103 protein-coding genes, 1 tRNA gene and 4 pseudogenes (2 of these 108 running past the window's edge) are annotated in these 115,343 nt (G+C 37.5%); 68 read left to right on the plus strand and 40 right to left on the minus strand.

Annotated elements, in window-relative coordinates:
* The 10 genes from yajC to NITER_RS00710 all read left to right on the plus strand — a co-directional run.
* On the plus strand, positions 1 to 146 hold the 3' portion of the coding sequence (yajC, locus tag NITER_RS00665) for a preprotein translocase subunit YajC (RefSeq protein WP_084276534.1). 130 nt of this gene lie to the left of the window's left edge; only the last 146 of its 276 coding nucleotides appear in the window; its start codon lies off the left edge, out of view; its stop codon occupies positions 144 to 146.
* Positions 147 to 149: 3 nt separating this feature from the next.
* Positions 150 to 1,712, plus strand: coding sequence for a protein translocase subunit SecD (secD, locus tag NITER_RS00670; RefSeq protein WP_084274549.1), 1,563 nt, complete (start codon positions 150 to 152; stop codon positions 1,710 to 1,712).
* Position 1,713: 1 nt separating this feature from the next.
* Positions 1,714 to 2,688, plus strand: a complete 975-nt coding sequence (secF, locus tag NITER_RS00675; protein WP_084274547.1) for a protein translocase subunit SecF — start codon at positions 1,714 to 1,716, stop codon at positions 2,686 to 2,688.
* Positions 2,688 to 5,141, plus strand: coding sequence for a leucine--tRNA ligase (gene leuS, locus NITER_RS00680; RefSeq protein ID WP_084274545.1), 2,454 nt, complete (start codon positions 2,688 to 2,690; stop codon positions 5,139 to 5,141). The genes secF and leuS overlap by 1 nt, the downstream gene beginning before the upstream one ends.
* Before the next feature lies 1 nt (position 5,142).
* The gene (gene lptE / locus NITER_RS00685; RefSeq protein ID WP_084274544.1) at positions 5,143 to 5,637 is read left to right on the plus strand and encodes an LPS assembly lipoprotein LptE; all 495 of its coding nucleotides are present in this window, start codon (positions 5,143 to 5,145) and stop codon (positions 5,635 to 5,637) included.
* On the plus strand, positions 5,634 to 6,761 hold the full coding sequence (locus NITER_RS00690; RefSeq protein ID WP_231988916.1) for a bifunctional folylpolyglutamate synthase/dihydrofolate synthase: 1,128 nt from the start codon (positions 5,634 to 5,636) through the stop codon (positions 6,759 to 6,761). Before lptE ends, NITER_RS00690 begins: the two co-directional genes overlap by 4 nt.
* The gene (mfd, locus tag NITER_RS00695) at positions 6,734 to 9,583 is read left to right on the plus strand and encodes a transcription-repair coupling factor (RefSeq protein WP_084274542.1); all 2,850 of its coding nucleotides are present in this window, start codon (positions 6,734 to 6,736) and stop codon (positions 9,581 to 9,583) included. The genes NITER_RS00690 and mfd overlap by 28 nt, the downstream gene beginning before the upstream one ends.
* Before the next feature lie 11 nt (positions 9,584 to 9,594).
* Positions 9,595 to 10,398, plus strand: coding sequence for a TIGR00282 family metallophosphoesterase (locus NITER_RS00700; RefSeq protein WP_084274540.1), 804 nt, complete (start codon positions 9,595 to 9,597; stop codon positions 10,396 to 10,398).
* Positions 10,395 to 11,072, plus strand: a complete 678-nt coding sequence (locus NITER_RS00705) for a 3-methyladenine DNA glycosylase (protein ID WP_084274538.1) — start codon at positions 10,395 to 10,397, stop codon at positions 11,070 to 11,072. The genes NITER_RS00700 and NITER_RS00705 overlap by 4 nt, the downstream gene beginning before the upstream one ends.
* Positions 11,073 to 11,541: 469 nt before the next feature.
* The gene (locus NITER_RS00710) at positions 11,542 to 13,467 is read left to right on the plus strand and encodes a hypothetical protein (protein WP_084274536.1); all 1,926 of its coding nucleotides are present in this window, start codon (positions 11,542 to 11,544) and stop codon (positions 13,465 to 13,467) included.
* A 54-nt stretch (positions 13,468 to 13,521) separates the two neighbouring features.
* On the opposite strand, the pseudogene NITER_RS00715 reads toward NITER_RS00710, so the two are convergent.
* A pseudogene (locus NITER_RS00715) lies at positions 13,522 to 13,868 on the minus strand (transposase); the annotation flags it as partial.
* Positions 13,869 to 13,998: 130 nt separating this feature from the next.
* On the opposite strand from NITER_RS00715, the pseudogene NITER_RS10230 reads away from it, so the two are divergent.
* Positions 13,999 to 14,847, plus strand: a pseudogene (locus tag NITER_RS10230) (IS256 family transposase); the annotation flags it as partial.
* Here the strand turns inward: NITER_RS10230 and NITER_RS00730 are convergent.
* Positions 14,848 to 15,897, minus strand: a pseudogene (locus NITER_RS00730) (integrase core domain-containing protein); the annotation flags it as partial.
* 45 nt (positions 15,898 to 15,942) lie between these two features.
* Here NITER_RS00730 and NITER_RS00735 point away from each other — a divergent pair.
* Positions 15,943 to 16,134, plus strand: a pseudogene (locus NITER_RS00735) (transposase); the annotation flags it as partial.
* Positions 16,135 to 16,390: 256 nt separating this feature from the next.
* Positions 16,391 to 21,400 carry an RCC1 domain-containing protein gene (locus NITER_RS00740; protein ID WP_281847796.1) on the plus strand — a complete coding sequence of 1,670 codons (5,010 nt, stop codon included), beginning with the start codon at positions 16,391 to 16,393 and terminating at the stop codon, positions 21,398 to 21,400.
* Between the two features lie 266 nt (positions 21,401 to 21,666).
* Here NITER_RS00740 and NITER_RS00745 read toward each other — a convergent pair whose 3' ends face one another.
* A complete protein-coding gene (locus tag NITER_RS00745) occupies positions 21,667 to 23,217 on the minus strand; it encodes a DNA polymerase III subunit gamma/tau (protein WP_084274525.1) in 1,551 nt (516 codons plus the stop codon).
* Positions 23,218 to 23,273: 56 nt separating this feature from the next.
* On the opposite strand from NITER_RS00745, the gene NITER_RS00750 reads away from it, so the two are divergent.
* From NITER_RS00750 to NITER_RS00760, 3 genes are all read left to right on the plus strand, one after another.
* A complete protein-coding gene (locus tag NITER_RS00750; protein WP_084274526.1) occupies positions 23,274 to 23,819 on the plus strand; it encodes a hypothetical protein in 546 nt (181 codons plus the stop codon).
* A gap of 82 nt (positions 23,820 to 23,901) precedes the next feature.
* Complete coding sequence (locus NITER_RS00755; RefSeq protein ID WP_269457003.1) at positions 23,902 to 24,639, plus strand: CAP domain-containing protein; 738 nt, start codon at positions 23,902 to 23,904, stop codon at positions 24,637 to 24,639.
* A 22-nt stretch (positions 24,640 to 24,661) separates the two neighbouring features.
* Positions 24,662 to 25,018 carry a hypothetical protein gene (locus NITER_RS00760; protein WP_084274530.1) on the plus strand — a complete coding sequence of 119 codons (357 nt, stop codon included), beginning with the start codon at positions 24,662 to 24,664 and terminating at the stop codon, positions 25,016 to 25,018.
* Here NITER_RS00760 and murI read toward each other — a convergent pair.
* The 4 genes from murI to NITER_RS00780 all read right to left on the minus strand — a co-directional run bounded on the left by murI (position 24,991) and on the right by NITER_RS00780 (position 28,696).
* Positions 24,991 to 25,740, minus strand: coding sequence for a glutamate racemase (gene murI, locus NITER_RS00765; protein ID WP_084274532.1), 750 nt, complete (start codon positions 25,738 to 25,740; stop codon positions 24,991 to 24,993). The genes NITER_RS00760 and murI overlap by 28 nt on opposite strands.
* A 3-nt stretch (positions 25,741 to 25,743) precedes the next feature.
* Entirely contained in the window at positions 25,744 to 27,117 is a 1,374-nt protein-coding gene (rho, locus tag NITER_RS00770) for a transcription termination factor Rho (protein ID WP_231988915.1), read from the minus strand.
* A gap of 85 nt (positions 27,118 to 27,202) precedes the next feature.
* A complete protein-coding gene (locus NITER_RS00775) occupies positions 27,203 to 28,261 on the minus strand; it encodes an integrase core domain-containing protein (protein ID WP_281847799.1) in 1,059 nt (352 codons plus the stop codon).
* 39 nt (positions 28,262 to 28,300) lie between these two features.
* Positions 28,301 to 28,696, minus strand: coding sequence for a hypothetical protein (locus tag NITER_RS00780; protein WP_084276530.1), 396 nt, complete (start codon positions 28,694 to 28,696; stop codon positions 28,301 to 28,303).
* A 23-nt stretch (positions 28,697 to 28,719) separates the two neighbouring features.
* Between NITER_RS00780 and NITER_RS00785 the strand changes: the two genes are divergently transcribed.
* From NITER_RS00785 to ccoS, 3 genes are read left to right on the plus strand one after another with little or no spacing between them, the layout of a single operon-like run.
* Positions 28,720 to 29,202 carry an asparaginase domain-containing protein gene (locus tag NITER_RS00785; protein WP_084276529.1) on the plus strand — a complete coding sequence of 161 codons (483 nt, stop codon included), beginning with the start codon at positions 28,720 to 28,722 and terminating at the stop codon, positions 29,200 to 29,202.
* Positions 29,190 to 31,589, plus strand: coding sequence for a heavy metal translocating P-type ATPase (locus NITER_RS00790; protein WP_084276528.1), 2,400 nt, complete (start codon positions 29,190 to 29,192; stop codon positions 31,587 to 31,589). Before NITER_RS00785 ends, NITER_RS00790 begins: the two co-directional genes overlap by 13 nt.
* Entirely contained in the window at positions 31,574 to 31,807 is a 234-nt protein-coding gene (gene ccoS / locus NITER_RS00795; RefSeq protein ID WP_084276527.1) for a cbb3-type cytochrome oxidase assembly protein CcoS, read from the plus strand. Before NITER_RS00790 ends, ccoS begins: the two co-directional genes overlap by 16 nt.
* A 131-nt stretch (positions 31,808 to 31,938) precedes the next feature.
* Here the strand turns inward: ccoS and NITER_RS00800 are convergent, their stop codons facing one another.
* Positions 31,939 to 32,238: a c-type cytochrome gene (locus NITER_RS00800; RefSeq protein WP_084276620.1), complete on the minus strand. Its 300-nt coding sequence runs from the start codon at positions 32,236 to 32,238 to the stop codon at positions 31,939 to 31,941.
* A 72-nt stretch (positions 32,239 to 32,310) separates the two neighbouring features.
* Here NITER_RS00800 and gmhB point away from each other — a divergent pair, with 72 nt between their 5' ends.
* Genes gmhB through NITER_RS00860 form a run of 12 tightly spaced genes read left to right on the plus strand, consistent with a single transcriptional unit; the run spans position 32,311 to position 43,548 of the window.
* On the plus strand, positions 32,311 to 32,787 hold the full coding sequence (gene gmhB, locus NITER_RS00805; protein ID WP_084276526.1) for a D-glycero-beta-D-manno-heptose 1,7-bisphosphate 7-phosphatase: 477 nt from the start codon (positions 32,311 to 32,313) through the stop codon (positions 32,785 to 32,787).
* Complete coding sequence (gene rfaD, locus NITER_RS00810) at positions 32,784 to 33,776, plus strand: ADP-glyceromanno-heptose 6-epimerase (RefSeq protein WP_084276525.1); 993 nt, start codon at positions 32,784 to 32,786, stop codon at positions 33,774 to 33,776. Before gmhB ends, rfaD begins: the two co-directional genes overlap by 4 nt.
* A complete protein-coding gene (gene rfaE1 / locus NITER_RS00815; protein WP_143779679.1) occupies positions 33,776 to 35,182 on the plus strand; it encodes a D-glycero-beta-D-manno-heptose-7-phosphate kinase in 1,407 nt (468 codons plus the stop codon). The genes rfaD and rfaE1 overlap by 1 nt, the downstream gene beginning before the upstream one ends.
* Positions 35,175 to 35,738 carry a D-sedoheptulose 7-phosphate isomerase gene (gene gmhA, locus NITER_RS00820; protein ID WP_084276524.1) on the plus strand — a complete coding sequence of 188 codons (564 nt, stop codon included), beginning with the start codon at positions 35,175 to 35,177 and terminating at the stop codon, positions 35,736 to 35,738. The genes rfaE1 and gmhA overlap by 8 nt, the downstream gene beginning before the upstream one ends.
* Positions 35,738 to 36,655 carry a glycosyltransferase family 9 protein gene (locus NITER_RS00825; protein ID WP_084276523.1) on the plus strand — a complete coding sequence of 306 codons (918 nt, stop codon included), beginning with the start codon at positions 35,738 to 35,740 and terminating at the stop codon, positions 36,653 to 36,655. Before gmhA ends, NITER_RS00825 begins: the two co-directional genes overlap by 1 nt.
* Positions 36,648 to 37,457 (plus strand): lysophospholipid acyltransferase family protein, encoded by an 810-nt coding sequence (locus tag NITER_RS00830; protein ID WP_084276522.1) that lies wholly within the window; start codon positions 36,648 to 36,650, stop codon positions 37,455 to 37,457. The genes NITER_RS00825 and NITER_RS00830 overlap by 8 nt, the downstream gene beginning before the upstream one ends.
* The gene (locus NITER_RS00835) at positions 37,450 to 38,307 is read left to right on the plus strand and encodes an ELM1/GtrOC1 family putative glycosyltransferase (protein WP_159445341.1); all 858 of its coding nucleotides are present in this window, start codon (positions 37,450 to 37,452) and stop codon (positions 38,305 to 38,307) included. The genes NITER_RS00830 and NITER_RS00835 overlap by 8 nt, the downstream gene beginning before the upstream one ends.
* Complete coding sequence (locus tag NITER_RS00840) at positions 38,304 to 39,377, plus strand: glycosyltransferase family 4 protein (RefSeq protein ID WP_084276520.1); 1,074 nt, start codon at positions 38,304 to 38,306, stop codon at positions 39,375 to 39,377. The genes NITER_RS00835 and NITER_RS00840 overlap by 4 nt, the downstream gene beginning before the upstream one ends.
* A 5-nt stretch (positions 39,378 to 39,382) precedes the next feature.
* On the plus strand, positions 39,383 to 40,357 hold the full coding sequence (locus NITER_RS00845; RefSeq protein ID WP_231988972.1) for a glycosyltransferase: 975 nt from the start codon (positions 39,383 to 39,385) through the stop codon (positions 40,355 to 40,357).
* Positions 40,350 to 42,053: an asparagine synthase (glutamine-hydrolyzing) gene (gene asnB / locus NITER_RS00850; protein WP_159445340.1), complete on the plus strand. Its 1,704-nt coding sequence runs from the start codon at positions 40,350 to 40,352 to the stop codon at positions 42,051 to 42,053. Before NITER_RS00845 ends, asnB begins: the two co-directional genes overlap by 8 nt.
* The gene (locus NITER_RS00855) at positions 42,050 to 42,682 is read left to right on the plus strand and encodes an SGNH/GDSL hydrolase family protein (protein WP_084276517.1); all 633 of its coding nucleotides are present in this window, start codon (positions 42,050 to 42,052) and stop codon (positions 42,680 to 42,682) included. Before asnB ends, NITER_RS00855 begins: the two co-directional genes overlap by 4 nt.
* Positions 42,679 to 43,548, plus strand: a complete 870-nt coding sequence (locus NITER_RS00860; protein ID WP_084276516.1) for a glycosyltransferase family 9 protein — start codon at positions 42,679 to 42,681, stop codon at positions 43,546 to 43,548. Before NITER_RS00855 ends, NITER_RS00860 begins: the two co-directional genes overlap by 4 nt.
* Here NITER_RS00860 and NITER_RS00865 read toward each other — a convergent pair.
* From NITER_RS00865 to NITER_RS00895, 7 genes are read right to left on the minus strand one after another with little or no spacing between them, the layout of a single operon-like run.
* Positions 43,543 to 44,745 carry a hypothetical protein gene (locus NITER_RS00865; RefSeq protein WP_084276515.1) on the minus strand — a complete coding sequence of 401 codons (1,203 nt, stop codon included), beginning with the start codon at positions 44,743 to 44,745 and terminating at the stop codon, positions 43,543 to 43,545. The genes NITER_RS00860 and NITER_RS00865 overlap by 6 nt on opposite strands.
* The gene (locus NITER_RS00870; RefSeq protein WP_084276514.1) at positions 44,738 to 44,992 is read right to left on the minus strand and encodes a sulfurtransferase TusA family protein; all 255 of its coding nucleotides are present in this window, start codon (positions 44,990 to 44,992) and stop codon (positions 44,738 to 44,740) included. The genes NITER_RS00865 and NITER_RS00870 overlap by 8 nt, the downstream gene beginning before the upstream one ends.
* Positions 44,989 to 45,420: a hemerythrin domain-containing protein gene (locus NITER_RS00875; protein WP_084276513.1), complete on the minus strand. Its 432-nt coding sequence runs from the start codon at positions 45,418 to 45,420 to the stop codon at positions 44,989 to 44,991. Before NITER_RS00875 ends, NITER_RS00870 begins: the two co-directional genes overlap by 4 nt.
* Complete coding sequence (locus NITER_RS00880) at positions 45,417 to 46,928, minus strand: ArnT family glycosyltransferase (protein WP_084276512.1); 1,512 nt, start codon at positions 46,926 to 46,928, stop codon at positions 45,417 to 45,419. Before NITER_RS00880 ends, NITER_RS00875 begins: the two co-directional genes overlap by 4 nt.
* Positions 46,918 to 47,484 carry a phosphatase PAP2 family protein gene (locus NITER_RS00885; protein ID WP_084276511.1) on the minus strand — a complete coding sequence of 189 codons (567 nt, stop codon included), beginning with the start codon at positions 47,482 to 47,484 and terminating at the stop codon, positions 46,918 to 46,920. Before NITER_RS00885 ends, NITER_RS00880 begins: the two co-directional genes overlap by 11 nt.
* Positions 47,474 to 48,526, minus strand: coding sequence for an NAD-dependent epimerase (locus NITER_RS00890; RefSeq protein ID WP_084276510.1), 1,053 nt, complete (start codon positions 48,524 to 48,526; stop codon positions 47,474 to 47,476). Before NITER_RS00890 ends, NITER_RS00885 begins: the two co-directional genes overlap by 11 nt.
* Positions 48,523 to 50,061: a phosphoethanolamine transferase gene (locus NITER_RS00895; RefSeq protein ID WP_084276509.1), complete on the minus strand. Its 1,539-nt coding sequence runs from the start codon at positions 50,059 to 50,061 to the stop codon at positions 48,523 to 48,525. Before NITER_RS00895 ends, NITER_RS00890 begins: the two co-directional genes overlap by 4 nt.
* Before the next feature lie 40 nt (positions 50,062 to 50,101).
* Here NITER_RS00895 and NITER_RS00900 point away from each other — a divergent pair, with 40 nt between their 5' ends.
* The 8 genes from NITER_RS00900 (at position 50,102) to NITER_RS00935 (ending at position 58,393) form a co-directional block, all read left to right on the plus strand.
* The gene (locus tag NITER_RS00900) at positions 50,102 to 50,887 is read left to right on the plus strand and encodes a 3'-5' exonuclease (RefSeq protein ID WP_084276508.1); all 786 of its coding nucleotides are present in this window, start codon (positions 50,102 to 50,104) and stop codon (positions 50,885 to 50,887) included.
* Positions 50,874 to 51,782 carry a PDC sensor domain-containing protein gene (locus NITER_RS00905; protein WP_084276507.1) on the plus strand — a complete coding sequence of 303 codons (909 nt, stop codon included), beginning with the start codon at positions 50,874 to 50,876 and terminating at the stop codon, positions 51,780 to 51,782. The genes NITER_RS00900 and NITER_RS00905 overlap by 14 nt, the downstream gene beginning before the upstream one ends.
* A complete protein-coding gene (gene hisH, locus NITER_RS00910) occupies positions 51,779 to 52,393 on the plus strand; it encodes an imidazole glycerol phosphate synthase subunit HisH (RefSeq protein WP_084276506.1) in 615 nt (204 codons plus the stop codon). Before NITER_RS00905 ends, hisH begins: the two co-directional genes overlap by 4 nt.
* The gene (gene hisA / locus NITER_RS00915; protein ID WP_084276505.1) at positions 52,394 to 53,110 is read left to right on the plus strand and encodes a 1-(5-phosphoribosyl)-5-[(5-phosphoribosylamino)methylideneamino]imidazole-4-carboxamide isomerase; all 717 of its coding nucleotides are present in this window, start codon (positions 52,394 to 52,396) and stop codon (positions 53,108 to 53,110) included.
* 8 nt (positions 53,111 to 53,118) lie between these two features.
* Complete coding sequence (locus NITER_RS00920) at positions 53,119 to 53,955, plus strand: 50S ribosomal protein L11 methyltransferase (RefSeq protein WP_084276504.1); 837 nt, start codon at positions 53,119 to 53,121, stop codon at positions 53,953 to 53,955.
* The gene (gene ftsH, locus NITER_RS00925; protein WP_084276503.1) at positions 53,948 to 55,960 is read left to right on the plus strand and encodes an ATP-dependent zinc metalloprotease FtsH; all 2,013 of its coding nucleotides are present in this window, start codon (positions 53,948 to 53,950) and stop codon (positions 55,958 to 55,960) included. Before NITER_RS00920 ends, ftsH begins: the two co-directional genes overlap by 8 nt.
* Positions 55,960 to 56,712 (plus strand): CDP-diacylglycerol--serine O-phosphatidyltransferase, encoded by a 753-nt coding sequence (pssA, locus tag NITER_RS00930; protein ID WP_084276502.1) that lies wholly within the window; start codon positions 55,960 to 55,962, stop codon positions 56,710 to 56,712. Before ftsH ends, pssA begins: the two co-directional genes overlap by 1 nt.
* 130 nt (positions 56,713 to 56,842) lie before the next feature.
* Complete coding sequence (locus NITER_RS00935; RefSeq protein WP_084276501.1) at positions 56,843 to 58,393, plus strand: 2-isopropylmalate synthase; 1,551 nt, start codon at positions 56,843 to 56,845, stop codon at positions 58,391 to 58,393.
* Between the two features lie 13 nt (positions 58,394 to 58,406).
* Here NITER_RS00935 and NITER_RS00940 read toward each other — a convergent pair whose 3' ends face one another.
* From NITER_RS00940 to NITER_RS00985, 10 genes are read right to left on the minus strand one after another with little or no spacing between them, the layout of a single operon-like run.
* Entirely contained in the window at positions 58,407 to 59,420 is a 1,014-nt protein-coding gene (locus NITER_RS00940) for an EI24 domain-containing protein (protein ID WP_084276500.1), read from the minus strand.
* A gap of 8 nt (positions 59,421 to 59,428) precedes the next feature.
* Positions 59,429 to 60,673, minus strand: coding sequence for a serine--tRNA ligase (gene serS, locus NITER_RS00945; protein ID WP_084276618.1), 1,245 nt, complete (start codon positions 60,671 to 60,673; stop codon positions 59,429 to 59,431).
* 46 nt (positions 60,674 to 60,719) lie between these two features.
* Entirely contained in the window at positions 60,720 to 61,376 is a 657-nt protein-coding gene (locus NITER_RS00950) for a gamma-glutamyl-gamma-aminobutyrate hydrolase family protein (RefSeq protein WP_084276499.1), read from the minus strand.
* On the minus strand, positions 61,349 to 62,317 hold the full coding sequence (locus NITER_RS00955) for an amidoligase family protein (RefSeq protein ID WP_084276498.1): 969 nt from the start codon (positions 62,315 to 62,317) through the stop codon (positions 61,349 to 61,351). Before NITER_RS00955 ends, NITER_RS00950 begins: the two co-directional genes overlap by 28 nt.
* Positions 62,317 to 62,547 carry a hypothetical protein gene (locus NITER_RS00960; protein WP_084276497.1) on the minus strand — a complete coding sequence of 77 codons (231 nt, stop codon included), beginning with the start codon at positions 62,545 to 62,547 and terminating at the stop codon, positions 62,317 to 62,319. Before NITER_RS00960 ends, NITER_RS00955 begins: the two co-directional genes overlap by 1 nt.
* Positions 62,547 to 62,933 carry a fluoride efflux transporter CrcB gene (gene crcB, locus NITER_RS00965; protein ID WP_084276496.1) on the minus strand — a complete coding sequence of 129 codons (387 nt, stop codon included), beginning with the start codon at positions 62,931 to 62,933 and terminating at the stop codon, positions 62,547 to 62,549. Before crcB ends, NITER_RS00960 begins: the two co-directional genes overlap by 1 nt.
* Positions 62,930 to 63,277 (minus strand): DUF190 domain-containing protein, encoded by a 348-nt coding sequence (locus NITER_RS00970; protein WP_084276495.1) that lies wholly within the window; start codon positions 63,275 to 63,277, stop codon positions 62,930 to 62,932. Before NITER_RS00970 ends, crcB begins: the two co-directional genes overlap by 4 nt.
* A gap of 10 nt (positions 63,278 to 63,287) precedes the next feature.
* Positions 63,288 to 64,277: a tryptophan--tRNA ligase gene (gene trpS / locus NITER_RS00975; protein WP_084276494.1), complete on the minus strand. Its 990-nt coding sequence runs from the start codon at positions 64,275 to 64,277 to the stop codon at positions 63,288 to 63,290.
* Positions 64,278 to 64,288: 11 nt separating this feature from the next.
* A complete protein-coding gene (der, locus tag NITER_RS00980; RefSeq protein WP_084276493.1) occupies positions 64,289 to 65,677 on the minus strand; it encodes a ribosome biogenesis GTPase Der in 1,389 nt (462 codons plus the stop codon).
* Positions 65,674 to 67,632 carry a mechanosensitive ion channel family protein gene (locus NITER_RS00985; RefSeq protein WP_231988954.1) on the minus strand — a complete coding sequence of 653 codons (1,959 nt, stop codon included), beginning with the start codon at positions 67,630 to 67,632 and terminating at the stop codon, positions 65,674 to 65,676. The genes der and NITER_RS00985 overlap by 4 nt, the downstream gene beginning before the upstream one ends.
* 50 nt (positions 67,633 to 67,682) lie before the next feature.
* Between NITER_RS00985 and NITER_RS00990 the strand changes: the two genes are divergently transcribed.
* The 10 genes from NITER_RS00990 to recG are packed head-to-tail and all read left to right on the plus strand — an operon-like array spanning position 67,683 to position 76,151.
* Positions 67,683 to 68,420: a DUF3108 domain-containing protein gene (locus NITER_RS00990; protein ID WP_143779655.1), complete on the plus strand. Its 738-nt coding sequence runs from the start codon at positions 67,683 to 67,685 to the stop codon at positions 68,418 to 68,420.
* Complete coding sequence (locus NITER_RS00995) at positions 68,413 to 69,291, plus strand: DMT family transporter (protein ID WP_197685340.1); 879 nt, start codon at positions 68,413 to 68,415, stop codon at positions 69,289 to 69,291. The genes NITER_RS00990 and NITER_RS00995 overlap by 8 nt, the downstream gene beginning before the upstream one ends.
* A 1-nt stretch (position 69,292) precedes the next feature.
* The gene (locus NITER_RS01000; protein ID WP_084276491.1) at positions 69,293 to 69,829 is read left to right on the plus strand and encodes a Uma2 family endonuclease; all 537 of its coding nucleotides are present in this window, start codon (positions 69,293 to 69,295) and stop codon (positions 69,827 to 69,829) included.
* The gene (gene kdsA, locus NITER_RS01005; protein WP_084276490.1) at positions 69,826 to 70,632 is read left to right on the plus strand and encodes a 3-deoxy-8-phosphooctulonate synthase; all 807 of its coding nucleotides are present in this window, start codon (positions 69,826 to 69,828) and stop codon (positions 70,630 to 70,632) included. The genes NITER_RS01000 and kdsA overlap by 4 nt, the downstream gene beginning before the upstream one ends.
* Positions 70,629 to 71,093 carry a 6,7-dimethyl-8-ribityllumazine synthase gene (ribH, locus tag NITER_RS01010; protein WP_084276489.1) on the plus strand — a complete coding sequence of 155 codons (465 nt, stop codon included), beginning with the start codon at positions 70,629 to 70,631 and terminating at the stop codon, positions 71,091 to 71,093. The genes kdsA and ribH overlap by 4 nt, the downstream gene beginning before the upstream one ends.
* A complete protein-coding gene (gene nusB, locus NITER_RS01015) occupies positions 71,093 to 71,512 on the plus strand; it encodes a transcription antitermination factor NusB (protein ID WP_084276488.1) in 420 nt (139 codons plus the stop codon). The genes ribH and nusB overlap by 1 nt, the downstream gene beginning before the upstream one ends.
* Complete coding sequence (locus tag NITER_RS01020; RefSeq protein WP_159445339.1) at positions 71,493 to 72,035, plus strand: Uma2 family endonuclease; 543 nt, start codon at positions 71,493 to 71,495, stop codon at positions 72,033 to 72,035. Before nusB ends, NITER_RS01020 begins: the two co-directional genes overlap by 20 nt.
* Complete coding sequence (locus tag NITER_RS01025) at positions 72,032 to 73,078, plus strand: dehypoxanthine futalosine cyclase (protein ID WP_084276486.1); 1,047 nt, start codon at positions 72,032 to 72,034, stop codon at positions 73,076 to 73,078. The genes NITER_RS01020 and NITER_RS01025 overlap by 4 nt, the downstream gene beginning before the upstream one ends.
* Positions 73,079 to 73,119: 41 nt before the next feature.
* A complete protein-coding gene (locus NITER_RS01030) occupies positions 73,120 to 74,361 on the plus strand; it encodes a M16 family metallopeptidase (RefSeq protein ID WP_084276485.1) in 1,242 nt (413 codons plus the stop codon).
* The gene (gene recG / locus NITER_RS01035) at positions 74,358 to 76,151 is read left to right on the plus strand and encodes an ATP-dependent DNA helicase RecG (protein WP_084276484.1); all 1,794 of its coding nucleotides are present in this window, start codon (positions 74,358 to 74,360) and stop codon (positions 76,149 to 76,151) included. The genes NITER_RS01030 and recG overlap by 4 nt, the downstream gene beginning before the upstream one ends.
* On the opposite strand, the gene hpf is transcribed toward recG, so the two are convergent.
* From hpf to NITER_RS01065, 6 genes are read right to left on the minus strand one after another with little or no spacing between them, the layout of a single operon-like run.
* Positions 76,145 to 76,687, minus strand: a complete 543-nt coding sequence (gene hpf / locus NITER_RS01040; RefSeq protein WP_084276483.1) for a ribosome hibernation-promoting factor, HPF/YfiA family — start codon at positions 76,685 to 76,687, stop codon at positions 76,145 to 76,147. The genes recG and hpf overlap by 7 nt on opposite strands.
* Before the next feature lie 52 nt (positions 76,688 to 76,739).
* Positions 76,740 to 77,165, minus strand: coding sequence for a hypothetical protein (locus tag NITER_RS01045; protein WP_084276482.1), 426 nt, complete (start codon positions 77,163 to 77,165; stop codon positions 76,740 to 76,742).
* Entirely contained in the window at positions 77,165 to 78,046 is an 882-nt protein-coding gene (locus tag NITER_RS01050; RefSeq protein WP_084276481.1) for a prepilin-type N-terminal cleavage/methylation domain-containing protein, read from the minus strand. The genes NITER_RS01045 and NITER_RS01050 overlap by 1 nt, the downstream gene beginning before the upstream one ends.
* Positions 78,043 to 78,708, minus strand: a complete 666-nt coding sequence (locus tag NITER_RS01055) for a prepilin-type N-terminal cleavage/methylation domain-containing protein (protein ID WP_084276480.1) — start codon at positions 78,706 to 78,708, stop codon at positions 78,043 to 78,045. Before NITER_RS01055 ends, NITER_RS01050 begins: the two co-directional genes overlap by 4 nt.
* The gene (locus NITER_RS01060) at positions 78,705 to 83,720 is read right to left on the minus strand and encodes a Calx-beta domain-containing protein (RefSeq protein WP_084276479.1); all 5,016 of its coding nucleotides are present in this window, start codon (positions 83,718 to 83,720) and stop codon (positions 78,705 to 78,707) included. Before NITER_RS01060 ends, NITER_RS01055 begins: the two co-directional genes overlap by 4 nt.
* A gap of 11 nt (positions 83,721 to 83,731) precedes the next feature.
* Positions 83,732 to 84,472, minus strand: coding sequence for a pyrroline-5-carboxylate reductase (locus NITER_RS01065; RefSeq protein WP_084276478.1), 741 nt, complete (start codon positions 84,470 to 84,472; stop codon positions 83,732 to 83,734).
* A gap of 77 nt (positions 84,473 to 84,549) precedes the next feature.
* Here NITER_RS01065 and NITER_RS01070 point away from each other — a divergent pair, with 77 nt between their 5' ends.
* On the plus strand, positions 84,550 to 85,185 hold the full coding sequence (locus NITER_RS01070; RefSeq protein ID WP_084276477.1) for an outer membrane protein assembly factor BamD: 636 nt from the start codon (positions 84,550 to 84,552) through the stop codon (positions 85,183 to 85,185).
* Between the two features lie 9 nt (positions 85,186 to 85,194).
* Entirely contained in the window at positions 85,195 to 87,612 is a 2,418-nt protein-coding gene (gene lon, locus NITER_RS01075) for an endopeptidase La (RefSeq protein ID WP_084276476.1), read from the plus strand.
* On the opposite strand, the gene NITER_RS01080 is transcribed toward lon, so the two are convergent.
* The 5 genes from NITER_RS01080 to NITER_RS01100 all read right to left on the minus strand — a co-directional run bounded on the left by NITER_RS01080 (position 87,613) and on the right by NITER_RS01100 (position 94,833).
* The gene (locus NITER_RS01080; RefSeq protein ID WP_084276475.1) at positions 87,613 to 87,990 is read right to left on the minus strand and encodes a response regulator; all 378 of its coding nucleotides are present in this window, start codon (positions 87,988 to 87,990) and stop codon (positions 87,613 to 87,615) included.
* Positions 87,987 to 91,085, minus strand: coding sequence for an ATP-binding protein (locus NITER_RS01085; RefSeq protein ID WP_084276474.1), 3,099 nt, complete (start codon positions 91,083 to 91,085; stop codon positions 87,987 to 87,989). Before NITER_RS01085 ends, NITER_RS01080 begins: the two co-directional genes overlap by 4 nt.
* Positions 91,086 to 91,095: 10 nt before the next feature.
* Entirely contained in the window at positions 91,096 to 92,541 is a 1,446-nt protein-coding gene (locus NITER_RS01090) for an Hpt domain-containing protein (protein WP_084276473.1), read from the minus strand.
* A 62-nt stretch (positions 92,542 to 92,603) separates the two neighbouring features.
* The gene (gene uvrC, locus NITER_RS01095; protein ID WP_084276472.1) at positions 92,604 to 94,406 is read right to left on the minus strand and encodes an excinuclease ABC subunit UvrC; all 1,803 of its coding nucleotides are present in this window, start codon (positions 94,404 to 94,406) and stop codon (positions 92,604 to 92,606) included.
* Complete coding sequence (locus NITER_RS01100; RefSeq protein WP_143779654.1) at positions 94,381 to 94,833, minus strand: hypothetical protein; 453 nt, start codon at positions 94,831 to 94,833, stop codon at positions 94,381 to 94,383. The genes uvrC and NITER_RS01100 overlap by 26 nt, the downstream gene beginning before the upstream one ends.
* An 89-nt stretch (positions 94,834 to 94,922) precedes the next feature.
* On the opposite strand from NITER_RS01100, the gene nadB reads away from it, so the two are divergent.
* The 12 genes from nadB (at position 94,923) to NITER_RS01160 (ending at position 108,704) form a co-directional block, all read left to right on the plus strand.
* A complete protein-coding gene (gene nadB / locus NITER_RS01105; RefSeq protein ID WP_084276469.1) occupies positions 94,923 to 96,359 on the plus strand; it encodes an L-aspartate oxidase in 1,437 nt (478 codons plus the stop codon).
* A 10-nt stretch (positions 96,360 to 96,369) separates the two neighbouring features.
* Positions 96,370 to 97,671, plus strand: coding sequence for a sodium:proton antiporter NhaD (nhaD, locus tag NITER_RS01110; RefSeq protein WP_084276468.1), 1,302 nt, complete (start codon positions 96,370 to 96,372; stop codon positions 97,669 to 97,671).
* Between the two features lie 10 nt (positions 97,672 to 97,681).
* A complete protein-coding gene (gene guaA, locus NITER_RS01115; protein ID WP_084276467.1) occupies positions 97,682 to 99,232 on the plus strand; it encodes a glutamine-hydrolyzing GMP synthase in 1,551 nt (516 codons plus the stop codon).
* 1 nt (position 99,233) lies between these two features.
* Complete coding sequence (locus NITER_RS01120; RefSeq protein ID WP_084276466.1) at positions 99,234 to 99,866, plus strand: uroporphyrinogen-III synthase; 633 nt, start codon at positions 99,234 to 99,236, stop codon at positions 99,864 to 99,866.
* Between the two features lie 274 nt (positions 99,867 to 100,140).
* Positions 100,141 to 101,421: a phosphoribosylamine--glycine ligase gene (gene purD / locus NITER_RS01125; RefSeq protein WP_084276465.1), complete on the plus strand. Its 1,281-nt coding sequence runs from the start codon at positions 100,141 to 100,143 to the stop codon at positions 101,419 to 101,421.
* Positions 101,411 to 103,489: an LPS-assembly protein LptD gene (locus NITER_RS01130; RefSeq protein ID WP_143779653.1), complete on the plus strand. Its 2,079-nt coding sequence runs from the start codon at positions 101,411 to 101,413 to the stop codon at positions 103,487 to 103,489. The genes purD and NITER_RS01130 overlap by 11 nt, the downstream gene beginning before the upstream one ends.
* The gene (locus NITER_RS01135; RefSeq protein ID WP_084276463.1) at positions 103,490 to 104,956 is read left to right on the plus strand and encodes an MlaD family protein; all 1,467 of its coding nucleotides are present in this window, start codon (positions 103,490 to 103,492) and stop codon (positions 104,954 to 104,956) included. It begins immediately after the preceding gene.
* Positions 104,953 to 105,225 carry a J domain-containing protein gene (locus NITER_RS01140; protein ID WP_084276462.1) on the plus strand — a complete coding sequence of 91 codons (273 nt, stop codon included), beginning with the start codon at positions 104,953 to 104,955 and terminating at the stop codon, positions 105,223 to 105,225. The genes NITER_RS01135 and NITER_RS01140 overlap by 4 nt, the downstream gene beginning before the upstream one ends.
* Positions 105,226 to 105,235: 10 nt before the next feature.
* Positions 105,236 to 107,440 (plus strand): polyribonucleotide nucleotidyltransferase, encoded by a 2,205-nt coding sequence (locus tag NITER_RS01145; RefSeq protein ID WP_084276461.1) that lies wholly within the window; start codon positions 105,236 to 105,238, stop codon positions 107,438 to 107,440.
* The gene (locus tag NITER_RS01150) at positions 107,433 to 108,155 is read left to right on the plus strand and encodes a spherulation-specific family 4 protein (protein ID WP_084276460.1); all 723 of its coding nucleotides are present in this window, start codon (positions 107,433 to 107,435) and stop codon (positions 108,153 to 108,155) included. Before NITER_RS01145 ends, NITER_RS01150 begins: the two co-directional genes overlap by 8 nt.
* Positions 108,156 to 108,249: 94 nt before the next feature.
* The gene (locus tag NITER_RS01155; RefSeq protein ID WP_084276459.1) at positions 108,250 to 108,555 is read left to right on the plus strand and encodes a F0F1 ATP synthase subunit C; all 306 of its coding nucleotides are present in this window, start codon (positions 108,250 to 108,252) and stop codon (positions 108,553 to 108,555) included.
* A 61-nt stretch (positions 108,556 to 108,616) separates the two neighbouring features.
* Positions 108,617 to 108,704 (plus strand) — tRNA-Leu (locus NITER_RS01160).
* Positions 108,705 to 108,965: 261 nt separating this feature from the next.
* On the opposite strand, the gene NITER_RS01165 is transcribed toward NITER_RS01160, so the two are convergent.
* Genes NITER_RS01165 through NITER_RS01175 form a run of 3 tightly spaced genes read right to left on the minus strand, consistent with a single transcriptional unit; the run spans position 108,966 to position 111,079 of the window.
* Positions 108,966 to 109,397 (minus strand): hypothetical protein, encoded by a 432-nt coding sequence (locus tag NITER_RS01165; RefSeq protein ID WP_084276458.1) that lies wholly within the window; start codon positions 109,395 to 109,397, stop codon positions 108,966 to 108,968.
* 49 nt (positions 109,398 to 109,446) lie between these two features.
* On the minus strand, positions 109,447 to 110,685 hold the full coding sequence (locus tag NITER_RS01170; protein ID WP_159445338.1) for a terminase large subunit: 1,239 nt from the start codon (positions 110,683 to 110,685) through the stop codon (positions 109,447 to 109,449).
* Positions 110,675 to 111,079, minus strand: coding sequence for a terminase small subunit (locus NITER_RS01175; protein ID WP_159445337.1), 405 nt, complete (start codon positions 111,077 to 111,079; stop codon positions 110,675 to 110,677). Before NITER_RS01175 ends, NITER_RS01170 begins: the two co-directional genes overlap by 11 nt.
* A 459-nt stretch (positions 111,080 to 111,538) precedes the next feature.
* Between NITER_RS01175 and NITER_RS01180 the strand changes: the two genes are divergently transcribed.
* The 5 genes from NITER_RS01180 (at position 111,539) to NITER_RS01200 (ending at position 114,865) form a co-directional block, all read left to right on the plus strand.
* Positions 111,539 to 111,892, plus strand: a complete 354-nt coding sequence (locus NITER_RS01180; protein WP_197685339.1) for a hypothetical protein — start codon at positions 111,539 to 111,541, stop codon at positions 111,890 to 111,892.
* Positions 111,859 to 112,350, plus strand: a complete 492-nt coding sequence (locus NITER_RS01185; RefSeq protein WP_231988970.1) for a DUF932 domain-containing protein — start codon at positions 111,859 to 111,861, stop codon at positions 112,348 to 112,350. The genes NITER_RS01180 and NITER_RS01185 overlap by 34 nt, the downstream gene beginning before the upstream one ends.
* 29 nt (positions 112,351 to 112,379) lie before the next feature.
* Positions 112,380 to 112,955, plus strand: coding sequence for a siphovirus Gp157 family protein (locus NITER_RS01190; protein WP_084276455.1), 576 nt, complete (start codon positions 112,380 to 112,382; stop codon positions 112,953 to 112,955).
* 10 nt (positions 112,956 to 112,965) lie between these two features.
* Positions 112,966 to 113,631 carry a Rad52/Rad22 family DNA repair protein gene (locus tag NITER_RS01195; protein WP_084276454.1) on the plus strand — a complete coding sequence of 222 codons (666 nt, stop codon included), beginning with the start codon at positions 112,966 to 112,968 and terminating at the stop codon, positions 113,629 to 113,631.
* 658 nt (positions 113,632 to 114,289) lie between these two features.
* Positions 114,290 to 114,865: an FtsZ/tubulin family protein gene (locus tag NITER_RS01200; RefSeq protein ID WP_084276453.1), complete on the plus strand. Its 576-nt coding sequence runs from the start codon at positions 114,290 to 114,292 to the stop codon at positions 114,863 to 114,865.
* Here NITER_RS01200 and NITER_RS01205 read toward each other — a convergent pair.
* Positions 114,839 to 115,343, minus strand: the 3' portion of a protein-coding gene (locus tag NITER_RS01205; RefSeq protein WP_084276452.1) for an Nmad3 family putative nucleotide modification protein. The gene runs 329 nt beyond the window's last position; only the last 505 of its 834 coding nucleotides appear in the window; its start codon lies beyond the right edge, outside the window — the gene reads right to left on this strand; its stop codon occupies positions 114,839 to 114,841. The genes NITER_RS01200 and NITER_RS01205 overlap by 27 nt on opposite strands.

The raw sequence follows: 115,343 nt of genomic DNA on the forward strand, positions 1-115,343 counted from the left end.
TCAAAAAGGGCGATAAGATTGTGACTACAGGCGGTATTATAGCCGAAGTAGTTAAGAATGATGAAAATTTCATCAAAGCAAGAATCAGTGATAATACAGAAGTGAAACTGGATAAAAACTATATAGCCAAAAAACTTGAAAGCTAAGCAATGAAATGGATGAATTATAGGTTTGTACTCTTTCTTATAGCATTCATTGCTGGTGTAGCATTGAGTTTGCCTTCATTTTTACATCTCAAAGAGGGGCCCAAGATTACTTTAGGTCTTGATCTTCAGGGTGGTTTGCATATGCTTCTTGGTGTTGATACAAAAAAAGCAGTGGAATCAAAAATTAAATCTGTTGCCTCTGCGATTAAGTATTATGCAGAAGATAATGATATATTGATTGATGAGTTGCGTGTAACACCAGAAGGAGTTACATTTAAGCTCCTAGATAACGATGATGCTTCAAAAATAGAAAAGTTTTTGCAAGAGCAAAAGGGGCTTGAGGTAAAAAAAGAGGGATTGACATATACAGTTACTTTTACACCTCAAGAGATTGAGTCAATCAAAGAGTATGCGATTAAGCAAGCAGTAGATACGATCCGTAATCGTTTAGATCAGTTTGGTTTAGCAGAGCCAACTGTTGCAAAACAGGGTAAAGATAAGATCTTGGTAGAGTTGCCGGGTATAAAGACTGCAGAGCAAGAGCAGCGCGTTCGTAAACTCATAGCAAAAGCAGCCCATCTACAACTTATGGCTGTAGATGAGGAAAGACAAGCACGAGTCAATCAAATGACACCAGAAGAGGCTGCAGAGTATGGCGATGTGATACTCAAAGATAGACATGGACGCAAATATCTCATTAAAGAGATTCCTATACTTGATGGAAGCATGATCACAGATGCTCGCGTGGCGTTTGATCAAAATAATCAGCCAGTTATCAACTTTACACTCAACTCACAAGGTGCAAAGATTTTTGGTGATTTTACAGCAAAAAATGTGGGCAAGAGACTTGCTGTTGTGCTTGATAATGTGATCTACTCTGCCCCTGTTATTCGTGAGCGTATAGGTGGTGGTAATGGACAAATAAGCGGTGGATTTACTGTAGAAGAGGCTCACGATGTAGCAATTGCGCTAAGAAGTGGAGCGCTCTTAGCACCAGTCTATATGGAAGAGAAAAGAAGTGTGGGGCCTAGCCTTGGGGCTGATAGCATTAAAGCAAGCATGATAGCCCTTCTTAGTGGTTTTGTTTTAGTTGTGCTCTTTATGATTGTGTACTATGGAATAGCAGGAATTATTGCCGATATTGCTTTGATAGCTAACCTCTTTTTAATTATTGGGATCATGGCACTTTTTGGTGCAACACTTACCCTCCCAGGGATGGCAGGAATTGTTCTTACAGTTGGTATGGCGGTGGATGCTAACGTAATTATTAATGAGCGTATCCGTGAGCTCTTGCGCCAGGGAGTCTCGATTCGTAAAGCTATTGAGCAAGGATATAAAAACGCAATGAGTGCGATTTTGGATGCCAACATTACAACGCTTATCGCAGCGATAGTGCTTTATGCTTATGGTACAGGCCCAATTAAAGGTTTTGCAATTACTATGAGTATCGGTATTTTGGCTTCTATGCTCACAGCAATCGTTGGTACGCACGGTATCTATGAAGCGCTTATAGAAAAGATTGAGCGCAGTAAAAATCTCAATCTCTGGTTTGGTATAAAGGTCTAATATGGAGTTTTTTAAAACAGATAAAATTTACGATTTTATGGGCAAAGCCAAAATTTTTATGGTTATTTCTGCTGTTTTAGTGGTTGGTTCATGGGCACTTTTATTTATCAAGGGACTCAATTTTGGTATCGACTTTGCTGGTGGGACTATTGTGCAGGTGCGCTATGACAAACCAGTTGATATTGCTACAATTCGCCAAACTCTCAAAAAGAGCGATATTTTTAAAGATGCAGCAGTCACATATTTTGGCAGCGATAATGAAATTATTATTCGTATCAAATCTTCTACCAAAAATCTTAAAAAAGATATTGGTGATGAGGCAAGAAATGCCCTCAAAGGTACTGGAAACTTTGAGATACGCCGTGTGGATATGGTGGGGCCAAAAGTTGGTGGAGAGCTCAGAGAAAAAGGGCTCATGGCAACAGTGATTGCAATTTTGGCTATTTTAATCTATGTCTCTGTTCGCTTTGAGTGGCGTTTCGCACTAGCGAGTGTTTTAGCTCTCGTACATGATGTGAGTATTGCTATGGGAGCAATTAGCCTTTTTAATATTCCTGTTAATCTCGATATCCTCGCAGCAATCTTAACACTACTTGGATACTCCCTCAATGATACTATTATTGTATTTGATAGGATTCGTGAAGGAATTATTGAGAATACAAAACTCAATGAACTAAATCTAGTTATTAATGATGCTATTACAAAAACCCTTTCGCGTACAGTGCTCACTTCACTGACAACATTTTTTGTTGTACTTACACTCTATCTCTTTGGAGGAGAGATTATTCGTGGATTTAGTTTTACGCTCCTTGTAGGTATTATTGTGGGAACATACAGCTCAATTTTTATTGCTTCTCCACTTTTAAGTCTTTTAGGATTTGATCTTGCAGGATATCGCAAGAGATTAGCTGAGAAGAAAAAACGCCAGCAAGAAAAAGAGCGCATGCGCGCAATGTATGAGCAAGGAATGGTGTAATGCAAGGATACGATCCAAAGAAAATCGAGAAAAAATGGCAAATATTTTGGAAAGAGCATAATACGTATGAGCCGCAAGAGAGTTATACAAAGCCAAAAATGTATGTGCTCTCAATGTTTCCTTATCCTAGCGGAAGAATACATATGGGGCATGTGCGCAACTACACTATAGGTGATGCTCTTGCGCGCTACTATAGAAAAGTAGGACGCAATGTTTTGCATCCAATTGGGTGGGATGCTTTTGGAATGCCAGCAGAAAATGCAGCTATTAAGCATGGTGTACATCCTAAAAAGTGGACCTATGAAAATATCGATTATATGCGCAAAGAGCTCGATAACTTGGGGCTTAGTTTCTCACGAGATAGAGAATTTGCTACATGCGATCCGCTCTATACCAGGTGGGAGCAAGGCTTTATTATTGATATGTGGAATAAGGGGCTGCTCTATAGAAAAAAGGCAGCAGTAAACTGGTGTCCACACGATAAGACAGTTTTAGCTAATGAGCAGGTAATTGAAGGTAGATGCTGGCGGTGTGATACAGAAGTAGTACAAAAAGAGATTGAGCAGTACTTTTTAAAAATTACTGCCTATGCAGAGGAGTTGCTCCAAGATCTCGATAAACTTGAGGGTAATTGGCCTGCGCAAGTTATTGCGATGCAGCGCAACTGGATCGGAAAAAGCGAGGGGCTTAAATTTTTACTTCGTTTTGATGAATCAAGTGCCAAAAAGGCTGAGAGTGAAGGGTTTGAAGTCTTTACTACCCGTCCAGATACAATCTATGGTGTAACTTATGCTGCACTTGCTCCTGAACATCCTGTTGTAAAAAGACTTATCCAAAAAGGGTTATTAGATAGTAAGAGCGTAGCAAAAATCGAAGCGATGCAAAACCAGTCTGCAAGGATGCGCCAGCAAGCAGAAAAAGAGGGACTCTTTTTAGGGCTCTATGCTTTGCATCCATTAACAGGCCAAAAGATTCCTGTATGGGTTGCCAATTTTGTACTCACTGAATATGGAAGTGGTGCTGTGATGGCGGTACCTGCACATGATGAGAGAGATTTTGCATTTGCAAAAAAGTATAATCTTCCTATTAAATATGTTATCAAGCCAAAAGAGGGAGAGTTAGATACTTCCAAAGCGTATACTGAGCCAGGAATTCTCTTTGATAGTGGAGAGTTTAGTGGACTTCCGAGTGAAGAGGCAAAAGAGCGCATTATTGAGTATTTTGAGCAAAAGGGTCTTGGAGAAAAAACTATTAACTATCGTCTCAAAGATTGGCTTGTTTCACGTCAGCGCTACTGGGGAACGCCAATTCCTCTCATAAAATGTCCAAAGTGTGGGATTGTCCCTGAAAAGAAAGAGAATCTTCCAGTAACCTTGCCAGAGGATGTGGAAATTACTGGAGAGGGAAATCCGCTCGAGCTTCATCCTACATGGAAGAAAACAACTTGTCCACAGTGCGGCAGTGAAGCCGAGAGAGAGACCGATACGCTTGATACTTTTGTAGAGTCAAGCTGGTACTTTTTGCGCTATACCACACCGCGTAAATTTTGGGAAGAGGTTCCATTTCGCAAAGAAGATACAGATTACTGGATGCCAGTAGATCAATATATCGGCGGAATAGAGCATGCAATTCTTCATCTTTTGTATTCAAGGTTTTTTACAAAAGTTTTACGCGATTTAGGATATGTGGATATTGATGAGCCTTTTAAAAAGCTTTTAACACAAGGGATGGTGCTCAAAGATGGCGCTAAAATGAGTAAATCCAAAGGCAATACAGTCGATCCTGATGATATTATAGAGCGTTTTGGGGCCGATACCGCAAGGCTTTTTATCCTCTTTGCTGCACCTCCGGCAAAAGAGCTTGAGTGGAGTGATAGTGGTGTTGAGGGAGCATACCGCTTTATTAGGCGTTTTTATGAAAGAAGTGCTAATGCGCAGGCTGAATTGCAGCAGTTGCCCAAGATTGAGCATGAAAAACTTTCCAAAGAGGAAAAATATGCACGCAAAAAGGTGTATGAAGCGGTTGTGAAATCCAAAGAGGTGTATGAAAAGAGTTTTGCTTTCAATACACTCATAGCAGCGTGTATGGAGGCACTTAATGCTTTGAGTGAACAGGATAATCCTCTCATTTGGAGTGAGGGTTACTGGATACTTACCAATCTTTTAGAGCCAATAATTCCACATACAAGCTGGGAGATAGCTGAGAGGTTCTTTAAAAGGGCAAATTTTGCTCCATTGCAAGTAGATGAGAACGCACTTGAAGAGGGTAGTATTACACTTGCTGTTACAATTAACGGTAAAAGAAAAACAGAGATTGAAGTGGGTAAAGATGCTTCAAAAGAGGAGATTTTAGAAAAAGCAAAAGAGGCTGCTGCAAAATGGATAGAGGGTAAAGAGATTGTAAAAGAGATTGTTGTGCCAGGGCGCCTTGTGAATATCGTTGTCAAGGGCTAATATGCGTAGACTCGCCTTTCTTGTAATCATGCTTTTGATGGTGGGTTGTGGGTATAAACCCGCAAAGACCTATATCAAAAGTGTCATTGGAGAGCGAGTCTATGTACAGACTGCACTTTTCTTGCGCGATCCAGAAAATAGTGTTCTTATCAAAGATGCTATCAATAAAGCGATGCAAGAGCGCTTTGGGCGCAATCTTGTATCATATAAAGATGCAGATACGAAGATCTTTGCAAAAGTAAAGAGTCTGCATTTTACACCATTAGAGTATGATCGCTATGGATATGTAGTTTATTATCGCACAAAAGTTCTCATGGAGTTTGAAGTTTTGAAAAGTGGTAAAAAAGAGCACATTATTACACAAGGGCTGTATGATTTTCCTATAGAGCCAAATTCTGTTATTACAGATTCTTTGCGCTTTTTGGCAATTAAAGAGGCAGCCAATAAAGCGATAGATGCATTTATTGCTAAATTATCATTTTTAGGAGTAGATTGAACTTACAGCAGTTTTTATCCACGAAACCCCTCTATTACAAAAAATTCGATCCCACTCGCATGCAGCGAGCTTACAATGTAATAAAAGATAAACTCACATCTCCCCCCATTATCCATATAATTGGAACGAATGGGAAAGGAACTACGGGGAGATTTCTTGCTGGTATGCTCAAACTTGCTGGTAAACGTGTGGGGCACTATACTTCTCCTCATACTGTAGCTTTTAATGAACGTATCTGGATCAATGGAAAGTATATAACTGATCAAAAATTAGAGGAGATGCATCAGCGTTTACAACAGCTCCTGCCCCAAGAGATTGTGCAAGAGCTTAGCTACTTTGAGTATACAACATTTTTGGCAATGCTTGCTTTTGAAGGGCTCGATTTTGCAGTTGTAGAAGCGGGGCTTGGAGGAGAGTATGATGCGACTGCTGTATTTCCAAATATTTTGACACTCGTTACGCCTATAGATTATGATCATCAAGACTTTTTAGGTCAAAGCATAGAAGAGATAGCCACCACAAAACTCAAAGCTGTTAAAAAGATGGCTTTAATAGGTGCGCAATCTCATCAAGAGGTCTTTGCAGTAGCACAAAAACTTGGCATAAAGTATGAAAAAGTTATAATTGATAAAGTCTATAAGGATATCTGTTGGCAAGAGGGATTAGCGCCCTTTTACGCTGCTAATCTTGCTTTAGCAGCAGCTGGGGCAAAGAGAGTTGGCATCGAGCCAGATTTACGCAAAGCTGTGCAGTTTCGTTTGCCAGGGCGTACGCAAAGAGTTGGTAATATTATCTTAGATGTTGGGCATAATCTCCTCGCTGCAAGAGCACTTGCAGCAATTATTGATAAAGAAACAATTTTAATCTATAACACCTATGCAGACAAAGAGTATAAGAAAATTTTAAAAATTTTTGCTCCAAAAATCAAAGAGGTGCAAATTTTACCGGTAAAGAATGAGCGCATTGTAGCGCCCCAAAAGCTACAAGATGCATTAGAAGAGCTGGGTTTGCGCTACAGATTTTTTGAGTGCATTTTACCTGAGGAAAACTATCTTGTATTTGGATCATTTAGTGTAGTGGAGGAGTTTGTTAAACGATGTGGGCTCGCTATTACGAATATTTAAAATCTCACCGGCCAGATATTATCATCACGCACAATGAAGAAGAGACAAAACGTGTAAGTGATGTTGCAAAAGTGTTAGGAATAGCACACTACCTCCTGCCAGATTTAAGAGCTGAAGAGGGTGATGATCTGCGCGTTTTCAAAGAGGAGCTTGATGATCTTTATAGAGTGCTTAATGACTACTATCACGCTCCGAAACTGCTCATTGCCCCTCAAGCTACGATTGCGAAAAAACTGCCTACTAAGAAATATTTTGCAAGAGAAACGTTAGAGTTTGGCGAGCGCATAGATATTGAAAAATTTAAAGAGAAACTCTATCAATGGGGATATACGTTTGTTGATATTATAGAAGCAAAAGGGGAAGCAAGTTTTCGTGGGGATATTATAGATATTTTTCCTCCAAATTTAGTAAATCCTATACGTATTAGTCTTTTTGATGAAGATATTGAATCGATCCGCTCTTTTGATCCCCAGACCCAAAGAAGCTACAAAGAGGAGTTAGAAGAGGTTACGATTTATAATACAAATCTTGTGCGTGATAGTGAATTAGAGAGTGCAATAGCAAGGAGCAGTTTTGATGTTTTTGAAAAAGATATCTACTCTGTTGGCTTTTGGGTAGCACAAAGAGAAGATATCACGCATGGAAAAAGTGTAATTCATACCAAAGAGATCCCAGAGCCCAAAAGTTACAAAGATATCGAAGTTATAAATATTGACAACCTTATAGCTCACAAAAATAAGCCTGTTAAAGTTTGTGTTAAATCTCCTGAAATTGCTCGCAGAAGCTCTATTAAAGATCTTACAAAAGTAACATTTATCTATACCGATGCGATTATTAATATTGAAGGGCCAGATGAGATTATTGTCTCACTCAATAAGCGCAAAAAGCGCAGAGTAAAAAGGGTTGGTGTTGTACTTGATGAGTTAAAGCCTGGCGAGTATGTAGTGCATGAGCAGCATGGTATTGGAATATTTAAAGGCTTAAGGCAAATAGCGATTTTAGGTGCAAAGAGAGATTTTGTAGAGATCGCGTATGCAGGGGAGGATAAGCTTTTAGTTCCAGTAGAAAATCTTGATGTGCTCTCTCGCTATATTGCAGACAGCGGGAGTGTGGCAGTTGTAGATAAGTTAGGGAGCAAATCTTTTAGCCGTCTCAAAGCCAAGGTAAAAGAGAGACTTTTTGAAATAGCTGCCGATATTGTGAAACTCTCTGCAAAGCGGGCTTTGAGTGAAGGAAAAAAGATCCTCATACCGCAAGATATTACACTTTTTCAAAAAGATGCTGGATTTATTTATACTGAAGATCAGCAAAAAGCAGTTGATGCGATTTTGCAAAAATTAGCAAGCGGCAAGATTATGGATATGCTGCTCAGTGGAGATGTGGGATTTGGAAAGACAGAAGTTGCAATGAATGCAATTTATGCTGTTGTCAAAAACGGCTATCAAGCTGCCGTGGTTGTTCCCACTACACTGCTTTCAAATCAGCACTACAACTCTTTGCATGAGCGCTTAAGCAAGTATGGAATAAGCGTTACGAAAATAGATCGTTTTGTAAGTGCTAAAGAAAAAAAGGAGCGTCTCCAAGCACTTAAAGAGGGAAAAATCGATGTGGTAGTGGGAACCCATGCTCTTTTTGGTGCAGAGTTTAAAAATCTTGCTCTTGTTGTCATTGATGAAGAGCACAAATTTGGTGTGAAGCAAAAAGAGAAGCTTAAAGAGTTTAGTAAAGATGTTCATATTCTTAGTATGAGCGCTACACCCATTCCAAGAAGCCTCAATATGGCTCTAAGTCAAATTAAAGATCTCAGTGAGATACGCACCCCTCCAGATAATAGAAAACCTGTACGTACCTATGTAAAAGCCTATGATGAAAAACTCATCAAAGAGGTAATTTTACGAGAGCTACGCCGTGGAGGGCAGGTTTTTTATATTTTTAACTCTATAGCGGGAATTGAGGAGAAAAGAGCCCAGCTTGAGAGCCTCTTACCAGGCAAAAAGATACTCGTATTGCACTCTAAGATTTCAAGTAGCGTTACAGAAAAGGAGCTTGTTAAATTTGCAAATGGGGAGTATGATATTTTACTCTCCACCTCAATTGTAGAGAGTGGTATTCATATGCCAAATGTCAATACCATTATTGTAGAGGGTGCAGATCGCTTTGGCATTGCAGATCTCCATCAACTGCGTGGACGTGTGGGAAGAGGTGGCAAAGAGGGGTACTGTTACTATATTGTAGAGGATAAAGAAGCGCTCACTGAAGAGGCGAAAAAACGCCTCATAGCATTAGAGTCTAACTCCTATTTGGGAAGTGGAGCTGCCCTTGCTTACTACGATCTTGAAATTCGTGGTGGGGGCAATATCATTGGAGCACAACAAAGCGGCCATATAAAAAACATCGGCTATACGCTCTATCTTAAAATGCTTGAAGATACTATTACAAAACTAACAAAAGGGGAGATAGAAGAGGAGAGTGAAGTAGAGCTTAAACTCTCGGTCAATGCCTATATCTCTACAGATTTGGTGCCAGAAGATAGGTTGAAACTCGAGCTCTATCGCAGGCTCTCTCAAGCTAATTCTATAGAGGATGTGAGCGAAATAGAAGAGGAGATTAAAGATAGGTTTGGGCATATTGATGAGGTTACGAGGAACTTTTTAGATCTCATAGAGATAAAAATTCGTGCAAAAGAGCGAGGGATTAAGCGCATAAGCAACTATAATCAAAATATCACAATTGAGTATGCAGACAAAAAAGAGTTAATCAAAGCTCCAAGTAAAGATGACGATGATATTCTCAAGACTACATTGCGATATCTTAAATCATAAAAAGGAAAAGAGTGAAACTTGGATTTATTGGTGATATAGTTGGACGACCTGGACGAAAAATGGTAAAACGCTATTTGTTGGAGATAAAAAAGGAGCTTGCACTCGATTTTGTGGTAGCAAATTATGAAAATGCAAGCCATGGTTTTGGGCTGACGCCTAAAAATGCCAATGAGCTTTTTAATGCAGGCATCGATCTCATGACAGGAGGTAACCACACTTGGGATAAAAAAGATATCTTACCGCTGCTTGAATCTATGCCACTTTTACGACCTATTAATTATCCTGAAGGTGTACCGGGCAGAGGGTATCAAATAATTGAAGATCTCAATCTTGCAATCGTTAATGTTATGGGATATTTCACAATGCCTATGGTAGAAAATCCGTTTATTGCTGCAAACAAAATCGTGGATATTCTCAAAAGTGAGGGAATAGAGAATATCTTTATCGATTTTCACGCTGAAGCTACGAGTGAGAAGCGGGCTATGTTTTTGATGCTAAAAGATCGCATCAGTGCACTTGCTGGAACGCATACGCATGTAGGGAGTGATGATTTGCAAATAGATGGAGGAGCTGGATATGTGACAGATGTTGGGCTTACAGGCTGTAGAGATAATGTGATTGGTATGGGGGCAGATGTACCAATAAAGCGATTTTTAACAGGTCTTCCAGGCCATTTTGATGTACCTGATAAATGTAAAGCAATTTTACAGATGGTGGTTTTTACGTTTGAGAATGGAAGATGTAAGGATGCTTTGAAAATTAAAGCTTATGATGATGAAGGGTGGCAGATAGTACAAAAGGCAAGGATAGAATGATAGCTTATGAGCTTATAAAAAGACTTAAAGAGCTAGGATATATTAAAGATGAAAGAGATCCCTACTGGTGGCCAAAGAGTGGAAGCTTTGAAGTAGTAATTGGGGCAGTTTTAACGCAAAATACCAAATGGGAAAACGTTGAGAAGGCTTTAGAAAATCTCAGGAATACTGTAGGAGGAGAGATAGCACCAGAAAAGATTGTAGCAATTGAACAAAAGAGGTTAGCTGAGCTCATTAAACCAGCTGGATTTTACAATACAAAAGCCTTTCGCATCCAAAAGTTAGTGACAAATATGCTTGAAGAATATGGAAGTTTTGAAGCTTTTGCAAAGAGGCCTTCTCGCAGTTGGCTGCTTAGTCAAAAAGGAATAGGCTTTGAGACAGCAGATAGTATCCTCAACTATGCTTGCTACAGAGATTTTTTAGTAGTTGATGCGTATACTGCAAAAATCATGCGATTTTTGGGATATGAGTTTGAAACATACAGCGAACTGCAAGAGTTTTTGAGTGATTCTATTATTGAAAATTTAGATAGAATTTATGATCTTTACGATAAAGAGCTACCTCTAGCACAAATTTATGCAAGATTTCATGGAAAGATTGTGGAGTTTTGTAAAGATGAATGTAAAGGAAAAAATAGAGAAGAGAAAATAAGAAAATTGCTCTCTTATTAAATGAATTTAAACAATAATAGAAAAAATACTGTTAAGAAATTTTTTCTTAGTTAAGTTATATTTTATTGTATAACAAGTAGCTTTTTGAAGCTGTACCTATAGATTTCCATACCTGTTGAAGCTTGTTAGGTTTTATTTTATAGGTTGTATAAGTTTCTTTCAATCTTTAGCTCTTTATATATTCCATCAGATACGTAGCAATAAGCCAAAGATATGATTCTTTTGGATAGAAATATTGTCATTATTTTATAATTTTTTCTTATCTGCTTATTGATTCTTTCAAGAACACTAGGATAGTGTACACTATCCTAGTTTATCCTTATTTTCCTTATTACATATTATTTCTATTAAAATATTGTAAAAACAAATTATTACTATAAATAGTTTTAGTTTAAGTAAAAATTAATACAAGTAGGAGCATAATGTAAATAAAGTATTTATAAAAGATACAAAACATAAAGGATTTATCATGAAAAAGCTCCTTTTGTTTATCGCATCAACGATATTATCACTTGCATGTTCGATAGATACAAACTATCTTGATTGTTTGACAAAGCATATAACAAAATCGGATGGTTTTGCTGTCAATGGTTTTTTTTATTTGTATGATTTCAATAAAAATGGTCAAATTGAAAGAAACGATTGGATATATTATTCCAATGATAGTAAGAAATCTTATAGACTGTTAGGAGTACAGCCAACATCCGATAATGCATTTGGATGGCAGCAACTCGCTTCATTACCTCAGGATATGGATGAACTACCTACAGGATTTTTTATATACTTAGGATTTTATGGAGATGAGTCGACAGCTTTTTCTTGGATTTATGTGCCTAACAGAAGTGAACCATTTGAAGTATATAAATTGATGGGAACTACACCAACTGGTAGCTTTGTTTACTTTGATCTTGACTGTGATGGATATCCAAATCCACTACCAGATATAGGCTTACAAGCTTTTCAAAAACCTCATGTTCCTTTGCCAGGAGAGGAGACTGGTCAAAATGGTTATAAAATGATTTTCAATTACACAGGGCAATATCAACTCAATTGTGATCCAACTGTTTTTGGTAGTAGTTCCAGTAGCAGTAGCTCAAGTAGTCCAATTATAGGAAAAGCATCTGTACGAATAAAAAGCAATATGCAAGGTTCTGTTTCTCTGCCAGATGGAGCAAAAATATTTGTACCAACTGGTGCGGTGCCATTGGAAGAGAATGGCAGTATAGGAGAGATGATATTTACAATAGAGAAAAAGAATCTCTCAACTCCATATTCTTCAGGTGGAATAAGAATGGAAAATCACATATATGAATTAGGTCCAGAGGGCTTTATATTTTCTAATCCTGTAAAAATTACATTACCTATTTTACCAGGAACAGATCCCAATAAAATAGTAGGTATTGCGACAAAGGACCAGCAAACTGGAAAATGGCATGTAATTCCAAGTAATGTTGATAAAGCAGCTCGTATAGTTACTGCTTCCATTCTACATTTTTCTCCTTATGGTCTTGCATCTTTTGAAGCTGGAACTGATTCTGGAGCATGGGAAAGATGGAAACAGCAACATGGTGGCTATATATATGTTTCAGGTGGGACAGATACTTATGCGCCAAATCCTTTTATGTCTATTGGAGGAAATCCTGGATTACCGGTAAAAGCTGAGTATGGAGTATGTACCGATGGGTATACGATAAGTGATACTGAAGCATATAACAATTGGTTTCAATTTACCAATGACTATAACGTTATTGCAGAAAGTACTGCTGATAACCATCGTAATGATCCTCAAAAAGCTTTTCTTCCAAGTGGTAGTTATAACTTGATAGAATTTGTGTGTAGATCAGAATACAATAATAGAGACCCTTTGTATTTACCAAAATATGATACATATTGGCGCAGGATTTCCCCAACGCCTACGATAATTTCTCCGGGAACCGCATTATATTTTGTTCGTACTGATGATCTTAATGATGGCTCATGGACAAAAGGAACGCCACCTTGTTGGGGAGAGCCGACAGCAGCTACTGGAACTGGTAAGTTACAAATTACATTGACTTGGCATGTGAAAGCGGACATTGATCTTTATGTAACTGATCCAAATGGCAAAACTATCTATTGGTACAATACTATAGTCCCCTCTGGCGGAAAATTAGATAGGGACAATCAATGTGGCAATTTCGAAATGGGTAAACCAGAAAATATCTATTGGGAAAATACTCCTCCAAATGGGACATATAAAGTTGCAGTGGAGTATTATGATTACTGTGGACAAGAAGTACATAATGTTGCATACACAGTGCGAATTGTAAAAAATGGACAACTTCTCGGTACATATACTGGAACATTATCTTCTGAAGGTGATAGGAAAGATGTTACAACTTTTACATATCCATAGTTATAAATTTATAAAAGAGAAAATACTTTCTCTTTTATAAAAATTGGCTCAAGACTAGTTTAGAGGATTATTTTCAAATTTTTTTATAAGAATTTTGAATAAGTCGTTATGACGATTATTGAATCTAAATTCACACTCTTTTAAGTGTAAATTGAATTTATCTTGTGAAAGACCTCTAAATTTATACAATCTCATTTTCTCACAGAGAGTGCAAGCACAAGAGCATAACTCCAAAAAGATTCTATTCCATTGATATGATTCTTACCTCTTGCAAATTCATTATTTCCATGATTGACTCTAAAATGTTTATCATAGCCAACATCGACAAGTACATCATATCCTCTCCATTTATCTGAATAGATTATGCTATCAAATGAAATTTTCCCTCGAATAATGGATAGTGTACACTTTTGTTCGCAATTTAGCTTGAAGACTCTTTAGGGACTTTTCAAGATTTCAAGAATTGAAAAGAGAGAAGAGAGTTGGAAAGACTTCCCAGTGAGAAAAAAGCTTAACGGAGGAAGCCTATCCATGAGGAATAATAGCAAAAAAGAGCTAAAAAATATTTAAAGAGATAATGACACAATTTGTGCTTGAAGATGATCCACTGCTTGCAATGCTGAAATGGATGATGGAGCAGTTGATGCAAATAGAGTCAGAAGCAAAAGTTGGAGCTAAAAAAGGTGAGCATAATAGTGAGAGAAAGAGCTAGTTTAGCGGTTATAGACCAAGAAGATTTGATACAAGACTTGGCGCTGTGTATTTTCGTTTCACTACGTTCACATCACTGCAAGCAGAAGATGGTTCCAAAGATTAGAAAAGGAGGCTATATTCCTTTTTTCATCACAGAGAGAAAAAGGAGTGAGCAGGCATTGATTGCAATGGTATGCAGGCTATGTAAACGGAGTTTCAACAAGAAAGATAGAGCGTTTGGCAAAAGAGCTTGGAATTGAGAATATCAGTGCATCTCAGGTGTCACAAATCAATAAAGGACTCGATGAGCAAGTTGAAGAGTTTCGTAATCGTCCTTTGCAAAAAGAGTATCCTCTCAAATGGGTAGATGCTTTGTATGAGAAAGTGAGAGACTATGATGGTAAAGTAGTTTCTACAGCAATAATGATAGCCTATGGAGTAAATTTAGAAGGAAAAAGAGAAGTATTGGCAATAGAGCTATTTATCAATGAATCCTATGAAACTTGGAAAAACTTCTTTGATAGACTTAAAGCAAGAGGTTTGCAAAAAATAGCACTACTTGTCAGCGATGCACATTTAGGAATCCAAAAAGCTTTTAAAGAGGTTTTTCTTGGTGCTTCTTGGCAAAGATGTAAAGTCCATTTTATGCGTAATATCCTGGCACATGTTCCCCACAAAGCAAAAGAGTGTATAAGTCCAATACATATGGCACTCATAATGATTTTCAAGAAGGTATTGTACCGGAGATTTAAAATTAAGAGAAGAGTGAGGTATTTTGGTATTGTAATCGATGAGCCATTGGGCTAATTTTTTATTGAATGCATCTAAGTCTGTAAAGAGTAGATCTTCATGGTAATTGATAAACTGTTCTTGGATGGTTCTATTAAATCTCTCATTGTGTGCATTCATTTTAGGGCTCCTTGGATATGTCCAGTAGTGTGTAAAGCCTTTTTGTTCAAGCAGAGCGTCAAACTCTTTTTTAAATTCACTGCCATTATCTGAAAGAATTGCAAGTTTACGTTTTTGTTTGATGGAAGTTATTCCATCAATTAAAGCTTCAAGAGCATATGCAGTATGTCTTGCTCTTTTGGATGGAATCGCCACTGCGAATGCAATACGTGTGAGTGGGTCAATCATAGTAAGGATATATCGTTTTATACCGTTTGATACTATTTGGATGGTATCGACTGCCCAGAGTTCAAATGGTTTAGATTTGAGGTTTTTTGGTTTTCTGTTTTTTTGTGTCTTCTTTTTTGGTTTCACTTTTCCTTTTGTATCGATGCGGTAGGGAAAAAGTCTCATTGTATCTGGTGCTTTTGCGATTATTCTTCCTATTGTGGATTCCGAGGGAGTTTTAAGTTCTTTTTCTTCACAAAAAGGTTTAAGCAGGTGGTAGAGTTTTGCTTTGCCGATGTTGGGATATGCTTTTCTTAATCGTTTTATCTCTTTAATAACTTCTATTGGAACTTTTGACTCTCTTACTCTTTTTGGTCTTCGTGATTTTGGATTTAAGGCTTTTATATCGCCATCTGCATCATTTAAACTCTTTTTCCATCGAAAGAGTGTTCTTCTGCTTACTCCAAAAGCTTCAGTTGTTGCTGCTAGTCCATATTTTTCCCAAAACTCCAATATCTTTTTTCTTCTTTTTGCCTCTTCGCTTATCATAAGCGAATTGTAGTATATCCTCTCTAATCTTTTATATCCTTTGAGCCCTGGCAACGTGTATTTGATTTGCACTCCTCACTCTCCCTCTCGGAGTGCCATATGTGTTTGAACTTATGCAGAAGGATTAGTTCAACAAATGTGTTAGAAAGAATCAATAAAGAGATTAGAAGGCGTTCAAAGGTTATTTCTATATTTCCATCAAAAGAATCTTACTTAAGGCTCATTGCTACATATTTGATGGAATATACTGAAGACTGGAAAATTGAAAGAAGCTATATACAATCTGAAAAGCTTCAAAAAGCTGCTTGAATTGATAACTTAAATTTATGATTTGAAAAATTCACTGGGAAGAAATTGCGAACATTTCTTGACATTATCATTTAAGAATCTTTGGTTTACTAAAGCAATGATTATATCAAATAAAAATTTTGCGTGTATTAAGAAAATTCTAATCTTACATTTTGAGATCAAAGCAATTATCTAAGATGGGTAGTTTTTAATGTTATATTAAAAATATAAAAGATAAAATACAATTAAAGATACATAAAAATATAAAGGATCTTCCATGAAAAAACTCCTCTTGTTTTTCCTCTCAGCAATATTTTCACTGGCATGTTCAATTGATACTAATTATCTTAATTGTTTGACAAAGCATATTACGAGAGATGAAGGTTTTGCTATTAATGGTCTTTTTTTTATGTATGATTTTAATAAAAATGGGGATATTGAGAGTAACGATTGGCTTTTCTTTTCTCTTGAATCAAATAAAGCTTACCGGCTTTTAGGGACATCTCCTACTTCATTCAACAAATTCGGATGGAAAGAGCTTGTAACAATACCAAAAGATCTCGATGTCAAGAATCCACTTGCAATGTTTATCAATCTTCGTTTTAAAGGTGATTATGACTCTGCATATTCATGGATAGTTATTCCTTTCTCTGAACCATTGCATATTTATAAACTGACGGGACTTACGCAAACAGGAATAATGGAATATTTTGATCTTAATTGTGATGGAAGAGGAGATCCATTACCAAATATTGAGTTGAAATGTCTTAAAACTCTTCATAAAGTAATTCCTGGAGCAGTACAAGGAAGTTATGAGTTACGCATATATTTCAAATATACTGGAAGTATTCCATTGCAGTGTGACATGGAAGCACTCTCATCTGGAAGCAGCTCAAGTAGCTCAAGTTCTCAAAGTAGCTCTTTATCTTCAAGCTCTAGCATATCAAGCTTAAGCAGTTCAAGTTCAAGTTCTCAAAGCAGCTCTTCATCTTCAATCTCAAGCAGTAGCTCCAGTTCCACTTCCACTTCCTCATGTAGTGCTGCATATGACCCTGCAAAACAAAATACTCTTTTCCCAGGACACTATCCTGGCATGTGGGCAAATGATAGTGCATTTGCAGCACTAAGAAGCGATGGAACAGTTGTTACCTGGGGTGCATTTGGAAATGGAGGTGATAGTTCAAAAGTAGCTGATAAACTAACAAATATAAAAGCTATATACTCTACTTCAGCGGCATTTGCTGCATTAAAAAATGATGGAACAGTAGTTGTATGGGGTAGTACTTATTATAATGCGGGTGATGCAAGTACTGTACAGAATAGATTAACAAATGTAAAAGCTATTTATTCTACTAAGGGTGCTTTTGCAGCATTAAAAAATGATGGAACAGTTGTTACATGGGGTTCATCTGTAAATGGAGGTGATAGTTCGGCTGTAGCTGGCAAGCTTAAAAATGTAAAAGCTATTTATTCTACTAAGGGTGCTTTTGCAGCATTAAAAAATGATGGAACAGTTGTTACATGGGGTTCATCTGTAAATGGAGGTGATAGTTCGGCTGTAGCTGGGAAATTAACTAACATAAAAGAAATCTATCCTAGTGGATGGGCGTTTGCAGCATTGAGAAATGATGGTACAGTTGTTAGCTGGGGAGGTAATTCTTGGGGTGAAAGTATAGATTTATTAACACCGGAGTTATATGAAAAACTTACAAATGTAAAAGAAATCTATCCTAGTGGATGGGGATTTGCAGCACTAAAAAATGATGGAACGGTCATTAGTTGGGGCGGTTATGCGGATAGTTCAGCTGTCAAGAATAAATTAACAGATGTAAAAGCAATATATTCTACCGAATATGCATTTGCAGCACTGAAAAATGACGGAACAGTTGTTACATGGGGTTCATCTGTAAATGGAGGCGATAGTTCGGCTGTAGCTAGCAAGCTTAAAAATGTAAAAACAATATATTCTACTGCAGGAGCATTTGCAGCACTGAAAAATGATGGAACAGTCGTTACATGGGGTGATAGCAATCATGGGGGCGATAGTTCTACTGTAGCTGACAAGCTTAAAAATGTAAAAGCGATATATTCTACTGGATTTGCTTTTGCGGCATTGAAAAATAATGGAACCGTTGTAACATGGGGAAACGGTGCTTTTGGCGGAAATAGTTCAGCAGTAGCACATCAACTAAATAATGTAAAAACTATATATTCTAATCAATTTGCATTTGCAGCACTTAGAAATGACGGAACTGTTGTTACATGGGGTGATTATAATTCTGGAGGAATTAGCTCAGCAGTAGCAGATCAACTTCATAATGTAATTGATTTATCTCCGCCATATACAAGAGTAAACTATGAAAGTTGCACTGCTTCCAGCAGTTCAAGTTCCAGCAGTTCCAGCAGTTCAAGTTCCAGCAGTTCCAGCAGTTCAAGTTCTAGCAGTACAAGCTCCAGCAGCAGTTCTAGCAGCAGCTTAAGCTCTCAAAGCAGCTCTTTCTCTTCAAGCTCCAGCAGTAGTTCCAGCTCCACTTCCACATTTGGTATTGCAAATGACCCTGCCAAACAGACTACTCTTTTCCCAGGACATTATCCAAGTATGTGGTCGAATATAGCAGCATTTGCAGCATTGAAAAATGATGGTACAGTAGTTACTTGGGGTGATAGTGAGAGCGGTGGAGATAGTTCTGTAATTGTTAGTGAATTGCATGATGTAAAAGTAATATACTCTAACGCATCGGCATTTGTTGCACTGAGAAATGATGGAACAGTTGTTACATGGGGTGATAGAGATTTTGGAGGAGATAGTTCCGCAGTAGCGAATCAACTCCATAATGTAAAAGCGATATACTCTACAGGTGGAGCATTTGCTGCACTGAGAAATGATGGAACAGTCGTTACATGGGGTGATAGAGATTTTGGAGGAGATAGTTCCGCAGTAGCGAATCAACTCCATAATGTAAAAGTGATATATTCTACTTGGACTGCATTTGCGGCACTAAAAAATGATGGAACAGTAGTTACTTGGGGTTTATATGGTGGAGACAGCTCCGCAGTAGCGAATCAATTGCATAACATAAAAGCTGTTTACTCAAATTATACGGCATTTGCGGCACTAAAAAATGATGGAACAGTAGTTACTTGGGGTTTATATGGTGGAGATAGTTCGGCAGTAGCGAATCAACTCCATAATATAAAGGCAATATACTCTACGGAGCATGCATTTGCGGCACTAAAAAATGATGGAACAGTCGTTACATGGGGTGATCCAGATGAAGGTGGAGACAGTTCCGCAGTAGCGAATCAACTCCATAATGTAAAAGTGATATATTCTACTTGGCATGCTTTTGCGGCATTAAAAAATGATGGAACAGTCGTTACATGGGGTGATCCAGATGAGGGTGGAGACAGTTCAGTAGTAGCGAATCAACTCCATAATATAAAGGCAATATACTCTACTTTTGATGCGTTTGCGGCATTAAAAAATGATGGAACAGTCGTTACGTGGGGCGATAGTTATGATGGTGGAGACAGCTCCGCAGTAGCGAATCAATTGCAAAACATCAAAGAGATATACTCTACTGATGGCGCTTTTGCGGCATTAAAAAATGATGGAACAGTCGTTACGTGGGGTGATAGTAATTATGGTGGAGACAGCTCCGCAGTAGCGAATCAATTGCAAAACATCAAAGAGATATACTCTACTGATGGCGCTTTTGCGGCATTAAAAAATGATGGAACAGTCGTTACGTGGGGTGATAGTAATTATGGTGGAGACAGCTCCGCAGTAGCGAATCAACTCAATAATATAATAGATTTCTCTCCACCGTATACAAGAGTGAGCTATGAAGGTAGTGGTGCTTCTTCAAGTTCAAGCTCCAACAGTTCAAGCAGCTTAAGTTCGCAAAGTAGCTCTTCCTCTTCAAGCTCTAGCAGTAGTTCCAGTTCTATTTCACAGAGTGAAATCGCATACGATCCTGCGAAACAAACCACTCTTTTCCCAGAGCACTATCCTGGAATGTGGGCTAATGGAGATGCTTTTGCAGCACTAAGAGATGATGGAACAGTGGTGATGTGGGGATTTGGTTATATTCTTCCTACAGAATCTGCTAATTTATTCCAAAACGTAAAAACGATTTATTCTAATTCTATTGGCTTTGCATTTTTGAGAAATGATGGAACAGCCTTTAGTTATAGCGGAGGAAATTTGGAGGAAGTAGAAGATAAGCAACATAAAATAAAGGCAATATACTCTACTACATCAGCTTTTGCAGCATTAAGAACCGATGGAACTGTCTATACATGGGGTTCTAGGGGTTGGGGCGCAGATAGTTCTTCTGTAGCAGATCAGCTTTATAATATAAAAGCTATCTACACTAGTGGAGGTGCTTTTGCAGCATTAAGATATGATGGGACAGTTGTAACATGGGGTGATAGTAATGATGGTGGAGACAGTACTGCAGTAGCAGAACAGCTACATAATATAAAAACAATATTCTCCACGCGGATGGCATTTGCGGCATTGAAAAATGACGGTACTGTAGTTACATGGGGGTATGGCATATATGGTGGAGACAGTTCTTCTGTAACAGAACGACTACATAATATAAAGGTTATTTATTCTACCGAACAAGCATTTGCAGCACTGAAAAATGACGGAACAGTTATTACATGGGGTTGGAAGGGTTCTGGAGGAGACAGTTCAGTAGTGGCGAATCAATTGCATAATGTAAAAATAATATACTCTACTGATAAAGCATTTGCAGCATTGAGAAATGATGGGACAGTAGTTACATGGGGCGATAGTAGTTCTGGAGGAGATAGTTCAGCAGTCGCGAATCAACTGCATAATATAAAAGCTATATACTCTACTACATCAGCTTTTGCGGCGCTAAGAAATGATGGAACAGTCGTTACGTGGGGTGATAGTAATTATGGTGGAGATAGTTCGGCAGTAACGAATCAACTCCATAATGTAAAAGCTATATACTCTAGTAGATCAGCTTTTGCCGCGTTAAGAAATGATGGAACAGTTGTTACGTGGGGTGATAGTAATTATGGTGGAGACAGCTCCGCAGTTGCGAATCAACTCCATAATGTAAAAGCTATATACTCTAGTAGATCAGCTTTTGCCGCGTTAAGAAATGATGGGACAGTTGTTACATGGGGTAATAGGTTTGAAGGTGGAGACAGTTCAGCAGTAGCAAATCAGCTTCATAATGTAATTGATTTCTCTCCACCATATACAAGAGTTAATATTGAAGAGAACTCTGCTGCTTCTAATTAATATAGCGGCAAATTCTCTTTATCAGTTATGAAAAAGGTATGGGAGTAGGAGGATCATTTGAAATTCTTTCTATAGTTTAATATATATATATATATGATATCAACAATTATCATTTCTTGCTAAAAGGTAATAATGTTTGTATTTTTTTAGTGGAAATGTAAAAAACTGTAATATATCGTTTTGATCATCTCTTTTTCAATGATGTATGGATAAATAAATATCTTAGAACTTGAAGTATTTCAAAAGGATAATATAGAAAAATTCTTTCACACCTTCGGTTTCACCACGACCCGTTTGGCCTTAAAAAGCTCTTTTGCTTTTTGTACTAGGGGGTCGTTGAGGATATCTTGCGCTTCGATCTCTTTTGCTGCAAGGCCTGCCTCTTTTTGGATGCAACTACCGCCAAACTCTGCCTCTTCTACCATAGATGAGCAGCTACTCTCATCCTCCTTTGGAGGTTCTACTTTTTGAATCTTTGTCTCAACACCAAAGATCTCTTGGATAAAGTGGCGAATAGTGGGAAAGGAGAGCTTGAGTTTTTCTTTGCATGCTCCTTGTGGATTGCTTTGCCATTTGAGCACACCATTTTCAAAGCTTACAAATTTTACACTCTTTTCAAAGCACTCTCCTAGCTCATAATTGCGATCATAGAGTTTATCGATAAGCTTTTGGAAAGGATCTTTGCTGCTTTTTTCTGCTGACTTTATAAGAGGTTTTTGAATATTTTGGGGTTGCTTGGGCTTTTGCGTAGTAGTTGGTATTGTATCGCTTTGTTCGATTTCATTAATAATATCTTCAATTGTTTTAATTTTAGTTGCTTCAAGGAGTTTGAGCATTGTAAGAGTCAAAACAAACTCATCATCACTGCTATAAAAGAGAAGATTTTTACTCTCACTCAAAATCTTAAAAAACCTCTCATAGAGCATCAAAGAAAATTTTGGGCTTTTCTTAAAAAGCTCCTCTTTGAGATAGATTATCATTTCATCAAGAACCATTTCACTCTGATAATCACGAATAGAGGTGATTTTTTCTAAAACTTTTTCCCTCTCTTGATTTAAAATGAGTGAATAAATTTCTTCTATCTCTTTTGGATCCACTAGACCCAACATATTTGTGACACTCTGTACGGTAATCTTACCTTTAGCATAGATGATAGCTTGATCCAAAAGGGTAAGAGTGTCGCGTAAGCTTCCGCTGCCACTTCTAGCAATTATCTGCAAAGCCTCTGGTTCAAACGCTACATTTTCGAGGTTAAGAATATGTTCAAGATGGTTAAGAATATCTTTTTGGGCAATCTTTTTAAAGCGAAAATGCTGTGTACGGCTAAGAATCGTTGCAGGAAGTTTCAAAGGATCGGTAGTAGCGAGTATAAATTTCACATACTCTGGCGGCTCTTCAAGAGTTTTTAAAAGAGCATTGAAAGCCTCTTTTGTAAGCATATGGACTTCATCGATAATAAAGATTTTAAATCTGCCTTGAGCTGGTTTATATTTTGTATGCTCAATTAAGTCTCTAATATCATCAATCTTTCTATTGCTTGCAGCATCCATCTCAATAATATCAATATGGCGATTTTCATTAGCTGCGGTGCAGTTTTCACACTTTTCACAAGGTGTACTAGTAGGTCCTTCATCGCACAGGAGGCATTTGCTAAAGATTCGAGCAGTACTTGTTTTTCCGCTACCGCGAAGACCACTAAAGAGGTAGGCATGGCTGAGTTGATTGGTATCGAGTGCACGTTGGAGTGTCTGAGAAATCGCCTCTTGTCCTATCAAGTCTTCGAAGCGCTTAGGACGGTATTTCAGAGCCAATGTCAATGCTGATCCTTTGTAAAGATTGTATAATTATACTTCATCATCTTTAAAGGTTCGCTATGAAAGCGGGATTACTTTTTGTTATCATCGTGCTCTTGCTCTTTCTCTTTTATAGAGATAATTCAAGAAAAGTTGCACTGCACAATGGAGTGCTTAAAATCTACGATAAAACATGCTCTTTACAAATACCTGTGCAACCATTGAAACATGAAAGCGATCTCATAGATGAACTGATGATTGAAAGGGACTATTTAAAGCTGCCAAATAATCAAGAAATAGTTTTAGAAAGCATTGATCTTACAAATGTGCAGCATACAATAGGTATTCCCTATAATGAATTAGTGACATATATTTTTGACATGCATGTTAAAGAGTTTTGGCAAAAGAGTGGAGTTGCTATATATGAGGGAAAATTTTATGTAGCAGTTTTTTACAAAACAAAACATGAATTGGAACTTTTATATCCTCTTGATAAAACTTTAGCTATGGCTATAAAAGAGTGCAAGAAGCCAGAGTGGAATGCGGTAAAACTTCCCACACCTCCAAAACCAAAATGGGATATGCGCCTTATCATTACAGAAGGACTTATAAATAAAAATATATAAAATATTTACGCTTTTAAGCATTTTAGTCCTCTTTTTTGGTTGTGCGCAAAAAGCTTCTTTACAAAAGCATTCCAATGAATATATTGGCTATAACTACCTTAATTCGTTCCGTAATGTTCTTGGAATGATTCTTTTACAAAGAAATATTGCATTAGAAAAAGCTGCTTCTTCACATGCGGCATATTTGGCATATCACCAAACTCATGGGCATATAGAATCACAAGATAGTATTGGCTTTAGTGGAGAGAATGCAGGTAGAAGGGCAGTACATTTTGGCTATGCAACTTATGATGTGAAAGAAAATATTGCCTACAGTAAAGATCTTAATAGGTCAATTGCAATACTCTTTGCTACTATCTATCATAGATTAGGCTTTATGGACTGGAGTATCGATGAAGTGGGCATAGGGTATGCAAAGAGTGGTGCTACCGTTTTTGTTATGGGAAATAATGCTTTGCAAAAAGCTTGTCAAAAAACTTTTGCCAAAAGTGGCAGAGTATTTACAAATGTATGCAAAAGACCTCTTACTACTGCGCAGTATCAAAAGGCTATACAAACAAATCAAAAGAAAAACCCACCAATTATTTTTTGGCCAGTAAAAGATATTCCAGTTGTGCCTTTTGCTTATCCTGAATCACCTAATTCTTTGAAGTATAAAATTGTAGGATATCCTATTGCAGTTCGTTTTAATCCCTACTATTTTAGCGAGCCACCAAAAATAGTTGCATTTTCATTGCAAGATATGAATGGTACTCCTGTGCAAATTCTTCAACAAATAGATAGTTCTGAAGATCCCATACATATTTTTTTCAGATTTTGATTTTGCCTTTGTTCCAGAAGTTTTGGAGTGCGACAAAAGATATAGAGCAGTTTTTGTCTATCGATATAGAGGAGAAGAGTATCTTCTTCGTTGGTATTTTTCAACTAAAAAGCTTCCAAAAAATTTTTTACAAGCTAACCAAAAACTCCTATTTGTTCGCCCCAATGTGTGGTACAATCTATACTGGAGAGCGCAAAATCCACAAGACAAAATAACTACCTATCATTACTACTGCTCTAAAAGCGTAGAAGTAGAGGGGTATATAAAAGATATAAATACTATTGTGCTTTGTGTGCGAAGAGAAATTGGCCAAAGAGTAAAAATAGTGCTTTCTAACGGAGAGTCTATTTTTTATATTTGCGAGAGTGAAAGCCACTGAGCAGCAACGCGTTTGAGCTTTTCAGGATTTTCAGAGGCAAAGAGTTTAAGTGAAGGTGTTTTGTTTGATTTTTTTATATGAAATGTGCTTTCTAAATGCTCAACAATTGCTTCTCCTGAATGGATGAGAAGGGCTTTATTGTAAAAGTAACTACTTATTTGCTGTGCAATAAGTGGGAAATGGGTACATCCTAAAATAATGGCTTCAGGATGGAAATCTTGAAAATAGTGGTGCATTGTAGCTTTTAATACTTCGCCTTCAAAAATCTCCTCTTCAACTAGTGGTACAAAAAGGGGAGTAGCTTTGGCGGTGAAATTTGTGTAGCCTCTTTGTTGCAAGAGATTTTGATATTTTTGGCTCTCTATTGTTGCTTTAGTCCCAATAATGAGGATATTACTCTTTTTATTTCGCAGTTTTTTTTCAAGGGCTAACACTCCCGGCTCAATGACACCTACCACAGGAAAGGAAGCTACCTCTCGCAGCTCCTCGATTGCGTGGGCACTCACAGAGTTACAAGCAGTTATTAATATATCGGGCTCAAAATTTTTAAAAAACTCTAATGCTTCTAATGAGTAGCGAATAATTGTGTTTTTATCTTTTGGCCCGTAAGGTACGCGTGCAGTATCTCCAAAATATACAATCTCATCAAAGAGTTTGTGTGCTAGGAGACTCTTAACAACAGTAAGCCCCCCTATCCCACTATCAAAAACAGCTGCACGCAAATATTATGCACCTTCGTTCATGATAGAGAGAAACTCTTCATTATTTTTAGTTTTGAGCATTTTAGAGTACAAGAATTTGAGTGCTTCCACTTCATCCATAGACTGCATCGCATTGCGTAGTGCCCATATTTTTGGCAGTGTGTTTGGATCTACTAAGAGCTCCTCTTTGCGGGTACCAGATTTGAGCACATCAATTGCAGGATAGATTCGTCTATCGGCTATGCGCCTATCAAGTACGATCTCACAGTTTCCTGTACCTTTAAACTCTTCAAAAATCACCTCATCCATGCGTGATCCCGTATCGATAAGTGCAGTTGAGATGATTGTGAGGCTTCCTCCCTCTTCAATATTACGCGCTGCACCAAAAAACCTCTTAGGTTTATGCAATGCATTTGCATCAACACCACCGCTCAGCACTTTACCACTGGAAGGTGTGACGGTATTGTATGCTCTTGCAAGGCGTGTAATGGAATCGAGCAAAATAACTACATCTTTTCCCATCTCAACGCGCCTTTTTGCTTTTTCTATGACAAGTTCTGCTACGCGTACATGGTTTTTTGCTGGCATATCAAAAGTAGAGCTATACACTTCGCCCCGCACGCTTCTCTCCATATCTGTAACCTCTTCAGGACGCTCATCTACAAGAAGGACAATGAGCTCAACTTCAGGATGGTTTTTGGCGATCCCATGGGCAAGCTCTTTCATAAGCTCAGTTTTCCCGCTTCTTGGAGGCGCAACAATGAGTGCACGCTGCCCTTTTCCGACTGGTGTGAAGAGATCAAGCACGCGTCCAGTGAGTCTAGTAGGATCATATTCAAGTTTAAGGCGCTCTGTTGGGTAGAGTGGGGTAAGGTTATCAAAAAGGGGACGTTTTTTTGACTCTTCAGGTGGAAGATAGTTGATTGCCTCAATTTTTAAAAGCGCATAGTAACGCTCTTGATCTTTTGGAGGTCTTACTTGGCCAGTGACAATATCTCCCGTACGCAATGCAAAACGTCTAATTTGTGTAGCACTTACATATGCATCATTCGCACTATTTGAAAAGTTCTCATTGATAGCGCGTAAAAACCCATATCCCTCTTGTGTTACTTCCAATATTCCTGTAAAGAGGATATAACCGCCTTTGCTCACCTGGTTTTTAAGGATCTCAAACATGAGGTCTTGGCGTTTGAGCTCTTGAGGGTTTTCGATACCAAGCTCTAGTGCGATATCAAGAAGCTCATCGATAGTTTTTGTACGAAGCTCTTCGATTGTGTAGCCTTCTACGGGAATATGTGTGCGTTTTGAGCCGTTGTTTTTATTTTTTTGGGCATTCTCTTCAGCAAGAGTGGTTTCAGATAATGAATTACTCATTGCGTCACTATTTTTTTCGCTCATGATTTCCTTCTTCGGTAGTATTTGCAGAATTTTTGAAGTGTAAACTCTTGTGTTTTTGCAATTTTAAACAAAATAGCAGCTTTAGTCAAGTTTGTGTATAAGTCCAATACATATGGCACTCATAATGATTTTCAAGAAGGTATTGTACCGGAGATTTAAAATTAAGAGAAGAGTGTGGTATTTTGGTATTGTAATCGATGAGCCATTTTGCTAATTTTTTATTGAATTCATCCAAATCTGTAAAGAGTAAATCTTCATAGTATTGAATAAATTGTTCTTGAATTGTTCTATTGAATCTTTCATTGTGTGCATTCATTTTAGGGCTCCTTGGATATGTCCAGTAGTGTGTAAAGCCTTTTTGTTCAAGCAGAGCATCAAACTCTTTTTTAAATTCACTGCCATTATCTGAAAGAATTGCAAGTTTACGTTTTTGTTTGATGGAGGTTATTCCATCAATTAAAGCTTCAAGAGCATATGCAGTATGTTTTGCTCTTTTAGATGGAATTGCTACTGCGAATGCAATACGTGTGAGTGGGTCAATCATAGTAAGGATATATCGTTTTATACCGTTTGATACTATTTGGATGGTATCGACTGCCCAGAGTTCAAATGGTTTAGATTTGAGGTTTTTTGGTTTTCTGTTTTTTTGTGTCTTCTTTTTTGGTTTCACTTTTCCTTTTGTATCGATGCGGTAGGGAAAAAGTCTCATTGTATCTGGTGCTTTTGCGATTATTCTTCCTATTGTGGATTCCGAGGGAGTTTTAAGTTCTTTTTCTTCACAAAAAGGTTTAAGCAGGTGGTAGAGTTTTGCTTTGCCGATGTTGGGATATGCTTTTCTTAATCGTTTTATCTCTTTAATAACTTCTATTGGAACTTTTGACTCTCTTACTCTTTTTGGTCTTCGTGATTTTGGATTTAAGGCTTTTATATCGCCATCTGCATCATTGAAACTCTTTTTCCATCGAAAGAGTGTTCTTCTGCTTACTCCAAAAGCTTCAGTTGTTGCTGCTAGTCCATATTTTTCCCAAAACTCCAATATCTTTTTTCTTCTTTTTGCCTCTTCGCTTATCATAAGCGAATTGTAGTATATCCTCTCTAATCTTTTATATCCTTTGAGCCCTGGCAACGTGTATTTGATTTGCACTCCTCACTCTCCCTCTCGGAGTGCCATATGTGTTTGAACTTATGCAGTTTGCATAAAAGCAATAAATAAAAGGAGAGGAAAGAGTATTACATTAATATAACTCATCCAGCGCTCTATTTTTATATCTAAAGGAATAGGTAAAATTTCATGAAGTTTTTGTTCTTGGAGTTTTTGAATGACAACTAGTTCAAAAGAGATATTGAGGAATTTAAAAAAGAGGATTGTGAGAAACCAAAAATTGGTAAGATCGTATTTAATTCCAAGATAGAGAGCATAGATAAAACTTGGATGGGAAAAGAAGAAATAAAAAAGTCCTTTTTGGTATTTTGTATAGAGATTGTTAATGACCTCTTGCAAAGTTGCACCACTTTGCCAGGATGATTCATAAAATTCAAAAAGTGCTAATACAAAAACGTATATAATAACCTCATTCATTGATATCCTTTTAAAGGTCTGGTGTGATTATACTAAATACAGGGGGAACCTTTAATAAAATCTATGATCCAATCAAAGGCTTACTTATTGTGCCAAAAAGCAATAGAGCAGTGGAAGAGATTATAAAGAATATTAATCAAAATATTGCGTACAAGGGACTTATCTATAAAGATAGTCTTGAATTTACAGATGAGGATAGAGAAAAACTTGTTGCTACTATTGAAAAATTGGATGAAAAAAGCATAGTAGTAGTGCATGGAACAGATACGATGGATAAGAGTGCTGCGTATGTAGCGCAGCGGGTAAAAGATAAATGTATTATTTTTACAGGTTCAATGATACCTTATAGTATAGATAAGGCTGAAGCAAGCTCCAATCTTACGCTTGCTATCGCAAAGGGGCTCTATGCGTATGAAGAGGGTGTCTTCATTGCTATGCACGGCATTGTTGCAAAGCATAACCGAGTTTATAAAGATCGTCAAAGGGGAGTTTTTTGTCTAAAGTAAAATGTGATCACTGCCATTTGGAGTTCGATGAGAGTGTGATGATTAAAGATGGAGATCTCCACTTTTGCTGTAAAGGCTGCCAGGGAGTATACCATCTGCTAAAAGCTGAGGGGCTTGATAGCTTTTACGATAAGCTTGGTGATACTAAACTGCAGCCAGCTACAACGCAAACAGAAGATCTCCAAAAATTTGATCTTGAGGGATTTATAAAGCGCTATGTCAAGCAAAGAGATGATGGATTGTATGAAATACATCTCATTATTGAGGGGATTCACTGTGCAGCATGCGTGTGGCTTAATGAAAAGGTGCTGCATAAACTCCCAGGCATCATTGAAGCATCTATAAACTATTCAAATAATAAAGCCAAAATCATCTGGGATCCAAGTGAGCTCAAACTCTCCAAAATCATTGAGACAATTCGCTCTATTGGTTATAACGCTTACCCGTATGATCCAAAGCTTCAAGAGGAGCGGGCTATCAAGCAGCGCCGTGATTATTATGCACGTATTTTAGTAGCAGTTTTTGCTACGATGAATATTATGTGGATTGCTATAGCACAGTATATAGGCTTTTTTACAGGTATGCGCAGTGATATTAAAAATATTTTAAATATTGCTGAGTTTGCACTTGCAACGCCAACACTTTTTTATAGCGGTTGGGTATTTTATCGTGGGGCATACTATGGGCTGAAAAACCGCTTTATCAATATGGATTTTTTGGTAGCTGCTGGCGCAACTCTAGCTTATATCTACTCAATCTATGCGATGCTCACACATACAGGTGAGGTCTACTTCGATTCAGTGACGATGATTATTACGTTTGTTTTAGTAGGGAAATATCTTGAGGTGCTCAGTAAAAAGCAAGCTGTTGATACTGTTGATTCACTTTTAGGTTCACTGCCAGCTGAAGTAGTGGTGGTCAAAGATGGCCAAAAGGCGCTTGTGAGTATAGAAAATGTTTTAGTTGGAGATATTATCGAGATAAAGCCCGGTGAAAAGGTAGTAATTGATGGTGTGATTGTGAGTGGTGAGGGAAGCTTTGATGAGAGCAGTCTTACCGGTGAGAGTGAGCCAGTGTATAAGAGAAAAGGCGATGAGGTGCTAAGCGGCTCCATACTGCTTGATAGTGTGATTCGCTATAGAGCTACGAAAGAGTTTTCAACTTCACTCCTTTCAAATATCGCAACGCTTTTAGAAGATGCAGTGACAAAAAAGCCGTATCTTGAGCAGCTTGCAAACCAGATAAGCGGATATTTTAGTGTGACAATTCTCTCTATTGCACTACTCACCTTTTTGGGCTGGCTTTGGTATACGCAAGACTTTGAGAGAGCCCTTATTGTAGCAGTCAGTGTGATTGTCATAGCGTGTCCATGTGCTTTAGGGCTAGCTACGCCAATGGCAACGTTAGTAGGAATTGGTGAAGCGCTTAAAAGGGGTATTCTTTTTAAGGAGGCTAGCTTTTTAGAAACTACTGCCAAAGCTAATACACTTGTACTAGATAAGACTGGCACTATCACTAAAGGAAAACCGAGTGTGGTGAGTGAGGAGAGATTTAAGGAGTTTGATGAGAGTATTGTCTATACTTTAGTAGAGCAATCAAACCATCCCATTAGTAAAGGTGTATGGGAGTATCTCAAGTCTAAAAATGAGTTTACACTATTGAATGTAAAGGATGTAAAAGAGATAAAAGCAAAAGGGGTTGAGGCAAATATTCAAGGGCATAGTGTCGTAGGTGGAAGTCTAGAGTTTTTACGCGAAAAGAATATAAAAATTGCATATAGTGGAGATAACTCCCTCTTTGCTGTAGCGATCGATGGGGAGTTAGTGGTACTTTATGAGTTGAGTGATGAAATTCGTGAGCAGGCTGCTTATGCGATAGGTAAAATAAAAGAGCTAGGATTTACAGTCTGGATACTTACAGGCGACAATGAAAAAGCTGCAGCAAAAGTAGCAAAAAAAGTTGGTATAGATAACTATAAAGCGAAGCTCTTACCACAAGAAAAGAGTGCTTTTATAGAGCAGTTGCATAAAGAGGGAAGAGTGGTTATAATGGCTGGTGATGGGATTAATGATGCCATAGCTCTTGCATGTAGTGATATTGCTATTGCTATGGGAAGTGGGGCTGATATTGCACTGAGTGTAAGCGATGTGGTACTTTTAGACGAAAAACCTATAAAAATTTATGAAGCAGTGGTGATAAGTAAAAGAGTTTTTCGCGCTGTCAAAGAGAATCTCGCTCTCTCACTCCTCTATAATGTTGTGGCTGTACCGCTAGCAGTATTAGGGTATGTCAATCCACTCTTTGCAGCACTCGCAATGTCTCTTAGCTCTTTAACAGTTGTTGGAAATAGCTTTCGCATAAAAGGAGTCAAATGGATGCTTGGGTAGTTGCTATGATGATCTTTATCTCTACGCTGTTGGGCGCATTTGGGCTTTTTGCACTTGTGTGGGGACTTAAAACGGGGCAGTTTGATGACACAGGAAAATTTTTAGATGGTGCAAGATTTGATGGTGAAGAGGAGCTTAAAGATGCAGTAATGATGGAAGAGAAAAAGAAAAAGCTTTTAGAAAAGAGGCGTCAAGATAAACGGATTATGCCAGATTAGCGCTTTTGATGCTCAAGAAGATACCAAAGTACAGCAAGAAGTATAGGGAGTGCGATCCATACTGCAATTTGGGGAAGTGCAGGATTTTTTAGAATATCATGCATTGTCTGGAGGGGCGTATGCCCCTGTGATTACTGCTTAGAGATGAAATCAGCGATAGCTTCAATATCAGCGTCGCTAAGAGTAGCAACCTGACCTTTCATCAAAGCGCCCATTCCGTGTACATTTCTTGTACCAGCTTTGTAGCCTTTGAGAGCTTCAACAGTTTTTTCTTTTGGCCAACCTTTGATAACTTCAGATTTACCAAGAGCTTTTTTCTCACCATGAGCGCCATGGCATCCTGCACACTTTTTGTAAAGTGTTGCACCATCAGAAGCCATGAGAGTCATTGCAGTTGCTGCTGCGAGTCCTACTATTGCCAATTTCTTCATTCTTACTCCTTTTTTGCTAAAATACACAAAATTATATTTGAAATTTTCTTTAGTAAAAATTAAAGGCTTTATTTGCAAAGAGCTCTTTTTTTAGATCGTGATGGTGTAATTAACGAAGATACGGGGTATGTAGGGAAAATAGAAAATTTTCATTTTATTGATGGAGTTTTTGAAGCGCTTAAAAAAGCGCAAGAGAGAGGATTTTTACTCATTATTATTACAAATCAATCTGGCATAGGCAGAGGCTACTACACGCCACAAGATTTTCAAGAGCTTAGTAACTATATGGTAGAGGAGCTGCGCAAAAGGGGTATTGAAATTACCGATATCTTCTTTTGTCCCCATGCTCCAGAAGAAAACTGCAGCTGCCGCAAGCCAAAACCTGCTATGATATTGGAAGCTGCAAAAAAATATAATATTGATTTACAAAATTCATATATGCTGGGTGATAAACAAAGCGATATTGAAGCTGCACGCAATGCTGGTGTGGGAAAAGCTATCTTGCTATGCGATAAAAGGCTAATAGATGTTATTGAGGAGATTGTATGATAGATTTTAACAGAAAGACTATTTTAATTACAGGGGGAGCCGGTTTTATTGGGAGTAATCTCGCTTTTTACTTTCAAGAAAAATTCCCAGAAGCTAAAGTGATTGTATTTGATAAATTTCGCGATGAGAGCCGTTTTAGTAACGGTAACCGCACCAGTTTTGGCCACTTTAAAAATCTCATAGGTTTTCAAGGTGAGATTATAAGTGGCGATATTACCAATAAAGAGGATTTAGCGAGACTCAATGATTTTAAATTTGATTATATTTTTCATCAAGCTGCTATTAGTGATACGACTGTTCAAGATCAAAAGATAATGATTGATACCAATCTCAACGCTTTTCGCGATCTTTTACAAATGGCAAAGCGCCATAAAGCAGCAATGATCTATGCAAGTAGCGGTGCTGTGTATGGAAAACTACCTGCTCCCCATAAAGTTGGCGTTGAGGCTCCAGCAAATATCTATGGTTTTAGTAAACTTGCTATGGATTATCTTGCCTATGAAGAGATGAAAAAAACAGATCTGCCAATTGTGGGACTACGCTACTTTAATGTCTATGGACCAAGGGAGTACTTTAAAGAAAAAACTGCTTCTATGGTGCTGCAGTTTGGGTTGCAGCTCTTGCGAGGAGAAAAGCCAAGACTCTTTGAAGGGAGCGATAAGATAAAAAGAGATTTTATATTTGTTGAAGATGTGATACAGGCTAATATCAAAGCCTGCTTTGCTAAAAAAAGTGGGGTATATAATGTTGGAACAGGCAAAGCAAGAAGTTTTAAAGATATAGTTGATATCTTGTGTAAAGAGCTTGGCATTCAAAGGGAGTATGAGTATATACCAAATCCTTATGTAAAGCAGTATCAATTTTTCACTGAAGCAGATATTGCACCAACGTGTGAATATTTAGGATATGAGCCAAATTACTCTCTTGAAGAGGGAATAAAAGCAGATATCCCCTATATTAAAAAGATTTACGATGAGGAGATAGTGTGATTAGCCATCTGCGCACGCAACATCCAAAGATATTGGTTGTGGGTGATTTGATGGTTGATCACTATCTCTTTGGAAGTTGTGAGCGCATAAGCCCTGAAGCTCCTGTGCAGGTGGTACAGGTACAAAAAGAGCAGGATCTCTTAGGGGGTGCTGGAAATGTTGTGAATAATCTTCTCTCCTTTGGAGCGAAGGTGAGTGTAGCAAGCGTAATTGGTAAAGATAGTGCGGGGGAGTGGATTAAGCAGAGATTAGATAAAAAAGGTGTAGAGACGCTATTAATACAAGAAGATCGCCCTACTACAAAAAAGAGTAGGGTCATAGCTTCGCACCAGCAGATTGTACGCATAGATAAGGAAGAGGCTAAACCAATTACCAAAAAGAGTGAAGAGCAAATAATTGAAATTATCTCTCAAAATAGTTTTGATCTTATTCTCCTTAGTGATTATGGTAAAGGGGTACTTACACCTACTCTTACGCAGCAAATTATTGCAATGAGCAACGTACCGATTTTTATAGATCCAAAAGGAAAAGATTATAGCAAATACAAGGGTGCTGATCTCATAACTCCCAATAAAAAAGAGGCGAGTGAGGCAAGCGGTATTACTATAAAAGATGATACGTCATTGCAGCAAGCTGGCTTTTTTCTCAAAAAAAACTTTGATCTTAAAAATGTAGTCATAACGCTTTCAGAAGAGGGAATGGCAATATTTGATGAGAAGATGTCAAAGATCCCAACCTTTGCTAAAGAGGTGTATGATGTAACAGGTGCAGGGGATACTGTACTTGGGGCATTTGGCTTTGCATGTGCAAGTGGGTTGAGTCTCCATGAGGCTGCACATTTTGCAAATTTGGCTGCGGGAGTTGTTGTTGGAAAAGTTGGAGCAGCTACTGCAACGCTTGATGAGATAGAGGCTTATGAGAAGGCTTTAGGGCATAGAGGTGCAGAAGATGCAATTAAAAGCTTTGATGAGATAGCAGCAATTGCAAAGAGGGCAAAGAAGAGCGGTGCAAAAGTTGTTTTTACCAATGGGTGTTTTGATATTTTACATTTAGGCCATGTTAAATATTTGCAAAAAGCAAAAGAGCTTGGAGATATTTTGATTGTAGGGCTCAATTCTGATAGCAGCGTTAAGCGTCTCAAGGGCAAAAGCCGCCCTATCAATCCACAATACGATAGAGCATATATTCTAGCCTCTTTAGAAGCGGTCGATTATGTAGTTATTTTTGAAGAGGATACGCCATACGAGCTTATTAAAAAAATTGAGCCAGATATTTTGGTAAAAGGGGCTGATTATAAAGATAAAGAGGTGGTTGGCAGTGATATAGCCAAAGAGACAATTTTGATAGAGTTTGTTGATGGAAAAAGTACGACAAAAATTATAGAGAGGATCCAAAATAATGATTGAGATAATAGAAAAAGAGCTTTTAGCACACCAAAAGGCTTTTGAAAGAGTATGGGAAGAGCTTCGTTTTCATATCTATACTGCAAGTGTGATTTGCACTGAAGCATTGAAAAATCAAAAAAAGATAATGCTTTGTGGTAATGGTGGCAGTGCAGCTGATGCGCAGCATATTGCGGCTGAACTTGTGGGAAGATTTAAAAAAGAGCGCAGAGGCCTTCCTGCAATTGCGCTAACCACTGATACTTCAGCACTTACTGCAATTGGTAATGATTATGGGTATGCCCAAGTATTTGCACGTCAAGTGGAGGCTCTTGGAAAGAGAGGGGATGTGCTCATTGCTATCTCTACAAGCGGAGAGAGTGAAAATGTATTGCGTGCAGTAGAGGTTGCAAGAGCACAGGAGTGTAAAGTAATAGGGCTTCTTGGCAAAGATGGAGGACGCATAAAGGATCTCTGTGATACAAGTATTGTAGTGCCAGTGCACGATACTCCTCGCATTCAAGAAATGCATATTCTCATTGGCCATATTTTGTGTGCACTTATTGATGAGAGTTTTTGATGAAAATTTTAGCGATACGCTTTTCTGGGCTTGGTGATATTGTAATGCTGCTTCCTACTTTGAAGGCATTAAAAGAACGCTATGATGCTGCTATAACACTCCTTTGTGATGAGGCAAATATAAAAATAAAAGAGATCTCATGCGGTATTATAGATGAGGTAATTGGGATCGATAGAGAAGCTTTCCGCCAAAAAAATGTTGTAAGATCGTTGCAAAGCATATTGCAAATATTTAAACTATGGAAAAAGTTTGATAGAGTTTACGATTTTCAAAGTTTTGGAGAGAGTGCAATTATTTCCTGTATAACAGGAGGGGAGCGTTTTGGAGCGGTTAAGAGAGAGTGGATGAGAAAGTGTTATACGCATAGTGTGCCTTATAATACCAAATGTCATCGTAGTGAATTTTTTGCAAAGATTGCAGGTATACAAAAAATCCGAAAACCTAAGCTCTGTGTGACACAAAAGAGTCGCTATGCTACCTTTTTAGATCCGCATAAAAAAACAATTGGGTTCAATATCGGTGCAACAAAAGAAAATAGGCGTTGGAGTGAAAAAAAGTTTTTTGAGCTTGCTCAGCAACTATTGCCTCGTTACAATGTGTTAGTTTTTTTTGGACCAAAAGAGAAGCGATTTTTACATCTATTTAATGATAAACGAATCATAAAAGTTTATGATATTGATCTTGTAGAACTTGCAGCGGCTTTACAGCTTTGTGATCTTGTTGTAAGCAATGATACCGGCCCTGTGCATATGGCAGCTGCATTAGGAGTTCCTACACTGACACTCTTTTCAACAGGTGATGACTGGCAGGTAGGGTGCTTGAATGAAAAAAAGGATTTTATTAAAAAATTACCAATTGATAGTATCAGTGTTGATGAAGTAATGCAAAAAATAGAAGGTCTTTTGCTCCATGCGTGAATGGTTTGAATATGGTGTTGCAAAGACACTTTTGGCATTTTCACGCATTTTGCCACAAAGTTTGCTTTATGCCCTCTTTGAGGGACTAGCTACTCTTTATTACTATATTGATTCAAAAAGAAGAGAGCTGACAAAAGAGAACCTCCAACATGCAGGCTTTTCGCCCTCTCTAGCACTACAAAGCTATTGCGAGATTGCAAAAAGCCTGACAGAAATGCTTCTTATTTTCACGGGACGGTTTGACTTTACCAAAATCAAAGGCGAATTTAAGCTAAAAAGCTCCAAACCAAAAATATTTGTTACTGCACATTTTGGTAATTGGGAGGCGTTGGCACACTACATGGCGCAGCAGGGCTATCCCATGGCAGTGGTTGGGAGAGAGGGAAATAATAAGCTTATTGAAAGAAATATTACTACTCCTTTTCGGCAGCTATATGGCAATAAGCTTGTGTATAAAGAGGGTGCAATGCGTAAACTCATAGCATCTTTGAAAAAGGGAGAAAATATTGGACTCCTCATTGATCAAAAAGCAGGAAATGATGGAATAGATACTACTTTTTTTGGTAGGAGATGTAAAACAGTACCAACGATAGCGATGCTAGCAAAGCGGTTTGATGTGGAGGTTGTGCCTATATTTTTGGCTAGAGAAAAAGACGGCTTTAAAATTATCCAAAAAGAGTTTTCTTGTGAAGGATGTGATATAAAAGAGTTTACACAAAAGCTCAATGATATTATCGAAGAGGTAGTAAGAGAGTATCCAACCCAATGGTTTTGGATGCATAATAGGTGGAAACTTGGATAAGGTACTTATAGTCAGTGATGGCAAAAAGGGGCATGAGAATCAAGCAATTGCCTATGCAAAACTACGTAATGCCTCCTATACTATAGTGTATGTACGTTTTAAAAGCACTTTACATAAGATTCTTGGGTATCTTTTTGATTGGTTAGGTATTTACACAAAGGCGCTCTTTGAGCCATTTGATTTTACATGCGAGTATGATGCGGTTGTGAGTGCTGGAAGTAGTACTTATTATGCTACAAAGCTTATAGCAAAAGCGTGCAATATTCCAAGCATTGCACTCATGCAGCCAAAAGGCTTTCGCAAAAATTTTACAAAAATCTATGCACAAAAACATGATGGGGGATTGCTACCAATCAATTTTGCTGTGAGTCAGCCCCAAGGAGTCTATAAGTGTGAGGGAAAATGTGTGGCTTTGGTTGTAGGGGGAAGCAACTCTGTATTTACAATGCAATTAAAAGATATTCAAGAGGTTGTTGCATATATATTCAAACATTTTCAAGGCTATAAAAAGGTTTTGAGTACCTCTCCAAGAACGCCCAAAGAGATAGAGGAGTATCTTGCCAAGCAGCCTTTTGATTTTAAAATCATCTACTCCAAAGATCCCCGCAATCCGATTGGAGATTTTTTGGCATGTTGTGACTATTTTTTTATCACCATTGATTCAACCTCTATGATTAGCGAAGCAGTTAGTAGCGGCAAAGCTGCAATAGAAGTTGTACCATTGGAAGCAAAAGGAAAAAACAAATATGAAGTTATGGTACAAGAATTAGCGAACGATGGATACTTGCATATCTTTGATGGTACCATCGATAAAGCTAACAAAAAAATCGATTTGAGGCAGTATATATGAGAGTTGTCCAGCTGTTACCAGAACTGCATGAGGGAGGAGTAGAGCGCGGCGTTGTTGAGATGAATAGGGAGTTTGTACAAAAGGGCGTGGAGAGTTTTGTGATAAGTGCAGGAGGAAAACTTGAAGAGCAGATCATAAAAGATGGTGGTGTGCATATGAGGTTTGATGTTTGTAGTAAAAATCCGCTCACAGCGCCTTTGCGCACCGCTGGGCTTAAAAAGATTTTTGGGCAAATCCAGCCAGATATTATTCATGCAAGAAGCCGCGTTCCTGCATGGTTGAGTTACTTTGCAAGAGGAGATATCCCATTTGTAACTACAGTACATGGATTTAATAGCGTCAATCCCTATAGCGCTATTATGACAAAAGGGGAGAGGGTAATTTGCGTGAGTAATCCAGTAAAAAAGTATATCTGCCAGAATTATGCTATAGATGAAGCAAAAATTCGTGTTATTCATAGAGGTGTGGATCTTGAAAAATTTGATTTGCAAAAAATAGATAAGAGTTTTATAGCTACTTTCAAAGAACAATATGATCTTCAAAATAAATTTATCATCACCTCTGTGGGGCGTATAACGCAGCTCAAAGATTATGAGACATTTATCGAAGCCATTGCATTACTCAAAGAGCAAAAACCAAATGTAAGAGGGCTTATTGTTGGGGGAGTGCGCAAAGATAAAGAGGAGTATTTTAAAAAGCTCCAAGACCTTGTAAAGAGACTCGGTGTAGAAGAAAATATTATTTTTACTGGATCTATTGCAAAGGTGAGTGAGATTTATGCGCTGAGTGATGTGGTGGTAAGTAGCTCCAAAAAGCCAGAGAGTTTTGGCAGAAGCATAGCTGAAGCGATGGCTATGAATACTCCTGTTGTAGCAACTGCTCATGGAGGAGCTTTAGATATTTGCAAAGAGGGTTTTGGAGAGCTTTTTAGCCCAGGTGACGCAAGAGAGCTTGCACAAAAGATCTTGCACGTCAAAAAAAGGAGTGATTTACGAGAATATGTAGCAAAAAACTTTTCACTCCAACAGATGGTAGAAAAGACTTTAGCGGTCTATGAGGAGCTTTTGTGAAGATAATGCAGTTTATGGCAAGTCCCAAATTTGTTGGGGCTGAACGAAGCTTTGTGGAGCTGTGCAATGAGCTTGCTAAAAGTGATGAGGTTATTGCAGTTGTTGTAAAAGGGTGTGAGTATAAAGATCGCTTCAGTAAAGATGTAAAAGTGATAGAACTGCGCTCCAATCCTTCCAGATACAATCCACTGCTCTATTTTGAGATTGCTAACATTATTAGACAGTTGCAGCCAGATGTAGTACATACACATTCAGCAAAAGCTACGCAGATACTCTATGTGCTATGGAAATTTATGCGCTTTGCTTTTATTGCTACAAAGCGCAACTCTTCACTCAAAGCCACTATTTTTAACAAAGTCCCCTTTGCTATAGGAGTGAGCAAGGAGGTAGTTGCAAGCATCGCTAATCCTTCTAAAGCTCTTGTCTACAATGGTATAGAGCCAAAACCTCTTGGCGATGTTGCAAAAGAAGATATTTTTACAATGGTAGCTATTGGTATATTGCAGCCAAGAAAAGGTTTTGCCGAGCTTATAGAGGCTGTGAAGGATCTTCCATTTGACTTTCGCGTCTGGATTGTAGGTGAAGGAGAGCAAAGAGGAGAGCTGCAAGATTTCATTGAGAAATTTAATTTAGAAAAAAAAGTGCTGCTTCTAGGACAAAGAGAAGATACACATCTTTTGCAAGCGCGTGCTCATTTGCAAATAATCAATTCAAAAAGAGAAGGCTTTAGCAGAGTTTTAATAGAGGGCTTTTTTTATAGTGATGTGGTAATCTCTACAAAAGTAGCCGGAAGTATAGAGATGCTTCCAGATATCTTTTTATTTGATGATCCTAAGGAGAAAATTCAAGAGGTTTCTGCCAATTACGATTTTTACAAAGAGCAGTTTGGTGTTTTAAAAAAGCAGTACCAAAAGCGCTTTACTCTTGCAAATGTGGCAAGAGAGTATCGCAAAATCTATAAGAGAGTTGCAGGTGTGTAGGATCTTTGGATTTAATGGTAAAAATAGAGAAACTTTAGAGCGAATGAGTGAGGTTTTAGCTCCCGGAGGCCCAGATGATTATGGATTTTTTGAAAGTGAAGCTTTTTCTTTGGGACATAGGAGGCTCTCTATTATCGATTTGAGCTCCCATGCAAAGCAGCCGATGAAGTTTGATAATCTTGTAATAAGCTACAATGGTGAAGTTTACAACTACAATGAGATTAAAAATGAGCTTAGCGAATATAGTTTTTCAACTACTAGTGATACAGAAATTATCCTCAAAGCCTTGCACAAATGGGGATTGGAGGCAGTGCATAAATTTCATGGGATGTTTGCTATAGCGCTGTGGGATAAAAGTACGCAAAAACTCACTCTCATTCGTGATAGAGCAGGAGTGAAGCCACTCTATTACTATTTTGATGGAAAAACATTTATTTTTGCGAGCGAACTCAAAGCTCTCATTCTCCATCCTAAATTTAATAAAAACCTCGATATACGTGCCTCTTCACTCTATTTTCAACTCGGATTTGTACCGGGCAAACACGCTATTTTTCAAAACACATTTAAGCTTCTCCCCGGTCACTATCTCCTCTTTGATGGCAAAAGTGTTGTTACAAAAGAGTATTGGAAACTTCCACAAAAAAAATTAGCAATCTCTTACGAAGAAGCAAAAGAGCAAACAAGAGCGTTGCTGCAAAAAAGTTTTGCATATAGATTGGTAAGTGATGTTGAGGTGGGTCTTTTTTTAAGTGGCGGGATCGATAGCTCCCTGCTAGCAAGCTATCTTGTAAAAAAGAGAAATATCAAGACTTTTACAATTGGTTTTAAGGATGAGCGCTTCAATGAAGCCAAAATTGCTGCACAAACAGCAAAAATTTTAGGAACCAAGCATTATGAGCTCTATTTTGATGTGGATGATCTTTTGCAGCTTTTGCCAAAAATTGCAGAAATTTTTGATGAGCCCTTTGGAGATAGCTCAGCGCTTCCAACCTATCTTGTAGCAAAATTAGCAAGAGAGCATGTCAAAGTAGCGCTCTCAGCTGATGGGGCAGATGAGCTTTTTGGGGGGTATCCTCTCAATTTCAAAAACCAAAAGCGCTTCTTTTTTTATAAGATGCTACGTTTTTTGCGTCCATTCTTGCGAAAAAAGAGAAAATATATGGCTACAAAGAGCTTTTGGGAGTATAAATTAGCACTGCGTTATCGCATCTATCCTGATGAGCTACAAGAGGAGTTTTTGCTTGATGTTTTGGAGTGCGACGAATTATTAGAATGTATGTTTTTATTTGATTTTCACTATTTTTTAGCCGATGATGTGCTTGTCAAAGTTGATCGCACTACAATGGCAAACTCCCTAGAAGCGCGCGAGCCCTATTTGGATCATGACTTAATAGAGTTTGCTTTCTCTTTGCCACTTGCTTATCGACACCATAAGCAAATATTGCGAGATCTTTTGTATGAAGAGCTTCCTCATCTAGCAAAACTTCCAAAACAGGGATTTTCTGTACCTATAAAGTATTGGCTCAGAAACGAGCTCAAAGAGCAGGTATTAGATCTTTTACATACACCAAGTGCAATCGATAGCATCGTCAAAAAAGATACAATTATCAAAGAGTTTTTACGCAGTGGCAAGCGCACCAATGCCATTTGGCTTATGTATATGTTTAGGCTTTGGGAAGAGAGGTATATGCAATGATCTTAGCGCTAGGAGATTGTAACATTGTAGGTGCAAACAGCTTTAAGGGAAAAAACTATATCGATATAGTAGCTGAAAATTTGCAAACAAAAGCGAAAAATTGCGGTATTACTATGAGTACTACAAGAGAAGGGGTAATTCTTTTTAATGAATTTAGCTCTTACAATCCATCTTTAGTGGTTGTTGCATACGGGCTTGTTGATAGCTGGCGTACATTTAAGTATGCTCCCTATGTGCTCTACTATCCAGATAATTTCTTGCGTAAACTTGCTAGAAAAGTTGTAAAAAAGTATAAAAAATTGGCTCGATCATTTGGGCTCAATGAAAAACTAGGACAAAAGTTTGTAGTACCGCCTCAAGAGTATATGCAAAATCTCTCTTTCATTGCAGCAAAGAGCAAGAGAGTACTTTTTATTGAAACTCCTCCCCATCTTACTGAGACCTTTCGCAATCCAGATATCAAACACTATAACCAGCTTATGGCAAAGGTTGCTGCCCAGTATCCTCATGCAGATGTGGTGAAAATTTATGAAGATTTTGCGAAGGATAGCTCACTGTATCTTGATGAGATCCATCTCAATCAAAAAGGGTATGATCTCGTTGCACATAAAATTTTGGAGCGGCTATGAGTATAGGTGTTTTTCGCTATAGTGCTTTAGGCGATATTGCAGCTGCAATTCCTGTATTGCGTGCTTTTAGAAAAAAGCCATTGATTCTCACTTCGCCTCTAGGCCACGCACTTTTAAAAAATGAGTTTGATGATTTTGTCATTTTACAAAATAAAAGTCCTTTTGAAGTAGCACGATTTATCTATACTCTTAAAAAGAGACAACTTGAGCTCTTTATCGATTTGCAAAATAACGATAGAAGCCGTTTTATTCGCTTCTTTTTTAAATCAATCGATAATAGTGGAGTAAGTTTTGAACAAAACGTTACACATATTTTTTATGATATTGCAAAAAAGAGTAATCTAGTGGAGCCTCTTGATTACTCTTTTACAAAAAAGGAGCCAACCTACATTGTGCTCAATACTGGATCGAGCTCAAAATGGGTATCAAAAAGATTACCAGTGCATAAATGGAGGGAGTTTAGTCAAATTCTCACAGATCGCTTTGGGCTCCCTTTTATTCTGACTGGTGATGAGAGTGAGCGGGAGTATGTAGAAGAGATTGCAAAAAATATTGTTGGAAAAAAAGAGGTAGTTGCTGGTAAAACTACTATTCAAGATCTCAAAAAAATTTTACGTGAAGCATATTTGGTTGTCTCGACGGATTCAGCACCTATGCATATAGCTGCTGTACAAAAGACTCCGACAATTGGTCTTTTTGGTGCTACTAACTGGATAGTCTCAGCTCCTTTTGGTCCTTGGAGTGTGGCACTGTGGGATAAGAAGCGCTTTGCAAGGCCTCCGGCAAAAAATCTTCAAATTGTGGGTGACTACTATGAGGGAATTAATCTTCAAGAGGGCTTGCAAAAGCTTGCGTCCTACTTATGATTTTTTAAATTGTGCAAAAGGTGAAGGCTTCTTTTTATAAGTAAAATAGATTCTTACTGGCTTCAAAAGATTTACTCCAAGCAAAACAATAGAGAGAGCAAAAAGCGCTCCAAATATTTTAAGATTGATAAAAAGAGCAAGGAGTGTTGCTATATGTACTCCAAGATGGATGAATGCCAGTTTTTCATTAATCATCTCTTTCATTGTTGGCATATCGAAAAATCCCCATGAGCTAATATGAAACCAACTAAGAAAGGGGATGATTTTATAGAGCATGCCAAAGATGATAGAGGTTGCGAAACCAAAGAGAAACAGCAGAGCAAACTTTTCACTATCTATAAAAAAAAGCAGTGGCAAGAAAAAGAGTGTTATAAGTCCCAACTGCCAAAAGGCTATGCTTGGCTCTTTTATAGCACGCTTGCGCCTCTTTATCTGCTGCAAGAGTAAAACTGCATAGAAAATATAAATAAAAAGGAGCGTTACAAACAGCATAAGAGAGAGCTTTTTATTTATAAAAAGCGTTATGGCACTCAAAACTATGAGTGAAAATCCTACAGGGGCGAGCCACTTTTTATAAAGCTCTGGGATCTCTTGTGTTACATAAAACATGGGAATAACTTGATAGCTCACTCCCATGATTAACAGTCCTACCCATCCAAAGCCAGCAAAGAGTGCATGAGTCAGAAGAAAAGAGGAGTTGGGAGCTTTTTGCAAACCAAAAGAGGCAAGAATATGTGCTCCTAAAGCTGCTGCTATGAAAAAAGAAAAAAGAGCTAGACGCATAGCTATGACTGTATCAGTTGTATGTGGCGCTTTGAAAAGTTTATAAAGCGTTGTGAGTGTAAAAAAGGCTATTGCAAGAAAGAGAAAGAGTGAAGCTAAAAAAAAGAGATTATACCCCTTTTCTAGTGTGAGAAAAAAAAGAATCAAACCGGCTGTAAGTGGGAAAAAGAGTAGAAGTGAAAAGAGTATAGGTCTTTTGAAACTCACTCCCACTACTACTGGTAGCATTTGTTGCAAGGCTCCTATCATGATATAGCCTAAAAACCCAAGAGTAAAGAGATGCAAAGTTCCAAAGGAACTATTTCCAAAAAGGATACTAACCCCTGTAGCTAAACCAAAGATTAAAGCTTCTGTGAAAAAGAGCAGGGGCGCTTCAAAAGGTGGAGCTTGATCGAGCGAGAGCCCTTTAAACATCGATCTGCTCCAGTACTTTTTCTCTATCGCTTGGATAGAAGTAGTAGATATGGTAGATGCTATCTTGCTTTTTTACGAGATACTCTATGCCCATCGGTTTGAGGCGATTAAAGAGATTTACTGGCTCAATGCGATGAATTTGGTGAATAAAGCTCTCACCTTCAAACATACTTTGCAGTTCACTGAGTATCATTTGCATAGGAGCGGGAGGTTCAAAATCGCGCGTATCAACCACGATCTCTCTCATACATCCACCTCTTGCATCTTTTGCATGATCTCTTCTTTGTTAAATGGAAGTTGCTCAGCCATTGTATAGAGGATCTGCTCCTCTTTCATGTTGTGCTGCTGTGTCATTATCATAAACGTCTCACCTAGACCCAATGCTTTATCGCGATTTTTTGCTTCAATCGCTTCGCCAAGTTGATTGATGATGGATCTAATCTGATCATGTTCCATCTTCATCACATAAATTGGCCCTTCACCACTACCGACAAACTCCTCCATTGCCGGAAAAAGGACATCCTCTTCCATTGCAAAATGCTTGAGCATTGCTCTTTTAAAAGGCATAAAAAGCTCTAACGCTTTTTCAAAATCACCTTGGCTGAGTGCCTCTTCTAGTGGTGCATAGAGATTATCACACTCTCTGTGATCTTGTGTCATATACTCTTTTATCATTGTTCATCCTTTAGTTGTATAAGTGCTACACCATTTTTTTGAAAAAGTATAGCAAAATTCTTAAAATGTTTAAGGTTGCTGCGTTTTGTAAAGACAATATTATTTGGCTTTGGCTTGGTGCGAGGAGTGATGTGCCCAAGATAGAAACTAAAAGATGGAGTGTTTATGCCTACCATTTTGATGCTTGTGAGATTGTGCTTCTTTGCATACTGTGCAGCCTCTTTGATAGGCTCTTCTGCAGCGTTTGCATAGACTTTTGCTATGAAGAAATTGAGTGAAATGAGTGTAACAAATCCCATAACGATCGCTGCTTTTTCTTTGGTGCTGCGTAAGAGAAAAAAACTTAAAAGTGTAGCAAAGAGAAAATAGATGATGTAGAGGAGATTAAATTCTAAGCCTTGGACTATATAGTATTCGTAGCTTCCTTGGCGTATCGATTGTAAAACCACATTTTTGATAAAAGGCAGAAGCAAAAAGAGCGCATGAAAAAGAGAATAAGGTAGCAGCAATAAAAAATTTGAGCGCACTTTATCAAAGTAGAGAGCCATAAAAATAAAAAGAGGTGTGTAGCCGTAAATGATATAGTGGGGTAGCTTTGTATGGGAAAATGAGAAAAAAGCAAATACAAACAAAAACCAGATAGCAAGATACTGCTTTAGAGGCGCATCAAACCAGTTTTTAATAAAGCGAAGAGATTTGAGAAAGATGGAGGTAAAAGGCAAAAGCCCAATGAGTATAACGGGAATATAGAAAAAAAAGCCTCCTCTATGCCCCTCCATTGCTTGTGCTGCAAAGCGGTTGAGGTTATGCTTGAGCAAAAAGCCTTCAATAAAGTTTTGCCCCTGATCGAGATACTCTGCTATGTACCAGGGGGCTGCGATTGCAAGAAATATCATAATCCCTACTGGATTAAAGACACTTTTAGCCCAAAAACGCAGATCTTTTCGTAAAAAAAGCAGACTCACAGCCAATGGAATGAGGATAGCCACCGGCCCTTTAGTGAGTACTCCAAAGCCGATTGCTGCAAATGTGAGGTACAAATAGCCTTTTTGGCGAGATTGATAGTAGATGTAGAATGCAAACATACTTGCAGCAATAAACATATTAAGTAGTGCATCAGCTATGGCTGCTTTAGCAATGATAGAGATTTGCAAAGATCCAGCCATAAAAAAGCTTGCCCAAAAGGCGGTTTTTTCATCAAAAAATCTTTTCGTAAACCGGTAGAGCAGATAGACCCACAAAGTTGCAGCTAAAGCGCTAGGAAGGCGCATTGCAAATTCATTGAGTCCAAAAACAGATGCACTAGCAGCTTGCAGCCAGTAGATGAGGATTGGCTTATCAAAACGTAAATTTCCATTGAGGTAGGTAGTAATAAAATTGTGCGAAGTGAGCATCTCTCTTGTAGCTTCGCTAAAAGCTCCTTCATCAAGATTAAAAAGCGGATAGAAGCCAAGTGTAGCGTAAAAACTTAAAAAAACGATAGCAAGAAGGAGTGCTCTATTTTGCAAGCCCCATCCTTTTATATAAAAGCACTGCACTTAAAGTCCCTATCAAAGCTCCAATGAGTACATCACTTATGTAGTGTTGTGCTAGGACAACGCGACTTGCTGCAACTAAAAGAGCAAGAAACCAAAAGATATAGCGATATTTTGGAAAAATGAGTCCTAAACTTACCATAGCAGCAAATGCGGTAGTGGTATGGCCTGAGGGCATAGACCAAAATTTTCCTTTGAGCTCGAAAAACTGTGGAGTAGTAAGATGCTCACTAAAAAAGAGCTTTGGACGAGGACGGCTGATGAGAATTTTAAGTGCAGTTGTAATGAGACCAGCAACAATGACACTTGTAAATAAAAAGAGTCCTTTTTTTGCTTTGGCAGGATCACTTTTTCTAAAAAAAAGATACGCCCCTAAACCTGCAAGGAGATAGGGAACGGCGTTGCCAAGATGTGTAATGAGAGAGAAAAAGGGATAGGAGTGATTATGAAAAAAGAGTGCTACATCGTAATCAAGCCATAGGATACTTGCAATTACAATGAGTAAAACAGCTACGATCTTATACGCCATAAAACTCCCTATACCATTTAACAAATTGCTCTACGCCGTATTCGATTGGAGTACCTGGCTTATAGCCAAGATCGCGCTCAAGAGCAGTAGTATCAGCCCACGTAGCTGGTACATCACCAGGTTGAATTGGCAGCATATTTTTCTTTGCTTCTTTGCCTAGCGCTTTTTCTATCGCTTTGATAAAGTCCATAAGCTCTACTGGAGATCCATTACCGATATTATAAACGCGATATGGGGCATTGGAGCTTGCAGGATTTGGTCTGCGTCCGCTCCAGCATGCGTCCGGTTGAGCTGGATTATCAATGACACGTACTACACCTTCTACAATATCATCGATATATGTAAAATCCCTCTTCATCTTTCCATAATTAAACACATCTATAGGCCTATCTTCTAAAATTGCTTTCGTAAACAAAAAGAGCGCCATATCTGGTCTTCCCCAGGGACCATAGACAGTAAAGAAACGCAGACCCGTTGTAGGAATACCATACAGATGACTGTAGGTGTGTGCCATAAGCTCATTGCTCTTTTTACTTGCTGCATAGAGACTAATTGGGTGATCTACATTATCTTCCACGCTAAAGGGCATGCGCTCATTAAGCCCATAGACGCTTGAGCTAGAAGCATAGGCAAGATGTTCTACCTCGTTGTGGCGGCAGGCTTCCAAAATATTGAGAAAACCCACTATATTGCTTTGGATATAGGCATCAGGATTGGTCAAAGAGTAGCGCACGCCTGCTTGAGCTGCGAGATTGCAGACATGTGTTGGTTTATGCTCTTTGAAGATAGCTTCAATTGCAGATTTATCTTCAAGATCGATGCGGTAAAATATGTGATTGGGATATTTTTTGCTCTTGTAGCGCTTTGCAAATGTATAATCCTCCTTTTCAAAGCCTAGCTCTTTGAGCCTTCCATATTTAACGCGAATATCGTAGTAGTCATTGATATTATCTATTCCAATAACCTCATCGCCGCGCTCAAGCAATCTCTTTGCTAAGTGAAATCCTATAAATCCAGCTGTGCCAGTTACAACTATTTTCATTGAAGTTTTCCTTTTTTTGTGTAGCGTAAAAATCCCTTTTCACCAGCTATTCCTACACCATTAATATAGTAGCTGCCATCTTCATTGGGATTATGAACTGCAAAACCTAAAGTTTTAGCTATGATTTTACCAAATTGGTAGTGAGAAATGACACTACTTAAGTTAAAATCTTTTGTAATTTGGATTGGGCACGATTTTGTATAGTATATGAGCAGTGGTACTTTTGCATCTGCAAATCCCAAATAGACATGCCCAAACCTTCCACCCTCATCTTTATCTCCCATCATCTCTCCATGATCAGAGGTAAAAAAGACCACACTGCATCCAGGCAGCGTATCTGCTTTTTGAAAAACAGTATGGAGGATATAGTCTGTATAACGCACAGAGTTGAGGTAACTATGGAACATATACCCTTTATAGGGAAGGTCTTTAAATGGAAATTGGTAAAAGCGAGGTGGAGTATATTTTTCATAAGGTGAGTGGGAGTTGCGCTGGTGCAAGATGATGAAGTTGGATCTATTAAAATCGACTGTGTCGAGATAGTTGGCAAGAAGCTCATCATATCCATGGAAAACTTTAGTTACATCAGAAAAGTCTGAAAGCACACCTCCTATGACAAAGAGATTTTGTGTGGTGATGTAGTGTGTTTTGTAGCCTTGCTCTTTTGCTAAATGTAAAAGGTTGGTATCTGGTTTTACAAGGGGCGTTATGTTTTGCGGTTCACGCTTGAGAGCAAAGAAGGTAGGCACACTTACATCTGTTGTTACACCAGCACTATAACCCCAAGTGTAGTGAAAATTTGGTGCAAATTTGAGTTTGTCAAGGTAGGGGGTTGATTCTTTTGGATATCCAAAAAGGCTCATATATTTTGCGTTGAGACTCTCCCCCATGACAACTATAATATTTTGCGGGAGAGGTTTTTTGAGTTTTGTGACTTTATATGGTTTAAAGTGCGGTTTGTTTTGCTTTTTGAATGCCTCTTTTGCTATATACCATGAGAGTGCGTTGAATGTGTTTTTAAAAGAGAAAGAGGTTGCTTTTGGCAGATAGATATATGCTCTTTTGCGTTTAATTGCTGATATTGGTCCAATGAGGAGTAAGAATAGGATAAAAAGAGGCATATACTTTATACGCACAGCTTGCGCTCTTCGTAAAAAGAGGCTTAAAGCGATTATTTGGATGAGATAGAGCAAAAGAGGTACATAGGTATAGCGGATAACATCAGCAAGCGTATCGATGATTTCTGGGATCTGATCTGCCAAGCCAATTTCGTAGGGCATGAGGTATGAGTGAAAATAGCTAAAGTGAAAGAGTTGTACAAAAGAGAGTGTTGCGATAAAAAGAGCGAAGATTAAACGTATCCAGTACTTTTGTACTGTCAAAATCAAAAATGAGAGGAGATATAAAGCTGCAAGCTCTTTGAAAATGGAGGGAACAAATACGAAAAAGTTTTTATGGATAAGCATGAAGAGGATATCTGGAAATAAAAAGAGTATTGTAAGAATAAATGCATTGATGAAATGTCTTTTTAGCAAAGAGAATCCTTTTTCAGTATAATTCCAATAAAGGAGAGTAATGATTTGTGTTTTTGATTGTGAAACTATACCAGATATAGAGCTTGTGCGCAAAACCTTTGATGTAAAAGGTGATGATTATGAAGCAAGTATGCAAGCTCTTGCACAATTTCAATCACAAAACAGTACTACTTTTTTGCCTCATCCATATCATAAAGTAGTAGCCATCAGTGCTGTCTTTGCAGATGATTTGGGGCGATTTATAAAAGTTGGAACCTTTCCAGGAGAGAGTGAAAAAGAGATAATTGAGGAGTTTTTAGGCTATTTAGATAGGAGCAATCCTAAACTAGTCTCTTTTAATGGAAGAGGTTTTGATATACCGATGCTTTTGCTGCGAGCTATGAAATATAATCTCTCCTGCCCAGCCTATTTTGAGCAAGATAATGTGGAGCTAAACAAAACTAAATGGGAGAATTACCGTTCACGCTATTCGGAGCAGTTTCATCTAGATCTTTTGGATGTACTTGGCAATTATGGTGCTGTAAGAAGCTTAAAACTCGATACCCTCTGCCAAATGGTAGGTATTCCTGGTAAATTTGATGTTAGTGGCGATCAGGTAATGGAACTTTATTATAAAAATGAAAAAGAAAAAATTAAAGAGTATTGTGAAAGCGATGTTATAAATACATATCTACTTTTTTTAAAATATGAACTGCTCAAAGGAAACCTCACGCACACAGACTATAGGGCAATTTTGGCGCGTATGCAAGAAAAATTCCCTCAAGATAAAAGCTACTCGCAAACCTTTTTAGATTTTTTGCAAAAGGAAATAGATGATAGTAACTGAGATTGAAGAGTTTTCAGAGATACGTGTACGGGCAAGGGCTTATCTATGTTTTTTGCTCCAAAGATATATTCCCAACTATGTTCCTGAGCCTTCACTAGACAATATTATCAATGCTTTAAAGATTTTGAAAAAAGAGCTACCACAAGCAGAAGCTTTTTATATTTTGGATAAGAAGGGTATGCAGATAATTGATGCAATTTCCAATAATCCTGAATATAGAAGAGGCAAAGGGATCAATAGAAGTATGCGCGCTTACTATTACCGTGCTGTAAGAGAGAAACGGTGTATTCTTACAGATCCCTATCCCTCTTTGCTTTCTCACAATCTTACCGTAACTGCTTCGTATCCTGTTTATGATGATAATAAGCAGCTTGCTTTTATTGTTTGTGTTGATATCTCGTTAAAAGATCTTTTGAAGCTTTTTCACCCTTCCTCAATCGATTCCTATTTTGGCCATTTTACCAAGATCTCCTATAGCTTTTTTTCTCTTGCGCTCTTAATCGTTGCGATATTGCTACTTTTAAAAGGTGTGGGAAGTTTTTTTATAATGGCATTTGAGCTGAGACATATAAATATAAAAGAGATTTTTGAATCGACTATTTTGATTACCCTTTCTCTGGCCATTTTTGATCTTGTTAAAACGCTTTTTGAAGAGGAGGTTCTTGGGCGGCATAAGAAGCGAGAAGCAAGCGATATTCACAAAACTATGATTAGATTTTTGGGATCAATCGTGATAGCACTCTCTATAGAAGCCTTGATGCTCGTATTTAAATTTGCTATTATTGACCCGCAAAAAATTATGTTTGCAGTATATCTCATAGGGGCTGTGACACTGCTGCTTTTTGGCCTCTCATTTTATCTCAAGTCAATTAGCAACATCAAAGAGGAAGAATGAAGATAGCAATTATTGATTATAATATGGGAAATCTTCGCAGTGTATCAAATGCTTTTGAAAAGATTGGAAACCCAGCAACTATCGAAAAAGATCCAGAAAAACTCAAAGAGTACGATAAACTTATCCTCCCAGGAGTAGGTGCTTTTGGTGATGCGATGGAGCATTTGAGGCAAAGCGCTCTTCAAGAGGCAATTATAGAGTTTGCTCAAAGTGGAAAACCTATACTTGGAATTTGCCTTGGGATGCAGCTTCTTTTTGAAAAGAGTTACGAGTTTGGCGAGCATCAAGGGCTCGGACTTATTCCAGGAGAGGTTGTACCATTTGATAAGAGCCGCTTTGAGCATAGGCTCAAGGTTCCGCATATGGGATGGAATGAGCTTTTTGTGCAAAAAGAGACCCCCATTTTTCGAGGACTTCCCCAGGCCTTCTATCTTTACTTTGTTCATAGTTACCATGCTGTGTGTGACGATGCATATGCGATAGGCAAAACAGTGTATGGGTATGAGTTTGTGAGTGCTGTGCAAAAAGAGAATATCTTTGGCTTGCAGCCGCATCCAGAAAAATCCCATGAGAACGGTTTGAAGATTTTAAAAAATTTTGTGGAGTTATAGATGGAAATATTACCGGCAATTGATTTAAAAGATGGAAAATGTGTGAGACTGACAAAAGGATTGATGGAGAGCGCAAAGATCTATAGTGATGAGCCTGCGGAGATTGCAAAACGCTTTGAGCAGATGGGTGCAAGGTGGTTACATCTTGTGGATCTCAATGGTGCCTTTGCAGGTGAGCCAAAAAACTTGAAGCAGATTGAAAAGATCCGCAAAAATACAAATCTCAAAATTGAACTAGGTGGCGGAATTCGTGATGAAGAGACTATCAAGCGCTATATAGATTTAGGCATCAATAGAGTTATACTAGGATCCATCGCAGCCAAAAACCCTTCTTTTGTAAAAGATATGGCTGCGAAGTATCCAGTTGCAGTGGGTATTGATGCGATAGATGGATATGTGGCAGTAGAAGGTTGGGCAGAGACTTCAACAATGAAGGCAACTGATCTGGCAAAAGAGTTTGCAAAAAGTGGCGTTGAAGCAATTATCTGCACAGATGTTAGTAAAGATGGCACTCTTAGTGGAGTAAACAAAGATTTTACTTTATCTATAGCAAAGGCGAGTGGTGTGCCCACAATTGCTAGTGGAGGGGTAAAAGATCTGCAAGATATTATTACGCTATTGCGAACCAGAGGAATTGCGGGAGTAATTGTGGGAAAAGCTTTCTATGAAGGAACACTCGATCTGCGCAAAGCATTTGAGCTCGTAGAGCGTCGATAGGTAGGGTGATGCAAGAGTATTATTATGAGACATCTATTACAGTAGATAAGTTTCGTGATGAAATAGAGAGCTTTTTGATGGATCATTTCTATAATGGTATAGAAGAAAGGGGTAATACACTCATTTTGCGTAGTGAAGATCCTCTTTCATCTACTCTCAAAAAGTTGGAAGAGTATGTGAAATCTTTGGAAGAGATATTTGATGAAACAATTTCACTCAAAATAGAGCAAGAAAAAAAGAGAAACAGTGACTGGATTGAGAAATTCAAAAAAAGTATTACTCCTGTAGAGGTAGGGGAGTTTTATATCTATCCAGGTTGGTATGAGCCAAAAGAGGGAAAGATTTCTATACAAATCGATCCAGCTCTTGCTTTTGGAAGTGGTCATCATGAAACTACTCGCGGCTGTTTGCTAGCTTTACAAAAATATGTTAAAAAGGGTGATAGCGTTTTAGATGTTGGAACAGGAAGCGGTATTTTAGCAATTGCAGCTACGAAACTTGGGGCAGATGTAGATATTTGTGATACAGACGAATTAGCTATAAAAGAGGCAAAAAAGAATTTTGCCTTAAACAGTGCTGAGTTTCAGCATGCTTGGATAGGTTCAGCAGCTAACGCTAAAAAAAAGTATGATATAGTAATAGCCAATATTGTCGCAGATGTTTTGATGATGATAGCCAGAGATCTCAAGAATGCCACAAATGAGGGAGGTATCCTAATCCTCTCTGGCATTATAGAAAAGTATCGCGACAAAGTATATGAAAAATTTGCACTACCACTAGTAGAAGAGATACAAGAAGGAGAGTGGATAACAATGATTTTACAAAACAGGGGAGCGAATGAATAAGACACCAAATAAAAAACCGCAAAATGACAATTTTTTCAATAAAAATCCATTACTAACTTTTGCGATTTTTTCGGTTATTTTAATACTACTTTTCAAATCAATTTTGGAGCCTTCTAACACTTTAGGACAGGGTGCCAAGCAGCATATGATGGGTGCCCCTATTCAAAAAACCAAAGAGATAAGTTATAGTGAGCTCAAAAAGCTCATTGAGCAGGGGCAGGTACAGTATGTAGCAATTGGACAAAAGGTTATTAAAGCGGTTGCTAATGAAGGCGGTTATAAAGTAATCTATTTTGCTAATAGAGTGCCAGACGATACCTCTTTGATTCCACTGTTAGAAAAGAAGGGGATCGATTATGGTGGCTTTAGTGAAAGCAACTGGTTAACGGAGATGATTTTTGGATGGGTAATACCTATCTTTATCTTTTTTGCTATCTGGATGTTTTTGGCAAGCCGCATGCAAAAGAGTGTGGGAAGTGGCATTCTTGGCATGGGGAGTGCTAAAAAGCTCATTAATTCAGAACGCCCAAAAGTTAAATTTAGTGATGTTGCTGGAGTTGAGGAGGCAAAAGAGGAGGTTAAAGAGATCGTGGACTTCCTCAAACATCCTCAGCGCTATATTCGTTTAGGAGCCAAAATTCCTAAAGGTGTTCTTTTAGTTGGACCTCCAGGAACCGGTAAGACGCTTCTTGCAAAAGCTGTAGCAGGTGAAGCGGATGTGCCTTTTTTTGCTGTAAGTGGAAGTAGTTTTATAGAGATGTTTGTAGGTGTTGGTGCTGCGCGTGTACGCGATCTCTTCGAGCAGGCAAAAAAAGAGGCACCAAGTATTATTTTTATTGACGAGATTGATGCGATTGGAAAGAGTAGAGCTGCAGCAGGTCCTATTGGTGGAAATGATGAGAGAGAGCAGACGCTTAACCAGTTATTGGCTGAAATGGATGGTTTTGATAGCTCTGAATCTCCAGTGATAGTTTTGGCTGCAACCAATAGACCAGAAGTACTAGATCCTGCTCTTTTAAGACCAGGGAGATTTGATAGAACTGTTGTGGTAGACAAGCCTGATTTTGAAGGGCGTTTGGCTATTCTTAAAGTACATGTCAAACATATCAAACTCGATCCAAATGTGGATCTTGAAGAGATTGCTAGACTTACTGCTGGGCTTGCTGGAGCAGACTTGGCAAATATAGTTAATGAAGCAGCACTTTTAGCTGGTAGAAAAAATAAAGAAAAGGTTGAGCAAGAGGATCTCCTTGAAGCTGTTGAGCGAGCAATTGCAGGTTTAGAGAAAAAGAGTAGACGTATCAGTCCAAAAGAGAAAAGAATTGTTGCATACCATGAGAGTGGACATGCGCTCATTGCTGAAACTACGCCGGGAGCAAAAAAGGTTACAAAAGTCTCTATTATTCCTCGTGGTTTAGCAGCACTTGGATATACACTCAATACTCCTGAAGAGAATAAGTATCTTATGACAAAAAGTGAACTTGTAGCTGAAATTGATACACTTCTTGGTGGACGTGCGGCTGAGGAAGTTTTTATAGGTGAGATTACAACAGGTGCAGCAAACGATCTTGAACGTGCTACTGATATAGTTAAAGCTATGATAAGCATGTATGGAATGAGTGAAGTAGCTGGACTTATGGTCTTAGAAAAACAGCGCAATATGTTTTTAGGTGGCGGTATGCAACCAGTAAAAGAGTATAGTGAGAAGTTAGCAGAAGAGATTGATGAGTTTATTAAGCATTTTCTCAATGATCGCTATGAGCATGTGAAAAATCGTCTCAAAGAGTATGCACCAGCAATTGAGCAGATGGTAAAAGTCCTCTTTGAAAAAGAGGTGATAGAGGGAAAAGAGGTAAGAGAGATTATTAAAGAGTTTGAGGAAAAAGAGGGCAAAGAGTCGCTTCTTGTAGATGAGAATGGTGATGATATTGAAAAAGCAAAAAAAGAGGCACAAAAACATAAAGAAGAGCAGAATCAAGAAGAGCATAAGAGTGAAGGGGCTTAGTGGAGAAACATTCTTTTGATATTCGCTATCTATTTCCAAATTTTTTTACTGCACTAAGTGCATTTTTAGGAGTGATAAGCATTATCGCTTCTATACATAATGAGTATGAAAAAGCAGCATGGCTGATATTCATCTCACTCATTTTAGATGGAATAGATGGAAGAGTTGCAAGAATGACAAATGCTACAAGTAAATTTGGTGTAGAGTTTGATTCATTAGCCGATCTTGTAGCATTTGGAGTGGCCCCTGCCATACTTCTTTATCAAGCCATTGGGAGCCACTTTGGAAAATTTGGATCATTGGTAGCTGCACTTTTTGTTGTGTTTGGAGCTATCAGGCTTGCGAGATTTAATGTCATGGCTCCAAGCAGTGAACCATCAGTTTTTATAGGTGTCCCTATTCCTACTGCAGCTGTCTTTGTCGCCGGTTGGGTGATGCTTTACCAAAAATATGGATTAGCACATTTCTCTTTTGCAATTTTAGTTGGAGCACTCTGTGTTGCGCTTTTGATGGTGAGCAATATTCGTTATCCAAGCTTTAAAAAAATAGATTTTAAAAAGCATCAGGTTGTAAAAATTTTGGTCATAATGGTTATTGTTCTTGCAGTTCTCTATCTCTATCCTGCTGAATTTGTTACAATAATGATTACTCTCTTTATTTGTGCAGGAGTTGTGAGAACGGTCTATTTTCTCTTCAAAAGAAAAATACGCTATAATAATGGAAAAATTTTATCAAAGGAAAAAGATGAGTGATATAGGTGTCATCAAGGCACAAAAATATTTGCCAAAAATAGAAATCAAAAATCTTCTCCTACGCTTCTAATCTCCTATCATACTATTTATAATACAATAATTAAATTACAATTATGATAAAGGATCTACTATGAAAGAGCAAGTAAAAATTTTTGATACAACTTTGCGTGATGGAGAGCAGAGTCCTGGTGCTTCAATGAATACTGAAGAGAAGATACAGATAGCAAAGCAGCTTGAAAAGTTGGGAGTAGATATTATTGAGGCTGGTTTTGCAGCTGCAAGTCCAGGGGATTTTGAAGCAATTAGAAAGATTAGCGAAGTGGTGAACAAAAGCACTGTATGCTCACTTGCGCGTGCCCTTGAAAAGGATATCAAAGCAGCGGGTGAAGCGATTGCTCCAGCTAAATTCAAGCGCATTCATACATTTATTGCTACGAGCCCGATTCACATGAAATACAAACTCCGCATGGAGCCAGAAGAGGTTATTAAAAGGGCAATTGAAGCGGTAAAGTATGCAAAAACTTTCGTAAATGATGTAGAGTTTAGCTGTGAAGATGCTGGACGAAGTGAGATGGCTTTTTTAAAAGAGATAATTGCTGCAGTCATTGAAGCCGGTGCAAAGACTATCAATATTCCTGATACTGTAGGATACCGTTTTCCTCATGAAATGGGTGAGATGATAAAAGAGCTCAAAGATTTTATAGGAGAGAGGGCAATTATATCGGTGCACTGCCATAACGATCTTGGCTTGGCAGTGGCCAACTCTCTTTATAGTGTTTTAAATGGTGCAAGACAGGTTGAGTGTACCATCAATGGACTTGGAGAGAGAGCAGGTAATGCTGCTTTGGAAGAGATTGTGATGGCTATAAAGACAAGAAAAGATATCTTTGATGGCATTGATACAAACATCAATACAAAAGAGATCTATCCTACAAGCCGCCTTGTAGCAGCAATTACTGGTATTGAGCCGCAACCTAACAAAGCGATTGTAGGTAAAAATGCTTTTGCCCATGAGAGTGGTATTCATCAAGATGGAGTTTTAAAACATCAAGAGACTTATGAGATAATGCGTGCAGAAGATATTGGCCTTGATCGCAATGCAATTGTACTTGGCAAACACTCTGGACGACACGCCTTCAAAAAGCGTATAGAGGATCTTGGGTTTACTTTAAGTGAAGAGGAGATCAATAAAGCCTTTGAACGCTTCAAAGTACTTGCAGATAAGAAAAAAGAGATAACTGATGATGATATTCGCATGCTTATTACCAATGAGATTGCTAGTGCGCCAGAAGTCTATAAGCTCAAAAAACTCCAAATAAGTGATTGTAGTGAAGGGGTTCCAAGTGCGGCTGTGACAATTGAGTTTGATGGCAAAGAGATAACTGATGCAGGAATTGGTGATGGAACAATCGATGCGATTTTTAAAACAATAGATCGTATAAGTGGTTATAAAGGTACGCTCAACGATTATCAAGTAGCAGCGGTAAGTAAAGGAAAAGATGCATTAGCAAAAGTAGTGGTTAAAGTTGTATTTGATGAGAAGAAACCAGCAGTTATAGGGCATGGTTTAAGTATCGATACGATGATAGCAAGCGCTAAAGCTTATGTAAGCGCGCTCAATAGCTATATATCTATGAAAGATATGCTAAAAGTCAAAAAAATGTCAGAAAATGATATATAAAAAAGAGGAGTAGTTACTGCTCCTCTTTCTCTTCTTGATATTCTTGTACATCTTGTTTTTCTTGTTCAGGTAGCGAAGGCTCCTCTTGAGAAGTAACTTCTTCATGATTTATAAACTTTTCTTCTATAATCCAGTGAAAATAGAGGTCCATAACAAAAAATGGTGTAAAAATACTAATAATTGGTATAAAATTTAAAAGGGCAGAGACCAAAGATGCCAAGAGAAAATATCCTTTATGCTCGCGAAAACTTTGCATCTCTTCATTCGTACATAATAGTGAACAAACCCCTAAAAATGCAGACTCTTTATAGAGCCAAGCCCAGATGAACCACACGGCCAAAAAGTTTGCGATAGGAATAAAAAGGATAGGCAAAATCAACAGAGATGCTATAAAAAACCACACTATATCCCAATAGAGTCTTCCGTATGTTCTTACATTAGAAATATCCGTTTTTGTAAGCTCAGTGTCACCTAAATGTTTTTCCATTAAAGCTCTAATAAAAGCTTCACGAAAAGTAAAGATAACGAGATACTCACTAATGAGAAAACAGTTGTAAAAAAGATAGGCTGCAAGGAGCCATGCAAGTCCTTGTGAGACGGTGTCAAATGGTAAAAGTGTCAAAAAACGGCGAATTTCATAGTCAATAAAATCCCACCGATACATAATTGCTGCTGCCCAAAAAACTGAAAAGAAAAAGATGAGTGTGAAATTGATTGCTTCAAAACGTTTCTCTTTTTTACCACCAAGCAAAAATCCACTAAAAAGTCCGATAAAGAGCGCATAACTTACCAAAACTGCTACAAACCAGATAAAAAATGTAATGATAAAAGCACCATTTGCTCTTATAATTGAAAATGGGACCCATGAAATGATGTGTGCGGTAAAACTTGTTACTGGATCCCAAAAGAGCCAACCAAGGCCTAACCATACAAAAAGTAAAGGGATACCGGTAATGAGGGCCAACTTAATAGTATCGAGACTTAACATATCATTGATAGATTGGATAATGAAACTATTGATTTTCATAATGGCTCCTATATATAAGGGTGTAAAACTTCAGGGATCTCAATCGTTCCTTCTTTCGTTTGGTAATTTTCCATAATAGCGATAAGTGTCCTTCCAACTGCTAGGCTAGATCCGTTGAGCGTGTGGACAAGGAGATTTTTCTTGCCATCTTTGTAGCGAATTTGTGCACGGCGGGCTTGAAAATCTCTTGTATTGGATATAGAGCTAATCTCTCTATATTTTCCCTGCCCTGGAAGCCACACTTCAAGGTCAATTGTTTTTGCTGCGCTAAAACCAAGATCACCTGTACAAAGCATCACATGACGGTGGGGAAGTCCCAGTTTTGTAAGCAGACTACTTGCACACTCTACCATCTCTTCAAAGACATTGTCGCTCTCTTCTGGCTTCGTGATTGCAACGAGCTCTACTTTGTCAAACTGGTGTTGGCGTATCATTCCTCGCACGTCTCGACCACCGCTTCCTGCCTCTTTACGAAAACATGGCGTGTAAGCTGTGAGTTTTATAGGACTTTCAAGATCTTTTATAATCTCATCTCTGTAGAGGTTTGTAAGAGGCACTTCTGCAGTTGGTATAAGATAGAGATCTTCATCACAGACTTTGAAAAGATCCTCTTCAAATTTTGGTAATTGTCCTGTTCCAAGTAGAGTTGTGCTGTTCGCCATAAAAGGCACGCAAACCTCTTCAAAGCCATACTCTTTATTATGATCGAGCATAAAGTTAACAAGGGCTCTCTCTAGTCTTGCTGCTTCCTTTTTAAGCACACTAAAGCGGCTTTTGGCTAGCTTTACACCTCTTTCAAAATCGATCCAGCCAAGGCTTTCTCCTAGTTCCCAATGCTCTTTTGGCGTAAAATCAAACTCTTTGGGCTCTAAAATAGCTTTTATAACAACGTTATCCTCTTCATTTTCACCAACTGGTACATCTGGATCTGGGGGATTTGGGATTGTTAGAGCAAGTGAAGAGAGTTTCTCTTCTAAATCTCGTACCACTTCTTGGTGTGCTGCAATTTTTCCTTTATTGATTTCAAGCTCATTTTTCAGCTCATTGATATCTTTGCCTTCTCTTTTGTAGACTCCAAACATCTTAGATAAGCTGTTCTGTTTTGCCTGAAGTTCTTGCAGAGCTGTTTTTTCTCTTTTGTACTCTTCAAATAGTTCTTTGAGTTCAGCTAAGAGTTTCTCTTCAACTCCTTTTGTTTGCAGTCTTTGTGCAATTGTGTCAAAATCTTTTTCTAGTGCTTTGAGATCGATCAACACTGCCTCCAATACTCTTTTTGTTAATTATAATGCAAATATGCTTTTAAAGGTTTGAATCTTTAGCAAAATAGGCAAAGAGTTTTCTGTGTGGCTGTATGTAGGGGAGATACTCAGGATGCCACTGCACGCCAAATATTGGTAGTTCTATGTGTTCTATTGCTTGGATGATGCTATTTTTATCTTTTGCTGCTACTCTTAGACCTTTCCCAAGTCTATTAACAGCTTGGTGATGCAAGGCATTTGCTTTGATGGTGGAGGCTTGGAGAACTTTATGAAGTTTTGTATGTGGGAGAATTTCTATAGTTTGGAGGGGTAGAGGAGTGTAGGGGTGATGAAAGGTGAGATCTAAATTTTCTATGTGAGGATGGAGATCGCCTCCTAGTGCTACATTGATAAGCTGCATACCTCTGCATATTCCAAAAACAGGAAGTGCTTTTTGGAGGGCTTTTTCAAAAAGAGCAAACTCTAAAGCATCTCTTTTTTTATCACAAGCATGCTCTAGATTCATGCCATAGGCACTGGGGCAGATATCTATGCCGCCACTTATAAGCAGTGCATCAAAATCTTTTGGGGGTGTTGCGTCTGGATGGACAAAGAGAGGTTTAGCACGAGAGAGTCTGAGTAGAAAACGTATAAAAAACCAACTTCTAAGACTCTTATATTTTGAGCCAGTTACAACAATCCGTTTTTCTCGAGCCACTTGTAAACTTTATCTATCCAAAGATCTTTGATAAACCATAGAGGTGTATGTTGAAATTCCTGGTATTCATGCATGAGATCATATAGCTTTTGCTTATCAAATGCCACTTTTTCTACAAGGCTCCATTGATTGAACTCAAATGCGATGCTCCAGGTAGGATCATCTATTTTTGAGTTTGGAAGGCGGTAGTGAAAAGCCGGTCTTGGATTTAATTTTTGTTCCGGTAATTTTTCTTTTAGTGAAGGCTCTATAAAAATGAGCAGTGGTAAAAGATCCAAAGCTCTGTTTCTTGTCGGATTGTAGAAGATATAATCATTGGCAAAATGCTCAAAATCTGGAGTGTATGAAAAATCTAAAATGAGATCAATATACTCCTGCTCAAATGGTTCAATAAACCATGTGAGTTTTCTTGTGAGGTCCACATCGATTTTTTCGGAAATATAATCTTGTAGTAGTACAAAACTGCGTAAAATATTTAAAAGAATTTCTGCTTCAAATGAAGGCGCCTCAATATTGATATGCATTCCAAAAGCGTATAGAGTTGATGCACCTGTACCAAGGGCTCCATTTTTGCGAAGATTTTCTTTGAGTTGCTCTATGCTTTGGAGTTTATTAAAAGGAATTGGTGGAGTGACGATCTCATAAGGAATAACAAGCTCGGACAGAGAGTAGATAAGTTCTTTGAAAAGATCAAAATCTTTAAAGAGATAGTGCTCACTTGTTTTACGCAAATATACTGAATCAAGATAAATTGAAAAATCTCCAAACTCTGTCTGTTTGATGATGGTTTCATACTCATCGACTACTTCTACCTGGCCGCCAAAGAGGCTTTGAACAATATGAGCACACTGGAGAGGTTTAAGTCCAGCATACTCTATCTCAAAGCCCGCTTTTCTAGTTTGGCCATTCGCATTTTTTATAAGGGGAGGCAGCTTGAACATTAGATCTCTTTTGGACAGCTCATCTCCACAGAGATTCTAATCTCATCGCCCTCTTCATAGGCGTAAAATCTATGTTTTTTGCACCAATTAGCATTGGCGTGATTTGCAAGTCTAAGCGCTTCAATTTCTGCTTCTTCTTTCGTTTTAAAACTTTTATTGAGCCATTTTTCATGTAGAGTCTCATCTTTTTTTGCACATCCACACATCTTATCCATAACAATTTTATACATCACAAACCTCCATAAATTTTTTTGAAAAGTATTATAGCAGCAAATGTTGAAGAGATTGTGAGCGTGACATTGAGGATGATATTTAAAAGCCCTTTTAAATATAACCCCTCTTGAAAAAGCAGAAGAGTTTCCAGGCTAAATGTAGAAAATGTAGTAAGTGCTCCCAAAAAACCGGTCACAAGCATAGCTTTGTATAAAGGATTGATAGTCTGCTCGAAATAGAGATACAAAAAACCTATGATAAAACTTCCAAGTACATTGACTGTAAGCGTGCCTACGGGAAAAAAGAGGCCACTTAGTTTTTGTACATAGGTTGCAATGAGGTAGCGGCTGATTGCTCCAAAAAATCCCCCGATACCTACCGCCAAAACAGTACTAAAGTTCATTGCTCAAACTTTGGATGTTTGTAGAGGAGCACTTCTATATCTTCAAGAGTCACTAGTGCTTCAGTGAGCATTGAATCGATGCTATTCAAAAATCCTCGTATCTTAGCCTCGCTATCAATCATCTCAATAATAAGCGGAAGCTTTTGACTCATACTCCAAACATTGAAAGTATGTATTTCACTGTGGGCTCCCATTCCTGCTGCTGCTTTGTAGACAGTAGCACCAGCGACACCATACTCTTTTGCTTGATGTAAAATTGCCTGCCATAGAGGTTTACCATTGCTTCTATCGTCATTGTCTATATAGATTTTGAGTTTTTTTCTGTTTCCTAAGTAGCGTTTCATATGGGATCCTTTATTGTGTTTGGCAGCTTACCTCGAAAATCGCTTTGTTAACAGCTTGCATTTTTTTTGCAGCCTCTTGTTTTGCTTTTTGCTCCCCTTTTTGAAGTATTATAGCGATATCTTCATTACTAACACTCTCTCTTCGCTCCCGCATAGGCTCAAGCACTTTTTCGATCGATGCAGCGCACCACTTTTTACACTCTACACATCCAATACCTGCGCTACGACAGCCCTCTTCAACTTTTTGAATAGTCTCTTCATCACTGAAAGCTTTATGATAATCGTATATGAGGCATACTTCTGGGTTTCCAGGATCGGTTCTTTTGACTCGTTGTGGATCTGTTTTGGCTACTCGTAATTTACTCCATACCTCTTCAGGGGTATCACTTAAGAAGATGGCATTATTGTAACTTTTGCTCATTTTTCTACCATCAAGTCCAAGAAGTCTAGGTGTTGGGCTTAAAAGCTCTTTTGGCTCGGTAAATATTTCACATTCAAAAAGATGATGAAAACGTCTGACAATCTCTCTTGCGATCTCTAAGTGGGGCTTTTGATCCTCGCCGATTGGCACAGCCTGGGCATCATAGAGCACAATATCTGCAGTTTGCAAAACAGGATAGGTCAAAAATCCAGCTGTGTGGATATCTTTATTTTTGATTTGTGCAAGTTGGTCTTTGTAGGTAGGATTTCTCTCAAGCCATCCAAGAGGGGTAATCATATTAAGAAGCACATAGAGCTCCGCGTGCTCTTTGATAGCACTTTGGATAAAGATAGTACTTTTTTGCGGATCGATTCCAGCAGCTATCCAGTCTCTTACTAACTCGATGCTAAGATTTTTGAGATTGAGTTTGTCTTCATAACTGGTTGACAATGCGTGCCAATCAGCAACAAAGAAAAAACACTCATTTTCCTTTTGCAACTCTACCCAGTTTTTCAAAACTCCAAGATAGTGTCCAAGATGCAATTTCCCAGTAGGTCTCATTCCACTAACAATACGCAAAATCTTCTCCTTTAATAGCTTTCTTCTTCAATATGTTCATCTCTCTCACCCCGTTTTCTTGGACGAAGAATAATAGGAGTGCCCTCCAAATCAAAATTTTCTCTCAAGACGTTTGCAAGATAGCGTTTGTAACTAAAGTGCAAGCCTTCAGGTCTATTCATAATAAGGGCAATTTTTGGTGGTTTTGTATCATACTGTGTTGCATACAGTATTTTAACCGGTTTTCCTTTGTATGAAGGGATTTGATGGCGAATTTGTGCCTCTTTTATAACACGGTTGAGTTGTCCTGTTGGAATCCAGGTAGAGTAGTTTTTATAGACTTTTAAAATCAGCTCAAAAAGTCTATCTACACGTTTTCTTGTTTTTGCACTGAGTGTAATAATAGGTGCATAGCTTAAAAATTTAAACCTATCTCGCACCTCTTTGATAGACTCTTCATAACTTTTTTGGGCAATATCCCATTTATTAAGCACGATTATACATGCTAGCTTGTATTTATCGATATAGCCGGCGATCCTCTCATCCTGCTCAGTGATTCCTTTGCTTGCATCCAAAACCAAAAGCGCCACATCAGCACGCTCAAGCATCTTTTGGGTGCGATTGAGGGCATACTTCTCAATCCCTACAATCTTTCCTCTTCTTCTTATTCCTGCTGTGTCGATAAAGGTTATAACTTTATCATTATAAAGAGTACTCTCATCAATCGTATCTATAGTTGTTCCTGCAACGTCACTCACAATGGAGCGCTCCTCTTTGAGGAGGGCATTTAACAAAGAGCTTTTTCCAACGTTGACGCGTCCAAGAATCGCTACATTGATTTCATTCGATTCTTCTTGCTTTTTCTCTCCCTCATTGATAGCTAACAGCTCATCAAAATCTGGCTCTTCGTCAATTTGTAACTCTATGGTCTCTTTTTTTGGAAGCTGGCTCTCTACCCAATCGAGCAGCCTTTTTACTTTTCGATTGTGACTGACTGAGATGGGAAAGATATCTTGTGTGCCAAACTCATAGAAGTTCCAGACATTCTCTTCTTCTTTGTCGTTATCGATTTTGTTGACAACAAGAGCAATTTTTTTGCCAAGTTTTTGCAGTGATCGAAAGATCTGTTTATCCTCTTCATCAGGAAGTTTTTTGCCATCTACCATGTATAGGATGATATCGGCATCTTTGGCAGCTTCGAGGCTTTTTTGTTTTACTTTTTCAAAAAGCTCATCTCTCTCTTCAATGCCTCCGGTATCTAAAATTTCAGCCTCTTTTTGGCCAATCTGCGCAATACGCCGCTTTACATCTCTTGTTGTACCCTCTGTTTCACTCACAATTGCATCCCGCTGTTTTAAGATTCTATTGAACAGACTGCTTTTGCCAACGTTTGGTTTTCCTATAATTGCTATCTTTTTCATTCTTTTTCCGGTAATTTTTCTATATAAAGTGATTCACTTGGAAATGCAAAGTCGCTTCCATGTTTGCTGACAATTTCCATAATTTTTAGATTGACATCTTCTCTGATTTCTAAATATTTAGCCCAATTGGCGGTATTGGTAAAGCAGTAGATAAAGATGCTTAGACTACTATCTTCAAACTCATCAAAATTGACCAAAAGGGTTGCGTTTTTTGCAATTCCAGGATGGGATTTTAGCATATTTCTCAAATCTTCAACAATCGCTTGCATCTGCTCATGTGTTGTGGAGTAGACTAGACCTATGCGCATCTTGATACGTCTGATATTACGCCTGGAAAAATTTTCTATAGGATTGTTCGCAATCATCTGATTTGGAACAGTCACAAGCGATTTTTCAAAGGTTCTTACCTTTGTGGTGCGCAGACCTATATCTTCCACTGTTCCTTCTACATTGCCCACTTTGATCCAATCATCGATTTTAAGTGCACGATCGGCTAAGATACTAAGCCCTCCAAAAAGATTGGCTGCTGTATCTTTTGCTGCGAGTGCAAAAGCTAAACCACCAAGTCCAAGGGAAGCTAAAAAGGCGCTTACATTGATGTCCCAAACTTGTAAAATGGAAACAAGCCCAATAGCAAGGATAAAAATCTTCAATGTTTTTATGAAAAAAGCACCAATCTCACGGTAAAGCTCTCTTCCAAATCGCTTAGCAAATTTATAAATTGTCTCATCTAAAACTTGTACCATATTGTAAAAGATCCAAAAAATCTCAAAAAGTATTAAAGATTGTATTGTTTTATTAAAAATTGCATTTTCAATATCCATTACAATAAAAGCAAAATAGAGCCCTACAATAATAAACGCAAATTTAAGTGGCCCTTCTATGACTTTAAGAAGCTTATCATCAAATGTTGTAGTAGTAAGTTTTGCCAATTTATGAACGACTCTCAGTACAATAAAGGTAAAAACTCTACGAAAAACTAAAAAAAGCAAGAATATTCCAAATCCCTCAGCAAACTTATATAGAGGCATACCTAAAAATGTGTTTGTAGTAGCAAAAAGTATGATCTCTTTTTTAATTTGGGCAAATTTTATCTTCCAATCACCAACCTTTTTATTGAGCATATAGATCATTGTTGTCTCTATTGCATTGCTCAGATACTTATTTGTTGCATGCTGCGTGATATAGTTTTTTATCTGTTCGGCTATGTCGATTGCTTTGGTTGAGTGCTTTTTGAGATAGTAAAAGAATGTGTTTAAATTGTATGTAAGCCACTGATCGATAAGTTTCTCTTTTTTCCTATTTTGGTAGTTGATGAGTTTTTGCAAATATGCAACTTTATCTTGATTTTCTAAAATCTGCCAACGCTCTTTTTCTATGGAGAGTTTATTTATTTTCTTTTCGATATATGCGATGCCTTTTTCTGTTTTTTCTATTTTTATTTTGTTTGTTTTTTGAAAATCTATAAATTTGATTTTAGCAAGGAGCCTATCAAGCCATTGAGGATAGGATTTGAGTACTGTATCAATGAAATTTTGATTTTTTTGTAGCTGTTTTTGGTAGTAGATCTTTTCGAGCTTGAGTGTTGGATTATTTGGATCATCTTTTAAATTCTCTTCTATATCGTCTAATTGGTCTTTGATATTGTGGATAGTCTCTTTTGTTGCATAGGCTTGTGCTATGAGATCTGTGATTTTTTTATATGTTTGAATAAAATTACTGTTTGATTTGATTTGAAAATCGTCATCTTGCAAAAGTTTTGGCTTAGATTGAAGCGTATCAATAATCTTTTTAATGAGCGTTTGCTGCAGTTTGTAATCTGGTGATGATTTATTGAGGTCTTGCAAAAGTTTTTCAAAAACTTTTGGATCGTTTTGCCCTTCTATAGAAGCGTTAATATCAAAGGCAAAAAGGCTAAGTCCAAGTAGTAGTATTGAAAAGATCTGTTTTAGCATCACTGCTCTTTTATAAAGTTTTGTTACAATTTTATCAAAAAAGTGGGATTATGCGTTTTTTTCTCCTCTTTCTTTGCATTGTATCAGTTTATGCAAAAACAGTTGATGCTGAGTATAAAGTTACATTTGGACTTTTTGGAACAGTTGGAAAAGCGTATGCCCATTTTGAGAGTAATGCTACCAATTATGCAATTTCTATCAAAGCAAAAGCAGCAGGAATTGCAAAAGTCTTTGCAAATAATAGGGTTGAGGAGTATGGGAGCCAAGGAACTGTCACCAAAGAGGGTATTTTAAAACCAAAAATTTTTTATCGACTTAAGCAAACTTCCAAAAGAAGAGATTTTAAAAAGTATATATTTGATTATGAAAAGAAAACAATAACACTTTTGACAGATAAAGAAAAGTATGGAGTATTTCATACACGCAACAAAGAGATTTTGTCCTATTTTACCAAGAATGATGTTTTAACACTCTATTACAATCTTCATTTCTATCTACGCCCTAATCAAAACCTATATAGGTTTCAAGCTGTAGGAGGATCTGAGCAAGATGGCAAGATTGATGTGAAAATTTTGCAAGGAAAAGAGAGGGCTAAAATCCAAAAACTTCTAAAAGTTGATGGACTCTATCTTGCGGTGAAACTCTATCAAAAGATCTTTGCTAGCAAAGAGGGGCAACTGTATGTGGTATTGGGCAAAGATAATATCGCAAAAAGAGGACTTTTAAAAGATGTGATCTTTTTTGGGGATGTGAAAGGGATTTTGGTAAAAAAGGAGGTGCGTGAGTAGGATTGATAAGGGTGTTTTGTATATGCTTTTTGCTTCACTCCTCTTTGCTGGTATGGGTGTGTTTGCCAAGCTTTTAAGTCAAAATCTACCAAGTTTAGAAGTGGTCTTTTTTAGAAATGTTTTTGGAGTTTTTTTAGTTGGTGCATCTTTAGTGCACAAACCTATGAGACATGAGGGAGGAAGGCCATGGCTTCTCTTCTTTCGTGGATTTATCGGTTTTTTAGCTCTTTTAATGTTTTTTTACGATATTGCCCATATCCCTTTAGGGGAGGCTATGACCTATTCAAAAACCTCACCTATTTGGACAGCAATTTTTGCATATCTCTTTTTACATGAGGTTCTCAATAACCGGCAATGGATGGCTATTATTATAGGATTTTTAGGAATTGTTCTCATAACCGATCCTTTCAATACCCCATTTGATAAGTATGATCTTTTGGGCATATTAAGTGGTATGGGAGCAGCACTTGCTTATACCAGTGTTCGAGAGCTCAAGCGTTATTATGATACGAGGGCTATCGTGCTCTCATTTATGGGAGTAGGCACTGTTGGACCGGTTATTTTGATGCTTGCAGCTCCATATATACAAAGTAAGGAGCTTGATTTTTTGTTTGCTTCATTTGTTATGCCACAAGGGATACTTTGGATTGAGATTGTTTCTATGGGACTTTTGGCAACTTTGGCTCAGATCTATATGACAAAAGCGTATGGAGTAACAAAGGCTGGAATTGTAGGAGCGGTGAGTTATTCTAATATTGCGTTTTCAATTCTTTTTGGCATTCTTTTTTTAGACGATCCATTGCCAGAGACTATTAAGATTTTGGGTATAATCTTTATTGTCATAAGTGGAATAATGGTAGCAAGGAAATAGTATGGCTGCACTGGAACTTTTGGATAGATATACGTATGAAGATTATAAAAAATGGGAAGGGCGTTGGGAACTTATCGATGGTATTCCTTATGCTATAAGCCCAGCACCATATCCGAAACATCAACGGTTACTTCTTAGAACAGCAAAAGAGTTGATAGATACGTTGGAGTGTAAGGAATGTGAAGTATTTATTTCACCTATTGATTGGAAAGTAAAAGAGGATACTATTGTGCAGCCAGATGTTGCTATATTTTGCGAAGATACAGAAGAGCAATATTTTACAAAAACGCCTCCTGTAGTAGTGGAGGTGCTCAGTGAAGCAACAGCATATAAAGATTTGACGACCAAATTTGAACTTTATGAAAAAGCTGGTGTGCACTATTATGTGGTGATCAATCCAAAACGAAAAGTTGCAGAAGTGTTTTACAATAAAGGCAAAAAGTTTGAACTTTTAGGATATTTTGAAAAGGATGGAAAAGTAGATATGCAGTGGGATGGGTGCAAAGCTTCAATCGATTTTACAAAGGTGTTTGCATGATTTTGATAGCAGGACCATGTGTTATTGAGAGCCAAGAGCAGTTAGAGATAATTGCTACTGATCTTAAAAAATACCATAAGTCGGAGCAAATTGATTTCTATTTCAAAGCCAGTTTTGACAAAGCTAATAGAACAAGTCTTGATAGCTACAGAGGTCCAGGTCTTGAAAAAGGGCTAGAGATGCTAGCTAAAATCAAAGAGGATTTTGGCTACAAGATCCTCACAGATGTGCATGAGAGCTATCAGGTGCCTAGAGTAGCTGAGGTAGCAGATGTGATTCAGATTCCAGCATTTTTGTGTCGCCAAACAGATCTGCTTGTAGCTGCTGCAAAAACAAAAAAAATCGTCAATATCAAAAAGGGACAGTTTATGCACCCTGAGGATATGAAATATAGTGTTTTAAAAGTCCTTAAAACTAGAGGCATTGAAACAGCAGATTATGAATCAAGTAAAAAAGCTGGTATATGGCTCACTGAGAGAGGTACAACCTTTGGATATAGAAATTTGGTAGTGGATATGCGCAGTTTAGTTATTATGCGAGAGTTTGCTCCAGTTATTTTTGATGCGACTCATGCAGTGCAGATGCCAGGGGGAGCAGGAGGAAAAAGCAGCGGGAATAAAGAGTTTGTAGCACCTCTTTCACGCGCTGCAGCTGCTGTTGGAGTAGATGGATTTTTCTTTGAAACTCATTATGATCCAACATGCGCTTTGAGTGATGGACCAAATATGGTTACGCCAAGTGAGCTTGAAGCAATAGTAGAGGATATTTTTAAGATTAAAACAGTTTTAGAGGAGAAAAAATGAGAGTTATAGAGGGAAAACTACGATTAGATGGAAGTGAAAAAGTTGCGATTATTGCAAGCAGATTCAATCATATCATCACAGATAGATTGGTTGAAGGGGCAAAAGATGCCTTTTTGCGGCACGGAGGGGATGAAGATAATTTGGATCTTATTTTAGTTCCTGGCGCTTTTGAGCTTCCTTTTGCTTTGGATAAAGTATTGTCAGCACAAAAATATGATGGAGTCTGCTGTCTTGGAGCAATTATAAGAGGCTCAACGCCCCATTTTGATTATGTGGCAGCAGAAGCCACCAAAGGTATAGCCAATACAACACTTAAATACCAAAAACCGGTGACTTTTGGCGTCTTGACGACCGATACAATTGAGCAGGCGATTGAGCGAGCAGGGAGCAAAGCTGGTAATAAAGGGTTTGAGGCTATGACTGGGCTTATAGAATTAATTGATCTTTACAAAGGGCTTTAATGGCAACGCGTCATCAAGCACGAGAAGCGGTTATTGGGCTTTTGTATGCCTATGATTTAGGTAATCCCGAAATTAAGAAGTTTGCTGAAGATATTTTGGAAGAGAAAAAGATCCGCAATAAGCAAAGAGAGTTTGCTTTGGGGCTTTTTAAAGGAGCGGTAGAGCATCTTGAAGCGATCGATGAAGCGATTAAAAAACATCTTGAGTCTTGGGATATGGAAAGAGTGGGGCATATAGAGCGAGCAATTTTGCGCTTAGGTGGCTATGAACTGCTCTATACCGATCTCGATCCTGCTATTGTTATCAATGAAGCAGTAGAGCTAGCCAAAAAGTTAGGAACCGATCAGAGTCCAAAATTTATCAACGGTGTTTTGGATGCTATTGCAAAAGAGGCAAAAGATGGAAGCAAGAAAGCTTGAGCATTATGCTTATCAAGATTATCTAGAAATTGATAAGAATACAAAAGAGCGAGTAGAGCTTATATTTGGGCGTATCTACATGATGGCAGGAGCTAGTGCAAAGCATCAAGATGTTGTATTAAATATTGCCATTACACTTCGCAATGAAAGTAAATGCAAGCCTCGCGTAGCTCCGTATGATTTGAAACTACAATGCAGTTTTGATTCCAGTGTAGAGCCAATCAATGTAGTTCAACCAGATGTGATGCTTTTTTGTGAAGATGAAAAGCTTCCATGTGCTATTTTTGAAGTATTGAGTCCCTCAACTGCTTCCAAAGATAAAACGGACAAATTGGCTTTGTATGAGTGCGCCGGGATTAAAGAGTATTTTATCGTGGAGCCTGAATACAAGGTTGTAGAGCGGTTTGTTTTGGAAGGAAAGAAGTATCGATTTGATGCAAACTATACGCAAAATATGAAGATGTGGATTGAGTGTATCGGCAAAGAGGTGGATGTGAGTGCTTTTTTTGAAGGAGTGGAATGAGATTATCAAAAAAAGATGCGATTGATTTAATTAAAAATGCAGACTTAATTGAGCTTGGGCAGATGGCCTTGGCAAAAAAGAGAGAACTGCATCCCAAAAAAATCACCACATTTATTGTTGATCGCAATATCAATTATACTAATATCTGCTGGGTAGATTGCGATTTTTGCGCATTTTACAGAAAGTCAAAAGACGAAGATGCCTATATTTTAAGCTATGATGAGATTGATCAAAAAATAGAGGAGCTTTTAGAAATTGGTGGAACGCAGATCCTCTTTCAAGGCGGTGTCCATCCAAAGCTGAAGATTGACTACTATGAAGATCTAGTTGAGCATATCCACAAAAAATATCCTGAGATTACTATCCATGGATTTAGTGCCGTAGAGATTAGCTATATTGCTAAGGTAAGCAAGCTGAGCTTCAAAGAGGTTTTACAGCGCCTCAAAGCTAAGGGGCTCAGTTCTATTCCAGGTGCTGGAGCAGAGATCTTAAGTGACAGGGTGCGAGATATCATTAGCCCGAAAAAACTAAGCTCCCAAGAGTGGCTCGATATCCATCAAGCTGCTCATGAAGTGGGAATGAAGACAACGGCAACGATGATGTATGGAACAGTGGAGAGTGATGAAGAGATAGTAGAGCATTGGGAGAAGATCAGAGATCTTCAAGATAAGACGGGTGGATTTCGTGCCTTTATCATGTGGAGCTTTCAGCCACACAATACAGCGTTACAAAAAAAAGGAATCGTAACCCACAAAACAAGCTCTAACCGCTATTTGCGGCTTCTTGCAGTAAGTAGGCTCTTTTTAGATAATTTTAAAAATATCCAGTCTTCTTGGGTAACACAGGGAAGCCATATAGGTCAAATGGCACTCCTTTATGGTGCAAATGACCTTGGTTCAACAATGATGGAAGAGAATGTGGTAAAAGCAGCAGGCGCGCAAAACAGGATGAACCAAGAGGAGATGATACGACTCATTAAAGATATCGGTGAGATTCCTGCAAAGCGCAATACGGCCTACGAGATATTGGAGGTCTATGAATGAGGTTTGTTTTTTTACTTATTCTTTTAGTACAAGGGGTGTTGATGAGTGCAGAGTTAAAGCACATTGAGATAAAAGGTGTAAAAATTCCAGTTATTTATGAAAAGGATACCAATTTACCTATAGCTGGGTTACAAATAGTTTTTCAAAAGAGTGGAAGTATTGAAGATGGGGAACTGCCAGGTCTAGCAAAAATGAGTGCAAAGATGCTGAGTCAAGGCACCAAAAGTCTTGGTAATGTAGGATTTGCTAAAAAACTTGAAGAGCGTGCAGTTCGTTTTAGTGTTACCACTGGTGTAGAGACTATGGTAATGGAAGTAAGCTCTCTCAAAGAGGAGTTGAAAAACGCAATTGAGCTTGTAAAAAAGATTTTTGTCGAGCCAAATTTGACTCCAAAGGCCTTAGAGCAGGTGAAAACAACTACACTTGGATATCTCTCTCGCAAAAAGAAAGATTACGACTATATTGCAAGTATCAATCTTAAAAAGATTCTCTTTGCAGGTACGCCTCTGCAAAATCCAAGTGATGGAACCCAAGAGAGTATTCAAAAAATATCACTCCAAAATATTGAAGAGTTTTTGCAAAAACACTTGGTGCTCAAAAGAGCAATTGTAGTAGTGGGGGGAGATCTTGAGTTTTCCGAGGCAAAGAAGTTAATTCAAGAGCTTTTAGAACCACTTGCAGTTGGCAAAAGCGAGCCATTGCCTTTTTATGAGGCAAGTAGCAAGCAGCAAGAGATAGTTCAAAAAGAGAAAGAAACAAAGCAAGCTTATATCTATTTTGGAAGTCCATATAATGAGCGGGTAACAAGTGATGATTTGCATCTCTCTCGCTTGGCAATGTTTATTTTAGGAACTGGTGGCTTTGGAAGCAGGCTCATGGAGGAGATTCGTGTCAAAAGAGGCCTAGCATATTCAGCTTACTCTATGGCGCGTATCAACAAAAGTCATAGCTACTTTACTGGATATCTTCAAACTAAACTTGAGAGTGCAGATGAAGCGAAAAAACTTGTCAAAGAGGTTATTGCTGACTTTGTTGCAAAAGGAGCAACACAAAAAGAGTTGGAGAGTGCGAAAAAATTTCTTCTGGGAAGTGAGCCTCTACGCAATGAGACACTCTCACAAAGACTGAGTCGCGCATTTCATGAATTTTATACTGGCAAGCCTCTTGGGTATTCTAAAGAGGAGCTTAAAAAGATTGAAAAAGTCACTCTATCTGAGCTTAATGATTTCATCAAAAAACATAGTGAAATAGAAAAACTGAGTTTCTCCATCGTTACACAATGAACGAAAAGCTACGCAAAGCTGGCATAAAAGACATTTTAGAGCTGGCTTTGTTTACTCCTGCATCCTATCACGACTATCGTATAAAAGATTTTATAGATTTCGAAGAACAACTTTTTGAGGTGCAAATCCTAAAAAAACAGAAGTTACAAAAGCTGCAAAAATATCAAGCGTATGCTAAAAATATTCAAAAAGAGATTGCACTCATTTTCTTTCGCACATCTTCGTATCATGATTACACTTTTATAGAGGGTGCTACACTCTATATTAGTGGCAAAATAAAAAAGAGTTTTGGTGAACTACAGTTAATACAGCCACAAAAAATCGCTAACTATAAGGTGGGAAAGATTTTTCCCTCCTATAAAATAAAAATACGAAGTGATATTTTCGAAGAGTTAAAATCTCACTACTTAACAAAAGAGAACCTTCAAAATACTGGACTTCCAGAAGATATATACGAAAGGCTTCTCAAGATTCACTATCCAGATGAGGAGCTTTATCGCGGATTTAAGCGCCATGGTGGATTTTATGGAAAATATCTAGAAGCGCTGAAATTTACTGAAGCTTTTCGCTATATGAAAGGACTCAAAATTAAGCGTATTTATTATCCTTCTGTGTGCAAAATTGAGACCAATTTGGAGCCATTCTATGAGCAACTCCCTTTTACGCCAACAAGCGATCAAAGAAAAGCTTTAGAAGATGCAAAGAGTGATCTAGCTAAAAGTATTGCAGCAAGGCGTGTGATTGTCGGTGATGTTGGCAGTGGTAAATCGCTTGTAATGTTTGGTATAGCCTATATGGCAGGCAAAAAGCGAGCAATTCTTATGGCACCTACAACTATTTTAGCTACGCAACTTTTTCAAGAGGCAAAGAGACTTTTACCATCTTCACTCCGCATTGCCCTTATAACCTCACAATCCAAAGAACAAGATTTAGAGGAGTTTGACTTTATAATTGGTACGCATGCACTGCTGTATCGTAAGCTTCCAAAAGCGTGCGTGGTTATGGTGGATGAGCAGCATAGATTTGGCACAGAGCAGAGGAGTAAACTCAAAAAACTTGTGGAATCAAAAGAGGGAAGTCCCCACTTTTTTCAATTTAGCGCTACACCAATTCCTCGCACCAAAGCGATGATGGAGAGTGCTTTAGTTGATTATAGTTTTATCAAAGAGCTTCCTTTTAAAAAAGATATTACAACCGAAGTGATTAGTAAGGGGGACTTTAAAAGACTTCTTGCTCATATAATAAGGGAGATTGAGCAAGATCATCAAGTACTCATTGTCTACCCAATAGTAGAGGAGAGTGAGCACTATAACTATAAGTCTTTAGAAGAGGCAAGTTCTTTTTGGATGCGCTACTTTGATGGAGTCTACTATACTCACGGTAAAGACAAAGAAAAAGAGGAGATATTGCAAGAGTTTCGCGATAAGGGAAAGATCTTATTAGCAACTACTGTGATAGAGGTAGGAATCTCTTTGCCAAGACTTACTACTATTGTAATAGTGGGAGCAGAAAATATGGGGCTTGCAACGCTTCATCAATTGCGAGGCCGTGTCTCTCGCACAGGCCTTAAGGGATACTGCTTTTTGTATACGCATGATAAAAACAATAAAAGGCTCCAGGAATTTAGCAAAATTACAAACGGCTTTGCAATAGCAGAGCTTGATCTCAAATATAGGAAAAGTGGCGATATATTAAGCGGCAAAGAGCAAAGTGGAAAGATGTTTCAATATCTCAATATGGCTGAGGATAAAGCTATAGTAGAGAGGGCAAAAGCCCTGCTTGATCAATAAAGACCAAATTTTCCGTCTGTTCTTTTGTAAAGTACGCGCGTTTTTCCGCTTTTGTCTTCAAAGACGATGAAGTATTTGTTAGAGTTTTTGAGGATTTCAACTGCCTCTTCTACACTTATAGGTTTATCTACATCAAATGGTGTTGGCACTACTTCGTCAGTATAGTTGAGCGCTTCTTGAATCTCCTCTTCAAGCATAGGAGCTGCCATAATCTCTTCAAGTGAGATATTTTTATGATTTTTGATCTTATCTGCGTAGCGTCTAAGAACCTTTTTTGCTCGAGCAAGTGCCAAATCTATTGCAGCATAGACATCTTTATCTTTTTGTGTGATGACTACATTTCCTTTTTTAGCTACATGGATATCAAATTCAAAAGTAAAACCTTTTTTCCCATTGCGCTCATCTGCTGAGACTGTAGCATTGATACCTGTGATATCGAGACCCAGTTTGAGCAGTGAGTCAGCTGCATCTTTAATATAGGCCTTTATAGGGTCTGTGAGCTCGAAATTTTTCCCATATACGTGCAAATAATCCATTGCAATCCTTTTGTCAAATTTTTTCCCACATTTTAGCAATTTTTAACTTAAATTAGAGTTTTTGAATGGTTCTTTTTACATATGATATAGGTGCACTATCTTGTGCTAAACTTGGTCGCAAAGAGACTTTCGTATCTATTATCAAAGTTTTATTACTCTCTTGGTTGTTAAGATTATTATCAAGCATATTACATCCTGCTGGTAGTCCGCTCCCAATATAGTAGAGGGTTATATTAATATCGAAACTATTTTGGTATGTAAAGTTGACAGCATTGAGACAACTATTGTTTGGATGAGCACTAGCTGCTAAAACCGCATAATCTGTTGCACTTTGTGCAAGAAGTTTTGCTTGTTCATAAATGTAAATTTGCGTAGTTTTAGAGACATTTGTTGAAAGCAAAGAGATAGTAAGGGATAAAATCAAACCAATAATGAGCATAAAGATAATGGCCGTTAACATACTCAATCCTTTTTTCATCAAAAAACCACCTTTGCTGAACAAAATGTTGTATTGTAGTCGCCTTTACCAGAGCGAGCGCAGAGTTTGAGCTCTATGGCTCTATCGAGTCTACGAAAGTTAAATTTTGTTAAATTGGTAATAAGTACGCTTTTTTTCCCATTTTTATAGGTCTGCCCCATCCAAGGCTGATAGTCATAGTAGAGTGTAAGATTATAATCTCCTGGATTTCCTTCTGGAACAAGTGCATAGGCACTACAGGCAAGATAGTAGTGTTCATAGATCTCTTTTGGACTTGTTGTATCTTCAAAATAGAGTATGTCGTTGGAACTGCCTATATATATGCGTAGTTTATTCGTTGTACCAGATGAGGAGTAGTAATCTTTTAAGATGCTTTCATCTGCATTTGGTACTGGGAAAAAAATAGCACAATTATTATTATGTTGCGATATATCTATGCCATGCAATGCTTGAATTATTTTTTGTGCATAATCTAATCTACTCCCTCTTGTTTTTACAGAGGCTTTGGAGGTATTTGCGTCACTTAGATCTATAAAGCCACTCCATCCTGGCTGGTTAAAAGATCCATTATAAGATCCGCGTCGTGCCTCCCACTCATAGCCAATCCATTGTAAAATGGGATACTTTGTAGTGATTGCTAGAGTATGAGGATAAGAGGCATTACCAAATTGAAGAGTCGACTCACTCCCGCGTATGCGATAGGTGAGTCTTTTTGCAATCTGCTCAATTGCTAAGTCTGTTTTATATGCAGCTTCTGAGACATGTTGAGAGAGAATATAGTTTTCATAGGCTTTAAAAATAATATCGCTTCCTATAGCAGAGATAATACCTATGATAATAATAACAAAGATGATTTCAATGAGCGTAAATGCTTTTTTCATTGGAAAATCCTATGCTGTAAAATAGGCTGGCCATTATTACATGCAAAAGCGCGCATAATAAGTATTGTTTTATTATGGGGATCTGTGACATTAGTTTCAATCAATTTTAAATTTGTGGAAAGAGAGCTCGTATCAAGTGAGGGAGAGAGATGAGAAAAAGAGAGATTTGTTTGAGTATAGTCACTACTATCTTGTAAATAGGAGATTTTAGTCTTTATATTCATATCAACAATAAAATCATCTTGCTCTTTTTTAACTGTAATAACTTTGTTATTGAAATCATCTATATCATCTGCAAAGCTCTCCCCACTCTCCAAACCCAATGTATCACTTGCAAAGCGTGAGAGGTCAATTTGTCGTGAAACTGCTCCGATGCGATAGTTTGGGTTGTTGACTTTTGTAGCTTTAAGTTCGTTGTCTCCACCTTTGGTGTTAAGTGCAACGGTATAAGAGGTGTTGTAGTCTTGAATTTTACTATTCTCATCCCATCGATATGTGAGAATATTGCCATTTTGAAAATAGGCATAAAATACAGCCTCTTTTTTGATTATCTCCTCAATAGAAGATGTTGTTTGTGTAAAAATACCAGGAATTGCCATCATAACGATAGATATGACAACAATGGCAAAAATGAGTTCTAAAAGCGAAAAAGAGCGCTTCACCAGTTGATCCTTCTCTCTTCTTCTTTTGAGCTATTGATTTCATCTGTTTGCTTAAAGTCTCCTACGCCATGCCAGATACCAGGATGAACAAAAAGAACCGAAAAGCTATTGGTTGTGGCATTATCATCGAATTGATTGTAGATGAGCCATGAGGATGCATTGATATCGAGGCGAGCTCTGAATGGATACTCTTTGCTACCATCATAGCTAAAAAGCAGTTTTTGTGTACCATTGCTATAGCCTTGCAGAGTTGCTTTAGATAAAGGTGCATTAGCAGTACTTAAAATATCGCTGTTTTTATAAAAAATATTGAAGACTTTTCCAAAAGATGTTTGAGTATGTGCTGTGTTTACATACCATCCTAAATCGTCTATGCTCTCGTTTCCTTCAATACTGGCAGGATCACTTCTATTTGGATCGTAAACTTCATAGTAGAGGTTTACTTTAGCATTATTTGTACTAAATTTATTGACTGATGCATCGGGGGCATGAATACGAGCGTAGTAGAATTTAGCTGATTGATTAGGCTGTTCGCTTCCATTTACATCATCAGTATCTTTTATTATGTTTTTTGTAATGGTAAATGTAAATGGAACAATAGGTTGCGATACAGAACGATCGAAATTAATATGGAAACGGAGGTGTGCAGAACCGTTATCATCTGTTGTAAAAATATTTTTTGAAAAATTTTGCACGATAGCATCAGATGTTGGCGTTTGGATAAGATTACTCTCATTACTCTCTTCATAAGAGATTATAGTGGCTAAAGGAGAGGGTATTTCAGAGTGTGATATAGAAATAGTGGTATCTTTAGCATAACAGCTTTTAGAATAATTGTATGTCGTAGTATTGTCTCGTGCTTTTGCTGTAATATTTGTTTCCATTAACATCGACATAAGTTTTGGTTTTTTAGCTAAATAGGTAAAAGAGTTGTTATTGAAATTATGAACTGATGAGACAAGAGAAAAATGGTCTGGAATAATTGTAATAGTGCTATTATATTCTTGAATTAATCGTTGTGCATCTTGTGTATCGTTACTATCGATTTTGGCAAACTCTTCTCCCTTTTTTTCTTTCAAAACTACTCTAAACACTCCTACATCAGGAAATTGGTAGCTAGTTCTATTATCTTCACCATTGATAAATTGGATTGTTGGGTTAATATCTATTTTATTCATTTTACATTTTTTCGTAGGATCATCGATGGTAATATCGAGTGTAAAACTGCCATTTTGTGTCTCGTTGTAGTCATAAGTAGGCACTCCATTAAAAGTAAGAGCTTGAAAGGAGAGATCGACAGGGACACCTGCTTTGATTTTACTGCTATTAGGAATAGTAAAAGAAAATCTCATAGGTCTAATGGAAAAGTAGTCAGAATCAGCTGATGCACACCAACTTTCCATTCCTTCTTTACATTTTCCATTGATACCTTCATTCCAACAATCTGTCCAATGCATATCGTTTCTTCTACAATATTTAAATTTGAAAAACATCTTTTTCGATGCTTTTGGCCATACATTATTTCCGTTTGGCCATTTGCTTGCTGGTAGCTCAAATCTTCCCGTCGTTTTATTGAAATCTTTCAATGAACCAAAATACCATATATCATTGGGTATCTCGTTTCCATTTTCTACTTTAATAGTTTCTAAAAAAATCCCTGCACTTATGTTTTTATCTGGTTCTAATGCGTCAAAATCATCAGTAAGCAAAATAACATCGAGTTTTATGGGTTTATTAACCACTTTTGTGGTGATATATTTGTGTGCCAACTCCTCTCCTACAGGAACATTGTGATCTATTACGTCAAAAGGTCCTTTGATAAGTTTGTAACGTTTCGTAAAATCATAGTTATCCTCAGCCATACACATATAATCGTAATATGGATAATTACATCCCCAGTCATCGAGGTGTCTTACTCTTCCTTGTGAATCAAAAAGGAAGTTGAGCCAACATCCCTCTTCGTAGTTTCCATTTGGCTCATAGTAAGGCCAACTCCTTGAAGAGTAATCAAAATTCAGCCCTGCACCTGTGCGACTGATAAACCATTCATCTGTTTTGTTGAGATCATTATGACCAAGGATTGTTGTCCAGCCTTTATATCCCATGGTGTCTTTGTATTCATATTTGTTATCGTTGGCTCTTTTGTCTGTATTGGAGTATTTTCTTCTACTATCATTAAGTTTTGATTGAGGAAAGTTGGTCTTTGTCCAGGAGTAGTAGTCTCTATGGGAATTACCATTGTCATTAGCTAAATGATCATAATCTGTAGTAATGGTTGGAATATTGTGCATTGGCGATCCACTCATGGGACCAGGATGATAAGGGTCTGATCCTACATCTTCTCCACCCCATTTAAAACTCCTTTCATGATGGTTGCTATCACCATCATCGTAGTAAAGACCAAAAGATCCATAAGGCCATATGAGAGAATTTCGTTCTGTTGCAAGATAGTAGTTTGCGCCATAGAGGGCATGGAGCTTTTCTTGAATCGTGCCTGTATAGTGATCCCACTCACTCTTTTTTTCTGCTAAAAACTTTCTTACCCTTTCAAATGAATCTTCTCTATTGGGGACAAAAGGCCAAAGTCCCATCTGGGAACAGGTATCTTTCTTGTTTACAAGATCATATTTCGTAATTGTTCTTTTTCCATCAAGTGCAAGAAAAAATGTCCAGACCCAATCAAGATCTGTTTGGTACCAGCAATATGCTACAAATGGACGCTCTTTTGCCATAATATTGGTTCTGTCATATTCTCTATTATGTCCAAAAGGAGAAATCCAGAAGTGTCCTTTGATATTTTCGGAAGGTAAAACATTCTCTGGAACTGCTTCCGCCATTTTTCTACATGTTTTTTCTAGAACTTCTTGGTTATTGAATATTAGATAGTTATAATCATCCAAGAGTTTTAATTCCATATGATCTATATAACACCTTGCATTAGTATAATCGAGGGTATTTATTTTGACAGCTTGTCCATAATAGGCTTTGCGTAGTTTTGATGGATCACAGTGAGAGATTTGCGTATTGCTCCAATCAATAGCAAAAGGTGAGCCCAAAAGATTAATATTGCTAAATCCGTCTCCCATAATTTTATAATATCCATGATCCACAGGTTCTTTTTGATTTTGTTTTTTTACTATGAATCGCTTTTTGGATGTGTCTATTTCTACTTCAATGGCATGAAAACTTTTGGAATTATTCGTTGCAAGCTGATAGTAGTCATTATTATTATATTTATCTTTATCGAAAATAAAATTGTTAAATTTATTTTTTATAGGAAGAGCAATGAGAACTTTTTTGGGGCTATCATCACTACAAAAAATCTCTATACTTTTATTGATATCGTTGAATGGATTGATAATATGAAATCCTGTATCTAAATTAAGAGATTCACAATAACTCTTCGAACATTCACCAAGCCCCAATTTATTTGGCTGGCCATCATAGTAAAAATGTACATTATTGCCAGCTAAATCTATATCACTTTCAGCTAAAAGGGCTCCATGTAGTTGGAAATTATGTGAATTGCTATTGAGGGAAATTTTACCTTTTGCGTAAATATATGCATTTATTTTTGGCCCTGCTCCTCCACCATTTCCATTTATGTTTAAATCATCATTTATATAAATTAAGAGATTCTTACTATCTCCATCCGCATTGATTGAAACACTGTTCTTATCGATAGTAAGACTATTTTTGATAATTATCCTCACTATTCCTTTTTTTGGAAGAGTGATTTTAATATTGTTCCCTTGAAAGGAAAGTTGCTCAAAATAGTAATCTCCCGGTTCAAACTCAAGTGTAATATTGTTTGCATTGAGAGTAAAATTTCCAAGTTTCATATATTTTCTCTTATTATCGCTATAACTGATTGATGGATCGAAATGGAGTGTGACTTTGTGAGAATTGAGCGTGAAGTCTTTATAATCTGTTAGAGTAAAGTGAAAATTTGATGGAATAGCAGTAATTTTGCTACTTTGGAGAAGAGGAAAAGTATATTTATTTTTTGGAGGGTCTTTTTTCTTACAATTTTGCGGATTACCACATCTTTCATCTGAGGAACACTGGAGTCGATTGTTTGGATCATCATAATTTTTTGCCGAAATAGAATCTCCACCGCAGACAATGGGATGTTGTCCATCTACATGTAATGTCTCATGTGTTACAAGGGCACTTAAGAAAATAGAACAGGTTTTGTTATTTGGAAATGGATCTCTCTTTTGCTGATCATCGTTGATGATAGTCCCTTTTGCTCTACTCTTTGCAAAAGTTCCATTATCAGAGATATTTGAGAGTTGTACATAGAACTCTTCATTATTTTCGTATTTTGTATCTCCTATGATGGGGATGGAAATCGTTTTTGAAGTCTCCCCTCGAGAAAATTTGATAGTACCAGAGCGCTTTTGATAATCTTCATCTAAAATAGCGGTGCCATCTTCTGTATGATAGGATAAGGAGAGCTCTTTTGACGGAGCAGGATTTGCTGTTATAGTAAAATAAAGATTTCTTATTCCATTGTTACCCTCTCGTATAGAAGCATCCAAAATAGTAATTTGACTCACTGCATTTTGTGCTTCGAGACAAGTATCATCATAATTTTTCCGATGCCGATAATAATAATATACTCTATTGCAAAGGCGACCACTTTTTTTTATTCTTGCCTGTATAAACACTTTGAATGTAAAATTCTTCTTCTTTTTCTTTGTGAAACAATATACATATTTGCCATGATGATTTTCTAAAGAACAAGATACATCATCGGGCTTATCAGTGGAATATCCCATCAATTCAAAAGCGTTAGCTGTTGTACCCCAATACCATTCAGCAATTTTTTTATATGTTTCAATGCCATCTCTTATTTCAAATTTTTTATTACCTTTTCCTGTAGCAGTTATGGTAAAAGTGACGATATCACCTACTCTTGGATGAGTATTATTTACCTCTTTCGTTACAGAAATCTTTGCAGCAAAAAGAAAAGAAAAAGTAAAAAATGTAATTAAAAATATTCTCATTCATCTCTCCCTTATGATTTTGTTCTTTCATATGCTTTGATAATCGCCTCCAAAAATGCATTTCTCGTGCCTTTTTCTTCTAGCGCTTTAATGCCTGCAGCAGTGGTTCCTGCTGGGCTCATGACTCTGTCTTTGATAATGGCAGGATGTTCGTCTGTTAGATGTGAAAAGCTAAAAAAAAGTCCTTTAACAAACTCATAAGCCATCTCTCTTTTCATACCTGCATTTACTGCACCATCTGCAATAGCTTCTGCTACGAGAGCTAAAAATGCCGGACCACTTCCAGCCACAGCAGTTGCAATATCGAGCTCCTTTTCATTTTCTACCCAAATCACTTTTCCAATTGTTTTGAAAATAGCAATTGCCTCTTCTTTAGCTTTTATATCTCCTGTTATTGCTGTTGTAGAAGCGCCTTTAATAGCAGCAAGGTTTGGCATTGCTCGTATGTAGTGTTTTGCTGGGATAATGTGGAGATCTACTATGGAGGTGCCTGCTAGAATAGAGTAGAGGGTTTGTGCTTCACCTTGCAGTTGACTTGCTACTTCTTGCAGTGCATAAGGTTTTACAGCAAGGAGTATCTCTTTACCTGTAATGTCATAATTTTTTAGTGATGCAGTTTCTACACCATACAGATATGCAATCTCTTTGAGTTTTTTTTCATCTCTTCCAACAACTTGGAGAGGGATTTTTGCTTTTGTAAGTGGAGCGATAATTGCTTTTGCCATTTCACCATATCCAATAATTGCAAGCATATTTTTTCCTTTATTTTTTAAAAATACTAAAGCTATACAAATTTTGTTATAATTTGCAAAACCACGAAAGAGGGTCTATGAAAAAACTGGCACTATACGCATTCATACTTTTTTTTATTATCGGATGTTCTTCTAAAAATGTTTTGGAATATAACAAAAGCGATATCTACTGGTATCAAAAGATGGTTCACTATGTAAGTGTGGGAGATCTAGATAAAGCAGATGAGTATTTTACCTCTTTACAAAGTGAGCACTTTGCATCGCCTCTGCTCAAAGAGGCAACGCTCATTATGGCGCAGGCACATATGGACAATGAAGAGTATCTCTTGGCAAAATATTATCTGGATGAATATATAAAACGCTATGCTGATAAGAAAAAAGAGGAGTTTGCAAAATTTCTTAAAATCAAAGCATCATTCTTAGCTTTTAAAAATATCAATCGGGATCAAAAGCTTCTGCGTGATACGATTGCTGAAGCATTGCAATTTGCAAAAGAGTATCCTAAAAGTGAATATAGTCCTCTTGTACAGACAATACTGACAAAGCTCTATCTTGCACAGTATGTGCTAAATGATGAGATAGCTTCACTCTACGAAAGACGCGGTAAAAGTAAAGCTGCAAAGATTTATAGAAAAAAAACAGAAAATTTCTGGCTCAAAAAAGATGAGATCGACGTGCCAACAAGTTGGTATGATTATCTCATAAACTGGTAGGGGGAGTATATGCAACTAAGTGATTATAGTGCATTTCCAACAACACTTCCGATTGTTGTTGAAGATGATATGTTTTTGTATCCTTTTATGATTTCACCAATATTTATTAGTGATGAAGCCAATATTGCAGCTGCCGAGACTGCTTTAAGGGATAATAGTCTCATACTTGTCTGTCCATCAAAAGAGGGGCATGAGGGAGAACGCAGTTTTGATGTTATCTATCCAGCTGGTGTTATTGGCTCAATTATGCGCAAAGTCAATCTCCCAGATGGAAGAGTGAAACTCCTCTTTCAGGGCTTAGCAAGGGGAAAAATTTTAGAGCAGGTATCAAATGCCCCTTTGAGAGCTGTTGTGGATGTGATAGAGTCAAAGCCATACAATGAGATAAAAATAGATGCACTTTTGGAAGTGCTGCGTGAAAAGATCCGTACACTTGCAAGTATCAGTAGCTCTTTCCCTCAAGATCTCGTACGAACAGTCGAAGAGAATCATGAGCCAAACCGAATTGCAGATCTGGTAAGCTCTGTGCTTAAACTCAAAAAGAGCCGTGCGTACGAGATGTTTATCGAAGAGGATGTTGAAAAGAGGCTCATGCTTTTAATTGATGTAGTGAGCGAAGAGATTGAGCAAAGTAAATTGCAGCGTGAAATTAAGAGTAAAGTAAGCTCTAAGCTTGAACAAGCAAATCGCGAATATTTCCTCAAAGAGCAGCTCAAACAGATCCAAAAAGAACTTGGCGTTGATACGCAGCGTGAAGAGGAGATAGAGGAGTACCGCAAAAAGCTTGAAAATCTCAAACCTCACCTCACAGAAGAGGCATATAAAGAGATAAAAAAGCAGATAGATCGCTATGCAAGAATGCATCCAGATAGTGCTGAGGCAGTTGTGATTCAAACCTATCTGGATTGGGTACTGGAGGTTCCTTTTGGTAAATACTCCAAAAAAAAGCTCGACATTCAAGAGGTCAAGGAGCGATTAGATAAAGATCACTATGGTCTTGAGAAACCAAAAGAGCGTATTGTGGAGTATTTTGCAGTTAAAGAGCTTATGGAATTGCGAGGTGTAAAAAGAGAAAAGGGAAGTGGAGCAATTCTTTGTTTTGCAGGACCTCCGGGAATTGGTAAAACCTCCCTTGCTAACTCTATTGCTACTGCTTTGAAGCGCCCTCTAGTGCGCATTGCGCTTGGAGGACTGGAAGATGTAAATGAGCTACGTGGACATAGACGCACCTACATAGGTGCAATGCCAGGACGCATTGTGCAAGGACTTATTGAAGCTAAAGAGATGGATCCGGTCATGGTGCTTGATGAGATCGATAAAGTTGGGCGAAGTATGCGAGGAGATCCTACTTCTGTGCTTTTAGAGATTTTAGACCCAGAGCAAAACACTCATTTTCGCGACTATTATCTCAATTTCAGTATTGATCTTAGCAATGTTATATTCATTGCCACAGCAAATGATATTGGCTACATTCCCGCACCTTTGCGCGATAGGATGGAGTTTATTTTCCTCAGCTCCTACACACCAAACGAGAAGTATGAGATAGCAAAGCGCTATCTTATTCCACAAGAGCTAAGAAAACATGGGCTTAAAAAGAGTGAGCTTACTATTAGCAAGAGCGCATTAGAAGCAATTATAGAAAAGTATACAAGAGAAGCGGGTGTCAGAAATCTTCGTAGGCGCATTGCAGATATTGTAAGAAAAGCAGCAAAAGAGCTTTTAGAGAATCCAGAAATTAAAAAAATCTCTATTACGCTTAAAAATCTCAGTAAATATCTTGAAAAGCCTGTTTTTGAAATAGAAGAGGCAGAAAAACATCCACAAGTAGGTGTAGTTAATGGTCTTGCGTGGACAGCTGTTGGTGGTGATGTGCTCAAAATTGAGTCTATTAAAATCAAAGGTAAAGGTTCTTTGCAACTAACTGGAAGACTGGGTGAAGTGATGAGAGAGTCTGCCTCAATTGCTTTTAGCGTAGTAAAGGTGTTGATTGATAGTGGAAAAATCAAAATTGATCAATCTGCCATTCCAAAAACATTTAAAGAAAAAGAGGAAAAAATCAAAGTCGATCCGAGTGAAGTATATAGAAGATATGATATCCTTCTCCATATTCCAGAAGGTGCAACGCCAAAAGATGGTCCAAGTGCCGGTATAACTATGGCTACATCGATTGCGTCGCTTTTGAGCGAAAGAAAAGTTCGTCCAGATGTTGCAATGACTGGGGAGCTGACTCTAACAGGTAAAGTGCTACCTATAGGAGGCCTCAAAGAGAAGCTTATTGCAGCGTATAAAGCAAAAATTAAAAAAGTCCTTATTCCGAAAAAAAATTACGATAGAGATTTGGACGAGATCCCAGCAGAAGTGGTAGAAAATCTCAATATAGTACCTGTAACTACAATCGAAGAGGTACTTAAAGAAGCTCTCTTATAACTATGTAAGAGAGCCAAACTTCTCTATCTTTTCTTTAAGCTCTTTCTCTTTTACCGGTTTTATCATATAATCATTTGCACCTAGCTCTAACGCCTTTGTTTTTAGTGACTCATCTGTGCTAAGAATTATGACAGGTATATCTTTAAATCTCGGATCTTTTCTCATATACTCTAACATTTGTAGACCATTCATCTGTGGCATATAGATATCAAGTAACACAAAGTCTATATCACGGTTTTTATTAAGAATTTGCAAAGCCTCTTTGCCATCCTTTGCTTCAATCGCTTCATATATCAAAGAGTTTTGTTTGAGAAGATTTTGCAGCAGCATTCTATTAATGATATCATCATCTACATAGAGTACTTTGAGTTGTTTCATACAGTTGTTTCCTTCTTCATGAGTTTATCGAGTTCTTTTTTGAAAAAGTCTTTCTTGATGATATTGCGTAAGATGTCATAGTAGAAACTTTTTTCTATAGATGGAAGAGTAGAGATGTCAAAGCTTGGTTCTACAAGGAGGATAAACATGGTCTGAGGCGCTTTTTCTTTGATTTGCTGTAAAATATGAAAATTGTATTCATCAGACTCTTTATCAATGAATGCCACTCTATATCGCTTATTCTCTAGACGCTTGGTAAAATCTTCAAGATCTAAAGCCATATCAACGCTATACCCTAAAGATTTAAGTACATTTGCAAAAAGTTTTGCTTCAAGTGGACTCTTTTTGAGTAGTAATATATCAAAGTCATATTCATCTTTTTGGGACTCTTTTTGGCTTATACTCTTTTCTTCTTGCAGCTCTTCTTCAATGGTAGGGATATACTTTTTATCAGGCAAGAAAGCTTTGAGAATAGTTTCAATATCTTTTCTGTTTATTGGTTTTGTGATATATTCATCAAATCCTTTCTCCATAAAACGCTCCCTGTCGCCTTTGAGAGCGTGCGCAGTAAGAGCAATGATTGGTGTAGGAATAAGATGCATCTCTTTTTCATAGAGATGTATCTCTTGCATAGCTTCTACTCCATCCTTCACAGGCATTTGGATATCCATAAAGACAATATCATACTTGTTTGTTTTGAATTTTTCCAAAGCCTCAAGCCCATTGTCTGCAAGATCTACTTCAAGTCCAAAATCTTCGAGGGTTTTTTTAATAAGTTTTTGGTTAATAGAGTTGTCTTCTGCAACTAATGCTTTTGCATGAAATTTTATAGCACCAGTGCTAGCTAAAATTTCTGTTTTTTGTTGGAGATTTTTACTATTTTGCAAGTAGTATTCAATAAGCTGTTTGAGTTTTGTAAAATTTGCTGGCTCATAGATATTTTTGATAATTTTTCCAGTAAACTCCTCAATTTTCTTTTTATATGTGACTTTTGCAATGAGAGCAACAGGAATTTTATCTCGCACAAGACTATTGATAGTCTTGTCTTTAGCAAAATCGTAATCTATAAGAGCAAAGTTAATACGCTCTTTTTGTGCTAAAATCTCTTTTATATCGCTATTTTGTAAAAATTGTACACCAAAAAACTTCATATATTCAGCTATGAACCTATTTTGTGTTTTTGGATGATCTTGAGGAGCATAAAAAGCTACTTTGAGACTAGAAAAACGATCCTTATAACTTTCTTGTAAAATTGGTATCTCTTCAAGCTCAAGAGTAAAATAGAATCTACTCCCTTTATTCTCTTCGCTCTCTATTTTGAGCTCTCCTCCCATAAGCTTTACAAATTCACTAGAAATTGTAAGTCCAAGACCAGTTCCACCATATTTGCGTGTAACTGAAATATCTGCTTGACTAAAGGCTTCGAAGATTTTATCTTTTTTATCTTTTGGTATACCTATACCTGTATCTCGTACTTCAAACTGAATGACAGCATAAGAGTCCTTTTCACCAAGTTTGCGGATCTCAACAACAATCTCACCACCTTTTGGTGTAAATTTAACAGCATTGCTTATAAGATTGATGAGTACTTCTTTGATTTTTGTCGGATCGCCTTTGAGAGGTTTTTCTAACTTTGGATCTACAAAACATGCAAGGTCAATATTTTTTTCTGCTGCTTTTGGTGCATATACTTCAACAGCATTTTCAAACTCTGCAATTGGCTCGAACACAACACTTTCAAGCTCTATTTTATTGCTCTCGATTTTAGCAAAGTCGAGGATATTATTGATAATTTCTAAAAGATTTTCTGAACTCTTTTCAATAATATTTACAAAATCTCTTTGCTCTTCAGAAAGGTTTGTATTTTTGAGTAGTTCGGTAAAGCCCATGATACCATTTAGAGGTGTACGTATCTCATGGCTCATATTGGCAAGAAACATACTTTTTGCTTTATTCGCCTCTTCTGCAGCCTCTTTGGCATCTTCTGTACGCTTAAGGGCAAGATCAAGGAGCTCATAAGCTTTATCGATACCTTCTGTAGTATCAAGGTTGATCTCTTGTGCAAGATCTTTGTGAGTTTTGAGAATATCTTCAGAGAGTGCAACTTTTTTGAGAAGATTTTCAAGTTTTTCTATATTATGTGAGAAATCTTTAGCAAAAATATAGTTGAAGACAAAAAGTACTATTGAAAGGAGAAGAACAATCAAAGAAAATATTGCTGCTATGAAAAAAAAGTGCATCTTTTTTTGCACTTGTGCAGCGAGCATATTGTAGGCTGGTTGAGTGAAGTCAAAAAGTGCTGCTATCTTTTGATCATTAATATTTATCCAAGTATCAAAAGGTATAGGCTTGCCAGCAATGAAATTGATGCGCAGTGATTTTATTTTTTCATATAGTGATTGAAAGTTTGCATTTTGTGCTACTTTCATAGTAAATGCTGCTATAAAGGGATCAACTTTGGAGAGATTGAGAAAAAGGTCAGCTTTAGGGATATATGATAGCTCCAAAGTTGCAGTTTGAGGGTCAAATTGCTTTTGTGAGAGGATATAATATGACACAAGTCCCTCTTCTAAGGAGCTATATTCTATACTTTGTAACAGGGTAGTATAGAGGTATCCCTTTTGGAGGATATCGCTGTTTGGTTGGTTTTCATTTATTTTTAATATGTAATTAAGTATCTGCTCAGCTACTGAATCGGTATAGAGGCCATAAAAAATCGATTTAAATGAATCGCTCCGATTTATCGTTTTTTGCCTTGCTATCTGTAAGATAGCAAGAGCATTTTGAAGTGTGGGATCGATATGGGAACTAATCTGTTTAAATTCTGTTATCGCTTCATCTGTTTTTTTATACTGTTTTTGTAGTTCTGGGTTATCTTCATTTTTTGCAAGATAAATAGCAGTAAGCGTCCGCTCTTTTCCCACTTCATAGAGTATTGATTGTAAAGATTTTGCATTTTCCAAAAATAGTTTGGATTTTTTTATTTGGAGGTATTTATCAAAAAAGTACCATGTTGAAATTATAGATGCGATAAAAAGAAGCAATATTGGCAGCAGTGTAACAATTTTTAATCTATTTTTCATTCCTATTGCCATTAAATTACCTTCAAAGTTTTCGTATATTTTCTTCTAAAGAGCTGATTGCGTCTTCAAGTTGTTTACTTAAAATATCATTAAGTGGATAGTTGGAAATAATATTGTTGAGAAGTAAAACGAGATTACTTAGTCGTAGACTCTCTGCTACACTTTTGAGCTGTTTTGCTTTTTTTAAGAATTTTTCTTTGCGCATTTTGATACTGTTGAGAGTTTTAAGCTCGATTATGAGATCTTCAAGGATTTCAATGAAATCATCCTTGTCAATTTGTGTCAATTCTAAAGAATCTTGCAGCTCTTCTAAAGAGATAGTAAATGGGCTTGGCTCTTTTTTGAGAGACTCAAGATCTTGTATACATTTTTTGACAAGCTCTGGATTTTGATTCACATTGACTTGATCAAGATATTTGGCACACTCTTGGAGATAGAGATTTCGTGCAAAAGATGCAAGTTTGTGAAGTTCATTATAGTTATTATATGCAAGATTGAGCTTAATTTCATTGATAAGTTCTTTAAGATACTCTTGATACTCATTTAACGAGAGTCCAAGCTCAGTGGCAGCCTCTTCAATTACTTCACCTTTGACTGACGATGGTTGTTCGTTAGATGAAGATGGCTCTTCTCTTTGCTCTTGAGTATGAGTGGTGGCTGATGGTGTGAGTACATTGGGATTAAAAAGTTTAAGCTCTTTGTCTATTGTTACATTGAACTCTTTTGCTAAATATTTTATATAGGCGTAAAAATCTTGAAGTTTTTCTACCATCTCTTCTATAGAAGACTCTTTTTTAACTTGTGAGAGAACCTCTTGAATTGGTTTAAGGCGAAGGTTTGCTGCTACACCTTTGAGTGTATGAATAGTGCTATAGAGATTTTTGGCGTCTCTTTTTTTTATAAAACTGTTTATTTCATCTAGTTTTTCAACTGCATGGCTAATATATTCTTTGATGAAATCTAAAATAATCTCTTGATCAAGATTGAGTTCGATAGAGATTGATTCGAGATCCAAAGAGGGCATCTCTTTTTCTTCAATATTAATATATTCTGGCTCTGGTTGCATTGCAGGGGCACTGGTTGCAGGTTGCGTCGGTTTTACTTGTGATTGTTGAGGTTGTATATTGGCAATTATGCACTCTTCATTGAATGTGTTAAATTCAAATGTAACAAGATAGTAATTTGAGAGATTATGCAGTGAACCAAGTTGAGTAACTTTAAGGAAAACTTCGAGGACTTTACCATCTTTTGTTTGAAGGAGGGCTCTATGTGTCACTGTGGTATTAGTTAAGACATAATCTATCCAGTGAAAACTTCTAAATTGATGGATATATCCTGGTTTTTTTACAAAAAATTGTGAGAGATCTGTTACCTCTTTTTTGAACTCTTCCAGTGAAGAGTACCCTAACATCTCTAATGTCTGTTCATTGATGGCGATGATTCTCTTTTGCGCATCGTATAAAATCACTTCCAGGCCCTCACTTTATTCTCATCTTTTTATATTATTCCATAATAATCTGAAATTTTAAATTAATTGAGGCTTTTTTTGATATTTTTTGCATCTTTTTTGTTAAGGACATCTGATAGCTCCTCTTCACTGGCTAAGCGAATATTTTCAAAACTTCCAAAATAGTTAAGAAGTTTGCGAATTTTTGCTTCTCCTATACCAGAGATTTTGAGAAGTTCGAGCTCTTTAGCTTTTTTACTGCGCTGTTTGCGATGAAAAGTAATGGCAAATCTATGTGCTTCATCCCGTAACTTTTGTAAAAATTGTAATCTTTTGTCTGTTGGAAGGAGTCGAAGAACGCCATTTTGTGTATATATGAGATCTTTAGCTTTTCCTTTTGCTCTGTGGGCTTTTGCATCTATCTTCTCTTTTGCAATTGCTATGACATCGATAGATACACCGAAGCTTTGCGCAATATCTTGTGCAAGTCTTCTGAGTGTCTCACCCCCATCAATGAGCCACATATCTGGGGGAGGATTTTTTGCAAAACTCTCACATCTATGAGTGAGGAGTTCTTTCATCTGTGCATATTCATCTTGCGCGTGCAGATTATAGTGGCGGTAACTTTTTTTATCAAATGCTCCATTTTCATAGACTATCATCGCTCCAACTGGAATGGAGCCGCTGATGTGAGAGTTGTCAAAAACCTCTATGCGGTAGGGTTTGCTATTAAGATCTAAAAGGTTTTGGAGTTGTTCTTCAATATCGCTTTTTGGTTTGCTTTTTGCAAGAATCTCTTTTGCATTGAGTTGCGCGATATCTGCAAGTCTTCGCTTTTCGCCTCTCTTGGGGTGTACTATAGTTATTTTTTTGTTAAATTTTTGACTTAAAAAATTCTCTAACTCCTCTCTTGCTTCAAAATCCTCCGCAACTACTATCAAAGAAGCAGTAAGCGGAGTTTGTGTAGTATAAAATTCTAAAAGTACTCTTTTATAAGCCTCTTCTTTGTCAAAACCTTTATACTCATCAATGCGCACAATATTTGAGCTGCTAGCTACTACTTTTCCTTCGCGCATAAACATTCTTACGATTGCAGCTTGGGTTTTGTCTGAAGCAATAGCGTAAACATCTATATCTTGGAGTTTTGCAAAATCTATTTCACTTTGGAACTCAATAGCGCGAATTTTATCTATGCGATCCCTTATCTGAGCAGCCTCTTCAAAGCGCAGTTGCGCAGAGAGTGCAAGCATCTTTTGCTCAAGTTTTTGCAAAAGCAGTTTTTTATTGTGGATATGTGCAATCGCTTCATCGAGAATTTTTCTATACTCCTCTTTTGAAATTTTTCCCTCGCACGGTGCAAGGCATTTTTGCATCTGATAAAAGAGGCAAGCTTTTTTTCCTTTTATACAGGACTCTTTTTGCACAAGGGGAAATATTTCATAAATAGAGTCTACAATATCTTTTGCTGCACTAGGAAATGGACCAAAATATTTTACCTTTTTGCCTGCAAGAACTTTGCGTGTAATTTTTAGCCTTGGAAAATCTTCTGCAAAGTCTACATAAATATAGGGATAGGTTTTATCATCCCGCAAGAGAATGTTATATTTTGGTTTGAGCTGTTTAATAAGGGAGTTTTCGAGTATCAAAGCATCATTTTCAGAAGAGACAACAATATATTCGAGATTTTTGATCTCATTTACCATTTTATATATGCGAGGTGAGAGGTTTGGAGCTGGTGCAAATGGGGTGAAGCGAAAATAGCTTTTGACCCTTTTTTTGAGGCTTTTAGCTTTGCCGATATAAAGCAGTCTTCCCTGCGCATCAAAATATTGATAGACGCCTGGTTGGTCAGGGAGCTTTTTAATTTTCTCTTTGAGCTGCTGCATTTTTTTTGATACTCTCTTTGATGCGTAAAAGAATCTCGGCTAATTTTTCATTTTTGACTTCTATAGCAAACTCTCCTTTTGCTCGCTCTTTGTATTTTTGTAATGAAGTTTGGGATTGCTCCTGTTTTGGTGGGCGAAATTTGGCATAGCACTTAATTTGTGAAAATTCGAGATTTTGACAATAAATATACTCTTTTTTTGCAAGTTTTAATACCTCATTTATATGTTTTTTATTATAATTGAACTCCATAACAAAGCCAGGATGGTTGAGTACAAAGTAGAGGGTTCCTTGCTTTTTATATATGTAAAGAATATGATCTTGGAAACGTTGGGGAAGAAGTTTCATAATTCTTTGAAAACATCGCTGATAAACAAATTTTGGTTGATTGGAATAGAGATGCGAAAATATAGTATTTGGATTTTTCATACCATAATTATAGCACTTTTGATGGGGGCTTTGAGCGGTTGCGGATATAAAGCTGACCCCGTCTATCAAAAACAGCAGGAAAAGAGATAATGCAGTATGATTATATTATTGTTGGAGCTGGAATTGCTGGGCTCTATGCCTCTTTGAATATCCCACAAAATAAAAAAGTACTCATACTCTCAAAAGATCCCATTTGGGAATGTAATACATTCTATGCGCAAGGCGGTGTAGCAACAGCAATCGATGAGAGTGATATTCCGGCTCATATTGAAGATACACTCAAAGCTGGAGCAGGTCTTTGCAATAAAGAAGCAGTAGAGATTCTTAGTCGCAACTCCATTGGAGTCATAGAGGATCTCATTATGCGTGGCTTTGAGTTTGATAAAGATGAAAAAGGTAATCTTCTTTTTACAAAAGAAGCAGCACACTCTAAAGCACGTATACTTCATGCAGGAGGCGATGCCACAGGAAGAGAACTGCATAAATTTTTACTCCAGCACTGCAAGGCAAAAGTGCTTGAGGGTGTTATTGTTATAGATCTTCTCATTGAAGAAGATAGAGTCTATGGCGTTACTGTGAGACAAGGGGCAAAGCAGTTTAACGTATATGCTAACTATGTCATTCTTGCAAGTGGCGGTATAGGATCTCTATATGAATATCACACTAATGCCAAAAAAATTAGTGCAGATTTGCAAGGTCTTGTAGCTATGAAGGGGCTGCGTCTAAAAGATATGGAGTTTACCCAGTTCCATCCAACGGTCTTTGTCTACAACACAAGAGCAAGAAAGTATCTTCTCACTGAAGCATTGCGAGGTGAGGGGGCAACGATTGTTGATGAAAATGGCTATAGATTTTTGTTTGAGTATGATGAAAGAGGGGAGCTAGCTCCACGCGATATTGTGAGTCGTGCTATTTATAAGTATCAAAGGGAAGGGCACAAAGTCTATCTTAATTTTGAGAACTTTAGTGAAGAGTTTTTTAAAAAACGCTTTCCAACAATTTACCGTAATTTTCGCAATTTAGGATTTGCAGTACCGCATGAGCAGGTTCCTATCTCTCCAGCATTTCACTTTGCTATGGGTGGTATTGCTACTAATACTTGGGGTAAAGTTGAAGGCATGCAAAATCTCTATGCAATTGGTGAAGTAGCTTGTACTGGTGTGCATGGCGCAAATAGATTGGCGAGTAACTCTTTGCTTGAAGGGCTTGTATTTTCTAAACGTGCTATAGAAGATACGCTGCTTCAAAATGTTAACCTTACTTTTAAAGAGTTCAAATCTCGTAACTTTTTACTTTCCAAAAGCAAAGATAAAGAGTATAAATCCCTTCTTCGCCGCACAATGTGGGAGAAGGTAGGAATTGTAAGACATAAAAAGGATCTACTGGAAGCTTTGGAAACTGTTAAGATGATAGCTTCACAAGATATTGGTCATCTCTTGCAGTTAAGAATTTTGAGTGCAAAAGCGATAATAGAAGCAGCACTGAAGAGAAAAGAGAGTATAGGTGCACACTATAGAGAAGATTGAAGGAGAATAAATGCATGAAATTCATTTGACACAGACGTGGGTAGGATATCTTAACCTCGTTATTTTTATAGTTGGCTACTATTTTATAGCGGCTGAAGAGAAGTTCCATATGAACAAAGCCAAGCCTGCTTTGCTTATTGGTACGCTCATGTTTATGCTGTTAGGTATCTATTTTACTTTAAACCATCTCGATCCAGAACCACTGCATAATGAGATGGAAAAGCTTATTTTAGAAATTGCAGAGATATTCTTTTTTCTCTTTGTAGCTATGACCTTTATTGAGACATTAATTGAGAGAAAAGTATTTGATGTACTCAAATATAAGCTCACTTCAAAAGGGTATAGTTATAAAAAGCTTTTTTGGATAACTGGAGCACTTGCTTTTTGGATTTCTCCTGTTGCAGATAACTTAACAACAGCACTAATTCTCTCAACAGTGCTCTTTACAATTGATAAAACAAAAACGCAGTTTTTAGTTCCAGGAGCAATTAATATTGTAGTTGCGGCAAATGCGGGGGGTGCATGGAGCCCTTTTGGTGATATTACTACTTTGATGGCCTGGACTGCAGGGAAGGGAGAGTTTGTAGATTTTCTCTATCTCTTTGTACCAAGTTTTGCAGGATGGGTGTTGACAGCCTGGCTACTTTCATTTTTTGTACCACAAGGTGAGCCCCATTTTGATGCAAGTTTGCCAAAAGCAGAGCTCAAACCGGGAGCAAAAGTGGTTATTTGGCTTGGAGCATTTACTATTTTTATAGCTGTTTTAGGTCACCAACTTTTCCATTTTCCTGCAATGTGGGGCATGATGTTTGGTTTGGCTCTTTTGAAGATGTATTCTTATTTGCATAAACGCAAAAACCAAGAAGATCACTTCGATGTCTATGTCAATATGAAAAATGTAGAAAATGATACGTTGCTCTTTTTCTTTGGTATTTTGAGTGCAGTGGGAGCACTCCATTTTATGGGTTATCTTGAATATGTCGTCAAACTCTATGACATTATAGGACCAACTGCTGGCAATATTGGTGTTGGATTTATTTCTGCAATCATCGATAACGTTCCTGTAATGAGTGCAATTTTGAAAGCCAATCCACCAATGGGAATAGATCAGTGGCTTCTTGTAACGCTTACTGCTGGTATTGGTGGGAGTCTTATTAGTTTTGGAAGTGCTGCTGGCGTGGGTGTCATGGGAAGACTCAAAGGTATCTACACATTTGGCGCACATATGAAGTATGCATGGACAGTTTTAGCCGGCTATGTGCTTTCTATTATTTTATGGTATATTCAGTTTGAGATTTTAGGTCTATATTAAAAGGAAATAGATGAAGCAAGTTCCTATTGTAATTCTCGATTTTGGTTCACAATATACGCAACTTATTGCAAGAAGACTCAGAGAAGTTGGGGTTTATTGTGAGATATATCCCTATTTTGAAGATATTGAAAAGATCAAAGAAAAATCCCCGCAAGGAATTATTTTTAGTGGAGGACCTGCAAGTGTTTATGAGCCTGACGCTCCAAGGGTAGATAAAGCGATATATGATTTGGGATTGCCAATACTTGGTATATGCTATGGCATGCAGCTGATTACTGTTGATTTTGGTGGAGAGGTGATCCGCGCGCTGCATCATGAGTATGGCAAGGCCAAACTCTATTTTGATCCTATTCACGGACACGTTTCACCCCTCTTTGAAGGTACAAAAGATGGGCAGGTTGTATGGATGAGTCACGGGGATAAAGTAGAAGAACTTCCTGAAGGTTTTGTACGGATAGCTCATACTGACAATTCTCCTTATGCAGCCATTGCTAATGAGCAAAAGCAAATTTATGCTTTGCAGTTTCATCCTGAGGTCTCGCACTCAGAAGAGGGACAAAAGATTTTAGAAAATTTTGCCCGTCGTATTTGTAAGATTGAGTCAAAATGGGATATGGGGCATTTTGCTAAAGAGCAAATAGAAAAGATCCGCAAGCAAGTCGGTAATGATAAAGTATTGTGCGCACTCAGTGGTGGTGTTGATAGCTCTGTTGTGACTGCACTGCTCTATGAAGCTATTGGAGATCAGCTTATTCCTGTGTTTGTAGACAATGGGCTCTTGCGTGAGGGTGAGAGAGAAAAAGTGGAGCATGTCTTTAAGAATATGCTTCAAGTGCCTCTTGTTGTTATCGATGGGCAAAAGAAATTTTTAGAGGCTCTCAAAGGTGTGACTGAGCCAGAGCAAAAACGTAAAATCATAGGCCACACATTTATTGAACTCTTTGAAGAGGAAGCTAAAAAGCATAAAGATGTGAAGTATCTTGCACAAGGAACGCTTTACCCTGATGTAATTGAGTCAGTTTCAGTTAAAGGGCCAAGTGAGACAATAAAATCGCATCACAATGTTGGAGGACTCCCAGATTGGATGCAGTTTGAGCTCATTGAGCCTTTACGTGAACTTTTTAAGGATGAAGTAAGAAAATTGGGTTTAGAGCTAGGATTACCAAGAGAGATGGTCTATCGTCATCCTTTCCCAGGACCGGGACTTGCAATCAGGATCTTAGGAGAAGTTAACGAAGAGTCTTTACAGCTTGTACGAAGGGCCGATACTATTTTGCTTGAAGAGATAAAAGCTCATGGGCTCTATGAGAAACTGTGGCAAAGTTTTGCGGTGTTGCTCAATGTCAAAAGCGTCGGAGTTATGGGTGATAAACGCACATATGAAAATACAGTAGCACTCAGAATTGTAGAGAGTAGTGATGGTATGACCGCAACCTTTGCCCATATACCTCATGATCTTTTAGAGCTTATTAGCAATCGTATCATTAATGAAGTAGATGGTATTAATCGCGTAGTCTATGATATTACTTCCAAACCGCCAGGAACAATAGAGTGGGAGTAGGGTGACTATTTATATCCTCTCTGATAGTGATGTTAAGGGAGCTAAAAAGCTCCCCCTCATCAAACAGATTCCACTTGTTTCTTCTATTGAGGTAGACGGTTTTGATTATCTAATTTTTACTTCCAAAAATAGCGTAAAAATTATCAATCATTTTAATCCCCTTTGGAAAAAGATTCCAGCTTTAGCTATTGGAAAAGCCACTGCAAAGACTATAGAGCAGTTGGGTGGTAAAGTTATATATAAGGCAAAGAGTTTTTATGGCGAGGATTTTGCCAAAGAGATAGCTCAAAGATTTGATAAAAATAGTCGGTTTCTTTTAGTGCGAGGGAAAAAGAGTCTCAGTGATATCAAAGGAATTTTATCACAACATGGAATCAGTATTGATGAAAAGATAATTTATCAGACAGTTTGTGAAGAGTGCAAATCACTTGATAAGCCAGAAAAAGGTGCAACAATCATCTTCTCTTCTCCTTCGACTATTGAGTGCTTCTTTCGCTGTTTTACATGGGATCCTAGCTACCAAGCAGCTGTAATAGGTACTAAAACTGCTGCGTATATGCCAGCAGATATTTCCTATAAGCTCTTTTCACAAAAGAGTTTACAAGAGATTGTTGATATTATAGGTAATTCCTAAGGTTTTACTGGGTAAATTTTGTTATAATTGCATAAGAGCCTGAGCGGTGCGCTACCCGCAGTATGGGGGTCCGACAATCGCGAGATTGAGAGAGGCCAGTAGTTCTTGGTGTGTGTCGGCGACTTCGCTTGAGCTAAGGTGTCTTAGCGAGAAGTTGCCGCCTAATCCAAGACTCGCTCTCTCTAATTATGGTCTTAGGGACCATTGCATTGCGTGAACGCCCGCTTGGGCTTTTTGTTTATACCCACAACTCTTCAATAAAGGTATCAAAAATATGAAAGTCATGGTTGTAGGCAGTGGTGGCCGCGAATATGCAATAGGGTTAGCACTCAAAAAAGATAAAAATGTAGAAGAGATTTTTTTTGCTCCTGGAAATGGTGCCACCCTTGAACTTGGAGAAAATGTAGAGATAAGTGATTTTGAAGAATTGGCAAAATTCGCCGGGCAAAGAGGTATTGATTTAACTGTTGTAGGCCCTGAAGCACCATTGGTTGAAGGCATTGTAGATATCTTTAGAAAATATGGATTAAAAATTTTTGGCCCTACCCAAAAGGCTGCGCTTTTGGAAGGATCCAAAATTTATATGAAAAATTTTTTGAAAAAATATAATATTCCAACTGCACGCTATATCGAAACATCTATTATGGAAGAGGCTGCAGCGTTTATAGATGAGCTTACTCCTCCTATTGTAGTAAAAGCAGATGGATTGTGCGCTGGCAAGGGAGTTATTATTGCACAGAGCAAAGAAGAGGCAAAAGAAGCAGCTGCAAGTATGCTCAGTGGTGAAGCTTTCGGGCCTGCAGGGGAGAGAGTTATAGTTGAGGAGTATCTCGATGGGTATGAGTTGAGCATATTTGCTGTATGTGATGGAAAAAACTACAAAATACTTCCAGCAGCCCAAGATCATAAAAGACTTTTAGATGGAGATAAGGGGCCAAATACTGGCGGTATGGGAGCGTATGCACCAACGCCACTTATTGATGAAGAGCTCTATAAAAAGATTGAAGAGAGGATAATAGCACCTACCATTGAAGGAATGGCACAAGAGGGTGTCCCTTATGAAGGGGTGCTTTTTGCAGGACTCATGATAGTTGGTGGAGAGCCTTATGTACTTGAATATAATGTGCGCTTTGGAGATCCTGAGTGTGAAGTATTGATGCCACTTCTCAAAACTCCTGCAAGTGAGCTTTTTTATAAAGCTGCTACAAAACAGCTTGACTCATTAGATATTGAGTTTTATGATAAATATGCTGTAGGTGTGGTAATGGCAAGTGAAAACTATCCTTATGGCAAGAGTAAACCGAGTGAGATTATCATTGATGAAATAGTACACAAAGAACTTGCAGAGCGTGCCCATATCTGTTTTGCAGGAGTGAGTCTGATTGAAGGTAAACTCTATGCAACAGGTGGAAGAGTTTTGGTCTGTGTTGGAATTGGTGATAGTATCAAAGAAGCAAGAGATTATGCATATATGCTAACGGGACAGGTACATTTTGCAGGGAAAAAATTTAGAACAGATATCGCCTATCAAGCTTTGCAAGTAAATGAGTCCTAAATATTTCTCTCTCTTTTGTCTCTGTGTGGCACTTCTTGCAAAAGAGGTGCCTGTTAGAATCTACAGTTATGAAGTAGAAGCACAGCAAAATCAAGTAGTAGCAAAAAAACGTGTGGTAGTGGAATATAAGAGCTATCACATAGAAGCAGATAGAGCCGAGTACGATAAAAAACTTCAAATTGTTAAATTTTATGGCGACATCACTATACTTGATGATGCAAAATATAGTGCAGTAAGTGACTTTGCTATTCTTGATCTTATTCATGATAAAGTTTTGATAAAACCCTTTTTTTTTGATGAGTTTGGATCTAATACATGGATTGGTGGAACGAGCGCAAAGGCAAACCCTCAAAAGATTGAATTAAAAAATGCTTTTCTCTCTAGTTGTGATGTACGATGCAGTGACTGGAAACTGGGATTTGCTAAAGGAGTACTTGATCGCAAAAAGCATTGGATAGATCTCTATCATATACAATTTTTTGCTAAAGATATCCCTCTTTTATATGTTCCTTATATCGGATTTTCTACCCTCAAGCAGCGCCATACCGGGCTTTTGCGTCCAAATCTCGGGATTTCTCAAGATGAAGGCTTTATATATCTACAGCCATTTTATATTGCTGAGCAAAACTGGTGGGATTTGGAAATTACTCCCCAAATTCGTACTAAAAGAGGGCAAGGAGTTTATTCAACATTTCGCTTTGTCGATTCGCCAGATTCATTTGGAAAAATCACAACAGGAGTTTTTTACGAAAAGGAGAGTTATCAGCAAAGAGAAAAGATAAAAAACCGAAAGCATTATGGACTTGATATATTCTATCAGCATGAAAATATCTTTACACCAAAAGAGAATATCTATAAAAACGATGGCCTTTATAGTGATATTCATAGCTATAATGATGTTGATTACTATAATCTGCAAAAACACAAAGAAATTGAGGGGGTAGAGTCTCAAATCACTTCAAGGCTCAATTATGTCTTTAGCTTTAATAAGCACTATTTTGGTATGTATATGAAATATTTCAAAGATAACCGCAAAACTCATAATGCTAATACTCTGCAACTTGTACCTTCGTTGCAGTATCATAAATATCGTACACAGTTTTTCAATCGTCACTTCTCTTATGATGTGGATATCAAGCTCAATCACTTTTATCGTGAAGAGGGACTAAATGCTCTTGAATATCGACTCAATATCCCTGTACGTTTTACTACCACTTTTTTTGATGACTTTCTAGGATTTTCTATAAGTGAAAATCTTTTTGCCAATTATGCTGATTACAATTTTGTTAACAAACATCTTAATAAAAAATGGAAAAATAACTATATCTATCGCAATCAACACCAAATATCTTTCTATAGCGATCTTTTTAAAAATTATAAAGATTTTTTTCATATACTCCATCTTGATACAACCTTCTACATCCCTAGTTTTGAAAAGATACGAGGAGATCAAGCGCCTTTTATTAATATTGGTAATAATGCGAAAAAAGTGGTTTTAAGTCTGAGTGAATATTTTTACGATAAAACTGGAGAAGAGATGTTGTATCATAGACTCGTACAGCCAATTAATTATGATGAACAAGATAAACTCGATGATCTTGAAAACGAAATAGGAGTGAAATTTGATAATGGATTGGCTTTTAATACTGATATCTTCTATTCTCACAACCGTTCTATATTGAGTGAAGCTGTGACTACAGCCAGTTACAAAGATGATTTACAAGAGCTGTTCTTATCGCACTTTTACAAAAATAGAGTAAAAGGTGAAAGAGATTCTCATTTCATACGGTTTATAGGTAGTCGTAATTTATCAAAAAAATATAAACTATTTGCTACAATAGATTACGATTTAAAAGATGGCACATCACGCAATTGGAGTATTGGCTGGGGGATGCGAAAAAAGTGTTGGAGTTATGAGATAAGTTATAAAGAGGAGGTATTGCCAACTCTCACAAGAGAGGGTAGTAGATCGTATGAAAACAATACAATCTATTTTCGGTTGGAGTTTTATCCGCTGGGTGGTTTTTCTAAATCTATCATTGATACAGTGAGCGAAAGGGCATTATAATTGAAAATTGAAGCAAAAGTTGGGCTTTTTGTTGCTATAGGATTAGTGTTTTTATTTTTACTGACTACACAAGTAAATAAATTTTCCAATTTAGGTAAAAAAGGGTATGAAATTTATGCATTGCTTGATGATGCAAGTGGATTAGAGAAAAATGCGAAAGTAAAAATCAAGGGTGTAGATGTTGGATTTGTTAAAGATCTTGGACTTGAGGGCGCAAAAGTCAAAGCCTTACTTTTTATTTTTGAAGGTGTAAAAATTCCTCAAGACTCTATAATTGTTTTACAGCAGCAAAGTCTCTTGGGAACAAAATATTTAGCAATAGAGCCTGGAAGTTCAACAGAGTATGTGCAAAAAGGTCAAACGCTCCAAAGGCAAAAAGAGTTTGTATCTTTTGATCAAACTTCTACTACTATTAACGATGCAGCTAAAGAGTTCAAGAGCTTTATAGCAGAGTTACGCAAATCGATCGCTGGCGCAAGTGGGGAAGATCTCAAAAAAAGTATAGAGAATTTGCAAGAAATCACGCAAAACCTCAAAGAACTTATTAAAAAAAATCACGATAATATAAGTGCAAGTATAGAGAATATTAAAAAAATGGGTGAGGAGTTGGCTGCTGCTGGTAAGAAGTTTGGAAACATGAGTGATAAATTTGCCTACACTGCAGATAGCATCAATAAAGATCTTCCAAAAATATTGCAGCGTGTAGATGAAATCACACTCTATCTACGAGATAGTGGAAAGGATCTTAAAGATAAACTCCCTATACTTATGGACAGATTTGCCACAATTGAAGAAGATCTGCAAGATATCCTCAAAAACAATAAACAACCGCTCTCTCGTGCAATAAAATCTGCAGATAACTTTTTTAGTAGTGGAAGTAGCTCTTTTAAAAAGCTTGACAATTACCTTGCAGCTATAGGAAAGAGCCAAATAGATGTAAATTTTAACAGTTTCTATATGATTGATGATAATTACAATAAAAACAGTTTCAGTGTGAGTTATATTCCGACACCTAATAAATACTATATTTTAGGAATTGTATCAATGGATGATTATTCGCAAAAAGATAAAAACGGAAATTTCATTCCTCCAAAGAAGCATGAAGATGCAGCCTATTATGTGAATGCAGAGTATGCGAGAAGATATGCAAATTTGCGTTTTCGTTTAGGACTGATAGAAAATACCGGAGGAGTAGGACTAGATTACTATCTTTTTAATGATAAGGGAGAGGCTTCGGTTGATCTTTACGATTTTAATGCCGTAAATGACGTAAGAGGAGATGAACCCCATCTAACACTGCGTTATCGCCATAGATTTCTCAAGCATTTAGATGCCTATATTGGTGCAGATAATATTTTGAATGATAAATGTCGTAACTTTTTTGTAGGCATGGGGCTCGATTTTGTGGATGAAGACATGAAGTATCTTTTAGGAACAGTTAGTGGGGCAGGATCGTTTATCAAATGAGACGAGATCCTGTGACACTTATCCATGAAGCTTTAGAGACATTGGGGCTTCCTCCAATGGTTTCTTATAAAGAGATAAAAGAGCGTTATCGAGAACTGAGCAAGCGCTATCATCCTGATAGAGGAGATGAGAGCGAAAAAATGGCGCAAATTAACCATGCATATGAGATACTTAAAAACTATATTGAAAATTATAAATTTAGTTTTTCCCAAGAGGAGATTTTAAAACAGTTTCCTTTTGAAGAGTATGTAAATAAATTTAGATTCTGAAAGGATATGGATGAAGTGCAGATTTGAGTTTGAAATGGATAATCTCAAAGAGATTTATGAAATAGGAGAAGTGGCACGCCAAGCCAATGGTGCAGTGCTGCTACGCAGTGGTAAAACTGTTATGCTTGCAACTGTGGTATTAGATGAAGAGCCTGTAGAGGAAGACTTTTTGCCACTGACTGTGCAATATATTGAAAAAAGCTATGCAGCAGGGAAGATTCCAGGAGGATTTGTCAAAAGAGAGCAAAAACCAGGTGACTTTGAAACACTTACAGCAAGAGTCGTAGATAGGGCACTCCGCCCCCTCTTTCCAAAAGGCTTTTTATATCCTGTAGTAATTACTGTTATGGTACTGAGTGCAGATAAAGAGAGTGATTTACAAGTTTTAGCACTGAAAGCTGCTAGTGCTGCTCTATATGTTTCAGATATACCTATTCGTCAAGCAGTAAGTGGAATACGCGTTGCTAAAATAGATGAAGAAGTGGTATTTAATCCAACTTTAGAGCAACTCAAAGAGAGTACACTTGATCTTTATCTTGCAGGAACGAAAGATGATCTTCTTATGATCGAAATGGCTTCTTTGGGAACATATAGAACAGAAGTGGTACCTACTACGCCAGTAGATCCATTCATGGATCCGACGCTAGCTGAAGAGGTTATTATGATAAAAGAGCCCAATGAAGTTGATGAAGAGGAGCTTGTAAAACTCATTGAAGAGGGTAAAAAACTTCTTAACCGTGAGTGTGAGGAGTATGAGAAATATTTCATTGAATCTGCTAAACCGATGCGAGAACTTCCTCTAGCATCTGAGACGATTGATGAAAATATTTGGATCTATATTGATGAGATCTATAAAGAGGATATAAAAGATGCAGTAACTGCTATGGCAAAAAGTGAGCGCAATCAATTGCTTCGTGATATTGCGAAAAAAATTGCTGAAGATGATGTAGCCAAAGAGCAGGGATGGGAATTTGAGATCATCTATAAAGTAGTAGAAAAGTATAAAAGAAAAATCGTACGCGAAATGATCCTCAATGAAAGAAAAAGAGCTGATGGAAGAGGGCTCAAAGATGTAAGACCTATCGATATCAAAACAAATATTCTCCCAGCAGCCCATGGATCATGCCTCTTTACACGCGGTGAGACGCAGGCACTAGTGGTGTGTACTATTGGAGAAAAAACCGATGCACAAATGTTTGAAAACCTTACGAGCAGTGGTCCAGAGTATGAGCATTTTATGGTGCACTATAACTTTCCTCCATTTAGTGTAGGTGAGGCGAAACCAATTGGTGCTCCTGGACGTAGAGAACTTGGACATGGAAATTTAGCAAGACGAGCGTTAGAGCCTGTAGTAGATGTACCAGAAGAGAAAACGTACAGACTTGTATCAGAGATTTTAGAATCAAATGGATCCTCATCTATGGCAACAGTATGCGGTGGTGCTCTTGCTCTGCGTGCAGCAAATATTGAGCTTGCGGATCTCGTGGCTGGAGTTGCAATGGGACTTGTTGTCGAAGATGAGCGCTACGCGATCCTTACAGATATTATGGGGCTAGAAGATCATGATGGAGATATGGATTTTAAAGTTGCAGGAACACACAAAGGCGTAACTGCTATGCAGATGGATATTAAGCTAGGTGGAATTAAGCCCGAAATATTAAAAGAGGCTTTAGGTCAGGCTAAAGAGGCAAGGCTCCATATTCTAGAAATCATGAAAAAAGCTGAAAATGAGATAGAGATCAATGAAGAGAATTTACCAACAACTGAGACGATTTTTGTCCATCCGAGTAAAGTAGCAGAGATTATTGGGCAAGCAGGAAAAACTATCAAAGAGATCATCGAAAAATTTGAGGTAACCGTCGATATCGATAGAGAGAAAGGAAAAGTGCGGGTTACCGGAAAAAGCAAGCCAAAAGTTGTAGCTGCGTGTGAACATATTGAAAATATTACTAGTAAACCTACCCCTGAGCCTGTGAAATTTACTTCTGGAGAAATTCTCAAAGGAAGAGTCAAACGTACTACATCCTTTGGAGCATTCGTAGAGCTTCCAGGTGGTGTTGATGGATTGCTACATATCTCCAAACTCTCTTCTGGTCGTGTTGAAAGAGTAGAAGATGTAGTTGAGAGTGGAGACGAAGTAGAAGTAGAGGTACTTAGCCAAAAAGGGCATAAAATAGAGCTTGCTTTGAAGCAAGTTATCAAGAAAAATGGGTAAAATTTTTTTCTTCTTGCTTCTGAGCATGACTCTTTTTGCTGCAGAGGGGCTTCTTATTCCCTTCTATCACTATCCTCTGCTTGAAAATGATAAAGAGATTGATAAACTTCTCACATATAAAAGAAAATATCCTCAAATAGAGTTTTTTGTCATTGTTAATCCAGCTAATGGAGATTTCAGATCTGAACAGTACAACTTTGCTTCTATGATCGATAGATTACATGAAGCAAATATTACTATCTTGGGTTATGTATACACAAAATATGCTGCGAGGAATCCCGAAGATGTTAAAAAGCGTATAGATGCATGGGAAAAGTTTTATAAAAAATGGGGTGTAGAGGGTATTTTTTTTGATGAAGTAAATAGTAGTAATAAAGCTTTTGTATATTACCGAGATCTGTGCACTTATGCACGCAAAAAATTTCCTCTCATTGTGCTCAATCCAGGTACGACTATTGCACGCCAATATGAAAAGATAGCTGATATTATTGTGGTGCATGAATCAAATGTATTACCTATGGAAAAAGATGATATCAATAAAAGTGCATTACTACTCTATGATATACAAGAGTTTAACATTACGCAACCTTTACTGCAGAGATTTCGTTATATTTATATTACTGATCACAATGGTAGTAATCCTTGGGAGAGACTTTCTTTACATATGGATAAGCTTTTGCAAGTTTTAGAGGAAAAAAAGCGGCTTTTTCAATAACATTTAAATTTCTTTTTTGTACAATTTCACTGCAAAGTGACAAGTAGGGACACGCAAGCCGAACGGACTTTGCAAAATATATTAGGAGGATTTTATGAAAAAGTTGATGCTTTTGTTGGTTGCATTCGTAGGTTTCGCTTTTGCAGGTGAAGGTGAAAGCATGATTCAAGCTTACAGTGTACTTGCTGCTGGTGTTGGTCTTGGTATTGCTGCAGCTGGTGGTGGTATCGGTATGGGACATACTGCAGCTGCTACAATTGCTGGAACTGCTAGAAACCCAGGACTTGGTGGTAAGCTAATGACTACAATGTTCATTGCTCTAGCGATGATCGAAGCGCAAGTTATCTATACACTTGTTATTGCTCTTATTGCTCTTTACGCAAATCCTTTCTTGGGATAAAAAACTTCCAAAGGCTCTTGCCTTTGGATAACTTTTTTGCTACAATTTCATCACTTCAAACGCGGCAGTGGCGGAACTGGTAGACGCGCAAGGTTGAGGGCCTTGTGGGAGTTAATCCCGTGGAGGTTCGAGTCCTCTCTGCCGCACCACGGAATTTCCTATAATCCACATAAAATCGGACTTTAAGGAAACTTCAGATTATTTTGTACCGCATTATGTACCGCAAAAAATCATCAACGTAGATAGACTTACAGTAAGTTTTTAGCTATCCATTTCTTAGCAGATTTTTCTATCTTATCAATTATTTCAGACCAGGGAAGTTAATATACAGACTTTGCAAAAACAAGTGACCAAAGGCAAACGAAAAACAATGATAGGTAAAAAGCTGTATTATTGGAAGAGGAGACAGTTTATACCTTCCAAAACTGCTTTCCAGTTCCATCCCATTTCATATTGTTTTTGGCATAGAATGAACGCACAGCTTTTAGTAAAAAAGTTGCATACCATACAAGATACACCATATCTTTTGCATTGACAATGTTATATTTTATAGCATTAAGTACTTCTAAATCATTTTCATCCAGAGGTAGGTTGTTTGCAAGTACCTGTTGCCACAACTCAGCCAGTTCAATTGCCAGAGGTTTGACCTTGGCAAAGTATTCGTCGTGATAGGATCTGTTTTTAGGCGAGATGATATAGTCTGCATTGTAATAGTCGTATGGTGCCTGGTTGCAGTTATGATACAGGCGATAGAGCTCTTCAAAAACCATCGTTACCATAAGCGAGATTTTATTACAATATTCAGTGTGTTTTGTTTGTGACAAATCTTTTATTTGAATCATTTTTTTCTCCTTTTTTGATTTAAAATATTTTGAACAACCAACTGCCAACCTACCAGAAAAAACTATCTTTATAATTAAGACCAATCATCGCATCAATAAACTTGGCTGCCAGATATCCACCCTCATACGTAAATACGGCATAGCGCAGCGCGTCAATGAGATGATCGTTGTTTTTGGCAGGCTTGTCGGTGAGCTGTTCATTCCTGTCCACTTGCCAGGTATAGGTTGAGAGTTCATCCTGCAACTGATACAAATCGTCAAACACAAGCAGTTTTTTGCTTCTGAACATTGCATCGAGCATACTGATTCCTGCAAGGACGTCTTTTTTGGCTACACTCATAGGCAGTCCCCGACGCTTCAGTGTTTCCAGTGCATCTTTTCCTGCAGGATCGGCATAGATGGTTCCGTATCCTTTTTTCAGTACCGCTTCCAGATCATCAATATTTGTTTGGCTCTTTTTCCATTCGCCAACCACATAGACAGTATCGTTGTTGTTAGGGTCAAGCGCCAGCTGTACAACGGCATTGGGGTTGTTGAAACCAAAATCCAGACCTCTGAAATAGATACAGTTTGGCGGAAGCTGGAATCTTGGTATATAGGTGACTTCTTCAAAAATGAGTCCTGCCGGTTTGGTAAATTTTGCCTCGAAAAACATCTCATATTTCCATTTGGGAAGCATAGTCCTGGCTCTTTCTATTTCACTGAGCGGATAAAAAGGATTGTCTGAAGATTGCGGGTTGACAACAAATATATTGCTGTCTCCCTCAAGCCAGGCATCATATACTTCACTTTTGAGCCAGTGGTTGCTGCCGTAGGGAGTGGAGAGAATCAGGAGCTGCCCGCTGTGGAATGCCAGCCTCTGCAGTGCTGTATCAAACACAGGCTTTGCCATAAGACCGGCTTCATCCATTACTATTAGCGAAGCATGGATTCCCTGCATACTCTCATAGCTTTCGGCACTGATAAGATAAATGACTCCATAGGAGAATGTGATGGTCATCTCACTTTTGTTGAGCGTATATGGAATACCAAGTTCGTCGAATCTTTGTCTGATATATTTCAATGGGTTTCGTAAAAGCATTTTGTGAGTGGGAGCAAGAACGATAATTTCCATTGGTGTACCGGAACTTCCAAAGTGTTCCAGTGCCTTGTAGAAGATTGCAATAGGCAGCAAAAATGTTTTCCCGCATCCCGTACCCCCTATGAGTGCAGTGATTTTCTGCTTTGCCTGCAAAAATCGAACCTGGTAGTCGATGAGTTTGTATTCGATTACAGGCTTATGACTCATTGTTCTCTTTTTTTCTGCTTGGTATTTCATTGAAAACTATAGTGACAGGGACGGATTCTGTTGCTTCATTTGCTTCCTCCAGTCCCAGTTTTCGATCCAGTGCGTTGAATCTGAAAATCTCCTTGACTGCAGCCAGTCTCGCTCTGTCATCATACCCCTCAAGGATCTCTTCTAGTACTGCCATTGAACGCATTGCCAGTCTGGTAAACCTTTCATTGAAAAAAGCCTTTTCAAGCTCCTCGATACGCTGGGAAACAGTTTCATTACCAAGAAGAGCATACGCTTTTTTTTCTGCATAACTTTTGGAATAGCCGGCTTTCAATGCAGAAGCCTTCGCATCACGGGTAGCAACATAATTGATACAGAATGCCTCCTGTTTTTTTGTAAGACCCATCGAAAACCTTCCAATTTCTATCCATTTTCTTCGATTATAGCATCGCAGTATCCAAAAACAAAGAGTAGAAAACAGAGTAACGGGGATGCAGAGTGATAATTTTTTCAAAAAACTGGTCATATATCTATGAGGGAATGTTTATGTCCGATTTCCTCAGTTTTTCATACTGTAATCGGCAAATGCCATTATGGTATGTAAATTTAAATATTCCAAAGGAGGTACCATGCCATGGATAGATATTCTTGTAGCAGTCGGCACAATACTTTTGACTGTAGCCAAAGAGCTCAAAAAATAGTTGATGATCCAAAATCATCCTGTCTTGAAAGATTGTTGCTGTGGCTGAAACAGTTTGTGAAACACAGTCCTGCCAACAACATCTCTTTTCAACCTGCCAATCCAACAGTTTCTTAGTCATCCGCTAATTTTCCACATTCAACATATCACTACAAAGGATCACCTATGTCAGCACTGCATCCGTTAACAAATGAGGAATTGATGGAGTACGCCCCATCTCTGTTCACCAATCAGCCTTACCATAAGGCAAGCAACAAATACCATTTCATCCCAACGATTGAGGTCATTAATGAACTAAGAGCCCACAAATGGCATCCTGTCAATGTACAGGAAGCTGGTGTGAGAAATATTGAAAAAATAGGTTATCAAAGGCATCTTGTTCGGTTCCGCCATCTCGATGACCTTATCAATCCCCAAAAAATGCAGTTGAGCTTTTACTGTTTAACTCACACGACAGAACAACGGCATTCAGTATCAGCGCAGGCATCTACCGCTTTGCCTGCGCCAACGGTCTGGTAATAGCCAACAGTGTGTTTAAAAGCTATAAAATCAGACACATCGGATACAAAGAGAGTAATGTTCTTGCAGCTTTGGAGAATATCGCATCCTTCAAACCAACGCTGCAAAAAAAGATCAGTTTATTTGAATCCATCAGACTTTCTGCTGATGAAAAGCTTGCATTTGCCAATGCTGCAATACCTCTGAGGTTTAATGAGCATATAGAGGTCAATACCGATGATATTGTAAGACCCAGAAGAGAAGAGGATCAAAAAGATGATCTTTACACAGTTTTTAATGTTATTCAGGAAAACCTGCTTCGGGGAAATCTAAAAGTAACAAACAAAAATAGTGGCAAAAGTTACAGAAGCAGACAGATTCGATCTATCTTGAAAGATATTCAAATCAATCAGGCTCTTTGGAATATTGCGGAACAAATTGCTAAATCACAATCAAACCATCTTGCTATTGCTGCATAACCAAACAAAAAAACCATAAGGAGTCCATTATGAAAACAACCAACTACAGACTGCAAACTGAAATTGAGCATCTCACTTCACCATCGAAAAAAGAGTGGTTCAAGAACTATCTCAAAGAGATTTTGGAATCAGACAAGCCATACTATGTCAAATGCGACTACATTGCACTGTCCTTCTTGGAGCTGGACAACAAAATAGCCTATTTAAGCAGTGAGATAAAAATTCTTACTGAACTGAAGAAAAAGCTGCAGCAGGCTAAAACATTGGGACTGGAAATTGCAGCTGAAATACTGCAAGAGTATGGCATAGATAAAATTGAAGGCACTGCCATCTCATCCTTTACCATTACGCCACCAAGAAAAAATATAAAAACTGATATACGCATCAAAGATCCCCAAAAAGTGATGGAGCTTGGCTATGTCAAATTTGATGTGGACAAAAAAGCAATAGAAAAAGCCCTGCAATTTCCAGAACTCTTTGAAGAGCTGGAACCATATGTAGATGTTGAATACATAGAAGAAGATGTGCCTGCAAGGCTGAAAATCAACAAAAAACGAAACAGTGTCAATTCTGCCGATACGGTGGAGATAATTAATGCTGCCTAAGGAGATACCAATGTTTACAGACAAACAGATTCAACTATTAAAATACAATCTTGATGGAAAACGGGTTAAAACCAGAAAGCAAGGAAATATTATCTTAAGCTATCTGGAAGGGCACGATATTATCGATACTGCAAACTTCATCTTAGGATTTGGAAACTGGAGCTACAAAGTTACCGCATTAGATCAAGTCAGCGAAGAGACCAATCAAAACGGCAATATAGTAATCGGATATCGGGCTATTGTGAAAGTGACCGTTTACAACATATACCGAAAAGCAAGTGTTACAAGAGAAGATGTGGGCTTTGGAACAGGTGTTGCAAAAGAGTATGCCATGGCGCATGAAGGAGCAGGCAAGGAGGCAGTGACAGATGCTTTGAAAAGAGCCTTCAGAACCTTTGGCAACCAGTTTGGCAATGCCCTCTATGACAAAGAACAGAAGAATGTGGATCACAGCCAGCAATCCATCAAATCACAACATACTGATTCTAACAATCAGACACAACAAGACCCCTATGTAAAACTCAAACAGCTGGGACTCGGTGTAGAAGAAAGAGACGGCGAGCTTATCGTTACAGGATCAACATATGGAAAGCAGCAATATATCAAACCGTTGGGCTTTCGATGGGATGCGAGTAGAAAAGTGTGGTATCAGCCGATACAGAAGCAGGTGGCGTGAGAAGGAAAATTTGAATGGCTTTTTATATCCCTCCTGGAAGGGAGGGTATAAATATTTTTGAAATAAAGCACGTCAATATGACAAGTATTGGATTTAAATTCACACTCTTTTAATTGTAAATTGAATTTCTTTTGTGAAAGATTTTAAATTATTCTAGTATAATACCAAAATTATTTTATTCTATTGAAATGATTGTCCCTGTCTCTTGATATTAATTATTTCTGTGATTGACTTTAAAATATTTATAATAGCCAATATCAACAAGGTCATCCTATCCCTTCCATTTTATCATGTTATTAATTGAAATTTTTCCATTAAATGATTTGTAATTTTTTTCTTTTAAATAACCAAAAAACTATCTTTGAGTTCTCTTTTCCTTTTACGCATCTATCTTTTTTACTTCGTTACTCTTTTTTAATCGAAATAGCTTTCTTTTAATAATCTCTATATCTCCTTGAAAGGAGAATCTATTTAACATAGTTTGACAAATTTTTATTTATTTTATTGAATTCATTTAACATTTTTCTGTGATAAAATGTCCTTTATTTTGAAATGTTTTTATTTTTACATAATGTGGTATTCATTAGAATAATTTAAATAAGTTGCGATTTTTGAAATAGAAGTAATAAGTTGAGGATAAATTGCAGAAGGATATGCAATGAATAAAAAATGTTGTATTATAGGAATTGGTGGTGGTGGATGTAAAATGTTAGAACTACTTGCAGAATCAGATTTGTTATGTACATTAATAGCAGTAAATAATGAAAAAGGAACATTAAATTTTCTTGATAGTTGTATAACTAATAAAATTTATGTGAATAAAGATCAAGAAGCGCTCAAGGGATATCTTGAAAATCCATATAATGAAGAAAATATTTTAGATGAAAATATCAAGAACAACCTTTACGAATTGACAAAAGATTGTAATGAGATTGCCATTGTTATGACAGGAGGTGGAGTAACAGGTGGTACAATTGCACCTATTATTGCAAAATATTTGAAATCTTTATCAAAAACAGTTGTTGCATTTACAACACTTCCTTTTACATTTGAAGGAAAAAAACGGGAAAAGATTGCAAGAAAAACTATAGAAAATTTAGAAGAGATATGTGATCAAATTGAAGTTATTGATAATAATAAAATTTTAAAATCTTTAAATAAAAACGATAATATGGATGACTTGAATGTAAAATTATCAAATATAATTTTAAGAAAAATTAAAAATATATTCTAATATTTTCCCTTTTTCTGATGTAGAATCTAAATCTAATACAAACTCTTGACCTATATATGGAGCTTTAATGTTAACAAAATCATTATTGGCAATAAAATTTTTTACATATGTAAAAGCTTGCGGCTGATTGAAAAAACTTGGTAATTTCCAATAACTTCTTCCTTTATAATTTTCTATATCGCTAAGTAGTGTATAATTGTTATATTTTAATCTTTTAAAATTTTTTGAAATAAAGATGATATTGGGATTTTTCCTAGTAATTTCAATATGGGGATGTTTCGCTAAGAAAGGGTATATTTGCAATATCTTATTGGTATTATCATTATTAATATGCAAAACCTTTCCAACTTCCATATATCCCCATATAACATGCAAATCTTTTGCATCCTTTTTATATTGCCATTTATTATCTATTTTTTCGACTTCTTTAAACCATCCATAAAAGAGAAAAATGTCACCTTCTTGAACTTTTTGATTT

Source organism: Nitratiruptor tergarcus DSM 16512, assembly GCF_027946175.1.
Lineage (GTDB): Bacteria > Campylobacterota > Campylobacteria > Campylobacterales > Nitratiruptoraceae > Nitratiruptor > Nitratiruptor tergarcus.

Excerpts from the sequence above, each read along its gene's own strand:
- secD (WP_084274549.1), top strand. The coding sequence starts at position 150 with ATGAAATGGATGAATTATAGGTTTGTACTCTTTCTTATAGCATTCATT.
- secF (WP_084274547.1), top strand. The coding sequence starts at position 1,714 with ATGGAGTTTTTTAAAACAGATAAAATTTACGATTTTATGGGCAAAGCC.
- leuS (WP_084274545.1), top strand. The coding sequence starts at position 2,688 with ATGCAAGGATACGATCCAAAGAAAATCGAGAAAAAATGGCAAATATTT.
- lptE (WP_084274544.1), top strand. The coding sequence starts at position 5,143 with ATGCGTAGACTCGCCTTTCTTGTAATCATGCTTTTGATGGTGGGTTGT.
- mfd (WP_084274542.1), top strand. The coding sequence starts at position 6,734 with ATGTGGGCTCGCTATTACGAATATTTAAAATCTCACCGGCCAGATATT.
- NITER_RS00705 (WP_084274538.1), top strand. The coding sequence starts at position 10,395 with ATGATAGCTTATGAGCTTATAAAAAGACTTAAAGAGCTAGGATATATT.
- NITER_RS00710 (WP_084274536.1), top strand. The coding sequence starts at position 11,542 with ATGAAAAAGCTCCTTTTGTTTATCGCATCAACGATATTATCACTTGCA.
- NITER_RS00740 (WP_281847796.1), top strand. The coding sequence starts at position 16,391 with ATGAAAAAACTCCTCTTGTTTTTCCTCTCAGCAATATTTTCACTGGCA.
- NITER_RS00750 (WP_084274526.1), top strand. The coding sequence starts at position 23,274 with ATGAAAGCGGGATTACTTTTTGTTATCATCGTGCTCTTGCTCTTTCTC.
- rho (WP_231988915.1), bottom strand. The coding sequence starts at position 27,117 with ATGAGCGAAAAAAATAGTGACGCAATGAGTAATTCATTATCTGAAACC.
- NITER_RS00780 (WP_084276530.1), bottom strand. The coding sequence starts at position 28,696 with ATGAATGAGGTTATTATATACGTTTTTGTATTAGCACTTTTTGAATTT.
- ccoS (WP_084276527.1), top strand. The coding sequence starts at position 31,574 with ATGGATGCTTGGGTAGTTGCTATGATGATCTTTATCTCTACGCTGTTG.
- NITER_RS00800 (WP_084276620.1), bottom strand. The coding sequence starts at position 32,238 with ATGAAGAAATTGGCAATAGTAGGACTCGCAGCAGCAACTGCAATGACT.
- rfaD (WP_084276525.1), top strand. The coding sequence starts at position 32,784 with ATGATAGATTTTAACAGAAAGACTATTTTAATTACAGGGGGAGCCGGT.
- gmhA (WP_084276524.1), top strand. The coding sequence starts at position 35,175 with ATGATTGAGATAATAGAAAAAGAGCTTTTAGCACACCAAAAGGCTTTT.
- NITER_RS00825 (WP_084276523.1), top strand. The coding sequence starts at position 35,738 with ATGAAAATTTTAGCGATACGCTTTTCTGGGCTTGGTGATATTGTAATG.
- NITER_RS00830 (WP_084276522.1), top strand. The coding sequence starts at position 36,648 with ATGCGTGAATGGTTTGAATATGGTGTTGCAAAGACACTTTTGGCATTT.
- NITER_RS00840 (WP_084276520.1), top strand. The coding sequence starts at position 38,304 with ATGAGAGTTGTCCAGCTGTTACCAGAACTGCATGAGGGAGGAGTAGAG.
- NITER_RS00845 (WP_231988972.1), top strand. The coding sequence starts at position 39,383 with ATGCAGTTTATGGCAAGTCCCAAATTTGTTGGGGCTGAACGAAGCTTT.
- NITER_RS00855 (WP_084276517.1), top strand. The coding sequence starts at position 42,050 with ATGATCTTAGCGCTAGGAGATTGTAACATTGTAGGTGCAAACAGCTTT.
- NITER_RS00860 (WP_084276516.1), top strand. The coding sequence starts at position 42,679 with ATGAGTATAGGTGTTTTTCGCTATAGTGCTTTAGGCGATATTGCAGCT.
- NITER_RS00865 (WP_084276515.1), bottom strand. The coding sequence starts at position 44,745 with ATGTTTAAAGGGCTCTCGCTCGATCAAGCTCCACCTTTTGAAGCGCCC.
- NITER_RS00870 (WP_084276514.1), bottom strand. The coding sequence starts at position 44,992 with ATGAGAGAGATCGTGGTTGATACGCGCGATTTTGAACCTCCCGCTCCT.
- NITER_RS00875 (WP_084276513.1), bottom strand. The coding sequence starts at position 45,420 with ATGATAAAAGAGTATATGACACAAGATCACAGAGAGTGTGATAATCTC.
- NITER_RS00885 (WP_084276511.1), bottom strand. The coding sequence starts at position 47,484 with ATGGCGTATAAGATCGTAGCTGTTTTACTCATTGTAATTGCAAGTATC.
- NITER_RS00890 (WP_084276510.1), bottom strand. The coding sequence starts at position 48,526 with ATGAAAATAGTTGTAACTGGCACAGCTGGATTTATAGGATTTCACTTA.
- NITER_RS00900 (WP_084276508.1), top strand. The coding sequence starts at position 50,102 with ATGATTTGTGTTTTTGATTGTGAAACTATACCAGATATAGAGCTTGTG.
- NITER_RS00905 (WP_084276507.1), top strand. The coding sequence starts at position 50,874 with ATGATAGTAACTGAGATTGAAGAGTTTTCAGAGATACGTGTACGGGCA.
- hisH (WP_084276506.1), top strand. The coding sequence starts at position 51,779 with ATGAAGATAGCAATTATTGATTATAATATGGGAAATCTTCGCAGTGTA.
- hisA (WP_084276505.1), top strand. The coding sequence starts at position 52,394 with ATGGAAATATTACCGGCAATTGATTTAAAAGATGGAAAATGTGTGAGA.
- NITER_RS00920 (WP_084276504.1), top strand. The coding sequence starts at position 53,119 with ATGCAAGAGTATTATTATGAGACATCTATTACAGTAGATAAGTTTCGT.
- ftsH (WP_084276503.1), top strand. The coding sequence starts at position 53,948 with ATGAATAAGACACCAAATAAAAAACCGCAAAATGACAATTTTTTCAAT.
- NITER_RS00935 (WP_084276501.1), top strand. The coding sequence starts at position 56,843 with ATGAAAGAGCAAGTAAAAATTTTTGATACAACTTTGCGTGATGGAGAG.
- NITER_RS00940 (WP_084276500.1), bottom strand. The coding sequence starts at position 59,420 with ATGAAAATCAATAGTTTCATTATCCAATCTATCAATGATATGTTAAGT.
- NITER_RS00955 (WP_084276498.1), bottom strand. The coding sequence starts at position 62,317 with ATGTTCAAGCTGCCTCCCCTTATAAAAAATGCGAATGGCCAAACTAGA.
- NITER_RS00960 (WP_084276497.1), bottom strand. The coding sequence starts at position 62,547 with ATGTATAAAATTGTTATGGATAAGATGTGTGGATGTGCAAAAAAAGAT.
- crcB (WP_084276496.1), bottom strand. The coding sequence starts at position 62,933 with ATGAACTTTAGTACTGTTTTGGCGGTAGGTATCGGGGGATTTTTTGGA.
- NITER_RS00970 (WP_084276495.1), bottom strand. The coding sequence starts at position 63,277 with ATGAAACGCTACTTAGGAAACAGAAAAAAACTCAAAATCTATATAGAC.
- der (WP_084276493.1), bottom strand. The coding sequence starts at position 65,677 with ATGAAAAAGATAGCAATTATAGGAAAACCAAACGTTGGCAAAAGCAGT.
- NITER_RS00985 (WP_231988954.1), bottom strand. The coding sequence starts at position 67,632 with ATGCTAAAACAGATCTTTTCAATACTACTACTTGGACTTAGCCTTTTT.
- NITER_RS00990 (WP_143779655.1), top strand. The coding sequence starts at position 67,683 with ATGCGTTTTTTTCTCCTCTTTCTTTGCATTGTATCAGTTTATGCAAAA.
- NITER_RS01000 (WP_084276491.1), top strand. The coding sequence starts at position 69,293 with ATGGCTGCACTGGAACTTTTGGATAGATATACGTATGAAGATTATAAA.
- kdsA (WP_084276490.1), top strand. The coding sequence starts at position 69,826 with ATGATTTTGATAGCAGGACCATGTGTTATTGAGAGCCAAGAGCAGTTA.
- ribH (WP_084276489.1), top strand. The coding sequence starts at position 70,629 with ATGAGAGTTATAGAGGGAAAACTACGATTAGATGGAAGTGAAAAAGTT.
- nusB (WP_084276488.1), top strand. The coding sequence starts at position 71,093 with ATGGCAACGCGTCATCAAGCACGAGAAGCGGTTATTGGGCTTTTGTAT.
- NITER_RS01020 (WP_159445339.1), top strand. The coding sequence starts at position 71,493 with ATGGAAGCAAGAAAGCTTGAGCATTATGCTTATCAAGATTATCTAGAA.
- NITER_RS01025 (WP_084276486.1), top strand. The coding sequence starts at position 72,032 with ATGAGATTATCAAAAAAAGATGCGATTGATTTAATTAAAAATGCAGAC.
- NITER_RS01030 (WP_084276485.1), top strand. The coding sequence starts at position 73,120 with ATGAGTGCAGAGTTAAAGCACATTGAGATAAAAGGTGTAAAAATTCCA.
- recG (WP_084276484.1), top strand. The coding sequence starts at position 74,358 with ATGAACGAAAAGCTACGCAAAGCTGGCATAAAAGACATTTTAGAGCTG.
- hpf (WP_084276483.1), bottom strand. The coding sequence starts at position 76,687 with ATGGATTATTTGCACGTATATGGGAAAAATTTCGAGCTCACAGACCCT.
- NITER_RS01045 (WP_084276482.1), bottom strand. The coding sequence starts at position 77,165 with ATGAAAAAAGGATTGAGTATGTTAACGGCCATTATCTTTATGCTCATT.
- NITER_RS01050 (WP_084276481.1), bottom strand. The coding sequence starts at position 78,046 with ATGAAAAAAGCATTTACGCTCATTGAAATCATCTTTGTTATTATTATC.
- NITER_RS01060 (WP_084276479.1), bottom strand. The coding sequence starts at position 83,720 with ATGAGAATATTTTTAATTACATTTTTTACTTTTTCTTTTCTTTTTGCT.
- NITER_RS01065 (WP_084276478.1), bottom strand. The coding sequence starts at position 84,472 with ATGCTTGCAATTATTGGATATGGTGAAATGGCAAAAGCAATTATCGCT.
- NITER_RS01070 (WP_084276477.1), top strand. The coding sequence starts at position 84,550 with ATGAAAAAACTGGCACTATACGCATTCATACTTTTTTTTATTATCGGA.
- lon (WP_084276476.1), top strand. The coding sequence starts at position 85,195 with ATGCAACTAAGTGATTATAGTGCATTTCCAACAACACTTCCGATTGTT.
- NITER_RS01080 (WP_084276475.1), bottom strand. The coding sequence starts at position 87,990 with ATGAAACAACTCAAAGTACTCTATGTAGATGATGATATCATTAATAGA.
- NITER_RS01085 (WP_084276474.1), bottom strand. The coding sequence starts at position 91,085 with ATGGCAATAGGAATGAAAAATAGATTAAAAATTGTTACACTGCTGCCA.
- uvrC (WP_084276472.1), bottom strand. The coding sequence starts at position 94,406 with ATGCAGCAGCTCAAAGAGAAAATTAAAAAGCTCCCTGACCAACCAGGC.
- NITER_RS01100 (WP_143779654.1), bottom strand. The coding sequence starts at position 94,833 with ATGAAAAATCCAAATACTATATTTTCGCATCTCTATTCCAATCAACCA.
- nadB (WP_084276469.1), top strand. The coding sequence starts at position 94,923 with ATGCAGTATGATTATATTATTGTTGGAGCTGGAATTGCTGGGCTCTAT.
- nhaD (WP_084276468.1), top strand. The coding sequence starts at position 96,370 with ATGCATGAAATTCATTTGACACAGACGTGGGTAGGATATCTTAACCTC.
- guaA (WP_084276467.1), top strand. The coding sequence starts at position 97,682 with ATGAAGCAAGTTCCTATTGTAATTCTCGATTTTGGTTCACAATATACG.
- purD (WP_084276465.1), top strand. The coding sequence starts at position 100,141 with ATGAAAGTCATGGTTGTAGGCAGTGGTGGCCGCGAATATGCAATAGGG.
- NITER_RS01130 (WP_143779653.1), top strand. The coding sequence starts at position 101,411 with ATGAGTCCTAAATATTTCTCTCTCTTTTGTCTCTGTGTGGCACTTCTT.
- NITER_RS01140 (WP_084276462.1), top strand. The coding sequence starts at position 104,953 with ATGAGACGAGATCCTGTGACACTTATCCATGAAGCTTTAGAGACATTG.
- NITER_RS01145 (WP_084276461.1), top strand. The coding sequence starts at position 105,236 with ATGAAGTGCAGATTTGAGTTTGAAATGGATAATCTCAAAGAGATTTAT.
- NITER_RS01150 (WP_084276460.1), top strand. The coding sequence starts at position 107,433 with ATGGGTAAAATTTTTTTCTTCTTGCTTCTGAGCATGACTCTTTTTGCT.
- NITER_RS01155 (WP_084276459.1), top strand. The coding sequence starts at position 108,250 with ATGAAAAAGTTGATGCTTTTGTTGGTTGCATTCGTAGGTTTCGCTTTT.
- NITER_RS01165 (WP_084276458.1), bottom strand. The coding sequence starts at position 109,397 with ATGATTCAAATAAAAGATTTGTCACAAACAAAACACACTGAATATTGT.
- NITER_RS01170 (WP_159445338.1), bottom strand. The coding sequence starts at position 110,685 with ATGAGTCATAAGCCTGTAATCGAATACAAACTCATCGACTACCAGGTT.
- NITER_RS01175 (WP_159445337.1), bottom strand. The coding sequence starts at position 111,079 with ATGGGTCTTACAAAAAAACAGGAGGCATTCTGTATCAATTATGTTGCT.
- NITER_RS01180 (WP_197685339.1), top strand. The coding sequence starts at position 111,539 with ATGTCAGCACTGCATCCGTTAACAAATGAGGAATTGATGGAGTACGCC.
- NITER_RS01190 (WP_084276455.1), top strand. The coding sequence starts at position 112,380 with ATGAAAACAACCAACTACAGACTGCAAACTGAAATTGAGCATCTCACT.
- NITER_RS01195 (WP_084276454.1), top strand. The coding sequence starts at position 112,966 with ATGTTTACAGACAAACAGATTCAACTATTAAAATACAATCTTGATGGA.
- NITER_RS01200 (WP_084276453.1), top strand. The coding sequence starts at position 114,290 with ATGAATAAAAAATGTTGTATTATAGGAATTGGTGGTGGTGGATGTAAA.